Annotated in this window: 64 protein-coding genes and 4 pseudogenes (1 of these 68 running past the window's edge); 53 read left to right on the forward strand and 15 right to left on the reverse strand. The window is 53.4% G+C overall.

Annotated features, from left to right (window positions below; translation table 11 throughout):
- The 4 genes and pseudogenes from pelA to FHS18_RS35420 form a co-directional block, all read left to right on the forward strand.
- Window positions 1-3,084, forward strand: partial view of a pectate lyase gene (gene pelA, locus FHS18_RS18425; RefSeq protein ID WP_183601564.1) — the 3' portion only. Its footprint begins 291 nt before the window's first position; only the last 3,084 of its 3,375 coding nucleotides appear in the window; its start codon lies beyond the left edge, outside the window; it ends in the stop codon at window positions 3,082-3,084.
- Window positions 3,085-3,295: 211 nt separating this feature from the next.
- The gene (locus tag FHS18_RS18430; protein WP_183601565.1) at window positions 3,296-4,498 is read left to right on the forward strand and encodes a DUF5667 domain-containing protein; all 1,203 of its coding nucleotides are present in this window, start codon (window positions 3,296-3,298) and stop codon (window positions 4,496-4,498) included.
- A gap of 437 nt (window positions 4,499-4,935) precedes the next feature.
- A pseudogene (locus FHS18_RS35415) lies at window positions 4,936-5,481 on the forward strand (LamG-like jellyroll fold domain-containing protein); the annotation flags it as partial.
- Window positions 5,482-5,571: 90 nt separating this feature from the next.
- Window positions 5,572-6,741: pseudogene (locus FHS18_RS35420) on the forward strand (right-handed parallel beta-helix repeat-containing protein); the annotation flags it as partial.
- An 89-nt stretch (window positions 6,742-6,830) separates the two neighbouring features.
- On the opposite strand, the gene FHS18_RS18440 reads toward FHS18_RS35420, so the two are convergent.
- Window positions 6,831-8,402 carry a helix-turn-helix domain-containing protein gene (locus tag FHS18_RS18440; RefSeq protein ID WP_183601567.1) on the reverse strand — a complete coding sequence of 524 codons (1,572 nt, stop codon included), beginning with the start codon at window positions 8,400-8,402 and terminating at the stop codon, window positions 6,831-6,833.
- A 326-nt stretch (window positions 8,403-8,728) separates the two neighbouring features.
- On the opposite strand from FHS18_RS18440, the gene FHS18_RS18445 reads away from it, so the two are divergent.
- The 4 genes from FHS18_RS18445 to FHS18_RS18460 all read left to right on the forward strand — a co-directional run bounded on the left by FHS18_RS18445 (window position 8,729) and on the right by FHS18_RS18460 (window position 12,669).
- Complete coding sequence (locus FHS18_RS18445; protein WP_183601568.1) at window positions 8,729-9,187, forward strand: hypothetical protein; 459 nt, start codon at window positions 8,729-8,731, stop codon at window positions 9,185-9,187.
- A 44-nt stretch (window positions 9,188-9,231) separates the two neighbouring features.
- Entirely contained in the window at window positions 9,232-10,518 is a 1,287-nt protein-coding gene (locus tag FHS18_RS18450; protein WP_183601569.1) for a stalk domain-containing protein, read from the forward strand.
- Window positions 10,519-10,615: 97 nt separating this feature from the next.
- Complete coding sequence (locus tag FHS18_RS18455) at window positions 10,616-11,629, forward strand: FecCD family ABC transporter permease (protein WP_183601570.1); 1,014 nt, start codon at window positions 10,616-10,618, stop codon at window positions 11,627-11,629.
- Window positions 11,626-12,669, forward strand: coding sequence for a FecCD family ABC transporter permease (locus tag FHS18_RS18460; protein WP_183601571.1), 1,044 nt, complete (start codon window positions 11,626-11,628; stop codon window positions 12,667-12,669). Before FHS18_RS18455 ends, FHS18_RS18460 begins: the two co-directional genes overlap by 4 nt.
- A 309-nt stretch (window positions 12,670-12,978) precedes the next feature.
- Here the strand turns inward: FHS18_RS18460 and FHS18_RS18465 are convergent, their stop codons facing one another.
- Window positions 12,979-13,302: a hypothetical protein gene (locus tag FHS18_RS18465; RefSeq protein WP_246427749.1), complete on the reverse strand. Its 324-nt coding sequence runs from the start codon at window positions 13,300-13,302 to the stop codon at window positions 12,979-12,981.
- A 220-nt stretch (window positions 13,303-13,522) separates the two neighbouring features.
- Between FHS18_RS18465 and FHS18_RS18470 the strand changes: the two genes are divergently transcribed.
- From FHS18_RS18470 to FHS18_RS18485, 4 genes are all read left to right on the forward strand, one after another.
- Window positions 13,523-15,181: an alkaline phosphatase family protein gene (locus FHS18_RS18470; protein WP_183601572.1), complete on the forward strand. Its 1,659-nt coding sequence runs from the start codon at window positions 13,523-13,525 to the stop codon at window positions 15,179-15,181.
- Window positions 15,182-15,434: 253 nt separating this feature from the next.
- Entirely contained in the window at window positions 15,435-16,574 is a 1,140-nt protein-coding gene (locus FHS18_RS18475; protein ID WP_183601573.1) for a 5-methyltetrahydropteroyltriglutamate--homocysteine S-methyltransferase, read from the forward strand.
- 281 nt (window positions 16,575-16,855) lie between these two features.
- The gene (locus tag FHS18_RS18480) at window positions 16,856-17,491 is read left to right on the forward strand and encodes a glycoside hydrolase family 11 protein (protein ID WP_183601574.1); all 636 of its coding nucleotides are present in this window, start codon (window positions 16,856-16,858) and stop codon (window positions 17,489-17,491) included.
- Window positions 17,492-17,622: 131 nt separating this feature from the next.
- Entirely contained in the window at window positions 17,623-18,492 is an 870-nt protein-coding gene (locus tag FHS18_RS18485) for a formylglycine-generating enzyme family protein (protein WP_183601575.1), read from the forward strand.
- Between the two features lie 61 nt (window positions 18,493-18,553).
- Here the strand turns inward: FHS18_RS18485 and flgB are convergent, their stop codons facing one another.
- Both flgB and FHS18_RS35205 read right to left on the reverse strand, forming a co-directional pair.
- On the reverse strand, window positions 18,554-18,958 hold the full coding sequence (gene flgB / locus FHS18_RS18490; RefSeq protein WP_183601576.1) for a flagellar basal body rod protein FlgB: 405 nt from the start codon (window positions 18,956-18,958) through the stop codon (window positions 18,554-18,556).
- Window positions 18,959-19,048: 90 nt separating this feature from the next.
- Window positions 19,049-19,915, reverse strand: a complete 867-nt coding sequence (locus FHS18_RS35205; protein ID WP_183601577.1) for a helix-turn-helix domain-containing protein — start codon at window positions 19,913-19,915, stop codon at window positions 19,049-19,051.
- A gap of 405 nt (window positions 19,916-20,320) precedes the next feature.
- On the opposite strand from FHS18_RS35205, the gene FHS18_RS18500 reads away from it, so the two are divergent.
- Window positions 20,321-22,576: an ATP-binding cassette domain-containing protein gene (locus tag FHS18_RS18500; protein WP_183601578.1), complete on the forward strand. Its 2,256-nt coding sequence runs from the start codon at window positions 20,321-20,323 to the stop codon at window positions 22,574-22,576.
- Window positions 22,577-22,651: 75 nt separating this feature from the next.
- On the opposite strand, the gene FHS18_RS18505 is transcribed toward FHS18_RS18500, so the two are convergent.
- Window positions 22,652-24,652 carry a methyl-accepting chemotaxis protein gene (locus FHS18_RS18505; protein WP_183601579.1) on the reverse strand — a complete coding sequence of 667 codons (2,001 nt, stop codon included), beginning with the start codon at window positions 24,650-24,652 and terminating at the stop codon, window positions 22,652-22,654.
- Window positions 24,653-24,992: 340 nt separating this feature from the next.
- On the opposite strand from FHS18_RS18505, the gene katG reads away from it, so the two are divergent.
- Window positions 24,993-27,176, forward strand: a complete 2,184-nt coding sequence (gene katG / locus FHS18_RS18510; RefSeq protein ID WP_183601580.1) for a catalase/peroxidase HPI — start codon at window positions 24,993-24,995, stop codon at window positions 27,174-27,176.
- Window positions 27,177-27,265: 89 nt separating this feature from the next.
- On the opposite strand, the gene FHS18_RS18515 is transcribed toward katG, so the two are convergent.
- Window positions 27,266-28,150: a helix-turn-helix transcriptional regulator gene (locus FHS18_RS18515; protein WP_183601581.1), complete on the reverse strand. Its 885-nt coding sequence runs from the start codon at window positions 28,148-28,150 to the stop codon at window positions 27,266-27,268.
- A gap of 190 nt (window positions 28,151-28,340) precedes the next feature.
- Here FHS18_RS18515 and FHS18_RS18520 point away from each other — a divergent pair, with 190 nt between their 5' ends.
- The 11 genes from FHS18_RS18520 (at window position 28,341) to FHS18_RS18570 (ending at window position 46,926) form a co-directional block, all read left to right on the forward strand.
- The gene (locus FHS18_RS18520) at window positions 28,341-29,120 is read left to right on the forward strand and encodes an SDR family NAD(P)-dependent oxidoreductase (RefSeq protein ID WP_183601582.1); all 780 of its coding nucleotides are present in this window, start codon (window positions 28,341-28,343) and stop codon (window positions 29,118-29,120) included.
- 54 nt (window positions 29,121-29,174) lie between these two features.
- Window positions 29,175-30,272, forward strand: a complete 1,098-nt coding sequence (locus tag FHS18_RS18525) for a mandelate racemase/muconate lactonizing enzyme family protein (protein WP_183601583.1) — start codon at window positions 29,175-29,177, stop codon at window positions 30,270-30,272.
- A 3-nt stretch (window positions 30,273-30,275) separates the two neighbouring features.
- Entirely contained in the window at window positions 30,276-32,576 is a 2,301-nt protein-coding gene (locus FHS18_RS18530) for a glycoside hydrolase family 95 protein (protein ID WP_183601584.1), read from the forward strand.
- Between the two features lie 137 nt (window positions 32,577-32,713).
- Complete coding sequence (locus tag FHS18_RS18535; RefSeq protein ID WP_183601585.1) at window positions 32,714-34,999, forward strand: helix-turn-helix domain-containing protein; 2,286 nt, start codon at window positions 32,714-32,716, stop codon at window positions 34,997-34,999.
- 16 nt (window positions 35,000-35,015) lie between these two features.
- Window positions 35,016-36,668 carry an extracellular solute-binding protein gene (locus FHS18_RS18540; RefSeq protein ID WP_183601586.1) on the forward strand — a complete coding sequence of 551 codons (1,653 nt, stop codon included), beginning with the start codon at window positions 35,016-35,018 and terminating at the stop codon, window positions 36,666-36,668.
- A 679-nt stretch (window positions 36,669-37,347) separates the two neighbouring features.
- Window positions 37,348-38,241: an ABC transporter permease gene (locus tag FHS18_RS18545; protein ID WP_343060576.1), complete on the forward strand. Its 894-nt coding sequence runs from the start codon at window positions 37,348-37,350 to the stop codon at window positions 38,239-38,241.
- A 17-nt stretch (window positions 38,242-38,258) separates the two neighbouring features.
- Window positions 38,259-39,155 carry a carbohydrate ABC transporter permease gene (locus tag FHS18_RS18550; protein WP_183601588.1) on the forward strand — a complete coding sequence of 299 codons (897 nt, stop codon included), beginning with the start codon at window positions 38,259-38,261 and terminating at the stop codon, window positions 39,153-39,155.
- Between the two features lie 107 nt (window positions 39,156-39,262).
- Window positions 39,263-40,963, forward strand: a complete 1,701-nt coding sequence (locus tag FHS18_RS18555; protein WP_409348560.1) for an extracellular solute-binding protein — start codon at window positions 39,263-39,265, stop codon at window positions 40,961-40,963.
- A gap of 170 nt (window positions 40,964-41,133) precedes the next feature.
- Window positions 41,134-45,720 carry a X2-like carbohydrate binding domain-containing protein gene (locus FHS18_RS18560; protein WP_183601590.1) on the forward strand — a complete coding sequence of 1,529 codons (4,587 nt, stop codon included), beginning with the start codon at window positions 41,134-41,136 and terminating at the stop codon, window positions 45,718-45,720.
- A 215-nt stretch (window positions 45,721-45,935) separates the two neighbouring features.
- Window positions 45,936-46,142 carry a hypothetical protein gene (locus FHS18_RS18565; protein WP_183601591.1) on the forward strand — a complete coding sequence of 69 codons (207 nt, stop codon included), beginning with the start codon at window positions 45,936-45,938 and terminating at the stop codon, window positions 46,140-46,142.
- A gap of 187 nt (window positions 46,143-46,329) precedes the next feature.
- Entirely contained in the window at window positions 46,330-46,926 is a 597-nt protein-coding gene (locus FHS18_RS18570) for a DUF1349 domain-containing protein (protein WP_183601592.1), read from the forward strand.
- Window positions 46,927-46,975: 49 nt separating this feature from the next.
- Here the strand turns inward: FHS18_RS18570 and desA are convergent, their stop codons facing one another.
- Complete coding sequence (desA, locus tag FHS18_RS18575) at window positions 46,976-47,983, reverse strand: Delta(5) desaturase DesA (RefSeq protein ID WP_183601593.1); 1,008 nt, start codon at window positions 47,981-47,983, stop codon at window positions 46,976-46,978.
- A gap of 281 nt (window positions 47,984-48,264) precedes the next feature.
- Here desA and FHS18_RS18580 point away from each other — a divergent pair, with 281 nt between their 5' ends.
- From FHS18_RS18580 to FHS18_RS35425, 3 genes and pseudogenes are all read left to right on the forward strand, one after another.
- Complete coding sequence (locus FHS18_RS18580; RefSeq protein WP_183601594.1) at window positions 48,265-48,495, forward strand: hypothetical protein; 231 nt, start codon at window positions 48,265-48,267, stop codon at window positions 48,493-48,495.
- Window positions 48,496-48,626: 131 nt separating this feature from the next.
- Complete coding sequence (locus FHS18_RS18585; protein WP_183601595.1) at window positions 48,627-48,992, forward strand: GNAT family N-acetyltransferase; 366 nt, start codon at window positions 48,627-48,629, stop codon at window positions 48,990-48,992.
- A pseudogene (locus FHS18_RS35425) lies at window positions 48,986-49,087 on the forward strand (VOC family protein); the annotation flags it as partial. The gene FHS18_RS18585 and the pseudogene FHS18_RS35425, both read left to right, overlap by 7 nt.
- 119 nt (window positions 49,088-49,206) lie before the next feature.
- Here FHS18_RS35425 and FHS18_RS18590 read toward each other — a convergent pair.
- The gene (locus FHS18_RS18590; protein WP_183601596.1) at window positions 49,207-49,986 is read right to left on the reverse strand and encodes an alpha/beta hydrolase; all 780 of its coding nucleotides are present in this window, start codon (window positions 49,984-49,986) and stop codon (window positions 49,207-49,209) included.
- A gap of 55 nt (window positions 49,987-50,041) precedes the next feature.
- The gene (locus FHS18_RS18595) at window positions 50,042-50,959 is read right to left on the reverse strand and encodes a COX15/CtaA family protein (RefSeq protein ID WP_183601597.1); all 918 of its coding nucleotides are present in this window, start codon (window positions 50,957-50,959) and stop codon (window positions 50,042-50,044) included.
- 157 nt (window positions 50,960-51,116) lie between these two features.
- On the opposite strand from FHS18_RS18595, the gene FHS18_RS18600 reads away from it, so the two are divergent.
- The 14 genes from FHS18_RS18600 to FHS18_RS18665 all read left to right on the forward strand — a co-directional run bounded on the left by FHS18_RS18600 (window position 51,117) and on the right by FHS18_RS18665 (window position 67,145).
- Window positions 51,117-51,734, forward strand: a complete 618-nt coding sequence (locus FHS18_RS18600) for a TetR/AcrR family transcriptional regulator (RefSeq protein WP_183601598.1) — start codon at window positions 51,117-51,119, stop codon at window positions 51,732-51,734.
- A gap of 278 nt (window positions 51,735-52,012) precedes the next feature.
- The gene (locus FHS18_RS18605) at window positions 52,013-53,770 is read left to right on the forward strand and encodes a methyl-accepting chemotaxis protein (protein WP_183601599.1); all 1,758 of its coding nucleotides are present in this window, start codon (window positions 52,013-52,015) and stop codon (window positions 53,768-53,770) included.
- 216 nt (window positions 53,771-53,986) lie between these two features.
- On the forward strand, window positions 53,987-54,595 hold the full coding sequence (locus FHS18_RS18610) for a copper resistance protein CopC (RefSeq protein WP_183601600.1): 609 nt from the start codon (window positions 53,987-53,989) through the stop codon (window positions 54,593-54,595).
- A gap of 107 nt (window positions 54,596-54,702) precedes the next feature.
- Entirely contained in the window at window positions 54,703-55,200 is a 498-nt protein-coding gene (locus FHS18_RS18615; protein WP_183601601.1) for a GNAT family N-acetyltransferase, read from the forward strand.
- Window positions 55,201-55,229: 29 nt separating this feature from the next.
- On the forward strand, window positions 55,230-55,988 hold the full coding sequence (locus FHS18_RS18620) for a cyclase family protein (protein WP_183601602.1): 759 nt from the start codon (window positions 55,230-55,232) through the stop codon (window positions 55,986-55,988).
- Window positions 55,989-56,142: 154 nt separating this feature from the next.
- Window positions 56,143-57,732: a spore germination protein gene (locus FHS18_RS18625; protein WP_183601603.1), complete on the forward strand. Its 1,590-nt coding sequence runs from the start codon at window positions 56,143-56,145 to the stop codon at window positions 57,730-57,732.
- Between the two features lie 26 nt (window positions 57,733-57,758).
- Complete coding sequence (locus FHS18_RS18630; protein ID WP_183601604.1) at window positions 57,759-58,862, forward strand: GerAB/ArcD/ProY family transporter; 1,104 nt, start codon at window positions 57,759-57,761, stop codon at window positions 58,860-58,862.
- On the forward strand, window positions 58,846-60,027 hold the full coding sequence (locus FHS18_RS18635) for a Ger(x)C family spore germination protein (protein WP_183601605.1): 1,182 nt from the start codon (window positions 58,846-58,848) through the stop codon (window positions 60,025-60,027). Before FHS18_RS18630 ends, FHS18_RS18635 begins: the two co-directional genes overlap by 17 nt.
- Window positions 60,027-60,248 carry a hypothetical protein gene (locus FHS18_RS18640; protein ID WP_183601606.1) on the forward strand — a complete coding sequence of 74 codons (222 nt, stop codon included), beginning with the start codon at window positions 60,027-60,029 and terminating at the stop codon, window positions 60,246-60,248. The genes FHS18_RS18635 and FHS18_RS18640 overlap by 1 nt, the downstream gene beginning before the upstream one ends.
- Before the next feature lie 168 nt (window positions 60,249-60,416).
- Window positions 60,417-61,976 (forward strand): response regulator transcription factor, encoded by a 1,560-nt coding sequence (locus FHS18_RS18645; protein WP_183601607.1) that lies wholly within the window; start codon window positions 60,417-60,419, stop codon window positions 61,974-61,976.
- The gene (locus tag FHS18_RS18650) at window positions 61,976-63,751 is read left to right on the forward strand and encodes a sensor histidine kinase (RefSeq protein WP_246427750.1); all 1,776 of its coding nucleotides are present in this window, start codon (window positions 61,976-61,978) and stop codon (window positions 63,749-63,751) included. Before FHS18_RS18645 ends, FHS18_RS18650 begins: the two co-directional genes overlap by 1 nt.
- A 109-nt stretch (window positions 63,752-63,860) precedes the next feature.
- Window positions 63,861-65,282 (forward strand): ABC transporter substrate-binding protein, encoded by a 1,422-nt coding sequence (locus FHS18_RS18655; RefSeq protein WP_343060573.1) that lies wholly within the window; start codon window positions 63,861-63,863, stop codon window positions 65,280-65,282.
- 88 nt (window positions 65,283-65,370) lie between these two features.
- On the forward strand, window positions 65,371-66,318 hold the full coding sequence (locus tag FHS18_RS18660) for a carbohydrate ABC transporter permease (protein WP_183601608.1): 948 nt from the start codon (window positions 65,371-65,373) through the stop codon (window positions 66,316-66,318).
- A complete protein-coding gene (locus FHS18_RS18665) occupies window positions 66,315-67,145 on the forward strand; it encodes a carbohydrate ABC transporter permease (RefSeq protein ID WP_183601609.1) in 831 nt (276 codons plus the stop codon). Before FHS18_RS18660 ends, FHS18_RS18665 begins: the two co-directional genes overlap by 4 nt.
- Window positions 67,146-67,222: 77 nt before the next feature.
- Here the strand turns inward: FHS18_RS18665 and FHS18_RS18670 are convergent, their stop codons facing one another.
- The 3 genes from FHS18_RS18670 to FHS18_RS18680 form a co-directional block, all read right to left on the reverse strand.
- Window positions 67,223-67,354 carry a YjcZ family sporulation protein gene (locus FHS18_RS18670; RefSeq protein WP_183601610.1) on the reverse strand — a complete coding sequence of 44 codons (132 nt, stop codon included), beginning with the start codon at window positions 67,352-67,354 and terminating at the stop codon, window positions 67,223-67,225.
- A gap of 187 nt (window positions 67,355-67,541) precedes the next feature.
- Window positions 67,542-67,757, reverse strand: coding sequence for an alpha/beta-type small acid-soluble spore protein (locus FHS18_RS18675; protein ID WP_183601611.1), 216 nt, complete (start codon window positions 67,755-67,757; stop codon window positions 67,542-67,544).
- Window positions 67,758-67,845: 88 nt separating this feature from the next.
- The gene (locus FHS18_RS18680; RefSeq protein WP_183601612.1) at window positions 67,846-68,877 is read right to left on the reverse strand and encodes a PocR ligand-binding domain-containing protein; all 1,032 of its coding nucleotides are present in this window, start codon (window positions 68,875-68,877) and stop codon (window positions 67,846-67,848) included.
- A gap of 183 nt (window positions 68,878-69,060) precedes the next feature.
- Here FHS18_RS18680 and FHS18_RS18685 point away from each other — a divergent pair, with 183 nt between their 5' ends.
- The 11 genes and pseudogenes from FHS18_RS18685 (at window position 69,061) to FHS18_RS34450 (ending at window position 83,051) form a co-directional block, all read left to right on the forward strand.
- Complete coding sequence (locus tag FHS18_RS18685) at window positions 69,061-70,197, forward strand: glycerol dehydrogenase (protein ID WP_183601613.1); 1,137 nt, start codon at window positions 69,061-69,063, stop codon at window positions 70,195-70,197.
- A complete protein-coding gene (dhaK, locus tag FHS18_RS18690; RefSeq protein WP_183601614.1) occupies window positions 70,197-71,957 on the forward strand; it encodes a dihydroxyacetone kinase subunit DhaK in 1,761 nt (586 codons plus the stop codon). The genes FHS18_RS18685 and dhaK overlap by 1 nt, the downstream gene beginning before the upstream one ends.
- Before the next feature lie 161 nt (window positions 71,958-72,118).
- Complete coding sequence (locus FHS18_RS18695) at window positions 72,119-73,804, forward strand: histidine kinase (RefSeq protein WP_183601615.1); 1,686 nt, start codon at window positions 72,119-72,121, stop codon at window positions 73,802-73,804.
- Window positions 73,805-73,807: 3 nt separating this feature from the next.
- A complete protein-coding gene (locus tag FHS18_RS18700) occupies window positions 73,808-74,587 on the forward strand; it encodes a response regulator transcription factor (protein ID WP_183601616.1) in 780 nt (259 codons plus the stop codon).
- A gap of 96 nt (window positions 74,588-74,683) precedes the next feature.
- On the forward strand, window positions 74,684-76,366 hold the full coding sequence (locus FHS18_RS18705; RefSeq protein WP_183601617.1) for a type 2 periplasmic-binding domain-containing protein: 1,683 nt from the start codon (window positions 74,684-74,686) through the stop codon (window positions 76,364-76,366).
- A gap of 66 nt (window positions 76,367-76,432) precedes the next feature.
- On the forward strand, window positions 76,433-77,329 hold the full coding sequence (locus tag FHS18_RS18710; protein WP_183601618.1) for an ABC transporter permease: 897 nt from the start codon (window positions 76,433-76,435) through the stop codon (window positions 77,327-77,329).
- Window positions 77,330-77,341: 12 nt separating this feature from the next.
- A complete protein-coding gene (locus FHS18_RS18715; RefSeq protein ID WP_183601619.1) occupies window positions 77,342-78,223 on the forward strand; it encodes a carbohydrate ABC transporter permease in 882 nt (293 codons plus the stop codon).
- A gap of 40 nt (window positions 78,224-78,263) precedes the next feature.
- On the forward strand, window positions 78,264-79,946 hold the full coding sequence (locus FHS18_RS18720; RefSeq protein ID WP_183601620.1) for an alpha-L-rhamnosidase-related protein: 1,683 nt from the start codon (window positions 78,264-78,266) through the stop codon (window positions 79,944-79,946).
- Between the two features lie 7 nt (window positions 79,947-79,953).
- On the forward strand, window positions 79,954-81,036 hold the full coding sequence (locus FHS18_RS18725; protein ID WP_183601621.1) for an alpha/beta fold hydrolase: 1,083 nt from the start codon (window positions 79,954-79,956) through the stop codon (window positions 81,034-81,036).
- Window positions 81,037-81,159: 123 nt separating this feature from the next.
- On the forward strand, window positions 81,160-81,753 hold the full coding sequence (locus tag FHS18_RS18730; RefSeq protein WP_183601622.1) for a CBO0543 family protein: 594 nt from the start codon (window positions 81,160-81,162) through the stop codon (window positions 81,751-81,753).
- 779 nt (window positions 81,754-82,532) lie between these two features.
- A pseudogene (locus tag FHS18_RS34450) lies at window positions 82,533-83,051 on the forward strand (transposase).
- Window positions 83,052-83,167: 116 nt separating this feature from the next.
- On the opposite strand, the gene FHS18_RS18740 reads toward FHS18_RS34450, so the two are convergent.
- The 3 genes from FHS18_RS18740 to FHS18_RS18750 form a co-directional block, all read right to left on the reverse strand.
- On the reverse strand, window positions 83,168-87,499 hold the full coding sequence (locus FHS18_RS18740) for a DUF7507 domain-containing protein (protein ID WP_183601623.1): 4,332 nt from the start codon (window positions 87,497-87,499) through the stop codon (window positions 83,168-83,170).
- A 5-nt stretch (window positions 87,500-87,504) separates the two neighbouring features.
- Window positions 87,505-88,875, reverse strand: coding sequence for a DUF11 domain-containing protein (locus tag FHS18_RS18745; RefSeq protein WP_183601624.1), 1,371 nt, complete (start codon window positions 88,873-88,875; stop codon window positions 87,505-87,507).
- 92 nt (window positions 88,876-88,967) lie between these two features.
- Window positions 88,968-89,423, reverse strand: a complete 456-nt coding sequence (locus FHS18_RS18750) for a Ger(x)C family spore germination C-terminal domain-containing protein (RefSeq protein ID WP_183601625.1) — start codon at window positions 89,421-89,423, stop codon at window positions 88,968-88,970.
- Window positions 89,424-89,496 lie beyond the last annotated feature (73 nt).

An 89,496-nucleotide genomic window follows, 5' to 3' on the forward strand; every position in this document is an offset into this window, starting at 1 on the left:
GGCGTCTATACGCTCGAATTCCGTTATGCCCATGGCGGCGCGGATAAACGGCCTGCGCAAATTACCGTCAATGGCGAAGTTGCTCAAGAAGAGCTAGCCTTCGATCCGACCGGGGGCTTCGATAAATGGCTGACGACTTCAGCGCAAGTCACGCTCCGTAAAGGGCAGAACACGGTTCGCGCGACGGCAGTCGGCGTTAGCGGAGGCGGCAATATAGACAGTCTTCGCATACATAACGAGCCGCCGACCGAGGCCGAGCAAGTCGAGCTTGAGGTCGTAAAGCTGTCGGATCTGCTCAGTGATTTGCAGCTGAAACAGCTGCGCCAGTTAGGCCTGATCGTCCATGTCAGTCCGCAGGAAAGCGAGCCGATGACGCGGATCGCCTTCATGTCGTTGATCAACGATACGTTCGGTTTCGTGAAGGAGGAGCGGTTCAAGGGGGTTGGCGCGGAGACCAGCATCGGAGAAGTTTCGCTGCAAGAATGGTACGCTTACGTGCTCGAAGCGGCTGAGCAGGCGGGCTACATCACGGGCATGCCGGACGGGGCGATGGCGCCGGAACAGCTGATTAGCCGGCAAGAAGCCGCCGTAATTCTCGCCAGACTGCTCGAGCTTGCGCCTAATCCTTCTGCGTCCGAAGCTTTCGGGAATCTGCCGGAATGGAGCAAGGGAGCGATTGGCGCGATGGCGGGCAAAGGCTATCTATCCGCCGCTGCCGGCGGCTTCGGCGCGTCCAAGCCGCTTACCTTCGGAGAGGCGAGGGACATTCTGGCGAAAGTCTCCGCCGACTACGACACGGGGGCCGATTTTGTCAGCGTCGTTGCCGCGCAAGCGATCAGCGGTAATCTGCTTGCGGTAACGCTTAACGGCCAGTTGGACGCTTTCGATTACAAGGATCTTGCCATCAGCGTCCCGACCGGGAGCTGGGCATCGTTGACGCCGAACTTCAAGCAGCTGCGCGTCAGCAAGGCCGCCCAAGGCGTGAATCGGTTCGGCCAGACGGTGCTGGTGCTGCAAAGCTTGGATAAGTGGGAGCCCGACGCCTCATTCCAAGTGAAGCAGGCGGAGCAAACGTTCACCGGCGATCTGGAAGCAGCCATCGTTCAAGCCGACAATATGGTGACCTGGCAGATGGACCACGGCGGATTCTCGAAGGCGATCGACTACAGCAAGCCGTGGGACGGCAAGTCGAAGCGCTCGGAGTGGACCAATGCGGACGGCACGGAGCTCGGAATGATCGACAATGATGCGACTGTGAAGGAGCTGCGCTTCCTCGCGGAGGTGTACAAGGCGACCGGGGACGAGACCTACAAGCAAGCGATATTGAAAGGGCTCGACTTCCTGTTCCTGCTGCAGACGGACACCGGCGGCTTCACGCAGGTCTATCCGAAGCGCGGCAATCCCGGCGATCCGGAACAATATTCGAACTACGTCACCTTCAACGATAATGCGATGATTAACGTGCTGGAGCTGATGGACGAAGCGGCGAACCGGAGCTATCCGTTCACGGACGATCTGATCGGCGATGAGCTGGCTTCGAAGCTGAAGCGGTCGATCCAAGCCGGCGTCGATTATATTCTGGATGCGCAGATCAAAGTCGACGGCAAGCTGCTCGCTTGGTGCGCCCAGCACGATCCGGTCACGTTCGAGCCGAAGGGCGCGCGTACTTATGAGCATCCTTCGCTGTCCGGTTCCGAATCGGTCAGCATCGTTCGCTTCCTGATGGGCAGACCCGCTCAGACACCTGCTATCAAGCGAGCGGTTCAAGGGGCGCTGGAATGGTTCGACGACGTGAAGCTGGAGGGAATCCGCTATGTGAGCGGAGATCCGAACGGCGTCTATTTTATCCAGGACCCGAAAGCAACGACTTGGTATCGCTTCTATGAGATCGGGACGAACAAGCCGATCTTCTCCGGCCGCGACGGCGTCATCAAATCGACGATTCAGGAGATCGAGAAGGAACGCAGGGACGGGTATTCGTGGGGCGGAAGTTATGCCAAGCAGCTGTTGGCGACAGCTTCGACTACCGGCTACTTCCCGGGCAAAATCTACGCGGAGGTGGTCGGCGCAAGCTCTAAGGACCGGAACGGCAGAACGCTGCTGCAAGGGCAGCTTACTCAGGTCGCGAGCGTTACGGAACAGCTGGGCCGGATGCAGAATGAGCTGACCGTCGCGGCCGATGGCAGCGGCGAATACAAGACGGTCCAGGCCGCGGTCGATGCAGTGCCTGCAGGCAACCAACGGCCGGTGACGATTAGAGTGAAGAACGGCGTGTATAAGGAAGTCGTCAGAATTCCGGGCGACAAACCGTATATTACGCTCGAAGGCGAAGATAGCGAGAAGACGGTCATTACATTCGACAATTATTCGGGCCGCAGCAACGGCGCCGGCGGAACCTTCGGAACGAGCGGCAGCGCAACGGCATTCATCGCGGCTAGCGATGTGAGCGTCCGCAACATCACATTCGAGAACAGCACGGACGAGAGCCAAGTGACCGAGTCGAATAAACAGGCGGTTGCCATGAACGTCAGCGGGGAGCGCATCTCGTTCTCGAATGTCCGTTTCCTCGGTAATCAAGACACGCTGCTGACGAATGGCGGAACGCAATATTTCGAGCAGTGCTATATCGAAGGCGACGTCGACTTTATTTTCGGCGGATCCCGGGCTGTCTTTAACGAATGCACCATTCATTCCCTCGACCGCGGATCCGCCACGAACAACGGTTATATTACCGCTGCGAGCACAATGATCGACGAGCCGTATGGTTATTTGATCTTGAATAGCAAGCTGACGAGCGATGCGGCGGCAGGCACGGTTCATCTTGGCCGGCCTTGGCATCCGAGCGGCAATCCGAACGCCATCGCGAGCGTCGTCTATATGAACACCGAGATGGGCGCGCATATCAAGACCGAGCCTTGGACCGATATGTCCGGATTCTCTTGGAAGGAAGCCCGTTTCGCGGAATACATGAACACGGGGCCAGGCGCGGCCGTGAACGATTCGCGTCCGCAGCTGAAGGACGAAGAAGCGGCGGAATGGACAATCGAGAACGTGCTGAAGGGATGGAATCCGTCCGCAAGCTAGATGTTATATTTCATTTTTTTGCGCGTTCATCAAACGGCCTTTGGTCCAGCATTATATGGGCTGAAGGCCGTTTTATTTGACCGTAATCGATGACGCCGATCTCATCTTCCACAAGCTGCTATGTCGGACACCCCCCTAAAAATCCGCCCTCCTTACGTATTCTTAATTACTGCTGCAGCAAACACCAACAAGAATAGGATGATGATGGAATATGCGTACAAGGATCGAATTCAAGGGGATTATTACGAAAAGCACGCTGGCCGGCATGATTGCCTTCTCCTGCGGGATTGGCTCGGCATGGGCGGATGAAGCGGATACGCAAGCGGCGAATACGGTAACGGCAACGGCAACGACGACAGCCACAACGGAAGCTGTTCAAGAAGAGCCTTCTCTGCTGCCTGGCGACTTCTTCTATTTCGTCAAATCGATCTATGAAGACATTCAGCTGGCCCTTACTCGCGATGACATGAAAGAAGCGATCCTGCTCGCGCAGTTCGCGCAGGAGCGTCTAGCCGAGTCGGCGGCGCTGCTCGAGCATGGCGAGGACGAGATCGCGGAGAAGACGCTGCAGCGTTCCTTGGATCAGCAGCAGCAAGCGATGGAGGCAGCTGCTTCTGTCGTAGACCCGGCTGACGAGGTTGAGAATGCCGACGCTGAAGCGGCCGAAGGACAGGCTGAAGTTTCTTCTTCGGAAGTACAGACGTCCGCGAACACCGCGGCGAGCACGACTTCCGAGTCTACTCTTACCACTGCAACAACTGAAGCGAGTGTGACCACCGAGGCGAGCGAAACAACCGAAGTGAACGAAACAACCGATATAAGCGAGTCTACAACTTCGGCGGATGCACTAGCAGAAGCGGATGAGGACGTTGATCCCGAACAAGCCGACAAAGTGAAAGTTGCGCTTTCGCATAATATTCTGGCGCTCTCCGCCGCATTGGATAAAGTTGAGAATCCGCAAGCGCAGCGCTCTTTGCTGAAGAATATCACGAAGTCCTTTGCCCGTCTGGAGAAGAAGCTGACCAAACTGAGCGGGAAGGTCACGGAAGACACGACCGTAATTTCCGATACGACGGCAACAGATGTGACCGAGACGCCAGCGACGTCGAACGAAGCAACGGCTACGGAAGTTCAAGCGGCAGCGACAGCCGTAACGACGACTAATCAAACTAGCGTGGAGGGCACCGCAACATCCGTCTCCCAAGAATCGCAAAAGTCCGGCAACAGCAAGGCGAAGGCAGCAGCCAAGGATCGTGAAGACGCCCAAGCGGACAAGCCTAAGACCAAAGGTCAATCCGGGGAAGAACACGGTTCGTCCAACAAACCGGAGAAAGCGCAAGCGCATGCTGCCCAGAAAACGAATGCAGGCAGTAAGTCCGCAGGACAAGACCATAAGAAGGAAGACAAATCGTAATACGACTGATTAATTGAAGACGATGGAAGTCATAGAAAAGGCCTTAGTCCGGATTTTCGGAACTAGGGCCTTTTCTTTGCCCTTCACGCATGAAAAATCCGGTCTTTCCCCGGATTTTTATTAGTTGCGCCGATCGAATCGGACGTTGCTCGCTGGCAGGCAGATCGGGAAGCGATTTCCGTGCGGAAAATTGAACGAATTCGCCCGGGTTCTTTCCTTTCGCCTAAGCTTGGGATTCGTTACCATAGGAATAGAACCGCTACTCTGACGGGCGCTTATGCGGGAGGAAGGAGCTGATGATCAGCCGGTCTTAACCGTCGGTCGTAACTGCCGGGATTGCTAGGAGAAAGGTAAATTCAAAGGAGGCCATGATGATGATGAAAACACGTAACCTGTTCAAGAAGACCGCTTTCAAAACAACGGCGGCCACGCTCTGTATGGTGCTAGCCGTTCCGTTCGTTCTATACGGTACTAGTTCTGCGGAGACGCCTTTTAACGATAATTTCAACGATGGCAACGCTACGGGATGGACAGCGACGACAGGCAGCTGGTCGGTCGTCTCCGATAACGGGAATTATGCGTATGCGCAGACAGGTACTAGCGAAGGACGCACTTCGGCAGGCAACGCTTCTTGGACGGATTACAGCGTCGAAGCGAAGGTCAAAGTGGACGACTGGAACGGAACGAACCGGACGTACGTAGCCGGCCGTTACACGGACGGGAACAACTACTATGCGGCTTCCTTGTATAACAGCAGCGGAGGCAAACTGGAGATTCGCAAGAAGGTGAGCGGCTCCTCGTCCACACTGGCTTCCAAGACATACGCCTTGTCTTCCGGACAATGGTACACGGTCAAATTGGAAATGAACGGATCGACCATCAACATGTACGTTAACGGCGTTCTGGAGCTGACCGCCACCGATAACGCGCTTGCCTCCGGAAGCGTCGGACTTCTTGCCGTTAAGACAAAAGCGAAGTTCGATGACGTGACGGTAACGACCGGCTCGACCACAACCGATCCCGGCACCGATCCGGGCACGGATCCAGGCGATGGAGGAGGAGAAACCCCGCCTACACCGGCTGCGGGCGATCTGTTCGTCTCCCCGACCGGCACAGCGAGCAATACCGGTACGATCGACAGCCCTATGTCCTTGGAAGCTGCGCTTACGCGAATCGCAGCGGGCAAAACGATCTACATGCGCGGCGGAATCTACAGCTACTCGTCCACCGTTACGGTTGAGCGCGGGAATGACGGAACATCCGGCAGCCGGAAGAATATCGTCGCTTACGGCAGCGAGAAGCCGGTGCTCGATTTCTCGGGCCAATCCTTTGGATCGGCGAATCGGGGGTTGCAGCTATTCGGCCACTATTGGACCGTGCAAGGCATCGAAGTGAAAGGAGCTGGCGATAACGGCATCTTCATCGGCGGCAACTACAACATTCTTCGCAATGTGGAAACCCATCATAACCGGGATACGGGCATTCAACTTGGGCGCTATGCGTCAACGGCAGCCAATAGCGAGTGGCCGCAGTATAACCAAGTGATCCATTCGTACTCGCATGACAATTTCGATCCGGACAACGGCGAGGATGCGGACGGATTCGCGGCGAAGCTGACGGTCGGTCCAGGGAACGTGTTCGACGGCTGCATCGCGGCCTATAATGTCGACGATGGTTGGGATCTGTACGCGAAGACGGACACCGGGCCGATCGGAGCGGTGACGATCAAGAACAGCATAGCCCACCATAACGGACAGACATCCGACGGCACTTCGACGACCAACAGCGACGGCAACGGATTCAAGCTGGGCGGCGAGCAGATTCCGGTGAACCATATCGTGACCGGAAGCATTGCCTTCCAGAACAAGAAGCATGGCTTTACGTATAACAGCAACCCGGGATCGATCACGATGACGAATAATACGTCCTGGGACAACGGCCAGAGCAATTTTGCCTTTGATGTCGGGACGCATCTCTTCACGAATAATCTTTCCCTGGACGGCGGTTCGAGCGATAAAACAAGCGGTACGGATGTAAGCGGGTCGAACGTCTGGTGGAAAAATAACGCGAGCGTGAACGCGAATGGGCGATTGGCGAGCGCTGCGGATTTCGTCAGCCTTGCGCCGTCGGTTACGCGGAACGCGGACGGATCGCCGAATCTCGGCAATTTCTTGAAACTGGCCGATAATAGCGATCTGAAGGGAGCCGGAACGCCAAGCGGAACGAATATCGGCGCAAGGTAACGCGATATAGCTCGCAAGTTAAGGAGCGCCTGGAGCGGATGAGTCTAACGCAGACTTCGTCCGAACTAGGCGCTCTTCCCGCGTTCGTCTCATCTACGTTCGAAGTACTTCACCATCATCCGCAACATATGCTCGCGACCGATCGGCCCCCAAGGATCCCATTCCTTGCTGTCCGGTATGAAGACGCGATTCTGCCGGACCGCCTGCAAATTCTGCCAACCCTTCCTTGCCGAGAAAGCGTTAAGTTCGTCCTCTTCGCTCCAGACGACCAGGATATTCTCCGGATCGAGCTCGATGAGCCGATCATAAGCGTCTTCTTGATACATGCCGTGCGCGATCCGTTCATCGGGCTGGAAGCCGAGGCGGCTGTAGAACAGCTCCGTCAGGGTATGATCTTGCGTTCCGTACAGCCGGCAGCGTTGATGGATCAACCGAATGATAACCCATGAGCCCCGCTGCGTCACTCGCTCCAGCTTCCTGCGCGCTTCCTGTTCGAGCTTCGATAGATGGCGGATGATTCGCTCGGCCTCGGCTTCCTTCTTCACCCGTTCCGCGATTCTGCGCAAATATTGCTCCCACGTCGTCGAATGGTCCAGCACGATCGTATTCGGTTCGCTGCTGCAATCGGTGTCAGCATCGCTATGCTGGTATACCGACTTTATGATCATATCCGGGGCGAAAGGGATAACGTCGCTGTACGTAATCGTTCGGTCTGCGTTGAGCGCAGCGGTTCCGGGCAGCCGATCCTCCAAATAAGACGGGAATCCGGTCGCGGTGCGAAAATAGTTCGGATAACTCGGCGCGGCGACAGGGAGAATGCCGAGCGCCAGCAGATGATCCTGCAGCAGGAACGTGCTGATCACGGCGATTTTCTTCTCGCGGCGCTTCGTATAGACCGAAGGAGGGACGCCTTCGACTTTCTTGAAGACGCGGCTGAAGTAGAGCTCGTCCTGATAACCGACGCAGATGGCGATATCCTTCAGCGGCATCCCCTCATGACTCATCAATTCTTTGGCTTTAATCATCCGAATCTGCGTCAAATAACGGATCGGCGTCATCCCGGTTCGTTTCTTGAACGCCCGGCAGAAAGAGCTTGCCGTCATCCCGGCCATCTCCGGCAGTTGATGGATCGCGATCGGTTTGGCATAGTTCTCCTCCAAGTAAGTCAGCATCGCTTGAATAGATGGCATCGCGTTGCGCTGAGCAGTGGTAGAGCGAGAATAGACATCGAGCAGCAGCTCGTGAAAAAGGCTCTGCAGCCGGATGAAGCCAAGCTCGCTGCGGTTTGTCCAGGCCTTCTGCAGATGCTCCAGCAAGGTTGCGGCTGACGCCGATCGTACCGGTGTGGCGATAGCTGCGGAAGCAGAAGGATAAGAAGAATCCGCTTCCGTAGCTTTCAATGGCCGTGAAGCAGTCACGCTGGCAAGCTGAACCGACTGATACTGCAGCAATAACAATTCTAATGGCAATGCGGAGTGATTATGTACGATGAAGGTTGTTCCAGGCTTTAATGCAACGATGGAACCAGCATGTACCGTATAAGAATGCTCGTCGATGAACAGTCTGCCGCTGCCGGTCTTGATATATACGATGGAAGCACGCGCAAGCTCTATTCGCCTAGAGCGAAAGGCGGGTTCATAGTGATGTTCTTTTAAGGTCAACGGGATGTAAGAGATCCAATTATGAGGGGAAGGAGATGAAGGCAAGGCAAGTTCATTCCTTTCGTTAATGTGGAGAACGCAGTCTTGAGAACTATTCTCACTACTTCTATCATACGGTCGGCCGCCTCGGCAGACAACCCATTTTATGTATCTCGCTCCAACTGTGACGATTTTGTCCATATCAATCGGGCAATCCCGTGTATACAAAATGATAGTGTCGGTTTGTACAATGATGATGAAAATCATTCTCAGTCTAGAGCGGAGGTATCGGCATTATCGATTCGGAAAGACGTATTCATGCAGGCCTTAAGCGGGAGCAACGATGGATGCTTCTGCTGCTGGCAAGCTTCACCTTATTCGCGGCGGCCGGCTGCAGCAACGGAGCTGGCAACGGCGATTCCGGCAGCGGCAATTCCGTTTCCGCGAACGTAAGTCAAACTTCGTCCGAAGTACAGCAAGATCCTTGGTCGGGCGTGACGCCTGCGACGATCTCGGATACCAAGAGCGGAATCGAATCGCTGCAATCTGCGGTCAAGGAATTCAAGCAGGCCGTGGAAGCGGAGCAAACGGAAGAGATCAAGAAGCTTGCGGCAGAAATGGCCGGCGTCTGGGTTGCGATGCAAGCAGACGTGAAGTCGGCTAACGGGAGTCTCCACGAGACGATCGACGGCGAACTGCAGCGTTTAATGGCGGAAGTTGCGTCGGACAAGCGCTCGAAGGATGTACTGATCGAGCTGGACTACAGCTTATATCAGCATCTTCGCGACTTGAAGCAACATTTTTGAGCAACACACCAACGTAAACAAATAGGGGATGGGTGGTTTCAAGCATGGTCACGGTACAGAAGCGTTTCGTCAGTTTATTCGTATGTTTTGCATTACTGTTATCCCTAGTGCCGAGCTTCACGGCAACAGCCGCTGCCAAGGCGGTGAACGTCACGGTCGATGGGAAAAAGCTCACTGCTAACGTCAGCCCGCAGACTGTCAACGGCCGGACATTCGTTCCATACAGAGCCATTGCGGAAGCGATCGGCGCTACCGTCAAGTTCGACAGCAAGACGAACCGCGCTACGATTACGAAAGGCAAACAGACGGTCGAGCTCACGGTCGGGAGCAAGACCGCCAAGATTAACGGCAGCTCCGCAAAGCTGGATGCCGCTCCGCTGAATGTGAAGGGCACGCTGTTGGTTCCGCTTCGTTTCGTGGGCGAGTCGCTTGGCGTATGGGTTACGTGGAAAGCCAGCACGTCGACGGCGGCCCTGGAGACGAAGAAAACGATCAAGCATAGCTTGGGCTCGACGACGCTTAACAGCGTGCCTAAGCGGGCTGTAGTTCTGTTCAACGGAGCTGTTGATATCTCCGTCCTGCTCGAAGTGAAACCAGTTGGGGCAGTAGAGTCCTATATCCAGCAGCCTTTCTACGAATATATTCGTCCGAAATTGAAAGGTACGAAGACGCTTGGAGACGAAACGCAGCCGAATCTCGAAGCGATCGCAGCATTGAAGCCGGATGTGATTATCGCGACTAAAGTGCGCCACGAGAAGATCCATGCGCAGCTGAAATCCATTGCCCCGACGATCGTAACCGAAGATCTGTCCGATTGGCAGGACAACCTGCAAATTCAAGCGCAGATTTTCAACAAAGAAGAAATTGCGGCTGAATTCCTTGCCGAATGGAAAGCGAAGGTCGCAGACTTCAAGCGCAAGCTGCCGGCCAAGGACAAAGGCGCGGCGATCTCGATTATCCGGTTCAATCCGGATGGCAGCGCACGTGCGTACAACGCCGGTTTCGCGTATAAAATTTTCAAAGAGCTCGGGTTCTCGACGCCGAAGCAGCAGCTGGCAACCGGCCAGGAATTCATTACGGTCAGCTCGCTGGAACAGGTCAGCCTGCTCGACGGCGATTACATCTTCGACTTCACGACCGATTGGGATGGCGATGGGGCCGTGCTGCAGCATCAGAAGAAATGGACGACTAGCGACCTGTGGAAGAACTTAAATGCGGTGAAGAAAGACAAGTATTACAAGGTCAACTCCGTTACCTGGAACTTGTCCGGCGGAGCAATGGCGGCGGATCTGCTGCTCGACGATCTCTATTTCCACTTCGATTTGGAGTAGTCAGCAGGGCGAAGCATCCCATTATGAGGTTGTCAAAAGAATGAGCGAATCGCTCATTCTTTTGGCGTTCAGGCGAGAATAGGAGAGTCATCCGTATATGATAACGAAGCCTAATCAAGCGATTATACATACAGTCGGGCTTTTGACGGGCATGCTGTTCTGCGCCGGGTGCATGCTAGCCAGCATCCGCTTCGGCTTCCTGACCGTTAGCTGGAACGATGTGTGGGCATCCATCGCCAAGTACGACTCGGCGATCAATGAGCAGATCGTCGTCAGGACGACGCGGCTGCCGCGCGCCTTCATTGCTGCGGCTGTCGGAGCGAGCCTCGCCGTTGCGGGGGCGATCATGCAGGCGGTCACGCGCAATCCGTTGGCCAGCCCAAGCGTTATGGGGATTAACGCCGGTGCAACGCTGGCTGTCGTCTCAGCGATAACGGTTTTCTCGGTCACGCACATGGGCACGATCGTATGGATCGCATTCGGTGGGGCCGCTGTTGCCGCCGCATTCGTATATCTGCTCGGATCTCTCGGACGAGACGGTCTGACGCCGCTCAAAATCATTCTGGCCGGTTCAGCCATGACGGCCTTGTTCGTGTCGTTCACCCAAGGCTTGCTGGTCCGCAACGAGAACGGCCTGCAGGACGTGCTCTTCTGGCTGACCGGCTCGATCGCTGGCAGGGAACAGTCTATGCTGATGGCCGTCATCCCATATATGTCGATTGCCTGGCTAGGCGCGCTCCTCTTATCGAAGCAGCTGAACATATTAGCGATGGGGGAAGAGGCGGCCAAAGGACTCGGGCAGCGGACGACGGCCGTTACGCTGCTGTCCGGCTTTCTGGTCGTCATGCTTGCGGGCGGATCCGTCGCCGTCGCAGGTCCGATCGGATTTATCGGCATCGTCATTCCGCATATCGTTCGAGGAATCACGGGATTGGATTATCGGCTTCTCATTCCTTACAGCGCGCTGCTCGGAGCTATTCTGCTGCTGCTCGCCGACGTTGCAGCCCGTTTCATTATTATGCCGGAAGAGATGCCTGTCGGCATCATGATGGCGGTCATTGGCGCGCCTTTCTTTATCTACATCGCCCGCAAGGAGCTGAGAAGTCTATGAGGCAGGAGCAGCTTCAACGGATGGGGATTCCGGTGACGGTTCCGCGCCATCGTCGAACCCTATGGGCTACCGGTTTCTTCCTGATGCTCTTGATAGCCCTATCTGCAGCCAATCTGCTGTTAGGCGAGCAGCGAATCGCTCCGCTTGCGGTATGGCAAGCACTTATGGGCCAGGGAAACTCGGAGCATGTGCTCATCGTACGAACGTTCCGGGCGCCGAGACTCGTCATCGGCCTTCTCGTGGGCGCATCATTAGCCGTATCCGGCGCCATCTTGCAGAGCGTCATACGCAATCCGCTTGCCGCGCCGGACGTGATTGGCATAACGGGCGGCGCATCGGTCGCAGCCGTAGCCTTTATTACTTTCATTCCAAGCGCGGTCAGTCTGGCGTTCCTGCCGCTTTTCGCCATCTTCGGGGCGTTCGGAGCGGCGCTGCTCATCTATGCGCTCGCATGGAAGAAAGGGGTCCATACGGCAAGGCTCGTTTTGATCGGCATCGGGATCGCTTCGCTCTTATCCGGCGTGACGACCTTTATGCTGGTATTCAGTCCCAGTTATACCGCGGCTTCGTCGTACACTTGGCTGACCGGCAGCATCTACGGCTCGACCTGGCAGCATGTCGGCGTGCTGCTGCCATGGACGGTCGTTATCGCGGCAGGGATCGCGACCATGATGCGGCGGATGAGCGTGCAGCTGTTGGGCGACGAGCTCGCGGCCGGCCTTGGCAGCTCGGTTGAGTGTGACCGGTTCCTGCTGCTCATGTTGAGCGTTGCCTTGGCAGGTTCGGCCGTGGCGATCGGCGGGGTGATCGGCTTCGTCGGCTTCATTGCGCCGCACGCGGCACGCAGACTGGTTGGTCCCGTCGTGAACAGGCTAATTCCGCTCTCCGCGTTGATCGGGGGCTGCATGGTCGCGCTTGCCGACTTGCTCGCCCGCACGCTGTTCATGCCGCTCGATATACCGGTCGGCGTGTTCACATCGGCAATCGGTGCGCCATTCTTTATTTATCTGCTGTACCGCACGAGGAATAACCGGATGTAGCACTTGATCGCGGCTGAGGGAAGCGTCGACTTCCTTCGGCCTTTTTTGTACTTATTCTAATGAAAAAGTTGGCAGATGGACGTGCCGTTCATGCATATAGTTATGGTAAACAGGGATATCAAGGGATTGCTTCCGCCGTTCATGACTATGAATGAAAGGAGGTGATATCATGGGTTACCAAGAGCTTCTCATTCTGTTCCTCAAAGCGTTGGCTGAGTTGATCGCGAAGTAAGTGATAGTCGTGCATATAGATAGAGGGCAGCCGGTGCTACGACCGGCTGCCCTTTGCACGTTGTTAGGTCCAGACGATTATACGTCTTCACCGAACGTATCTTCCGCCGCGTTCCCCGCGTCTTGATCGCCGGGATAGTCGCGGTCCAAGCCCGCATGCAGCGTACGGTTCTCATAATCGAAGCGGTTCGATGCGCGCTGATCTTCGCGCCAAGGCGTGCTTTTGCCCAGCCGAGGGGGGACGATTCGGGAACCGTAAGGTCCTTCGGGGAATTCCTGCGCATTCATGTCGTTGCGCTGAGACTCCACGGAAGCCAGATCGGTATAGTATGGATATCGTTTGGTCTCATCGATGAATTCCTGATCGCCTTTGCCTTCCGGACTGTAATCGTCACGTGACATGGTCATTCCTCCTTCATGTCGCCTTACTGTAATGCCCACGAATTGCGCTTGAGTTATCCATGAGTAGTATGGCTTAATGAGTCCTAGTTATCCTGAAATTGGCGTTGCTTACATCTCCATCAGCCTGTTCGATCATCATGCGGAGAAGGACGGCTTACATATTTTGCGGCCGGCTTCCAAACAATGAAGTGAGAAGATTATCCAACAGGTGGGAGTAGGTATGGAATTCAATCGATTCAGCAAGCGAATCTTGGCAATATCGTTTATCTTGGCCTTGATTACGATGTTCACGATAAGCTGTGCCCAACGCCCGGATCCGAAGGAGACGGATCTGCTTCATATCCAATCAACGGAGGATAAGGCGACCGCACATCGCTCCAAGCCGGTCATCGTATTCTTGGTGGATTCCTTGCTATCCTCCTCGATTGACGAAGGCGTCCGTCAGGGAATGCTGCCGACTTTCCGGCAACTGATTGACCGCGGGCAGTATTATCCCCAATTCGTCAGCTCCTTCCCGACGATGAGCGTCACGATTGACAGCACGCTGTTGACCGGCACGTATCCGGACAAGCATCGGATTCCCGGACTGGTCTGGTATTCGGCAGCCGAGCAGCGCATGATCAATTACGGGAGCGGTTACAAAGATTTGCTCAAGCGAGGGGTCAACCCGTTCCTCGAGCATGCTTTCGTCGAGCTGAACGGCCAACATCTGAACCGGCAAACTCCGACGATCTATGAAGATTTGGCCGAAAAGGGCTTTCAGTCGGGATCGGTCAACGGTCTGGTCTATCGAGGAAATACCGAGCATCAGCTTCATTTTCCGAAATGGCTGGAAGCGCCGACCAAACTGCCGCGATCGTTTGCGGTACAGGCGCCTGATTTATTCACCTTCGGCGCATTCTCTAATCCGCTGGAGGGTTATATCGATCTGAAAGACGATCTCCTGCACCGTATGGGATTGGACAATCAATATGCGGTCGATGTCGCCACATACTTGATACAGCATCGCAAAGTGCCTGATCTGCTCCTCGTCTATCTGCCCGATCTGGATCAGAAGCTGCATCGCCATGGTCCGGCCGCTAAGGAAGGCATGGATGGCTTGCGCGCAGCGGACGAACAATTGCGCTCCATCCTGCAGCAGTACGGATCGATGGACGAAGCGCTTCGGCAGGCGGTCATTATTATAATGGGGGACAGCGGGGTAAGCCAAGTGCTGCCAGGCGGCGAGCAGCCTACGATCAATCTGCCGATGCTGTTCCAGTCTTGGAACGTGAATCGGCCAGGCGATCCCGTTACGCCGGATACCGATCTGGTCATCGCGGCCAATGAAACGATGTCGTATCTCTACGCCGTGAATGACCGGTATGGGCCCGATGATTTTGCCGACATCCTCATGAAGGATGATCGCATCGATTTCATGGCTTGGCAGGAGAACGGCTGGATATACGTACGGAATGCCGGGACGGGTCGAGAGCTTCGTTATCATCCGGGCGGGAAGCTGGTCGATCCGTACGGCCAGGCATGGACGGTGGAAAATGATGAAAGCGTATTGGACTTGGAGCGGGATGAGGCCGGGCTTCGCATAACGTACGGGGATTACCCGGACGGCTTGCAACGGTTGTACGCAGCGCTTCATTCCCATGAAGGCGTAGATATGATCATTACGACGAAACTAGGCTATGAGTTCGCCGATTACAGCTCGACCACGCATGAGGGAGGCGGGGCGCACGGTTCGTTGCACCGCATCGAGTCCTTGATCCCCGTCATCATTGCGGGGACGGACAGCAAGCCTTCAAGCGAACGCATCGTCGATTTCAAGTCGTATTTGCGCCAATTGGTTACAGGGAACGCGCAAGTTGGGCATCCGCCTATCCGCTAACAGTCAGCAGAACCGCGAAGCTCCCGTCGTCAGGCGGGGGCTTTTTCACTACGCATAACGGAACGCTCGATTGCAGCATGCCCGCACGAATAGGCGTCTGATGGTGAATGGAGCAACAACGATCTCGAATCATCATGCTTGCGATATAGTTTCTAATTATAACCAGCTATAACATATTCGCAGCACGCTATAGCTAATCGGTTGTGATATCTTACTTTTATACTCATTTTCACGGCAAAAAGGAGAATAACTTATGTGCACGCATACCGAACTTAAACAACGATCCGTTACTCCGTACCGATACGATATCGTGGGCAGCTTCCTGCGTCCCCAGGCGCTGAAGGACGCACGATTGCAATTTCAGAATGGCCAGATTACGGCCGATCAGCTGACAGCCATAGAAGATGCCGAGATCGTGAAGCTCGTTCAGAAGCAAAAAGAAGTCGGCCTCCAAGCCGTCACCGACGGCGAATTCCGCCGCTCGTGGTGGCATCTGGATTTCTTCTGGGGCTTCGACGGCGTAGATCGGACTATCATCGACCAAGGTTACCAGTTCAACGGCGCCCAATCCAGACCCGAGACAGCCCGTCTGACCGGCAAAATTCGTTTCACGAGCCATCCATTCGTCGCACACTTCGCATTCCTGAACGAAATCGCAGGCGATGACGTTGCCGCCCGCCAATCGATTCCAGCCGCTGCACAGCTGTTGTTCGAACTGGATAGAGCCGAGAACAAGGAATTCACGCAAGCGATTTATCCGGACCGGGCAGAACTTCTGGCCGATATTACAGAAGCCTATAAGGCCGCGATTCTGGCATTCTATGAAGCGGGCTGCCGCAGCCTCCAGATCGACGATTGCACATGGGGCGCGCTTTGCGATGAGCAGTTCATTGCCATCATGGAACAGATCGGCGTGAATGTGGCCGACTACGCCAATGAATTCGCTAAGCTGAACGAGAATATCGTAACGGGACTGCCGGAAGATCTTGTGGTCACGACGCATGTATGCCGCGGCAACTATGTGTCCACGCATGCCGGTGTAGGCGGCGGGTACGAGCCTATCGCGGAGAAGCTGCTCGGCATCGAGAATTATTCCGGCTACTATCTGGAGTTCGATACCGAACGCGCCGGCGATTTCAAGCCGCTTCGTTTTGTGAAAGACGATCAGCAGGTCGTGCTCGGTCTGTTCTCTTCCAAATTCGGCGAACTCGAAAACAAGGAACAGATTCTGAAGCGGATCGAGGAGGCGAAGCAATACGTCGATCTCGACCGGATTTGCTTGAGCCCGCAATGCGGTTTTGCTTCCACGGAAGAGGGCAACCACCTGACCGAAGAGCAGCAATGGCGCAAACTTGCGTTCATTAAAGAAATCGCCGAAGAGATTTGGAAGTAATCTATATTCGTAATCCGGATGAAGGCCTGCGTATATCGCGGGCCTATTTGTTTTGCCATGAAGCTGCGTCGCCTTCCTTACTAAAAATGTTAAAAATCTAGGGATTAATCTTTAATTTCCAAAGTGTGATGTATGCGCTTACCTTCTATAATTTACGTTGTGGGGAGGTGATCAGCAGCCATACAACGAGAATGACACAGCGAAGTTACGTACTGCAAAAAGCAGCATCCGACGACAACATGCAGGCAAGACGTGTCAACCAACCATTGAGGAGGTAAGTTATGTTGAAATTCAAAAAGAAAATGATGGCCGGGCTGCTCGCAGCCACCATGAGTCTGAGCTTGTTCGCAGCATCTGCCAATGCGGCGACGGATTACTGGCAGAATTGGACCGATGGCGGCGGGACCGTCAACGCGGTCAATGGATCCGGCGGCAATTACAGCGTGACCTGGTCGAATACCGGCAACTTCGTCGTCGGCAAAGGCTGGACCACCGGATCGCCGACCCGGGTCGTTAACTATAACGCCGGTGTCTGGTCGCCGAACGGCAATGGTTACCTGACGCTCTACGGGTGGACGAGAAACTCGCTCATCGAATATTACGTGGTAGACAGCTGGGGCACTTACAGACCGACGGGAACGCACAAAGGAACGGTGACCAGCGATGGCGGTACGTATGACATCTATACGACAACGCGCGTTAATGCGCCATCCATTGACGGCACGCAAACTTTCACGCAATACTGGAGCGTAAGGCAGTCGAAGCGAGCGACCGGCAGCAACGTCGCCATCACGTTCAGCAACCACGTGAACGCTTGGAAGAGCAAAGGGATGAACCTGGGCAGCAGCTGGTCTTATCAAGTATTGGCGACAGAAGGTTATCAAAGCAGCGGCAGCTCGAACGTAACGGTGTGGTAACCAGATCAGCTGCATAGAAGCGAAATTCGTTCCAGCATGAATCATACAAAGGCCGGCCGGTCTCATAGCCGCCGGCCTTATCGCATGAATGCCACCAGTCCGAATTCCATCCACTTAAAGGAGATCTCAAGATGAGGGTTCGATACGTTGTTCTTATTGCAGCAAGTCTATTCGTTGTCAGTGGCTGTTCGGTAGACAAAGCCGACAACATACAGCCTCAACCTGCCGTGAATGATGATCAATTTGTACTCGTCCAAGGGGGGACATTCAAGAACACGGCTTCCAGCTACTATGGAGATGCCGTAACGATGCCGGATTTCTATATCGGCAAATATGAAGTCACACAGCAAGAATGGTCTTCGGTAATGGGAAGCAATCCTTCCGAATTCCAAGGCGACAATCTGCCAGTGGACATGGTGAGCTGGTATGACGCCATCGAATATTGCAACGGGCGGAGTATGAAGGAAGGGTTGGACCCTTATTACAACATCGACAAGCAAGCGAAGGATCCTAACAATCACAGCAAGTTCGACGTGATCAAATGGACGGTTTCCATCAATGCGGAGGCTAACGGTTACCGGCTGCCGACGGAGGCCGAGTGGGAATACGCGGCAGGCGGCGGCCAACTGAGCAGCAATTACGCCTATAGCGGCAGCAATCTTGCCGATGAGGTCGCTTGGTATTGGAGGAATGCCGGCGATAAGTATTTGTCCGGCGAATGGAACTGGCCTATTATCGAGAATAACCATAATCAGACCCAGCCCGTCGGCAGCAAGAAGCCTAATGAGTTAGGGCTGTTCGACATGTCAGGCAATGTAAGGGAATGGTGCTGGAATTGGTACAGCGAGACCGAGAACAACAGTACGGGCGGATCCTTGCGCATGCTCAAGGGCGGCGGCTGGATGGGGGACGCCAGCAGTGCGGCGATTGCCTACCGGGGCAAGTTCGAGGCCAGCGGCATCGGCCCTGATCAAGGCTTTCGAATCGTTCGAAGCGAGTAAATAGCCTGGCGTCCATGAGACGCCAGGCTGTGGTTTCGTGTCCTTGCCAGATGATGGACACTTACTTCATATCGGCAAGGAGCTTCTTATATTTGTTATAATGCCCGCTTACTTTATCGATCATAAATTGGTAGGCAAGCTGATTGCTTGCTAAACCTGCCATTTCTGCATCGATATCTACGTTATTCTGATTGTTGTTCATGATGGAATCCGTATCTTCCGTAATCTGATATGGAATGACGCTAGATCTGCTGAGCGGCAAATGGCTCGCATGAGTCCTGGTCAGTTGCAAATTCCCCGTATTCCCGTTACGGATCAGCTTCGCTAATTCCTCTTCGAATTCGACTTTCTTCGCTTTATAGCCGGGTGTATCGGCATTGGCAATGTTAGCCGTTATCATCTGATGCTTAACCTCAAGGATATTCAATAAAGATTCGTTACGTATCGAGTTTCGACTCACGAACATATGCCAGCACCTCCAGTCCATCTCTTACGGATGCGAAGGTACGAGGGTTTCATTTTTCATATGGTTAATGCAGATGCGAGGAAGTTAAGTTCAAGCCCATATATCCTGTGGTTTCACGCCAAGCACAGTGGCCAGCAATTCTGCTGTTAACCGCTGGGGTTTAAGGATTTTGCCGTTACGCAGCTTCGAGATAGTCTGAACCGATATTCCGGTCGACTCGGACAGTTCTTGAGCTGAAATTTTGCGCCGCGCCATCATAATTTGCAGTTTCACGGCAGGGTCGTCCTGCTTGGACCTCAGATCCGTCACGATGAAAGCATATTGCTTTAAGGAATTGTCGAAGTTGTAGAACGGTGCAAAGGTCAAACTGACTTCCAGATCGAGTTTGTTGCCGATCCACTTGGTGCGGAGGTTTAGTTTCTCTGCTTGACGGCTGAGTACGGCGCGACGAAGCGCTTCCCGGATGCGCGCCTGCTCATCTTCATGGATAATGGACATGATCGAGCTTGCGATCAGACTCGTGTCGTCGTCGAAGAGGGAGTGGGGATATTTCTTGTCGAATCGTTCGAACACATGGTTCGAATCTACGATACCGGAGATAAGTATGGTCTGGTTACGCATCTGTTCCTCGATCCACAGCTCAGCGCTCGCATCGTTGGCCGTGAAGATCCAGGCGGGTTCGGAGTCGGAGTCGCTCTTTTTGCACGAGATTTTGACGTTCAATCGCTGGTTCTGCTTCGTTCGCAAGGTGTATAGGGTCTTCACTTCCGGCAGCGAGGAATCCTTCCACTCATAGAGAATCATGTTGGGATTCAATCTGGATAGTTCACCTTCGGTATAGCCGGCAAGCTGAACAAACGCTTCATTAGACCGATCGAAATACAGGCCTTTATAATTGCGTTTGAGAATCGCCATCGGTACATTGATTTCTTTGAAAATCGCCTCAAATACAGGCACTTCCTTCACCTCATCCTATCCGCCCGAAAAAGGGTATCTGTTTACATTGACTTCACCCATTTTCGCATCTTCATCTCCGATTGTATAGCATAACAATTTCCAGTAAAATACCCCTAAATTTATACATATCAAGTATTAACAAGGGAAATCCGCGCTGTGATAAATGGGGCAATTTTGTGTCGGAAGCAAATAGTAAGGAAAAGACTAGGGGTATAATAACCTAAAAGGAGTCGCATCGTAGACGGACCAGATTCGCGAGGCTAGCCGGCCGCAGAATTGCAGCCGGTTTAAATCCGTGCGCAACAATTGGCCGGCGGTACTTCAAGCTGCATGACCATTCATGCCCGAAGAATGGTACAATGTGGGATGGACAATGAAATTTACGCAATCGGAAGGATGTTAAGCATGAGCGAATCGAATCAAGCGTATATCGTCATCTCTGGTGCGAGGGAAAATAATCTGAAGAACGTGTCCTTGCGAATCCCGAAGCGGAAGATTACCATCTTCACCGGGGTATCCGGGTCCGGCAAGTCTTCGATCGTCTTCGATACGATCGCCGCTGAATCCACGCGATTGCTGAACGAGAACTTCAGCATGTTCGTACGTACTTTCCTGCCTAAATATCCGCAGCCGGATACGGACGCGATCGAGAACCTAAGTATGGCCGTGATTGTCGACCAGAAACGGCTCGGCGGCGGCTCCCATTCCACGATGGGGACGATAACCGATATATCGCCTATACTGCGGTTGCTATTCTCGCGGGCTGGCCAGCCTTATGTCGGTCCCGTCAATCTGTTCTCGTTCAATGATCCGCAAGGCATGTGTCCCGAATGCAACGGACTCGGCCGCCGGCTTGGCGTCGACATGGGCAAGGCGATCGACATGTCCAAGTCGTTGAATGAAGGTGCGATCATGCTGCCGGATTATGGAGTGGGCAGCTGGGAATTTAACATGATTGTCCAGCTGGGCATCTTCGATCTCGACAAGAAGCTAAGCGATTATTCGGTAGATGAATTAGATCAGCTGCTCTACGCCAAGGCGAGAAAAGTCAAAGTGGACTTCGCCGGCAAAGATATGAATATGACGGTCGAAGGCGTCATCGAGAAATTCACCAATAAATACATTAAACAGGATGTGAAGGCAAAGTCCGAACGGACGCAGCGGACGGTTGCGCCTTTCATCTCCGAAGGTCCGTGCTCCAGCTGCCACGGCGCAAGACTTAGCCAGGCTGCGCTAAGCTGCAAAATCAATGGCCTGAACATTGCGCAGCTGTCAGCCATGGAAGTCGGTCAGCTGATCCGCGCCGTTCGGGAGATTGACGATCCCGTCGCCGCGCCGATCGTTAAGTCCCTGTCGGAACGTCTGCAGCATCTGGTGGATATTGGACTTGAATACTTGACGCTTGACCGCGAGACCGACACCTTATCGGGCGGCGAGTCGCAGCGCGTTAAGATGGTGAAGCATCTGAGCGGCAGTCTGGTGGATGTCACTTACATCTTTGATGAGCCGAGCGTCGGCCTGCATCCGCGCGATGTGCACAGGCTCAATGAATTGCTTCAGAAGTTGCGTGACAAAGGCAACACCGTCATAGTCGTCGAGCATGATCCGGATGTAATCAAGGTGGCGGACCATATCGTGGACGTCGGGCCTCATGCAGGGAACCGCGGCGGTAACATCGTATACGAAGGAAGCTTCCAAGGTCTGCTCGAATCAGGAACGCTGACGGGCAACCACATGAGCCGGCCGCTCCAATTGAAAGAGGCGTGCAGGACGTCTTCCAGCAAACTGTCCATTCAGCATGCACAGCTACACAACCTGCAAAATGTAAGCGTAGATATTCCTACTGGCGTGCTGACCGTCGTTACGGGTGTCGCAGGCTCAGGCAAGAGCACGCTTATTAATGATATTTTCCTTAGCCAGCATTCTGATGCGATCGTCATCGACCAGTCTGCGGTAGGCGTATCTACCCGTTCGAATCCTGCTACATACACCGGCATTATGGACGATGTGCGCAAGGCGTTCGCTTCCGCGAATAAAGTGAATCAAAGCTTGTTCAGCTTCAACTCTAAAGGCGCTTGCGAGAACTGCCAAGGGCAAGGGGTCGTATACACGGACATCGCATTCCTCGATACCGTGAAATTGCCGTGCGAAGTTTGCGGGGGCAGACGGTTCAAGGAAGAGGTTCTAGCCTATCGGTTCAACGGCAAGTCCATTGCAGACGTACTGGAGATGACGGTGGAGCAGGCTCTGGCGTTCTTCGAGCTCAAAGAGGTTGTGCGCAAGCTCCAGGCGATGAGTGATGTAGGGCTGAGCTATATCACGCTCGGACAGCCGCTTAGCACCCTCTCGGGCGGCGAATGCCAACGAATCAAACTGGCAAGCGAGCTGCATAAGAAGGGCAGCATCTATGTGATGGACGAGCCGACGACAGGCTTGCATATGTCGGATATCGGCCATCTGCTGGAGATTATGAACCGTCTCGTGGATGCCGGTAACACGGTCATCGTCATCGAACATAACCTCGAAGTGATCAGCCAGGCCGACTGGATCATCGATATGGGGCCGGACGGCGGCAGCAAGGGCGGACAAGTCGTATTCGAAGGCACGCCCGCGCAGATCGTCAACGTGGAACATTCCATAACCGGACAATACTTACGTTAATTATGTTCCTTCCTCCCCGATCCGATGCGCCATTCATGACAAAAAGGCCGGCATGCGCCGGCCTTCGTTCCGCTCTTAAATCTTGAATTTACTGACTGCGGCAAGCAACTGCGCCGCAGTTTCTTCCGTCTTCAGCATCAGTTCGGCAAGCTGCTCGGACTGAATCCGCATGTCGGATGTTTTCTCGGCAATGTTTTGCGTGCCTGAAGCATTCTCATTATTGGAGATCGTTACTTCTTCAATGGATTGCGCGACATTCTGAATGGATGCGAGCAGTTCTTCCGCCGTTGCGCTGAAGTCGGTTACAAGGGATTGAACCGATCCGGCATCCGCGTAATATTGTTCGCCATTGGCCACCATCGCGTTATAGTCGCGAATGACCGTTCCGTCAATGAAGGCCAGCGCTTTCTCTGAACTCTTGGTCAGCGCTTGGACGGAATTCATAACGACGCTGGCGACGGTTTGAATTTCGTTAGCGGTTTTGGCCGAATTTTCCGCGAGCTTGCGGATTTCGCCCGCAACAACGGCAAATCCTTTGCCGGCTTCGCCCGCGCGCGCCGCCTCAATCGCGGCATTCAGCGCGAGCAGATTCGTTTGGCCCGTAATCTGCAGGATGGAGTCCGTCAGCACATGGATTTGTTCGACCGCCTTGGCTTGTTCCATGGCTGATCTTGATTCGCCTTCGATCGCGCCGCGGATTTCCTGAGCCGAATCGCGCGAGGCAACGGCGGAATCTTTCAAATGCTGGGCGCGTACGGCAATCTCATCCGCCATAGCAGAACCGTCTTGTGCCTTGACGGCGATGGACGTTACCGCGTTCTTAATCTCCGAAGACGTAGCATTCATATCATGCGCCATTGCAGCCGTCTGCTGCATGCCGGCTGACATTTGCTCCGTGGTGGCAGACACGTCCTCGACTTGAGCAGCCAATGTGCTCATGCTCACTGAGGATTGACCGATGTTGGTTTTGACGTTCTTCGTCTCGCCTGCGACTTGACCGAGAATCAATCGAATGGAGGCGGACATTTTCTCGACAGATTGGGCTAGATGCCCGATCTCATCGGTTCGCTTGAGCAGCTTGGTTGGCAGCACATGCGTGAAGTCTGCCTCGGCCATGACGTTCATGAATTCCGACAGCCGTTTGATTGGAACCGAAATGAGTCCTGCGGTGAACACGGCAATCAGAGCGACGAGCAGAACGGTCACTATAATCAAGATTGCTATTCGGTTCAAACTAGCGGATAGCTCGCCGAATACTTCGTCCTCAGGTACGGTTACCATGACCTTCCAGCCCGAGATGCTGACCGTTGCGAAGGCTGCTATTTTCACGACCCCATCATCATTCGTATAGGATTCGACCCCCGAATCTTGCGAGAAGGCGGAATCGTAAGCTGCGATAGCGGATGGGCTGTCGAGCGCTTCCTGATACGTTCTATTCACCTTTTCCGGATCCGGATGGTGCATAAAGACGCCTTTACTCGATAACAAATTCCCATAACCCGTTTCGCCTACTTTAATCTTCTCGAAGTTGCTTTTCAACGATTCAGCGGACACGACGTCGATGACGATGCCTTGAAATTGATTCTGATCATCGAAGTAAGGTACGGCGATCGTAACCCCGAGCTGTTCGATACTGCGGATCATCAGAAGGTCGCTGACCGTCGGTTTTTTGGTTTCTTTGGCTATTTTGAAGTATTCGCGGTCCGACACATCGGTAACCGTGCCGTCTTCAGCCGGAATCTTGCCTTCCGCATCGGCCACGATGGTCATGACGACTTCCGGATCGGTCTTGACGATCGGCTGAACGGCCGTGTTTTTGCCAATGGCGTCGAGACCGCTGAACTTAGGAGTGTCTTCGAGCACTTTTTGAATAGCGGCTACTTTCGTATTCAGCCACCGGTCGGCTTCCTCTGCATTCTTCTTCGCAATGCTGATCTCCTCGTCATTGATGTTCGTGGTCACATGGCTCTTGAATTGCTGCATCTGGATGACTGCAAGCGATACAAGGGGGACCAAGGTAAGTACCAGGATCATCATCGTTAATCGGAAGCGTAAGCTTCTGAGATTACCTATCAAACATTATCACTCCTATTAAATGTGATTTCACGCATCTAATAGGTTATCGACATTTTTCGTCGACATTCTGTAGATTTTCATCTAGCCAATTTTTGAGAATAAGAGGACGTTGAGTGCTGTAGCAACTCACTGTGAAGCGCGGAAATAATCATATATACCGGTCGATCAAGCATAAAGTAGAATAGAGTTGGACGACGTATCGATGGTTGCGGATGAGCCGAAACAATGTGTGAACAATTGTTAACAAAATAATGGGTTGATTTCCGCAGCGAAAAGCTATATAAATAGATTATAGTAATTCTAATTAACAAGTTATTATAATTCTAATCTGGGGGTACACATGGACACGACAGCTAATGGAAACGCAGGGAAATGCCCATTCTTACACGGGAGCGCTACGAATCACAATCCTAGTGCGACATCGAATAAACATTGGTGGCCGAATCAGCTGAACTTGAACATTCTTCATCAGCATGACCGCAAATCGAATCCGCTCGGCGAAGAGTTCAATTATGCCGAAGAATTCAAGAAGCTGGATTACGATGCCCTTAAGCAAGATCTTCACGCCCTGATGACGGACAGCCAAGATTGGTGGCCGGCTGACTACGGACATTACGGTCCGTTCTTCATCCGTATGGCTTGGCACTCCGCCGGTACATACCGTACAGGCGACGGCCGGGGGGGAGCGAATACGGGCACGCAGCGTTTTGCGCCGCTGAACAGCTGGCCGGACAACGTCAACCTCGATAAGGCGCGTCGTTTGCTGTGGCCGATTAAGCAAAAGTACGGCAACAAAATTTCTTGGGCTGACTTGTTCATCCTGACAGGCAATGTCGCGATTGAATCGATGGGCGGCAAGACATTCGGGTTCGGCGGCGGACGCGCAGACGTCTGGCATCCGGAAGAAGACATCTACTGGGGTTCCGAGAAGGAATGGCTCGGGGATAATCGCTATTCGGGCGATCGCGATCTGGAGAATCCGCTGGCAGCTGTGCAGATGGGTCTGATCTACGTCAACCCGGAAGGTCCGAACGGTAATCCGGATCCAGTTGCAAGCGCTCGCGACATTCGCGAAACGTTCAAACGGATGGGAATGAACGACGAAGAAACCGTCGCTCTCGTAGCGGGCGGACATACATTCGGCAAGGCGCACGGCGCAGGAGATGCAGCGCAAGTCGGACCGGATCCGGAAGCGGCTCCGATCGAAGCACAGGGCTTGGGCTGGGTAAGCACGCACGGGTCGGGCAAAGGACGCGACGCGATCGGTAGCGGCGTGGAAGGCGCTTGGACGGCTAATCCGACACAATGGGACAATGGATTCTTCGAGCAATTGTTCGGCTATGAATGGGAACTGACGAAGAGCCCGGCAGGCGCTCATATCTGGCATGCCGTGAACCAGGCTGAAGAGCATAAGGCACCAGATGCGGAGGATGCATCCGTTCGCGTAGCGACAATGATGACCACTGCGGACATGGCATTGCGCGTCGATCCTGCATACGAGAAAATCTCTCGCCGTTATTATGAGAATCCGGAGGAATTCGCGGATGCATTCGCTCGCGCATGGTTCAAGCTGACGCATCGTGACATGGGACCTATCACGAGATACATTGGTCCGGAAGTTCCGGCTGAAGAGCTGATCTGGCAAGATCCGATCCCTGCCGGCGTGAACGAGTTAACAGACGCAGACGTAGAAGAGTTGAAGTCGCAGATTCTGAACTCCGGTCTTAAGCCGAGCGAGCTGATCACGACCGCTTGGGCATCGGCCAGCACGTTCCGCGGCTCCGATATGCGCGGCGGCGCGAATGGCGCCCGTATCCGTCTTGCTCCGCAAAAGGATTGGGAAGTCAACCAGCCGGCTCAATTGACGAAGGTGCTGACGATTCTGGAAGGCATTCAAGAAGATTTCGGCAAACAAGTTAGCCTGGCTGACCTGATCGTACTCGGCGGAAGTGCCGCAGTAGAACAAGCTGCACGCGCTGCAGGCCTCGAGGTAACCGTTCCGTTCGCGGCCGGTCGCGGCGATGCAACGCAAGAACAGACGGACCTCGAAAGCTTCGCGGTACTGGAGCCGATCTCTGACGGTTTCCGCAACTACCAGAAGAAACAATACAGCGTAAGCCCGGCAGAGCTATTGGTCGACAAGGCTCAACTGCTGAACCTGACGGCACCGGAAATGACCGTTCTTCTCGGCGGCTTGCGTGTATTGGGTACGAACTACGGCGGCACGAAACACGGCGTATTCACCGATCGCGAAGGCGTGCTCACGAACGACTTCTTCGTTAACCTGCTCGACATGGGCGTGGAATGGAAGCCGGTTGGCGGAGACGTATTCGAAGGTCGTAACCGTACAACAGGCCAAGTCCTGCGCACAGCGACGACATTTGACCTTGTCTTCGGTTCGAACTCTGTTCTCCGCGCAATCGCCGAGGTGTATGCACAGGACGATCACAAAGAGAAGTTCGTACGCGACTTTGTTGCTGCATGGGTGAAAGTGATGAATGCGGATCGTTTTGACCTGAAATAAAGGTAAGTCGACATATTGAAGGGGCTGTCCCACATGTCATCCAAGAGATGGCAATGGGACGGCCTCTTTTTTATTCTTAAACATATTGTCTATCTTTGAATCATGCTCCCATCCTGCTTCATCTGCGGATGCAACCGGAACTGTTTCGGACTTACGCCATAATACGCCGTAAAGTGTCGGGTGAACGGATGGATGGACGGATAGCCCAGCCGCTCGGCGATGGCGGTAATGCTTAGGTCGCTTTCTTGAATCAGGTTCGCCGCACGGCGCATCCACAGCCGGTGCTGGTAAGCCTTCGGCGTCATGCCGGTCTCGCGGAGGAACAGCTCATGGAAGTAGGTTCGCTTCAATCCGCATTTGCCCCACCAATGCTCTAGCGGTTCGCGTTGCTCGGGATGCTGCTCCAACTGCTCGAGAAGACGTACGATCCGATAATCGCGAGGGGTGCGGGTATGGACAGCGTTATACCAACTCAGCATCCAGGCATACATCAAGGCATTGACCATCTCCTGACGATAGTCCCGCATTTCGTTGTTTTGTTTGACCATATGAAGGAAGGCATCGTAGAGGTGCGGATGCTGCTGCAGCGAGAAGACCCCTGGCAAGCTGTCGAGCTCCGAACAAGGCAACGCGAGCGACAGCTCCGGAAGTCGAAACGGCTGCGGGGCATAGATGAACGTGCGATGGCGCGAGACAGGCGTTCCCGTATCCCACATATCGCAGTACAGGTTATGCGAGGACAGCGGATGCGCGGGCGAAATGTGAAAAGCGTGGGGCTGCCCCGGCCGAAGAAAGATGAGCGTGCGCCGCTCGATCGGAAAGCGCTGCCCGTCGATCTCCATCTCCCCGGGTCCGTCGGTAAAAAGATGAAACGCATAGACGCTGCAGACGCGCAGATGTTCATTGGAGCTGCCGTCATAGAGATAAGGCATCGTATCGCCGACATATGGCGACAGTTCGGCTATGGTTTTCAAGCGGGGATCGCCTCCAATTCGGGGAATGGATTCTATATGACATTACCGGATGAATCGTCAAATTTATGGATGCGCTAACAAATACGAATCATTAGGAACATGATACGATAGGTGCAACCGAATGAAAAGAAAGGAATTGGCAAGAACGTCAGACGAATAGGAATCACGCGCAGGGAGAGGGGGGAAACCCTTGCAATTCAAGGATCAAGTCGTCATCGTGACCGGCGGTGGTTCCGGGATCGGCGAAGTTGCCGCGTATCGTTTTGCAACGGAAGGAGCCTATATCGTCATCGCGGATCGGGATGAAGCGGGAGGCAATCGAGTCGCGGAGCGGATGAATGAACAATTCGATGACTCGGACTTGCCCGTTCGCGCCATCGCTGTGCGCACGGATGTGGCAAGCGAGACGGACGTGAAGAGCATGCTGGGACGCACGATCGCAACGTTCGGCAGGCTGGACGTGCTGCTCAACAATGCGGCGATCATTCATCCCGGATCCATTGAGCAGATCGAAGCAATGGACTTTCAACGGCTGTTGGATGTGAATCTGAAAGGCGTCTTCCTCACCATCAAGCATGCTATCCCTTATCTGAGGCGGACGCAAGGGTCGATCGTCAACGTGGCGTCGCTCGGCGGGCTTACCGGACAAGCGAACAATCCGATTTATACCGCATCCAAAGGCGCGGTCATCGCGATGTCCAAGTCGCTCGCGCTCGACTTCGCCCAAGACGGCGTACGCATTAATTGCGTCTGCCCAGCAGGCGTTCGTACCCCGCTATTAGAGGCTTGGACGGAGCAACAACCAGATCCTGGACGAACCCGGCAGCTGCTGGGCGAGATGCATCCGCTCGGCCGGCTCGCCGAACCGGAGGAGGTGGCCGACGCCGTGCTTTATTTGGCGAGCCGCCGAGCTTCCTTCATAACGGGAGTCGCGCTGCCCATCGAAGGCGGCGCTTCGTTAGGTTATTGAATTCGGGACTGGCCATGTCCCGTTACGATTACGCGCGAGAGGAGCTTGAAGGAAATGATCATTACCAAAGTCGAAACATTCGTCCTGCACGTGCCGATCACGCCTCCCATTACGGATGCGATCAACGCCGCTTCCCACTGGGGCTTGTCCGGCGTCAACATACATACCGACGAAGGCATTGTCGGCTGCGGATATACGGGGACTTGCGCGCACGGCGACGACATGATCGTCGACACGATCGAGCGATACTATGCACCGGAGCTGATTGGCAAGGATCCGTTCATGGTCAAGGAGCTGTGGGATTCGCTCCGATATGGCAAGATGCATTGGATCGGCAGGGCCGGTATCACCCATATGGCGCTTGCCGCCGTAGATATTGCGCTCTGGGATATTATGGCAAAAGCGGCGAACAGGCCGCTATGGCAGTATCTAGGCGGACATAAGAGCAAGGGCATCAAGGCTTATAACACGAATGGCGGCTGGCTGAATTGGTCGACCGACCGGCTGCTGAAGGATGTCACCGAGATTGTGGAGCAAGGCTTCACGGGCGTGAAGATCAAAGTCGGCAAACCCGACCCGCATGAAGATTATGAACGGGTGAAAGCGGTGCGCCAAGCGATCGGCGACCAGACGCTGTTCATGATCGACGTCAACCAGCAATGGAACGTCAACACGGCGATGACATGGGGCAAACGGCTGGAGGAATTTAATCTGTTCTGGCTCGAGGAGCCGCTCAATCCCGACGATATCATGGGGCACAAGAAGCTGGCCGATGCCTTGAACGTCCCGATCGCGATCGGCGAGCATGTCTATACGAAACATGCGTTCCGGGACTATATTCACGCCGGAGCGATCGAATATTGCCAAGTCGACGTAACCCGCGTAGCGGGAATTACGGAATGGCTTCAAGTTGCGGGGTTAGCCGCCGCTTACGATATCCCGCTCTGCCCGCATGTCGGGGAGATGGGGCAGATTCATCAGCATTTGGTCGCGTCTACGCCTGGCGCGTTCATGCTCGAATACATCCCTTGGATTCGCCATATTTTCGAAGAACCGGCGACCGTCAAGGACGGGTTCTACGTGCTGCCTGAGCGGCCGGGCGCGTCGACGGACATCATTCCACACTACTTTAACGAATATCGGGTGAGATAAACGATGAGATTATGGTACGACACGCAAGCAGATCATTGGAAGCAAGGGCTGCCTCTCGGCAATGGCAGGTTAGGCACCGTCGTCTATGGCGGAATCGCTCGTGAAACCTGGAGTTTATCCGAAATTACGTATTGGTCCGGCAAGGAGGAACGTACGCCTGCGGATTCGAAAGGGAAGGAAGATTTATCCGCGATGAGAGAGCTGTTCTTCGCCGGCAAATACGCGGAAGGCGAGGCGATCGCAAGCCGGGTTCTGCAAGCGGATAAGCAGAATTTCGGCACGAACATATCGTTGTGCGACGTGCAACTTTCATTGGACGGAGAAGGAGAGAGCTTCGAGCGCGAGCTGAATCTCGATGAATCGGTCTATCGCGCAACGAGCATGGAAGGGAAAGCGGTTAACCGCGAGGTCTTCGCTTCACATGCCGATAACGTCATCGCTGCTCGTCTGTGGAACGATGAACCGGGCGGCACTTCGTTCACGCTCCGGCTGGAAGGACGGACGACACGCTTCGCCGTTGAAACGAATGGCGCAGGAAGACTCGTATTCACCGGTCAAGCCGTCGAGACGATGCACAGCAACGGCGAATGCGGCGTCATGTGCCGCGGCGCGATTCAAGTCGTGACGAGCAACGGGACGGTCAGCACAGAAGGCGATACGATTCGGGTCACGGGCGCCGATGAAGCATGGATCTACTGCGCGGCGGCTACGGATTACCGGGCGGCGGACGATTCGTGGCAGAATGAGGCATTGCTTACGATCGGGCAAGCCGCGGACAAAGGTTATGAGCGTCTTCGCGCCAACCATATGGAGGATTATCGTTCGCTATATACCAGAGTCGAAGCGGATTTCGGCGGCTCCAATGCGGACTCGCTTCCGCTCGACGAACGGATCCGGCAGCTTGCCGCAGACGGGGACGATCCGCAACTGTTCGCGCTATTCTTCCAATACGGGCGGTATCTGATGATTGCCGGCTCACGTTCGGATTCGCCGCTTCCGCTCCATCTGCAAGGAATATGGAACGACGGGGAAGCGAACCGGATGGCATGGAGCTGCGATTATCATCTCGACGTGAATACGGAGATGAATTATTATCCCGCGGAAGCGGCAAACCTGGCGGAATGCCATAAGCCGCTCTTGAGGTACATTCAACATTTGGCTCAGGCGGGAGAAGCAACGGCTTCGGACTTCTATGGGTGCGAAGGGTGGACGGCTCACGTGTTCTCGAACGCCTGGGGATTCTCCGCGCCGGGATGGTATTTCTCTTGGGGATTGAACGTGACGGGTGGTCTGTGGATCGCAAGCCAGTTGCGCGATCATTATGAATTCGGACTGGATGATGAATTCCTGCGCGGGCAGGCTTATCCGGTGTTGAAAGAAGCGGCGAGGTTCTTCCTCGATTATATGGTCATCCATCCGGAAAAGGGCTGGCTCGTGACCGGTCCATCGAACTCGCCGGAGAACAGCTTCCACGTGCAGGGCAATCGCGATGCCAGCCATGCGTTATCCATGGGTCCGACGATGGATCAGTCGCTCATTCGCGCGCTGTTTACGTTCTTGCTGGAAGTCAGCGAACGTGTAGGCGAAGAGCAAGAGTTCCGGGAGAAACTGTCTGCCGCGATCGCGCTGCTGCCGCCGCTGCAGATCGGTCTTAACGGTCAACTGCAGGAGTGGCTGGAGGATTATGAGGAAGCGCAGCCGGACCATCGGCATATCTCGCACCTATATGGCCTGTATCCCGGCAATGAGATATCTCCGAACCGCACGCCAGCACTTAGTCAGGCTTCCCGCGTAACGCTGCAGGCGCGCAAACGGGAAGACGGCTTCGAAGACGTCGAATTCACGCTCGCCCAATTCGCGGCCAGCTATGCGAGACTGCATGACGGGGAATCCGCATACGAACATTTGTCATACCTAATCGGCGAACTATGCTTCGATAATCTGCTCACCTATTCGAAGGCAGGCATTGCGGGCGCCGAGACGAATATCTTCGTTGCGGACGGCAATTTCGGCGGAACTTCCGCGATCGCGGAGATGCTGTTGCAAAGCCATGCAGGCGAGATTCATCTGCTCCCGGCGCTGCCAAGCAAGTGGGCCAGCGGCAGCGTAAAAGGACTTCGGGCAAGAGGAAATGCGGAGGTCGATATCGTCTGGCGGGATGGCGAGCTGGTCGATGCCGTAGTCAAGGCATACTCAAGTGTGGACACCCAGCTTCGTTACGGAGACCGCGTCATCCCGATCTCGCTCACACCAGGCGGTTCCTATAGCTGGAAGGCAAGCGCGACGGTGCAGGAAGGACGATAAGATTCGTGCAGGCAACTACAGGTCAACTGTAGTTGTCTTTTCCGTTTTACCGGGCGGCGGGTGATGAATATTCCGATTGCGCAAGGCTTTACTGGCAATATATAGTAAGCTTGAGAGAGGAATGAGGGGGAGTGCCAGTGGCGAAGGATTCCACAATTTTTCGCGGATTCTTGATCTCGTATATCGTGATTCTGATCATCCCGAGCATAGCCGGGTATATGTCTTACCGGACATCGATCTCGGTAACGCAGTCCATCTCCATCGAGAACAGCGTCACGCAGCTGCAGAAGAGCCAGCAGATGCTCGAGCGGCGGATGGCCGAGGTAGAAGGCTTCACTAGACAGCTCGCGCTCAATCAGGATCTCTATGTGCTTATGAACGAGAAGAAGCCGGCCAGCAACGAGAATGTGTACGGCATCTGGAAAATCATGAAGGAAGTCATGGTGTTCGGCCAGACGAACGATTTTCTCAAAAATTACTACATCTATCTGCATAACTATAATGTCGTCCTGACGCCTGGCTCCGCCTACTTTAGGCCCGAGCATTACTACGAGAACGCGCATTACCGCGATATGTCGCTTCAAGACTGGCAGACGAACATTCTCGGCCGCACGCATAGCCGCGAGATGATGCCGCTTACCCCGTTTATTACGAACGGAGGGGAAACATCCGTCATTTCGTATTTGCAATCGCTTCCATTAGACAGCTTCGGGGACGAAGCGCCTGCGACCGTCGTGATCCTCATCGATCAGAAAACCGTGGCAAGCCTGTTGACCGGCGTACGGGAGCGTTACGGCGGATGGACCTATGTGAGCGATTCGGAAGGGCATGCCATCAGCACGCAAGGCATCGAACCGGCGGCCATTGACGCGATGAACAGCGATGCCGGATTCGACGAAGGCAAGCAAAGCCAATTCTTCGGCGACGATCTGGTCATTACGATCCGTTCGGACTCGAACGGTTGGGTATATCGCGCCGGCATTCCCCGCGATGTGCTCATGAAGAACGCGAACGTCATCAAGTCGATCACATGGACGGTGACCGGCGCCGCCCTCGTCATCGGGCTTGGCATCGGTTGGGTGCTATCCCGCCGCAACAGCGCGCCGATTCACCGGCTGCTGGGCATGATGCGGGAGCAGTTCGGCAAGGAAGCGCCAGCCGGGACGAACGCATACGATTTTCTGCAAGGGAATATATCCAGCATGATCACGAACAGCAGATGGCTCGAGACGGAGCTTGAACGTCAGCTGCCTTTGATCCGCGACGCTTTCTTGAAACGTCTGCTTGCCGGAGAGTTCCAGTCGCGGGAGGAGATCCATGCGGCGGCCGAGCAGGCGGACCTTGACGATACTCCTACTTGCGGCTATGTCGGCATTCTTCGGATTCATGGCTACGCCGGCATGGAATCGGTTGAAGTGCTCCATGAGCTGAATACGGCCAGGCTGCTGCTGAAACAAAACTTGCGAGAGTTACTGCCGCATATTCTGTTGACGGATCTTAGCTCTGATCGGGTCGTCGCCATCGTGACGATCGAGGATGAGGCGAGCGGCAAGGCAGGCTTGGCGCAAATGATGGAGCCCTTCGTCGCTTCCATGTTCGGCGAATACAAAATTTCGATTGACGGCGCGTTCGGTTCATTCTTCACTTCGGAGATGGAAGTAAGCCGTTCGTATGAGCAAGCGAAGGAGACAATGTCCCACGCGGAGTATTGGCAGCGCAAAGGATTCTTCTGGCATGACGATATCCGTCAGGAAAGCGCTACGTATTATTATCCGCTGGAGATGGAACTTCGTCTGATCAGCACGATACGCGCCGGGGAAGCGGAAGAAGCGAAGCGGATTATGCGATCGGTCATTCAACAGAATACCGAGCAGCGCGAATTGTCGCCGGAGATGGCCGGCCAATTGATCGTGGAAGTGAAGGGAACGCTGCTTAAGCTGCTCGATCAGAAGACGATTATGGAATCGCCGCATTTTGAAGCCGTCAAGGAACGGATTCTGGCCGTTGCGCTGCATGACTCCATTCCGGGCATGGAAGCCGAGCTGCTCGACATTAGCGAGACACTGTGCGGCATGATAGTGAGCAAGAAGCAGGATCTTCACAGCCAGACGGTCGAGCAGATCAAGCAATACATTGCCGCCCATTATTCCGATGCGGAGTTAACGCTCTATCGGATTGCCGAGCAGGTGGAACGGCCGGAGAAATATATTTCGACGTTGTTCAAAGACGTCACGGGGACGAATCTATCCGACCATCTGGAGAATGTGCGCATGGATCAGGCTGCGGAATTGTTGAAACGTTCTTCGGTGACGGTCGATGAGATTGCCGCAAGCGTCGGATATAACAGCTCCCATTCCTTCCGGCGCGCATTCAAGCGAGTGACCGGCGTATCGCCGAGCGTATATCGGCAATCCTTCCAGTAGACATCGGAGGTGGACCATGAACCGGAATTGGATGACGTGCGCTGCCTTGCTCGTCGTCGTCGCTGTACTGCTCAATAGTTGCGCGGAATCGCCGGCGAACTCACCGGAGCAAGGAACACTCTCAGAGGCCCCGGTGCCCATTCATGTATTCGCGCTGCAGGATGCGAGGCAGAACTTGGAGACGAGCTCGTTCACGCTCGATCTGGAGCAGAAGTATAACGTGAAATTCCAGTGGGAGACATATCCGTACGAAGGGGCCAAAGAGAAGCGTCAAATTTCGATCGCAAGCGGGAATTATCCGGACACGTACATGTTGACGGCATACATCGATCAATTCTCCAAGTCCGACGTGATGCGATATGGGAAGCAGGGGATATTCCTGCCGCTTAATGAGTTGATTGACGACTATGCGCCTCACATTAAAGCGGCATTCGAACAGAATGAGACGTTGCGCGCGCTAAATACCGCTCCTGACGGCCGGATCTATGGGCTGGTCAGTTATAGCGATTGCTTCCACTGTTCTTATCCGAACAAAATGTGGCTGAATACCGACTGGTTAGCGAAGCTCGGGCTTGAGATGCCGACAACGACGGAAGCGTTCAAACAAGTACTCAAAGCTTTCAAGACGCAGGATCCGAACGGGAACGGCCTGCGAGACGAAATTCCGCTCAGCGGATCGACCGAGGATTTCGGGGTACGCATCATGCCGTTCCTGATGAATGGCTTCATCTATGATGACGACCGTAATTATATGCGATTGTCTGGCGGGAAAGTCGAATCTGTGGCGACCACGCAGCAATGGCGCGAAGGGTTGGCGTATATCCGCTCGCTGTATGAAGAAGGGCTCATCGATCCCGGTGCCTTCACCCAGAGTGCCGATGCGTTCCGTCGTCTCGGCGATAACAGCGGGGATGAAATCCTCGGGGCCGGAGCAGCCATGCATCCGGACATCTTCGTCTCCGGCGACAATGGAAGCGGGCGATCCCGCCATTACAACACGGTGCCGCCTCTGACCGGACCCTATGCGAGTTACGCGGTGCACAATGAGGGAGGCATCGTCCCCGGCGCCAAATTCGTCATTACGAATAAAGCGTCGAGGGAAGCGCAGATTGCCCTGATCCGGATGGTCGATTACACCTACACGACGGAGGGGCAGATTCACGCGGAGTCTGGGACCGAAGGTATCGGCTGGCGCAAACCGGAGCCGGGCGAGCGTGCGCTGGGTGAAGGAACCGCGCCTCAGGTCGCGTTCCTCTCGCCAGAAGCTGGCGAAGCGCCGAACAACACGGGTTGGATCGGAACGGGACACTTCTATATGCCGCGCTCGTATCGGGAAAGCTGGGTGCAGGGCGATGATATTTATGCCCCGAATGGCTACGAGCGACGGCTTCAGGAAGCAACCCGGCTATATGCCGGACATGAGCCGAAGGAGATTTTCCCGTATTGGATGATCTGGGTTGATGAACAAGCTTCGCCAGAAGCAAGCGTCCTCGCGACGAATCTGAAGAGCTACATCGACCAGAGCGCGCTGCAGTTCATCACGGGCCAGCGCAGTCTAGACACGGGTTGGGAACGGTATGTGGAAGAGCTCGAGCAGATGGGATTGTCCAAGTATGTCGGGATTATGCAAAAAGGATACGATGCGTATATGGAACAGCAGGGGAAGTAGGGGGTGCGAGTACACAGGTGTAAGCGTTCGGGATTAGCGAGTGTTACAGGTAGCGGAATAGGTACTTCTTTACTTGGATGAAGTACGACGTACGCTGAGAAGAACACAACAAAAATGATTGTAAGCTTGCAAAGTCGAGATACTCGACGGCGCAAGCTTTTTTACTTTGTAGTGAAGTTAGCGTGTCCACAAAGTGGACGTCAAGCGAGAGTCAGCACGCAATGCGCATCAAGCGCATAACGCCCAGGTCACCTCCCAAGGCATCAACGCCGCGAACGAAGCTCGGCCAAGAGCTTTGTACCTTCGAGCGGAAGAGGTACACTTCCGCTCCGCAGGGTACAAAAGCGGTCCACCGCCGAAAGGACAGATCGAAGACGGCCGCGTAACAACTTCGCCTATTCTGGGTGTCCAGAGGGCCGGGGCCCTTGGAATCCCCTGGCGAGGGGACTTAGGGGTGGTAAATAGCGAGGGGGAAGGGGGAGGGGAATCCTCATATGTACGCCCATATCCCGAAGTGTACCTACCCGAGCAGCGCCGATTACCGCTAATATCGTGGTGTGGAAGCGTTATCATGCAAGGTTGCGAACGTACTTTGGGAGGGATTGCTCTGAATGCAGAAATCGTAGCGGAGAAACCGGTACAGGGGACTCGGCCGTCGCGCCGCCGTTCCGGTACAGCCATCCGCAGCTTCAAAAAACATTGGCAGCTCTATTTGCTCGTCTTGCCGCCAGTCTTGTTCTTCCTCATCTTCAAATACTACCCGATGCTCAATGCCGTCCTTGCCTTCAAAGACTACAACGTCATCAAAGGCATATGGGGAAGCCCTTGGGTAGGGATGAGGAACTTCCGGCTCTTCTTCGAGAACCCGATCTTCTGGGATCTGATCAAGAACACGATCTTCTTAAGCGGCTACCTGCTGCTGGCGGGATTCCCGATCCCGCTCTTGCTTGCGCTCATGCTCAATGAAGTGCGCAGCGGCAAGTTCAAGCGACTCGTGCAGATGGTTACCTTCGCGCCGTATTTTATCTCCACGGTCGTCATGGTCTCCATGATTATGCTTTTCCTGGCGCCGAGATTGGGATTCGTGAACGTGCTCTTGAATAACATGGGTCTCGATTCGATCAACTTCCTTGGCGAGCCAGGCATGTTCCGATCCATCTATGTCTGGTCGGATATTTGGCAGACGGCCGGATACACCGCGGTCATCTACCTCGCCGCGCTATCGGGGATTGATCCGACGCTCTATGAGGCGGCGAAGGTGGATGGGGCATCGCGTGCCCAGAAAATTTTCCACGTCGATCTGCCGGGCATCCTGCCTACGATCGTCATCGTCCTCATTCTGAACGTTGGCAACGTGATGGCGATCGGCTTCGAGAAGGTGTATCTGCTGCAGAACCCGCTGAACCTTGTCAATTCGGAGATTATCTCCACCTACGTCTACAGCATCGGACTGTTGAACGCCAATTACAGCTTCGCGACGGCGGTGGGCTTGTTCAATTCGGTCATTAACTTGATCCTGCTCGTGCTGGTGAACAGTCTCGCCAAGCGATTTTCCAACAATAGTCTGTGGTAGAAGGAGCGTAAGTGCCCATGGCAACGATGAAAAGAACGATCAGGGAGTCCTCGGGCGACCGGCTCTTCATGATCGTCGTGTATACGATATTGACGCTTGTGCTGATCGCGGTGATCTATCCGCTGATCTACATCGTGAGCAGCTCGATCAGCTCGCCGCAGGCCGTCACTTCGGGGAAAGTGTGGCTGTGGCCGGTCGATATCTCGTTCCAAGGTTTCAAGACGCTGCTGGCCACTCCTCAGATTATTACCGGCTACGGCAACTCGCTGTTCTATACAGCGGTCGGGACGTTCATCAGCGTCGCGTTGACGGTCATGATCGCGTATCCGCTCTCGCGCAAAACGTTCTTCGGACGCAATGCGCTCATGATGCTCATCACCTTCACGATGATTTTCAGCGGCGGCCTCATTCCGACCTATATGGTCGTCAAAGAGCTGCATATGATCGACACGCGCTGGGCGCTGCTTATCCCGAACGCCATCTGGGTATGGCAGGTCATCATCGCCCGCTCGTTCTTCCTCTCTTCGATTCCGGAGGAGCTGATCGAAGCGAGCGAGATGGACGGCTGCAGCGATCTTCGCTTCATCTGGAGCGTCGTCCTTCCGTTATCGAAGCCGATCCTGGCCGTACTCGTGCTGATGTATGCCGTAGGCCAGTGGAATGCGTATTTCGACGCGCTCATCTATCTGAAATCAGCCGACCTGTTCCCGCTGCAGCTTGTCCTGCGCAGTATCATCATCCAGAACAACAGCTCGGGATTGATGGACGCGATGAAGATGGTCGAGCGCCAACAGCTTGCGGAGCTGCTCAAGTACGCCTTGATCGTCGTCGCCACGCTGCCGGTGCTTATCATTTATCCGTTCGTGCAGCGGTATTTCGTCCAAGGGATGCTCGTCGGTTCGGTGAAAGGCTGATCCGGTTACTGTCACTGCTTGAAAGGGGAGATGGCTATTTAGATGGGGGTCAGATCGGCGAGATGAATCAACCTGCAGACAAATTTAGCGAAGAGGGAGCGATTCACGTGAACAAAAGATTAGGCAGCGTATTAGCCATGATCGTCGCAGCGGGGCTGCTGTTGTCCGCTTGTTCGGGCAACAACGGAGGAAACAACGGGACGAACAACGCACCAACCAATAACGGCGCACAGACAGAAGGGACCACCACGGAAGGCCAGACGTCGGAAGGCAGCAGCGAGCCGGTGCCGGTCAAGGTTTTCTCGATCCAGGAGACGAACATCGATCTGCCGACGAACAAATTCACGGCCTTCATCGAAGAGAAATTCAATCTGAAGATCGATTGGGAGCTCAACCCATCGGACGGCGCCAAAGAGAAACGCCAAATCTCGCTCGCCAGCGGCGACTATCCGGACGCCTATATTCTGCCGCAATATATCGATCAGTTCTCGCAGGCGGATGTGCTCAAATACGGCAAGCAAGGCGTTCTGGTTCCGCTTAATGACCTGATCGATCAATACGCGCCGAATATCAAAGCGGCCATGGAAGCCCATCCGGACCTCAAAGCCTACAGCACCGCGCCGGACGGCAACATCTACGGCCTCATCGCTTACACGCAATGTTTCCACTGCTCGTATCCGAACAAGATGTGGCTGAACACCAAGTGGCTCGACAAACTCGGCCTCGAAATGCCGAAGACGACCGACGATTTCAAAAAAGTGCTCCAAGCGTTCAAAACGCAAGATCCGAACGGCAACGGCAAGGCGGACGAAGTACCGCTCTCCGGTTCGATCGAAGACTTCGGCGTTCGCGTCATTCCGTTCCTGATGAACGGCTTCGTGTACGACGACGACCGGAACTATCTGAACCTGACGAACGGCAAGGTAGAATCCGCCGCGATCAAGCCAGAGTGGAAGGAAGGCCTTGCTTATGTCAAATCGCTCTATGACGAGAAACTGATCGATCCTGGCGCGTTCACGCAGAATGCGGAAGCGTTCAAAAAAATCGGCGAGAACGGCGACGCGCAGATTCTCGGCGCAGGAGCGGGCATGCACCCAGCCATCTTCGTCAATATCGACAAAGGCAACAAGTACTCGGCGGATTACAATCCGGTACCGCCGTTGACTGGCCCTCACGGTCAATTCGCCACGCATGACGGCGGCGGCGTCATTCCTGGCGCGAAATTCGTCATTACGAACAAAGCCAGCAAGGAAGCGCAGATCGCGCTCATCAAGATGGCTGATTATATGTTCACGCCGGAAGGGCAGACCAATGGCGCTTCAGGGCTCGAAGGCATCGATTGGGAGAAACCGGGTCCGGACGACAAGGCGCTCGGCGAGAACGTAGAAGCGAAGTTCAAGCCGATTCCTGCCGTCGAAGGCGAAGCGCCGCGCAACGCAGGCTGGAGCGGCGTAGCCCACTTCTATATGCCGAAAGAATACCGCGACAGCTACGTGCAAGCGACGGACATCTATGATCCGTCCGGTTACGAGCGGCGCCTATACAACGCAACGCTGCTGTACGAAGGCAAAGAACCGCAAGAGCTGTTCCCGCTCTGGTCGATCTGGCTCGATCCGACCGAGACGGATGAAGCAAGCATGCTACAGACCAATATCAAGAACTATATTGAGCAGAATGCGCTGCAGTTCGTCACCGGCAACAAAGATCTGAACAAAGACTGGGACAGCTACGTGCAAGGCTTGCAAGATCTGAAGTTGGACCGTTACCTCGAAATTTTGCAAAAAGCGTACGATTCGTCGAGCAAATAATGCATAGCGGTTCCTGAAACACCGCTATACGGCTGATCGGCATGTAGACCCGACTCAGCGTTTGCTCGCATCAGCTTCAAGGGTGGCTGAACATCCATTTCAGCCGCCTTAGTCGCTGAGTTCGCATCCGATTGTTGAAAGCGTTGTTACTATTCGACAAGGAGAGGTGTATGGTGAACCAAGCGATTAGAAAATCATGGATGGCGCTGCTAATGGCAGCCATCGTCATCGGACAATTCGGCTTCGTACCGAAGCAGCAGGTTGCCGAGGCGGCCGATAACGGTTTGGCACAGAAACCTTATATGGGCTGGAGCACGTTCAGCTTACAGGTATACGACGGTCCGTCCGGCTGGACGTCAGCGGCGAAGATCAAGGAGCAATCCGATGCGATGCATGAGAAGCTGCAGGCGCACGGCTACGAATATATCAACATCGATGCGGGCTGGAATGGCAGCATGGACGAATACGGACGTCCGATCCCGAGCACGACGTTATACCCGAACGGTTTCCAGGAAGTGATCGATTACGTCCACAATAACGGCCAGAAGATCGGTATCTACATGATCCCGGGCTTGTCGCCGCAAGCTTATGAAGCGGACTTGCCGATCTACAACGCGCCAGGGTGCAGCATGAAAGATATCGCCGCTCAACCGCTCCGTTACGGTGACTATTGGAACATCGGCTACAAGATCGATTTTCAATCGGAAAGCTCGCGGGATTGCGCGCAAGCTTATATCGATTCCTTGGCAGAGATGATCGCGTCGTGGGGAATCGACTTTCTGAAATACGACAGCGTAACGCCGGGCTCGGGACACAACAATACGTCGATCGATGCGCGCGACGACGTCGCCGCATGGTCGAAGGCTTTGGCGAAACAGGATCATAAGATCTGGTTCGAGCTCTCCTGGGCGCTCGATCACAATTACATCGATTTCTGGAAGGAACACGCCAACGGCTGGCGGGTGAATTGGGACGTTGAATCGTATGATCCGAAAGTCGGCATGACGCAATGGGCGAACATTGCCCGATTGTTCCCGGATGCCGCGCTCTGGTGGCGGGATGCCGGACCGGGCGGATGGAACGACTTCGACTCGCTCAATATCGGCAACGGCATGATGAACGGACTGACGAAGGATGAGCGGCAGACCGCGATGACGCTATGGGCCATGTCATCGGCGCAGCTGTATACGGGCGACGATCTGACGAAGCTGGACGATTACGGCTTGTCGCTGTTGACCAATGACGAGGTTATCGCCGTCAATCAGGCGGGGCGTCCGGCGCATCCGGTATCGATGGAGACGAATCAGCAGGTATGGTATGCCAACAATGGCGATGGCACGTACACGGTTGCCTTGTTCAATCTGGGCACGAAGAGCACGAACGTCACCGTCAATTGGAGCGATATCGGATTGAGCGGCGAAGCGGCCGTCCGGGATCTGTGGAGCCATAAGAATCTCGGTTCGTTCAAGACGGGCTACACCGCCGAGCAACTTGAGCCGCATGCATCCCGCCTGTTCAAGGTGACGGCGAAGAACGGTACGTCCAGCGTGAACGACGACGATACCGGGATGAGATACACCGGCGACTGGGTCCGTAATGGCGGACACGAGCAGACGGCAGGATCGCAGGAATTGGAACTGACGATCAAGGATTCGAGCACGCAAGAGGCTGTGAACTCGATTGCAGTGGAAGAAGCTTCTCAACCATTCATAATCGAGCCCGCCGAATCTGATTCTACGGAAGCGGTCGATGCGAACGCGAACGCAACTGATACTGATACGGAAACGTCGGATACGTCGGAAGCGTCGGAAGCGTCGGCAACAGTAGAAACCGCGCTCATTAACGACGATAATGCTGCCATCGTCTATACCGGAAATTGGGGGCATAGCACGAATCGCAGCTTCGGCGACTATCAGCAGGACGTTCATTACACGCAGACCGAAGGAGATGACTTCAGCTATACGTTCACGGGCACCGGTATCGAAATTATGACCGAGAAGGACGCTTCGCAGGGCAGCATGGAGATCTACCTGGACGGCCAACTACAGGAGACAGTGGACACTTCGAGTACGGGCGAGAGGCTCGTGCAGCAGACGGTCTTCAGCCGACAAGATCTGAATGACGGCGAGCACACGATCAAGGCGGTCAAAAAATCAAATAACGGCGATGACTACATGCTGCTCGATGCGCTCAGAGTGACGACCGGCCCTACTGAGCAAAGCAGCGCGATCGCACCGCAAACCGCCAATTTCGATCTGAAAACGTCGGCTCAAGCCGATGTACACACTGTTCTCACCCTGAATGGGAATACGTTGACCGGTATTGCCAACAAGGGAGCAGGATTGACCGAAGGGGTCGACTACTCGGTCCAAGATGATGTCGTTGCGATCAGCAAAGCTTATTTGGCAGCGCAGCCGTTAGGCACGATGACGCTAACGTTCACCTTCAGCGCAGGCGAAGCGCAGACGCTTAAGGTCACGATCATCAATTCAACATCCAACGGCAGCCGATACATGAACATCAACAACGACGATCCGGCGATTCTGTACAACGGCTCTTGGTCGCGGAACTCGGGCAGAGGGATCGGCGACTACAAGGACGACGTACAATTCACCGAGAAGAACGGCGATTGGTTCCAATATGCGTTCCAGGGAACCGGCATCAAACTGATTACCGAGATGGATGAATCGCAAGGCGAGATGGATATTTACATCGACGGCGAGTTCAAGGGTACGGTCGACACTCATCATGACGGGCGGCTCACGCTGCAAACCGTCTACGAGATTTCAGGCTTAACGAACAGTCAGCACACGATCAAGGCGGTGAAAAAATCTGGCACGTTCATGCTGCTCGACATGCTTCAGGTGCAGATTCCATCGTTGATTGATCCGGCCACGGCGGAATTTGACAAGAATCCGTCCGCGCAGTCCGATCTGAACGTGACCTTGCTCGGCGATGCCGGGAATTTCAGCGGCATAACGAATGGTACGAGCACGCTTGTCCTAGGAACCGATTACACGGCGTCCGGCGGGACTGTCACGATCAGCAAGTCGTATCTGGCTTCCTTGTCGAACGGCGAAGCGAAGCTGACGTTCCATTTTGAAGGGGATCATGGGGAAGATGTCCATGCTACGGGGACGAACGGCGACTATTTCACATACACGTTCAAAGGTACCGGGGCTGCGCTCTATATGCCGACCGGTCCGCAGCAAGGCGAAGTGGAAGTTTATGTGGACGGCGAATTGAAGCAGACGATCCATACTTCTGCGGAAGTGCGCACCGTTCAACAGCGGTTGTTCGAGATCAGCGGGCTGAGCGACAAATTCCACACGATCAAGGCGGTGAAAAAATCCGGCGCGCTCATGCTCGTCGATCAGATCGTCTATGAAGTCGGATCAGCATCCGTCGTCAATCCGTCGCCTGGGTCGCCATCGACTTCGATACCGCCAAGCAGCGGCAGCGGCGAAGCAATCTATGGCACTGTTGGCGGAGCGGGATCAGCCAATAACTCCGATGCGCTCCAACTGCCGATTACCCGCACGACTCAAGCGGACGGGTCGAAGAAAGATACCGTTACGCTGACCAAGGAATTAACCGTCAATGCGATACAGAAGCTGACGGCGGCTGGGCTTGCCGAAGTCGTGATTTCGATCCCGGACGGGAAGAAGGAAGTTGCGGAGACGAAAGTTACGCTGGCGAAGGAAGCGGTTCAGACGATCACGCAAGCGAAGCTGGATCTTCGAATCGATACGGTGAATGCGTCGGTATTGATCCCGAATGAATCCTTATCGGGCGTACAAGAGGATGTCACGTTCACTTTTACGCCGGTTCGAGACGCGGGGAAGCAGGATCAGTTGGCTAGCCGTTCCAACGCGGCAAGCATCGTCATCGCGGCAGCTGACGGGCAAGAAGTAACGCTCATCGGCCAGCCGATTGCCATCGAGACGAACTTGCAACACCGCGAAGTCAGCGTAATACTCCCGCTGGATCCGGCGGCGCTCGAATACGATAAGCTTGGCGTCTATATCGAGCACAGCGACGGCACGACGGCATTCGTGCAAGGCACGATCGTGGAATGGCAAGGCGGCAAGGGGCTGCAAGTTAACGTAGACCATTTCAGCACGTTCGCTGCTATTGGGTTCGACGCAGCACAGGCAATTCGTCACGCCGCTTATATGAAAGGTGTTGCCGGTGATCTATTCAAGCCGGAACAAACGCTGACACGCGCCGAGATGGCGACGATTCTGTCGCGCGTTGCTGACGCTAAGGCCGCCGTCGCGAATCGAACGTACAGCGACGTGGCGGACAGCCATTGGGCTGCCGAGGCAATCGCAGCCGTTACTGGGCAAGGGCTGATGCAAGGTTTCGCGGATGGAACATTCCGCCCGAGCGCACCGATCAGCCGCGCCGAGATGGCTGCTGTTGCAGCGAAGCTCCTTACGGGCGAGCAGAAGGAAGGAGCCGGATTCTCGGATATTCAAGGCAGCTGGGCTGAACAAGCGATCTTGTCGGTTCAAGGCGCAGGCGTCATCCAAGGCTATGCGGACGGTACGTTCCGGCCGCAGCAGCTGTTAACGCGGGCGGAAGCTGTCGTAATCATCAATCGGGCATTGGGCAGAGGTCCGCTGTCCGGAGTGGTGGAGCAGATCTGGGCAGATGTACCAACTACGCACTGGGCATTCGCGGACATTGCCGAAGCCTCCTTGGATCATCAATCCACGGTAGGCGAGCAGGGCGGAGAGACCATCGTTCGTTAGTTTTTCGTTCATCCTTTCATGGGCCCTTACCGAGTATTGTCTCGGGAGGGCTCTTTTTCCTAACAGAGTAAATCCGGAAGTATTCACTGTATGATTTAACCATCGCTGCTGGACAATAACGGGTATAGAATTCAAGGAGGTCCCTTCGCTATGGCCGATGCCCTAAAACAACCCGGCTACCGATATCACGAGCCGCGAAGAAGCTAATATAACAGGTGCAAGATTCGGCGAACGAGGTGCAGCATAATGTGGAACAGATTGTCGGATTCGTGGCGAAGATGGGGGAAGGATCCAAACGTATCGATTCGGCTGTCGCGAAAAGCCAAGCGCAGATTGCGAATGCGTTGACCGAATTCCAGACAATCGAAGACGCCGTGCGGAATTTGCACGAGAGAGCGACTACGTTTGCTTCTATTTTGTAAGCACAGAATACTCGACAAGTAGCGAATCTGCTTCTCCATACGTGGGACATTGACCCTAACACAACAGTGGTAGGGTTTTTAAGTTATCTATCTTTGTTAAGGCAAACTTGGATTTTAGTAGATTCGTCAACTATACTAGAGAACATAGGCTATACTTCCAAAAAATACCTTGCGAGGAGAGGATGAAATGATCGACAACTTATTGGCCGGCGAGGAAAGAGCAAAGTTTCAATGGATAAATGAGCCTGAATTCTGGCAGGTTACCGAAGACGGAGGAGTAGTCATTGAAGCGCCGCCATCGGCAGACTTCTTCCAAGATCCAGCAGGCAAGCATATTGCGAACTCCGCCCCGTTTTTTTATTTTCAGGCTGACCATTCGTTCGAGCTGACCACGCGTCTGCACGTTGATATGCAGCATATTTACGATTCAGGCTGTCTGATGCTGATGTCGGATGAGCTGAATTGGGCGAAGCTGTGCTTTGAATTCAACGGAAAGCATCCTACGATCGTGTCCGTTGTGACGAGAGACGGTTCCTCGGACGATTGCAATTCGGAGCGCGTTACGTGTGAACGTCCATACCTTCGGATAACAAAAGCGGGCAAACTGATTACGTTCGCGTATTCAGAGGATGCGGTAGAGTGGAAGCTAATCCGGTACTTCGGAATGAACTTCCCGACGCCGCTAATGGCTGGCGTCGTTGCTCAATCGCCGAAGGGGACAGGGACTCGCGTTCAATTCGATTACTTGCAAGTCGCAACCCCTGACGCCGAGGAGCGGTTCTGAGCTGCAAGCAAAATAAAAGGCTGATGAGCGCTCATCAGCCTTTTATTTATTATGCAGTTGCTTTTTTATTTTTCAGATAACGGTAGCCGACGAATCGCTTGGCCTTATCATCCCACAGCCGGTATTGAAGCGACTTCAAGCTTAAACGAATGCCGATGGCCGGTACGGCTTTCAGTAACTCGTTGCTCTCATGGAGCTTCTGCAAGGAGTAATTGGTCGCTTGCGGCACCAAATGGTGAATATGGTGGAAGCCGATATTACCCGTCATCCACTGCAGAATCCGCGGCAGCTTATAATAGGAGCTCCCTTCCACTGCAGCCTTGACGTATTCCCATTCTTGGGCCCATTCGAAGTAGGTGTCCTCGAATTGATGCTGAACATAGAAAAGCCAAATCCCGGCCATGCCGGACAAGTATAGAATCGGCCCGTAAACGAGCAGGACTTCCTTCCAACCGAGCGTCAAACAAAGGACAGCCATCAGGAGCACGATTGCCACATTGGTCAAATACGTGTTGAAGCGCTCCTTGCGCTTGGCGTTCTTCCGGTTCATCCTGTAAGCGACCAAGAAAATATAGATCGGGCCCAGACCGAACATGACAAGGGGGTTGCGGTACAAGCGATAACCCAGTCGTCCCCATCGCGAAAGCGCAGCGTATTCGTCTGTCGTCAGGGTCCAGATATCACCCGTACCTCTGCGGGACAAATTCCCGCTCGTAGCATGATGAATAGCATGCTCATTCTTCCATTGCTCATAAGGGAAGAAGGTGAGAATCCCTGTTATCGTCCCGATGATTGCGTTGACCTTCTTACTGGAGAAGTACGATAGATGGCAGCAATCATGGAAAATAATGAAAATCCGGATCAAAAAACCGGCAGCCGGAATCGCGAGCGCAAGCGTGAGCCATACCGAGATCGTCAGACTGTGATAAGCCAAATACCACAGCGCGATAAATGGCACGATACTGTTGATCATCTGCCACACGCTTTTCCTCCAGTCGGATTTTCCGTGAGCAGCCAAGTCCATCTTCAAGCGATTAAGGTTTTCAAGTGATTTCATTCATTTCCCCTTTTCTCAGCACCTACCAAACTCAGGACATTAAGGTCAAAGAGAAAGCGGGTCTGCCGCGTGATCTCGACGATCCAGATTCATAAGTGGGAGATGACGTGTATACTGCTGTGTGTATCTTACCACGCTTTCCATTGTCGAACCAGAATGGTCTCATCATAGATAGCCATATTCCAATAAAAAAGGGAGAAAAGACACCAAATTGTCGAACAGTTACGATCTGGAAATGTTATTCCAGTCCGGAACATACAATTCCCTAGGAGATGATGCGGATGCGAACCAGATCGAAAAGGGATATTATAGCGCTTTTCTTAGCAATCCTAGCCGTTCATATGTATATAATCGGTTTGACGACGGGCTTCATTAATCTATTCGTTATTTCGGCCATTGATTCAATCACGGCATTTATTCTCGGTATTGTGACGAAGAGCAATTACGGTCACGGTGGAGCCGTTATCGGAATATTGATTTTCCTGACTTCCCTGTTCTCCTTACTGACCTGAGACGAACTACGAGTTGCGCCTATCTGTATCGCAGAAGATGATTCCCTGAGCAACAGGGGTCATCTTTTTTATTGCCCAAGAAGGCCTGTGATATAACGCTCAATAGCATATTTGTGGGAGATGGTTCACACATGTCAGAGCAACGCGTATACATCCGGTTTCCGGAAGAGTCGGATGCTTCAGAATTGGCAGCCATGTACGAGCGTAACAGGGCGCTCTTCGAGCAATTCTCGCCAAGCAATCCGGAGGACTATTATACCGAGGAGCACCAGCTCCAATCAATTAGGAAGAGCAAGGCCGACATGGCGGAAGACCGGAGATATAGTTTCGTCGTCTGCCACCGTGAGGATGACCGGATAATTGGCAGTATCGGTTTGTCCTTTGTTGTTAGGGGAGCGCTGCAGAGCTGCATGATCGGCTACAATCTGGACCAAGCCTATAACGGCAAGGGCTATATAACAGATGCGGTGTCAGGAGGAACGCCTATGAAGGCATGACAGAAGAGACCTTCGGTAACGGAAGGAAGGCACTACAGTTCGGAACTCAAAAAATCAATCTGCACGAAACTGGAAACGAATTCGAACCTCGGTCTATATTCGGGACCCGGATAACAATCTCATCGAACGGTCGCAGTATCAACGGTAGACTGTTCGTTCCTATAACAAGATAAGCCAGCAAGGCGGGAATGCCTTGCTGGCTTGTCAATTATATTTATGGAATCAGCTTGGCAACCCAATCTTCAATAGCTGCTGCCGTCGTTTCGGTCTGTTCTTGCTCGGACACCGTCGGCTCCTGGTCGCCTTTTTGCATGCCATACGATCCGAACTGGCCGTGATTTCCTCCGTCGATCTGCACGTAGACGGTATCCTCAGGCAAATTCGTCTTCGAACTCTCCCAAGCTTCCGTGTTAAGAACCGCATCGTTGGTTCCCGTAATCTGCAGGGCGGAGAGATCCGTATCTCGGATTGCTCCACCATCATCCGCATAGGATGCCAGGAAGAATACGCCTTGAATCTGATCCGTATGCGCAGCGGCATATCTGGCCGCGAAGACGCCGCCTAGCGAATGTCCGCCAATGACGAATGACTCATCGGAATGGTCAGATATGAACGAACCCGCCTTATTCTGGCCGAACATCGCCAGATTGAGCGGCATATCCGCGACAAATACCCGATGTCCCGCTTCGGCAAGTTCACGCGCTAACGGCGAATAGCTCTCCGGTTCAACCAATCCGCCTGGATAAAAGATGATATTAGGCTGTTTGATCTTCTGGCCGTCTGCCGGTTCGAATTGGTAGCCATCCGTAATGTTCGTTACTTTCACCTGGCCGTCAGTCTGGAAGGCAGCTTCAGCCGTTGCAGAAGGCTGGTAAGTAATCGAATTCAGATAGACAAACCCCGCAATGACGATAATAAGGACAATTGCGCCTCCCCAAAGTAGAACCTTCTTCCATCTGCTTTTACGTGTTGGACGATTGGCATCAGCGTGCATAATTATCCGCTCCTTTATTCTTGATGTAATGCTCGCGCGTGGATGTCGAAGTTCCCTAAGCGGCCGCTGGCTTGCTTAACCGCCATACCAGATAGCTCATATAAGATAGGACTCCGAACAGGATGGCAATGCTGGTTACGTGAGCCAATACGACGAACATATACACTTCCGGACGTCCCATGGTTACCATTAAGCTTGCGCCAGATAGGACTTGGAACAGGATAAGCGTAATCGATAAATATCCAAGAATGCGGAATTCACGAATATGTCCATAGTAGCGGAACAGATAGTAGCAGAGGACGGCAATGAGCACAACGAGCAAGTAACCCGCTAACCGGTGGAAAAAGGCAATGCCGACGCTGCCCGTCAATTCCGGTACGATCTCGCCGTTGCAAAGCGGGAATCCGGCGCATGCGCCCGCAGAATCCGTATGGCTGACGAACGCTCCGGTATAGACGACGATATACGAATAGATGGCCGTCGCCCAGACGAGGATACGGAACCCTTTACGAATGCGCGGCATGTGCTGATAGGCCGCTAGACCTCCTAAACGCTCTTCTTGCCTTGCCCCAAGACTTGTCATTAATGAGCTGGCAAGCGAGATAAAGGCAAAGCCCAAATGCAAGGCCATAATCGGCGGCGATTGGGTGAAGACGACAGCCAGCGCTCCCATGGCGCCTTGAATGGTGACGAAAATGACCGTTAAGACGGAAAATAAAACCAAATCCTTACGTTTGGTCTTGTACACGAGAAAGAGGACCAGCGTAAGGACGGCCAATATGCCGGCTGTCGAGCTGACAAGGCGGTGCGTGTACTCAATCACGGAAGCAAGCGTATGCGCAGGGACGAATTTACCATGGCATAACGGCCACTCACTCCCGCAGCCCAAGCCCGATTCGGTCCGGGTTACGACTCCTCCTCCGAATGTGGCAAGAAACATAAACAGCGTTGTCAAGTAGCTTAGTTTTTTCATTCCTTACGTTCCTTTCAGTTGGCAATCTTCGGCATTGAACGATGGGCGACGAGATGTTAAGCTTAAGCTTCACTAAATTATATTTACCGGTCAGTATAATTACAAGTCGGTTTTGATCCTAAAACGGCTTTGTCATAAAATGTTCATGGAGGTTATTATGGACAACAATACGAGCAGAATACGAGGCAGACCCAAACACGATACTTCGCGGGAACCGGTGCAGGATGTACTCCTCCGGACGGCTGCGAGGCTCTTTATGGAGAAAGGCTATGAACAGGTGTCTCTGGACCACATTGCCAGAGCTTGCAATGTTTCGAAACCCTCGATCTATTATCATTTTGCCAATAAGCCTGAGCTGTTCAAAGCCTCGGTTATCGCTTTGCTGAACATGGTCAATACGAAGACCGCCCATCTGCTGGATGAAGCGGGAGATCTGGAGAGCGGGCTGCTGAACGTAGCGGAGACAAGGCTTGCGAATCCGCATCCGGAATTCGAGATGATTATGAAGGAGGCGGCGAACTATCTAAGCCCGGATCAGCTGGAGTTGATCAGAGCCGCAGAGCAGCAAATCTATCATCTATTGGCCAGCCGCTTCAAACTTGCAATGGAGCAGGGGGAATTCCGAACCAACGATCCCATGCTGCTGGCACAGACCTTCTCTACTATGCTGCTGCTGGGCAATCGTCATGATACGAGGCAGCAATTCGCCTCGCCTTCTGATTTAGGCAAGCAAATCGTCGATTTGTTCTTGCATGGAGCAAGCTTCGCCAATTAATTCCGCATGCCATATGTTACGATTTCTTCCCAACCTAATGCGAGTGATGGAGCAGATTTGCCTGAACGAGGGCAGCTGCTCCTTTTTGGGTTGGAGTTGCATGATTGCCGGCGATTATATCGGTGTTGGAATCAAGAATAGGTGACTTTCACTAATAAATAAAAAGAAATAGTCCGATAGTCTAAGTATTAGAAGGAAAAACGTCGTTGTGTGTCGAAAAATAACCGAAATATGTCAAATAACAATTGTGCTTTTCACTTGGGGAGGATTTTAGACACATGATTGCTTGGTTTCGCACGCGGCTGATCGCCCGCATCCTGATTGTCTTGACGACAGTCGTTCTGCTGATCATCGCTGGTAACAGCGTGATTCAGCTGTTGAACACCAAATCTGCTGTACAGGAAGCCATTAGCAATTACAACATGGACATTGCCGAGAATTACGTTACGCAGATCGACGTGAACCAGTATGCGGAGTTCGTGAAAGATCCGCAGGAGAACGAGCTTTATTGGGAGCTTCGAGATCAGCTCGATCGTTTTCGTCTGTCGATCGGCGCTTTTTATGTCTATTTTGTCCAAATCCAAATCGACCAGCCGCCGCTGCTCTTGATCGACGGCCGACCGAAAGGGGATCCGCTTGCCTCTCCGTTGAATGAGGAGACCGATATGCCGCAAGAGGCAGTCGATCTTGTGTTAAGCGGCGACCGCGCCAGCTCCGATCTGATCGAGAATCCGGAGTACGGCGATTATATCTCCGCTTTCGTCCCGGTCAAGGATGCTGCCGGGAACGTCATCGGCGCCATGGGGATCGATACCGATGCAAGCGTATTCAGCAACCTGACCGAAGAGGTCATTCGCAAGAGCCTCCCGCTCTATGCGATCGTGCTCGTGTTCGCGCTTGCCGCACTAGCTCTTATTCTATGGTTCGTCTCGCGCGCCCTTCGTCCATTGCAGACCATTACCGGGAGCGCCAACCTGATGGCAGGCGGTGAGCTTGCCGCTGCGCATACCTTGCTCGTACAGCAGCCGGTGAAATCCAAGGATGAGATCGGTACGGCTTATGCGGCCATGATGCAAATGTCCATGCATTTGAACGACCGCGTAAGGGGAATCGTGCAGCGGGTCAGCGTCACTTCGGATACGCTGGTCGCTTCGTCGACGGAATTCCAGGACCACGCCAGCGAAATGCTGAAGATGAGCGAGACGGTCAGCCGGTCGATTAAACACATCTACGATGGCGCATATGCGCAGACGCAGAGCGCGCAGGACAATGCGATGGCGATGGAGGAGATGGCTCAGGGCATCATTCGGATCTCGGTCTCCTCGTCAGCGGTTTCCGAAGCTGCGATTCAAGCGCTGGCCAAAGCGGAAAGCGGCAAATCCGCCATTCATCATATGAACGAACAAATGAGGGGGATTTCGGAGTCGGCCGGCCATACGCTGACCATGGCGCATCAGCTTAAGGGCTACACGGGGCAGATCGAGGGCGCGCTGAGTTCCATTCGCGATTTTGCCGATCAGACGAAGCTGCTTGCCTTGAATGCATCCATAGAGGCGGCCCGAGCAGGAGAACACGGACGAGGGTTTACGATCGTTGCGACAGAAGTCCGAAAGTTAGCGGAAGGTTCGGCTTCCTCGGTCGAACAGATTACAGCGCTGCTCGTCCATGTTGCGCGGGAATCCGCGCGCATCAGCGATCAGATGGACGCAGCGGCTCGCGAAATCCGCGAAGGCACGCAATTGTCCGATGAGGCGGAGAGCGCATTCACGCAGGCGGTCACTTCGTTCCGGCTCGTGACCGATCAGATTATGGAAGTGTCGGCAACGGTAGAAGAGCTGACTGCAGGTTCCGAAGAGGTTGCCGCGACCGTGAGCAGTATGGCCGGCATTGCCAGCGAAGTGTCCGGGCAAACCCAGAGCATTCAGGAGCTGACCTCCATCCAGCTACAGAAGATGAAGCAAATCCAGGAAGGCTCCGAAGCGCTGAGCGACCGGACAGCCGAGATGCGGGAAGCGCTCCAGCAGGTGAAGGTCTAAGCGTAGGCTTGGAACTTCCCGGTTGAAAGATAAGGCAGAAGAAAAGGCAGGTTTGCTCGCGCTGAGCAGACCTGTTTTTTTGCCTGATTATTAATTAAATATTAGATTGATTCTGGGGCGATCAATAATATTTATATAGCTCCATCGAGTCATCCCATGTCGGGAACGCACATGCTATAGTTGTTCAAATCACCTGCAAAGGGGCTAGAATGGGTAGTGAAGAAATCTTATCTTTCGGTTTGGCTATTGGTCATTTTCTTGCTTGTATGGCCTCAATCCGTCTCCGCGCATACCGGGCTTAAGAGCTCTTCGCCCGCGAAGGATGAGACGATCACATCCGAACTTAAGGAGATCGAACTCAACTTCAACACCGTCATTGAGCCGATGACCGTGTTGACAGTAACGGATGCGCAAGGCGCTGAGATCCCTGTTAAGGTAGAGGCGGGGGATAACAGCATTAGAGGCGCATTTTCCGCCTCGTTAGCCAACGGTGCCTATAAAGTAGAGTGGCGCATCATTGGTGAAGACGGGCATAACATAACCGGCGAATTTGCGTTTGACGTAGCAAAACCGGAAACGCAGGAAAGTCCGGCGGTTACGAATACGAGTCCTGACGAATCTGTTGACTCCGGCGAGACAACAAGCGATTCCGCGGAAACGCCTGCTGATGATGGCAGCGTTGAAGCCACTAGTGATTCGTTGACTGAGTTTAATCAAGCTGCGCAATCCGGAACAAGTCAGACCAATACGATTGTCATTACCATTGCCGGCCTTTTGCTACTGGCGATTCTAATATTTGCCGTATTCAAGATCGTTAAGAAATAGAAATGAAAGTGATTTAGACGTGGGCCATGTGATCGTAGAATCTCATGGCTTTTTCTTATATACTTTTACTGGTATTGAAGTAGTTACGGAATGGGGATCTAGACAAAATGATTGTGTTGCGTAATGTTCAAGCTATGGATTTGAATCAGTTGCTAATCATTGAGAATGAAGGTTTCTCGCAAGAAGAAGCTGCCACGAAAGAAGCATTCGTGGAGAGAACGAGGTTGATCGCGGATACGTTTATCGTGGCCGAGAAGGACGGCGAAATTCTAGGTTACATGAATGGCCCAATCATTGCCGAGCCTTATATTACGGATGATCTGTTTAAGGAGATCCGAGAGAATCCGAGACGTGGAGGCTATCAGAGCGTATTGGGGCTAGCGGTATCCAGCAAGGCCCGTGGACAAGGTATTGCCAAGCTATTGATGGACAGAATGGAAGAGCTTGTCGTCGAGAATGAACGAGAAGGAATAACGCTAACGTGTAAAGAAGAATTAATTCCGTTCTATGAAAAATTCGGATTCGTTAACCATGGCTTGTCGGCATCCCAACATGGCGGAGTAAGCTGGTACAATTTGCTTAAGACAAGGGAAACGATGAACTGAAAAACACTAGATTGCAGGGGGAATGAATAATGAAATTGATCGATCTCAGCGTGCCGATCAGCCCGAGTATCCGAGAACCGCTGCCGGCCAAAATCGAATATGCCAGCCATGAGGATGGGGCCAATCAGGCTGCCGCTATTCTCGGCTTGAACAATAGCGACTTCCCGGAGAGCAAAGCTTGGGCGACGGAGACGGTTACGCTCAATACGCATGCAGGCACGCATATCGATGCGCCTTGGCATTATTGGCCCACCTCGGAAGGCAAACCCTCCAGGACGATTGACGAGTTGCCGCTCGAATGGTTCTTTTCCGATGGGGTTGTACTTGATTTCAGTTCGAAGCCGCCTGGTTACGAAATAACGACCGATGATCTGATCGCCGAGTTGGACCGGATCGGCTATACGCTGAAGCCGCTGGACATCGTCCTCATCCGCAGCGATGCGGACAAACGGCTCTATCACGAGCATTATGCTTACTTGCACGCCGGCGTTTCCGCCGATGCGACGGTGTGGCTGCTGGATCAGGGCATCAAGGTAGTCGGAACAGACGGATGGGGCTGGGATATCCCGCTTAATCTACAAGCAGAGTCATTCAAGAAAGAACCGCGCGAAGGCGTATTGTGGGCAGCCCATTATGTCGGAAAAGACCGGGAATACTGCCAGATCGAGAAACTGGCTAATCTGGATCGGATTCCGACGCCGTTCGGCTTCAAGGTCAGCTGCTTCCCCGTCAAGGTAGAGAAGGCAAGCGCCGGCTGGGCGCGGCCGGTCGCGATTGTAGAGGACTAATAATTTCATAAGCAGAGACTGATCCAGGAGCCGTCTTTTTCGATAAGAGAAAGACGGCTTTTCCTATACACGCGAATGGCGAGGAACAGTGAATATTATGAGGTAAAATGCTCATCCTATGGAAAAAAGCGGTCAAAGGGATGAACGTTGCGCTATGACCATTCGCAGAACAAGCCGATACTTCGACCGCCATGTTAAGCAGCAGAGGCCGTCTCATCACAAGCAAGATGAACAATCCCGCGCTGAAATTCCGCATGATACCGAGTTAACAGATCGTCTCGATGAAAATGTCGGTACGATCGGCAACATATACAGCAGCTGTTCGGACGTGATCTACCGCCATTTCGTCATTGCCGGCTCCATACGGGCCGTCATGATCTATATCGAAGGCATTACGGATACGAATGGGATCGAGCAATTCGTAATCGCGCCTTTGCTCAAGGCAGAACAATCAGAAGACTTTCGTCCGGATCAGCTGCTCCAACAGACTTTATCCGTCGCCGAAGGGAAAGCGGTAAGCCGGTTCTCGCAATGCATCGACTATTTATCGAGAGGCTACGCGATTCTGTTGCTGGAGCATGAAGCATCCGGTCTTGCGCTTGGCATGGCCAAATGGGAAAAACGGGCGCTGGAGGAGCCGGCCGCGGAGGTCGGGATACGAGGTCCCCGAGAAGGCTTCACCGAGACGCTGCGCGTCAACACCTCCATGCTCCGGCGGATTATTAAGAGCCCGCGATTGAAACTAGAAACGTTGCAACTTGGCGAATATACGCAGACGAGCATTGTGCTTGCCTATATCGAGGGAATTGCTGAAGCCTCTCTTGTGGAAGAGGTGCGAAGCAGGCTCTGCCGCATTGAGATCGACGGTATCCTCGAGAGCGGTTATATCGAGGAGCTGATCGAGGATTCGCCGTATTCCCCTTTCCCGCAGCTGCTCAACACGGAACGACCGGACGTTACGTCGGCATGCTTGCTAGAAGGGCGGGTCGCTATACTTGTCGAAGGCACGCCGTTCGTGCTCGTCGCCCCCGTTACCATGTTCACGATGCTGCAGGCTGCCGAAGATTATTATCAGCGCTTCTGGATCAGTACGATCACCAGATGGCTCCGGTATTTCTTCAGTATTGCATCGCTCACGTTACCGGCGGTATATGTAGCCGTTCTAACCTTTCACCAAGAGATGATACCGGGTTCACTGCTGATCAGTATGGCGGCCTCCCGTGAGGCTGTGCCATTCCCGGCCTTTATCGAGGCGCTCATGATGGAGGTTTCATTCGAAGCGCTGCGCGAAGCAGGTGTCCGGCTGCCGAAGCAGGTCGGCGCAGCGATCAGCATCGTCGGAGCGCTGGTTATCGGACAAGCCGCTGTGCAGGCAGGCTTGGTCTCGGCACCCATGGTCATAGTCGTAGCTATTACGGGCATCTCATCGTTCATGATCCCGCGGTATTTTGCCGGTACAGCCTTACGCATGCTCCGCTTCCCGTTAATTATACTAGCGAGCACCTTAGGCCTGTTGGGGCTTATACTTGGCATTATCGCGATCGTGGTGCATATGTGCACCCTTCGTTCCTTTGGCGTTCCGTATCTGTCCTCCAGCTCGACACCGATATGGAGCGAGTTCAAAGACACGATATTCCGTGCACCTTGGTGGATGATGGATACCCGGCCGAGTTTAACAGGAACGACCAATTACACAAGGCAGTCTCCTAACCAGCGGCCAGAGCAGGATCGGGGCGAGCAATAAATTTAGATGTAGAAAGAGGTGACCGCATGCAGGAGAAGGGTCAAATATCAGCTCTGCAGATGGGCATTATGATGTTTCCTTTTATGCTGGCCATCAACTTTTTGGTCTATCCGACCATTGCAGCCCAATATGCCGGCAACGATTTTTGGCTTGTCGGCTTCTTTCACTTCCTGTTCGGCAGCGTCATTATCTACATTCTGACGAAGCTGCATAAGTTGTACCCTCACCAGACGTTATCCGAATATAGCGAGAAGATCATCGGTAAATTTCCGGCTAAGCTGCTCATGTTCCTCTATCTGTTCTACTTCCTGCATTCGCTAGGTGCGTCCATTCGGCAATACGCAGAATTCGTAACCGGTACGTTTTTGTTCCGCACGCCAATATTGCTCATTCTAATCTCGATCGTGCTGCTCGCGGCGATTACCGTACGGTGCGGAGTGGAGGTCATTGCCAGAAGCGCAACCATTCTTGTCCCTCTCTTCGTTATTCCGCTCACGATGCTCATTCTGTTGTTGCCTGATCTTCATATCAAGCATGTGATGCCGATTTTAAGCCATGGGATCATACCTGTCGTCAAGGCGACGCAATGGTGGATCGGTAATTTCATTGTAATCGCCTATCTACTGCCGTACTTGTCCAATCCCGAAAGCGGTCGCAAAGCGAGTATGTTTACCCTTACGGCGGTTGTGGTCACAGGCACGTATATCAATCTCTTATGTCTCATGCTGCTTGGACCGGATACGTCTGTCAAAATCTATCCCGTTCACGTGCTCTTCCGCTATGTTTCGTTCGCTAATTTCTTCGAGAACATGGAGGCGCTGCTGTTAGTCATGTGGGTGGTGGGATGCTTCATCCGGGTTGCGGTTTTCTATTACGTCGCTTCCGTTTCATTGGCGCAGTGGCTCAATCTTGAGAATTACCGCAGCTTCGTTTTCCCGCTGGGATTACTGATCGTCGTGTTTAGCTTGTGGGATTTTCCCGATGTTTCGGCCATGGGGGTCTTTTTTCGAACGGCGTATCCTTTCGAGCAGCTGTTGACCGGGTTGGTTATTCCGCTCTTCCTTCTCCTCATTGCTCTTCTTCGCAGAAAGAAGCCGGAGCAGGTGAGCGTCAATGAGACGAATCATTAAGCTCTTGCCGTTACTGTGGCTGCTAGCCTCTTCAGTCCTGCTAACGAGCTGCTGGGACAGAACTGAGCTAAACGATCTCGCGCTCATAACGATGCTGGCGATCGACCGGACCGAAGAGGGAGGCATTCGAACCAGCGCCCAGATCATCATTCCGCAGAATCAAAGATCCGGTGCAGAAGGAGGAGGCGGCGAGGGTAAGAAGACGATTATGCGGTCAGAGCAGGGTATGAACATCTCGGATGCACTTTCCCGTCTCCAGCGGAAGGTGCCCCGCAAGCTGTTCTGGGGCCAATGCAAAGTCTTCCTAATCGGTGAGGATTTGGCCAAAACGGGGTTAAAGGAGCACTTCGATTTTCTCGTCCGTCATCCTCAGCCCAGAGAAAGGGCGTACATATTCATCAGCAAAGGACCTGCATCCGATGCGTTGGAACTCATTCCGCCAATCGAGCGCAACTCCTCGGAAGCGCTCCGAGAGTTGGCCCAGCTTCAGATCAGCCTTGGCGTTACGCTGGAGGAAACCAGCATCATGCTGAAGCGTGATTCGGACGCATTCGCCTTGCCTTATGTTACGATTCTGAAGCCGTCTAAATCCGAGGATCCTCTGAAGACGATTCCTTATATTAAAGGCACTGCCATGTTCAAGAATGGACGAATGATCGGCGCTTTGTCCGAGAAAGAAACGCAAGGCGTCATGTGGGTATTGAATGAAATCGAAGACTACACGGTGACCTTTAATCCGGAGGGCAAGGGGGCAGTTTCACTGAAACCTGTAAAGGCGGACGTTAAGCTAAAACCTTTAATTAAAGGGGATAAATGGTCCTTAACCGTGTCGATCCGCGCTGAAGGCGATATTGAAGAGAATAACACGCAGCTGGATCCGGTGGACCCGAAAATCCAAATCGTACTTGAGCAAGCATTCAAGGATTCGGTTCGTAAGCGGATTGAACAGTGCATTAATCAACAGCAGCATAGATGGAATGCCGATATTTTCGATTTTGCCGGCGTATTTCATCGTAAGTATCCCAAACAGTGGGAGAAGCATAAAGGTGACTGGGACAGTCTATTCCCGAAGATTGCGGTTTCCGTTCAGGTCGAAGCCCACATCTTGCGTCCCGGTCTTGTCAATGTACCTGGCGGTATGCCACAGGAAGAGGTGATTCACTGATGCGAGTCGCACTATGTACCTGCATCACGATTGCGGTCATTCTCATTCTCGCCTTCGAATGGCGGAAGCTGAAGGATAAGCCTAGGAGAGAAAAAGCGGCATTGTTCGCCGTGCTCCTTCTGGTGTGGGCTTTGTCCATGCTGGATCTGCCTGCAACGCCTGGCCCCGTCACTTTATTAGAGATGATCTTCAAACCGTTCGAGGGACTAATTAAACCCTAGAATCATGATATTAAGCCGATGATCTGAATTTCAGACCACGGCTTTTTGATTTTTTTCGATAAGTCATCCGTGCTGCCCGGACATAAATTCAGCTCATCCCCATTGAAGAAGGGCTTCCTGAATATGGATCGAATATACAAAGGAAAATGCGCCGCTAGGGGGATGAGTATGAAAGTGCTGCTAGTTGATGACGAAGCCCGCCACTTGAGGGGGATGACAGGTATGATGAGAGCCATCCGTCCTGACTACGAGGTGTTCGTATCGAAGAACGGCATGGATGCGCTGGAGCTTGTACGATCGGAGCGTCCGGAAATTGTCATTACGGATATACGGATGCCGATGATGGACGGGCTGACATTCATGGCCAAGCTCTCCGAATTGAAGCTGCGGCCCAAAGTGATCTTCCTGACGGCCTATAATCTGTTCGAATACGCACAATCAGCGCTTCGCAACGGCGCTTTCGATTATTTGCTGAAACCCGTAGATCTGGATGCGGTGGATGAAGTATTGAAGCGGATCGAAGAACAGCTTGATAACGAATCCGCGCAAAGGAACGGAACGAAAGATAGTACCGCCTTGCTGCACTTGCTTCGGGGGCAGCATTCGTATCGGCCGGAGCAAATTCGCGATCTGCCTGTCTTCATGTATGAGCCGGGAGTTGTGATGAAGTCACATGTCGAGGACTTGACGGGCGGCCTGCAGCCGACGAAACCCGAAGAGCTCTGCCGTGACCTGGAATCGGTCTTCTCCGGGATCGGGGAAGCGCATGTTTACCTTGAAACCGGCGATCAAGAGAAGGAAGTCAAGCTCGTGACGGTTCTATGCGCGAAAGCGGCCGATGTCGATCGCGCGGCTGTAAGAGTTCGGCTCACGGAATTAGCGAATCGTCCAGCATACAGGGGAATGAAGCTCGTCCATGGGATCGGCACGCTTAGCAGCAGCCTTCTTGCCGAAGGCCGAAATTCCTATCGGACGGCGAACCTTGCGATTCTTAACACGTTCTACGATAAGTGGAACGGGATTATTTTCGCGGACGAGCGAGTGGAGTCCACAGCAGATACGACTGAGTTTGATGTAACGGCCTTATTCGAAGCGGCTCGAGACTACCAGGCGGAGCGCGGTCTGACGCTGATCCGGCAATGGTTCGATCGGCTATCGGGCGAGGGGTGGACGGATCCGATCATGATCAAAGAACAGGCTTCGCTCCTGATGATGAAGCTGAAGAGCCGCAGTTATGCATTCGTCAAAAAAGAGACTGCGGAGCGAATGTCGGAGGCGGCCGCCAGCGACATCCCGAACAGCGATTCCTATTTCGCCGTGCTTGCGTTGGTCGAGGCACGATATCTGGAACTGGCTCAGTCACTTCAGCAAATGAAGCGGGGCAGAGGCGAATACGTTGCCGAATCCTGCGTTCAGCTCATCCGTGAACGCTTCATGGAGGACTTGATGCTGGAGAACATCGCCGAGCAGTTCTACTTCAATCCGTCCTATTTCAGTTCGATGTTCAAGAACCATACCGGGATGACGTTCTCGGAGTTCCTGACCGACACGCGGATCAAGCACGCGAAAGAACTGCTGGCCGATGCCGAAAACGCGCTCAAGATTTATGATGTCGCGGAGCGGTGCGGCTATCGCGATACCAAATATTTCTCTCGGGTGTTCAAGAGCCACGTAGGCGTATCTCCCGAAGCCTACAGGGGCGGCATGCTTGGAAGCGGGCGAACCTGATGCTGCGTACCCGTTTGCTAATCAGCTACTTGCTGCTAATTCTGCTTCCGTTGCTTGTGCTCGGCACCTTATTCTATCGGTTGAGTCTTGGGATCGTCACGGATCAGGCGCAAGATAATTTTTATCAAATCGTACGGAAGAACAACGAGATTATGGACGTCAAGTTGAGACAAATCGATGGAATCAGCTCGACGTTGTTCACGGATAAAGAGCTGTTCCGTATATTCAATGAGTTGAATCCCGCCCGGAGCGAACAGCTTCTGGAAGCCGACCGCAGAATCAACGCGATTCTGGCGCAACGTTTCGCGCAGACCGAGGATTTATTCGCTTACCAAATCTGGACGTCGTATTTTAAGTTCGGCCCGCAAAATATGCCGCAAGGCGACCTGACGGAGAGTCACATCTACAAGGAGGCGAAGTTAGCCGGAGGACGGCTCGTCTGGAATCCGACGTACGATTTCGCCGAGATGTTCAACCAACCTTGGCTAAGCGAAGCGGTCGATTACGATTATCGCTATTTGTTCACGGCTACCAGGCTGCTGAACTTCTCCTATCTGGATAACAGCACGATGGCCAATCTGGATGCGGACGTCGAAAGGCCGGTGCTGGCCATCAGCATGAAAGCCGATCTGTTTCAACATCTGTTCGAAGATAGTATCCCCGCCGAATCGAATTACTTTGTCGTGAGCTCCAATGGCTCCGTGGTGGCTCATTCCGATCAAAGCCTAATCACGGAGAAGATTCGCGACCAGTGGGTCTATGATTTGTTGGAGAAGGGAAGCGGTACGCAACGGCTGAAGCTCGACGGCAAAAACATGCTCGTCGTGTTCGACAGGTCGGATGTCACCGGGTGGCTGTCCGTCGTCGTGATCCCCGAACGCGTGCTCGTCGAGAAGATGGTTCCGGTTATCCTCACCTCCACGATTACGATTGCCGCCTTTCTTGCGCTTGCGGCCGTAGCGCTCGGCTACTTCATCTTCAGCCGAATGACGGGGCCGATCAAGCATTTGATGGTTGCGATGCGCTTCGTCGGCGAAGGTGACTTTCACGCCAAGGTGGAAGCCAAGTCGAACGATGAGATCGGGATTCTCATCCATAAGTTCAATACGATGAATGACCGAATCCGCGTGCTGGTCAACGAGAACTACGAAATCAAGCTGAGGGAGCAGCAAGCCGAGATCCAGGCGTTGAACTTCCAAATGAACCCGCATTTCTTATATAACACGCTGAACGTGATGAACTGGGTAGCGCTCGAGAATGGCCAACGCGAGTTAAGCAAAATGCTCCTCTGTCTGTCGAATATGCTCCACTATACGACACGCAAGGACTGGGACGCCGTCCACTTAAGCGAAGAGATTAACTGGATGAGCAATTATTTCTACTTGATGGCGATCCGTTTCGAAGATAAATTCACCGTTCATTATGACATTGAACCCGCGTTGTACGGTTATACGGTTCCAAGGCTGCTGTTCCAGCCTTTCGTGGAGAATGCCATTATTCACGGCTTCGAACCAATGGAAAGCGGCGGCCTCATAACGATTACCGGCAAGTCGGAAGGGAATGCCCGGGTCTTCACGATAACGGACAATGGCTGCGGGATCGCAGAAGAGACGATTACCCGAATCATGCACGGCGAGACGCCGAGCGTCGGCATTGCCAATACGATCGCGCGCATCCGTCATCGTTACGGAGATAACAGCGAAGTGCGCATTCGCTCTTCGACTGACGGAGGGACGAGCATAAGTATCCGCTTGCCGTTCGATACCCAAGATTAGTCCACCAAATCTAATAAAACTGAGTTTTGTAATCGCTTTATATTTGTTATATTGGTCCCATCATAGACTGCAGCTATGAAACAAAGGGCAAGCGAAAGGGGAACGACACGTGAATCGTTCATGGAAGAGACTGACATCACTTTCCATTGGTCTTCTTGTACTTACATCCGGCCTATCCGCATGTTCGACGGATAACACCAATTCATCCTCAACCGGTAACGCTGCAGAAGCGGGTAATGTGACGGGTGAGTCTAGCTCGAAGGAGCCCATCACGCTGCGATTGACGAACTGGGGCAGTCCCAAAGAAATCGAAACGTATCAGAAAGCCATCGACCGCTTCGAAGAAACCCATCCCGGCGTTACGGTCAAATATGAATCCATTCCGACGGATTACGATACGAAGCTGACGACCATGGTAGCCGGTAACCAAGAACCGGACGTCGCGATGCTGGAATCCGCTACGATCGCCTTTCCGCTTGCCGAACAGGGAAAGCTCGTCAATTTGCAAACGATGCTCGATGAGGACAGTTCGTTCCATGCCGATCAACTGCTGCCGAACACGTCTTATTTTACCGAGCCGGGCAATATCATCGGTCTTGCCTCCAACATCGAGACTTTCTCCCTCTACTATAATGTCGATATGTTCAAGGAGCTCGGCATCGAGCCGCCGCCGGCCAAAGCGGAGGAGGCCTGGACATGGGATGAATTCGTGGAGACGGCGAAGAAACTGACGATCGACCAATCCGGCAAGAATGCCACCGAACCCGGCTTCGATCCGAGCAAAATCCGGCAGTTCGGCGTAAGCGGAGCCAACGGCTGGTGGGGATCCTGGTCCAACTTCATCTACAGCAACGGCGGCGATTTCGTCTCGGCAGACGGCAAGACGTTCAGCCTGAATCAGCCGGAAGCTGTCGAGGCGCTCCAAAAGGTCGCCGACCTGATCAATGTGCACCATGTGGCACCGTCTCCGGTCCAATCCAAGAACGTACCAGGCACGAACGTGGCGCTTCAGACGCGCAAGGTCGCGATGGTCATCGACGGGCAATGGGCGAACTTCGACTTGAGCAGCACCGACGTGAACTATGACGTCGCCCCGCTTCCGATCTTGAAGGATCCGGTTACGACCGTCGTGAACGGGATGTTTTCCATCTTCAAATCGACGAAGCATCCGCAAGAGTCATGGGAGCTTGTGAAGGCGTTGCTGGATCCGGAAGGTACGCTCGAGCTTCACCACAAAGGACTGTGGATGCCCGCGCTGAAGAACTGGTATGAAGATGAGGCGCTCATCGCCAAATGGACCGCCGATTCCAAAGGACGCCGGTCCGGCTATAGGGATGCCGTCATTAATATGGCGCTGAATCACGGTCATCAGACTCCGACGGGGTACGTGAAGAATTTCAACAAGATTATGGATATCGTGAATCCCGCATTGGATAAAGTATGGCTCGGCCAGCAGTCGGCTGAAGAAGCGATGAACGGCATTGCGGCCAAAGCGCAAGCTCAGGTTCAAGGCCGGCGAGACATTCAATAATCGGGCTGCGCCAGATTACGCCTGTTCGGAAGCGGGCGGCGCTCGCGGCCCGTTACTTCCGTCCGGCTGATCAGAAAGGGAGGGCTTCATGGCGGCAAATCTCAAGACGGTTCACCACGTTCCCCTACGTAGGGGCTTACGGTCTAAGGAACGCAAGGCACTGCTGTATGGACTATTGTTTACGCTTCCGGCGACGCTTGGTTTTCTCCTGTTCACGGCCGGTCCAATGCTGGCCAGCTTGTACTACAGCTTAACGGATTACAACGTATTCCAGTCCACGACTCATTTTATCGGGTTCGATCATTATGCCAAGTTGCTGTCGGGTCAAGATGAGCTATTCAACAAATCATTAGGCGTCACGTTCTACTTTGTCATCCTTAAGGTCCCCGTCACCATCGTGGTGTCCTTTGCCATAGCGCTATTATTAAATCAGAATATTAAGGGGCGCGCGTTGTTTCGTACGATCGTTTATTTGCCGAGCATCGTCCCGGCCGTGGCTACGTCCATCATCTGGATGTGGCTGCTGAATCCGGATCTCGGGTTGGTCAATACGATTCTGCAATGGCTGCATCTGCCGACAAGCTCATGGTTATTCGCAGAGCAATCGGTCATTCCTTCGATCGTGCTGACCACGATGTGGGGGATCGGCGGTACCGTCGTCATCTTCTTGGCAGGTCTAAGCGGCATTCCGCAGCAGTATTACGAGGCTATAGAAGTCGATGGCGGGGGCAGCTGGCATAAGCTGCTTCATATTACGCTGCCTATGGTAAGCCCGACCTTGTTCTTCAATACCGTCATGACAATTATTGGGGCATTCCAAGTGTTCAATGAGGCCTATATCCTTACGCAAGGCGGGCCGAACAATGCGAGCCTCTTCTATATCTTCTATCTGTGGCGCACGGCGTTCCGCGATACCGAGATGGGGTATGCTTCGGCGCTGGCGTGGATTCTATTCGTCATCATCCTGCTCTTCACCATGCTCGTATTCCGAACGGCCAAATCGTGGGTTTACTATGAAGGGGAGGGCCGTTCATGAGAATATCCACCGTTAAGCGAACCGTCGTATACGTTCTGCTTACGATCATGTCCGTGTTATTCCTCCTTCCCCTCGTATGGATGGTCCGCAGCTCGCTGATGAGTCTGTCGCAGATTTTCGTTATGCCGCCCGTATGGATCCCTGATCCGTTCAAGTGGGGGAATTTCAAGGAAGCACTTACGGTACTTCCGTTCAATACCTTCTTCATGAACACGATCATCATCGTTGTGCTCGTCCTGATCGGAACCGTCCTCAGCAGCACCATTGCCGCTTTTGGATTCTCTCGCATTCAATGGCGGGGGCGCAATGCGGTATTCGGAATTCTGCTCACCGCGATGATGCTGCCCGGTGCCGTGACCTTGATCCCGACATTCCTAGGGTGGAAATCGCTAGGATTCTACGACACCTTTGTACCTCTAATCGTACCGGCCTTTTTCGGCGGAGGCATATTCAACGTCTTCTTGCTGCGCCAGTTCTATATGACGATCCCCCGTGACCTCGATGAGGCTGCATTAGTCGACGGCGCCGGCTATTTGAGAATCTATTATCATGTCGTTCTGCCGCTCAGCCGATCGGCAATCATTGTCATCTCCTTATTCACCTTCTTAGGCGCGTGGAATGACTTCTTCGGACCGCTCATCTATCTGAAATCGACCGAAAAATTCACGCTCGCGCTCGGCCTGCAAATGTTCCAAGGAACATATACGTCCCAATGGGATCTGCTGATGGCTGCGTCGGCGGCCGTGGTGCTCCCTTGCGTGTTCGTATTCCTGATCGGTCAGAAATACTTCCTTGAAGGCATATCGCTGACCGGATTGAAGGGCTAAATAATGAGCACAAACGCAAGCACAGCCAAAAGACCCCCTTGAGGCAAGGGAGTCTTTTGAATCGGCGTTACTCTATTTTAGCAAAACCAAGAACGGGTAACGATAACCAGCAGGATGAAAAGAACGAGGACCAAAGCGGCGCCGCCGCCGTATCCGTAACCGCCGATACCTTTGCCACAGCCATCATAACCGCCTACATATCCACTCATTTGAGTTCCTCCCTCATTCTTAGGATAGTCTTAATATATGATGCAGGCATTTTACGGGTATGGACAGATGCACGAGGACGAATGCCTGTTTTCTACATGCATCGCGTTTACAAAAATGAGCGCCCCTTATTAAGGAGCGCTCATTGGGCTTGCTATCGTAAAGGGTACCAATCGGGTACGCTTCGTCCTAGAAACGGCCAGCCAGTTGCTGTTCAGCAATCTGGACCAGCTTGCGCGTAATGTAACCGCCGAGGGATCCGGCATCGCGCGTCGCCATATTGCCATAGTAGCCATCTGCAGGAATTTGAATACCAAGCTCACGTGCAACTTCGTACTTCATTTGGTCCAATGCTGCGGTCGCTTGCGGCACTACGAGGCTGTTGCTGCTTCTGTTGTTAGCCATTCTATCCAACTCCTTATGTGAGATTAATGGTAATATGCCAACCTTATCGCGTTCATATACCGCGCATTATTCATGTAGATTTTTCCAGTTAGTCCTTATAATATCTCCGATAGACGGCAGGGGTTGTCCCTTCGTATTTTTTGAACGTCTTGATGAAGTAGCCGGGCTCGTTAAATCCGAGTTCGGTGCTGATCTCCGATACCGGAATCTGGGTCTCTTCGAGCAGCTGCTTGGCCCATTTGATCTTCAATCGGGCGATATAATTCGAGAAGTTCTCGCCTGTTTCCTTAGCGAACAATTTGCTGAAATAACTTGGGCTGATATGGCAAAGATCGGCCAATGTCTGGAGCGATATCGCCTCGTTCTTATGCGTGAAGATATAGTCGAAGGCGGGTTTCAGCACCGGATTCCTGCAGGACACTTCCTCTTCTCGCGTCGCGTTCACATAAGCATGAGCCAAGACATTGCTCATTTCTTTCTTCAAATTCTCGATATTCTTCAACGAATAGCCTGGAACGATATCGGATAATCTCGGAACGTCGTGCGCGGCTGAAGCCTTATCGAACATCTCGACGACCAGGTTCTTGTTCATGGCTTCCTCGACGATGTAATTGCATAGCAGCGACAGCATATTGGAGACGGTCTGAATTTCTTTTAACGTCATCGTCGGCAAGTCGGCGTAATGGTCCTTCAGTTCTTCCCATTTGGCGCTGTACAGTTTTTGATTCTTCGACGAAAGAATCTGTTCCAGCTCGGAGGCGCTAGCCGGATCGGACAGGCGTACTTGCCCGGCCATGACGGCACCGATATATTTGTCGTCGATGATAATAGGAACGGCAATGTCCACAATATTATAGTGACAAAGGTAGATATATGGCGCATTGGAGCGTGCCGCTTCCAGACCGCCGCGCGAATCGCATTTTTGACAGAACGGCAGCAACTCGCTGTCTTGACGCACCTTGTGGCAGAAGGACTGGCAGCCGCTGTGGCTGGTTACGGGGATTCCTTTGTAATCGACGGTGAGGATGGCGAGTTTGGTGGCTGCGGCAAGCGAATCCTGGAGCTTCTCCCACTTCTCCATATCGAATACTTTATGAATGCTGAAATGTTCACGTATCATATATGTTCATTCCTTCAAGAATAATTCAATCTATGAGTGCAAAATAGTACGATTGGCAGCATACTGTGCAAAAAAGTATGATTCTAAATTATAATATATTGCTCGATTCCTCCGATGTAAAGCTTTGCTTGTTGGGCTATAGTAAGGGGGACTATAAAATCACCCTTAATGGAGGCTTCAATTATGAGAAAAGCATTTATCAGCCCCAGTAAATATGTGCAAGGCGAGAACGAATTGTTGAATCTAGGCTATTTCGTACGAACGTTCGGAACTTCGGCGCTCTTGATCGCGCATCGCGATGACGTAGCCCGGGTAAAGGATATGCTCGACGCAACTTCCGAAACATTCGGCATTACGCTAGTTGAAAGCGATTTTAAGGGCGAGTGTTCGAGACAGGAAGTCGCTAGATTGCAAAGTATCGCAAGCGAGAACAACTGCGATTGCATCATCGGCCTAGGCGGCGGCAAAGCGATCGATGCGGCCAAGTGCGTCGCGCAAGGCGAAGCGCTAATTATCTGCCCGACCATTGCCGCTACGGATGCCCCGACAAGCCATTCGGCCGTGCTCTACACGCCTGAAGGCGCATTCGATGACTACGCTTATTTCAAGCAAAGTCCTAGCGTCGTGCTCGTGGATACGACCGTAATTGCCAAAGCTCCTGCGCGCTTCCTTGTCGCGGGGATGGGGGATGCGTTATCCACGTATTTCGAGGCTCGCGCGACTGCTCGTTCGTTCTCCAAAGTCAATGCGGGATTGCCAAGCGGAGTAAGAGAAGGCAAGTGCCCGCCGGCAGTAGGAACGAATGCAGCTATGGCGCTCGCTACGCTGTGCTATGAAACTTTGCTTAAAGAGGGCGCAAAGGCGAAGGCCGCTTGCGAGGAAAACCAGGTTACCCAAGCGCTGGAAAACATCGTGGAAACGAACATTCTCTTATCGGGCCTTGGCTTCGAGAGCGGAGGCTTGGCGGCTGCGCATGCGATCCATGACGGACTTACGATCCTCGAAGGAACGCACCATTATTACCACGGGGAAAAGGTTGCGTTCGGCACGATCGCGCAGCTGGTGCTGGAGAATGCGCCAACGGAAGAACTGAATCAAGTGCTCGACTTCTGTCTATCCGTCGGACTGCCTGTCTGCTTGTCGGATATCGGCGTCGATCAGATCAGCGCGGAAGAGTTGAGGGAAGTCGCCGTTAAAGCGTGTATCCCGGAAGAATCCATCCACGCCATGCCTTTCCCGATTACGGTCGATCAGGTGGCCGCGGCGATCGCGACCGCCGACCGCATCGGCAGAGATTATAAAGCGGGGGCGAAATCGTAATGAAGAAGCTCATCAACCGTCCGGAAAGCCTAGTGATGGAGATGTGCAGCGGCATCGCGCTCGCGCATCCTGAACTGGAGTTTCTGCCGAAGTATAAAGTGATCAAGAGGAAACAGCTAAATCCGGAGAAAGTTACGCTGATCAGCGGCGGCGGAAGCGGGCATGAGCCCGCTCACGCCGGCTTCGTCGGCAAAGGAATGCTGGATGCGGCCGTGTGCGGCGACGTATTCGCGTCTCCGTCCCAGATTCAAGTGTACCAGGCGATCCGCGAGACGACAGGAAGCAAGGGCGCGCTGCTCATCATTAAAAATTACAGCGGGGACATCATGAATTTCCGGAACGCCGCTCATCTGGCTTCGGAAGACGGACTGCTGATCGACTATGTGAAGGTAGACGACGACATCGCGGTCGAAGATAGCTTATACACAGTCGGACGTCGCGGCGTAGCGGGCACCGTACTCGTGCACAAAATCGCGGGAGCGGCAGCGGAAGAAGGGCGCAGTCTCGCCGAGGTCAAGGCAGCGGCGGAGAAAGCCGCGGCGAATGTACGCAGCATCGGGGTCGCCTTGACATCCTGTACGGTTCCGGCGAAAGGCACGCCGACATTCGAACTCGGCGAAGACGAGATCGAGTACGGCGTCGGCATTCACGGTGAACCCGGCATCCGGCGCGAGAAAATGACGGATGCGAACACGCTCGCCGCCAGAATGGTGAACGACCTTCTACGCGATTTGAAGCTTAGCGAGACGAACCCGGGCGAGATCGCGTTATTGATCAACGGTTTCGGCGGAACGCCGTTACAAGAATTGTATCTCTTCCACCATGCGGCGGCACGGGAACTGGCTGCGAGAAACATCAAGGTAAACCGCGTGTTCGTCGGGAATTACATGACCAGCATCGATATGGCAGGCCTCTCCATATCGATGATGAAGCTGGACGATGAACTGCGCACGCTGCTCTCCCGCGAGAGCGACACGCCGGCGTTCAAGGTGTCCGGTCCTGCTGACCATGTTCCTTTCCAGGACCTCCCAAGCGCGGGAAGCGAGGAACAGCACGTAACGTTCGAGGTCGAGACGGACCGTTCCCATGCCGTGATTCAAGGGAACAAGTTTACGCTGCAGAACATGGTTTACGTGATCGACAAAATGGGCGAGATCATCATCCGTAACGAAGTACCGTTCTGCGAATTGGATGCCCATGCGGGAGACGGCGACTTCGGCATGAGCGTCGCCAAAGGATTCCGCCAGCTGAAGAGAGAGTGGAGAGAGCTATCGACGCAGCACACTTCTTCGATCGGCGAGTTCCTGCGTGCCTGCTCCCTCATCATTATGGAGCATTGCGGCGGCGCATCGGGTCCGATCTGGGGCTCGGCATTCCGTGCGGCTGGGCGTGCCGCAGGAGATCGTACCGAGTTAACGGTAGCCGAATTCGCGGAGATGATGCAGGCTGCCGTTCAAGGCATTCAAGCGACCGGCGAGCGTTCGTTCGGCAGAGGAGCCGTCGTCGGCGACAAGACGCTTATCGATGCCTTGGTTCCATGCGCGGATCGTTGGTCTGCGTGCGCGGAGGAGAATGCCGACATGAAGACGGCTTTCCGCATGGGAGCGCAAGCCGCCGTTGACGGGGCAAAATCGACGGAGCAGATCGTTGCGCGGATGGGGCGCGCCGGCACAGTAGGCGAGCGGAGCCTGGGCTACCCGGATGCCGGCGCTTATGCGCTCGGCGTCATCTTCACCGAGCTAGCTGAAAGTCTGCAATAAGAATAGCGTTGGAATAGGTCAACCGGAGCAATCTGGTTGGCCTATTTGTGATGGAAAAATCAATATTATCCTATCGTAAAGCACGATATTGTGATTGTCTTCCAGCAGAGGTGAATATACGATCTAGCTATGCGCTGACTGAGGGAACGGGAGGTCCGGATATGCTTAAATTGATTAGGCACCGCGTCTTTGTCAAATTGCTAGCCGGTTTTTTGATCATTGGGATTCCTGTTGAGACGATCGGACTTGCGGTTACCTGGTACGGAGCCAAGATCGTGCTAGAGAAAACAAACCAGTCGATGGAGGAGAAGATGTTCTTTTTCGCTAGCTTTCTGGAAGAGGAGCTATCGAATGTCAATCAGATGATGGTCTCGCTTAGCATGGATACCGATCTAGCCGAATACGCGTTGCAACGCAACAGCGAATTCTCCTATCCGAACGTAATCACCTTCGATTTACTGATGAGCAAGTTGAAAATTCTCCAGTTCTCAAGCGATTATATTACCGATGTCTTCATGATCCTTCCCGAACCAGGGGAAGTGGCGAGCGTCATTGATGGCTTTAATCACATACAGGAGAAGGAGCGCGCATACCTCGGAGAATTGCAAAAAAGCACGACGAATCGTTTTTTGTACGGAGACAAGCTGGTCTATTTCAGCGCGGGCCATGATTTTGTTCTTGGCGTCGAAATATCCCAGTCCCAAATCGTCGAATCGCTTAGAATCCATCAAGGAAATCCCGAATATCACGTCTACGTCAAGGACAGGCTGCAGAATACGCTGTTATCCCCCCAAAGTTTGTCGGTAGAAGAGAAAGGGACGGTTGCGCGAATCGAAAGCGGCGCCGATCATGCAAGTGATCTGGTCGTGCAAGAGACCCAATCCAAGGATCAACTGTTCACGATCGGATTCTACGCTTCCAAAGCGCAGGTGTTAGGCGCCTTCTACTCCCTTCAACAATGGTTCTGGGCGCTAAGCTGCTTGATCGTTGTCATCATTATCGCATTCTCCTTGTTCATCAACCACCAGATCCAGACGCCGCTCGCGCTTCTTGTCCGCTCCATGAAGGAGGTTGAACGAGGCAACTATGGCGGAAGATTGGCGCTTCGGAAGAACGATGAATTCGGCTACGTGTACAAACAGTTCAACCGCATGTCAGACCAGCTGCAGAACCTTATCCAAGAGGTACTCGAGAAAAAAATCCAATATCAGCGCGCGCAGCTCCGAAACTTGCAGTCGCAGATCAATCCGCATTTCCTATACAACTGTTTCTATAACGGATATCGAATGGCGAAATCCGGCCAGGTCGAGAACGTGGCCAAACTCTTCAAGTTTCTGGGGGATTATTTCCGTTTTGTCACGTATTCGAGCGACAAGGACGTTACGCTGGCGGAGGAAGTCAAATACACCTTGAACTATCTGGAAATTCAGAAGATTCGGTATCCGAGCCGGCTCAGCTTCAGCATCGACTGTCCTATGGATGTAAGCGACTATCAAGTCCCTGGGCTTATCTTACAACCGCTGGTCGAGAATGCGCTCATTCATGGGCTCGAGCAGCAAGAAGGGCAGACGCACATTCATATTCGAATGATGGACGATGATGATCAGCTGCGCGTCGAGGTCTCGGACAACGGACCCGGTATCAAGGAAGGGGACCTGGATCATATCCGCAAGCTGTTAGAAGAAACGGAGAACGAGACGGAGCACTTCGGGCTATGGAATATTAAGTGGCGTCTTCAATACCGATTCGGGGAGGAAGCCAGCCTATCGATCGGTCCGCGTCTGGATGGGACGGGGACGCTGGTATCGTTCCGGTTCCCCAAGTCTTTAAGCAAGAGAGGAGAATAACGAATGTACCATCTACTGATCGTTGACGACGAAGAAAATATTGCAGACGGCCTAGCCGACTTGTTCCGCGACAGTCAACTCCCGCTTGTCAGCGTCAACACGGCATACTCGGCCAGCCAGGCACTGGAGCGATGCCGAACAGAGCCCGTGGACATCGTCCTTTCCGATATCCGGATGCCCGGAATGAGCGGATTGGACTTGCAAGATCGCATTCGAGAGCATTGGCAGCACGTCATCTTCATTTTTCTGACCGGATATGCCGATTTCGAATACGCCAAGCGTGCACTGCTAGGGCGAGCGTTCGATTACTTGCTTAAGCCGGCAGAGGACGAGGAACTGATCGAGGCCGTGAAGCGTTCCATCGAGATTCACGAGGCGGAGATGAATCCGGATCGAATCGCCGGGAATAGAAGTTCAGTCCCTGCGGAGGAGGCACTGCCGAAGCGTGTGACCGATGAAGGCTTCCTGCGCAACGTCCAGACGTTCATCGCGAATAATTTGAACAAGGATCTCTCCTTGGAAGCACTGGCCGGGAAGTTCTACGTTAATCCATCGTACTTATCCCGTATCTTCCATCAGCAGTCGGGGGAACAGCTGAGCCATTATATCGAGCGGACGAAGATGGCCGCGGCCAAGAACATGCTCGAAGATCACATGCTCAAAGTGTATGAAGTCGCGGAGCTTGCCGGTTATCGCAATCCCAACTATTTTGCCAAAGTATTCCGCAAGACGTATGGCATGTCACCGCATGAATATCGGATCCAAATCGGCTTGGAACAATGACGTAAATATATTTCCACAAAGTAAAGAGTTTTTTCTACTCGCGTATGCAAGCGCTTTCTATAATGAAGAAGTAACAGAGACGAAGGAGGGGTAACATTGAAAAAGTGGCTTGCAATGGCAATGAGCGTCAACCTTCTCGCGGTGGTGATCTCGGGATGTTCTGACCCCACTGCTACGCCTAGCGAGGATAACGAGAAGCAGGAGCAAGCGGCAACAACGGCGCCGGCGCCTGAGACTTCGGAAGAAGCAAATCCATTCAAGAAGTTCAATCCTCCCATCGAGATGTCGACGCTGTACGCCATCGATGAGGCGAATACGTTCCCGGCTGGCGATAATGCGGAGAACAATCCGATGCATCAATTGTTCCTGGACGAAATGGGCATCGACGTCAAGGCAAAAATCGTCACGACGCCGAGCTCGAAGGAAGATAAACTTCAGCTTGCCATCACGAGCCATGACATCCCTGATTTCGCGATCGTGAATCAATCGAAGCTGAATCAGCTGATTCGCGGCGATATGGTAGAGGATTTGACGGAGGTATACGAGAAGTACGCTTCCGACAATTTGAGAGAAGTGCTCGAACAGAATGATAAGAAGCTGTTCGCACCGGCGATGCGCGATGGCAAAATCTATGCGTTACCTGCTCCTACAACGATTTATGACTATATGCCGGTTCTCTATATTCGCAAAGACTGGCGGGAGAAGCTGGGCCTGCCCGAACCGACGACGATGGATCAAGTGCTGGACATGGCGGAGAAATTCACGACCGGCGATCCGGACGGCAACGGCGCGCAAGATACGCTCGGCCTGTACATGAATAAAGATCTGAATAGCTTGAACTACATTTTCAATGCCTACGGCGTATATCCCGATACCTCCATCAGCCTGTCCAACATGTGGCTCAAGGATCAGGACGGCAATTATTACAACGGTTCGACGGATCCGAAGGCCAAGCCGATCCTGGAACGGTTGAACCGACTATATGATATGGGCGCGATCGATAAAGAGTTCGCGATTAAGGATGCGGGCAAAGCGAATGAATTCATCGCTTCGAATAAAATCGGCATCTACTTCGGGCTCTTCTTCTCTCCGCTCTCTCCGCTCGTCGATTCGGTCAAGAACAATCCGAACGCCGAATGGGAAGCGCTCTCCGTTCCCGCGGCTGAAGGTCAAGGCTCCTTTATCCCAGGCGCGCCTTATAACGCATACGGCTGGGTTTACGTGAAAAAAGGATTCGAGCATCCTGAAGCGTTGGTGACCATGATGAACTACATCTCCGACGGTTACGGCGCGCCATGGCTCGTAAAGGATGGTCCGACCTCTTTCCAGCAGGGATATGAAAAGGTTGCCAGCGACCCGAAATACGCGAACAAAGGATTAAATAACTGGATGCCGCTGCAGATCGCCGGCAATATCAACTGGGGACCTATATTTAAGGAAGCCTACGAGAAAGGGGACAAGGAAGGGCCAGCGGCCAAACGGGCGGACTACAAACGGATGTTCCAGGAAGGCATTGACGGCTGGGGTTGGAAGAAAACCTATCTGGAAGCGTATCTGAAGACGGAGTATGAGAGCGTGCGTTATCCGGATTATAGCGGGCCGCCGACGGAAACATTGTCGAAGACGGAATCCATTCTTAACAAGGAGAAGACAGAAGCCTATATCGCATTCATCATGGGCGCGCGTCCATTAGAGGAATTCGGCGATTTTGTCGAGACGTTCAACAAACTCGGCGGAAGTAAGATCGCAAGCGAAATGATAGCATTCGAGCAAGAGTAACCTCTACCAGGGGGCAAACGGCATCGTATGCCCCTTTTTCTTTCTTATGAAAGCAGGTGAGCGGGAATGAGAGGCGCAAAGTTAGGGCGATCGTGGCAATTGCATGTCATGATGATGCCCGGTATCTTGCTGGTCCTCGTGTTCATGTACGGGCCCATGCCGGGTATCGTATTGGCATTCAAGGATTTCATACCGACCAAGGGAATCTTCGGATCGGATTGGGTCGGTTTAGAGACATTTGCGTACATGATGGACCTGCCGGATTCGATGCAGGTGTTCTGGAATACGCTGAAGATTGCTTTTCTCAAAATCGTATTCAACTTCCCGATTCCGATCATCGTCGCCATCTTGATCAACGAGGTTCGTAAGGCGGTCTTCAAACGAACCGTGCAGACGATGATCTACTTGCCGCACTTTCTGTCTTGGGTTATCCTATCCGGCATATTCATCGATCTGTTCTCGCAGACAGGCATCGTCAACAAGGCCTTAGGTCTATTCGGCATTTCCCCAATCTTCTTCATGGGTGAGCCGGGGCATTTCATTAAATTGCTGATCGCGACCGACGTTTGGAAGAACTTCGGTTACTCGACGATCATCTATTTGGCCGCCATTACGGGGATCGACGATTCCTTGTACGAATCGGCGAGAATCGATGGGGCTAATCGCTTCAAGCAGATTTGGCATATTACGCTTCCAGGTCTCAGTCCGATCATCTTGCTCGTACTTACGCTCAGCCTGGGCGGTATCTTGGATGCCGGATTCGATCAGGTGTTCAATATGTATAATCCGCTCGTGTGGTCCAGCTCCGACATTATCGATACTTACGTCTACAGACTGGCGATCGTAGAAGCCAACTATAGCTTGGGCACGGCAATCGGTTTGTTAAAGTCAGTCGTTGGGTTTGTCTTAATCGTGACCAGCTATCTGATCGCCAAAAAATATTCCGACTACACGATCTTCTAGGAGGTGACGCGAATGCCAACGTCAACGCGCTCCGCGGGCACCTTGATCTTCACGGTTGCCAATTATTGTTTTCTCGGGATCGCCGCAGCGTTATGCTTGTTTCCTGTCCTGCATATCGTCGCCGTTTCGCTCAGCAGCGCAGGACCAGCCGCCGCTAACGAAGTCGTGCTATGGCCGATCGAATTTACGATGTCTTCCTATTCCGTGCTCGTCTCCAAAGCTTCGTTCCTGACTTCATTCGGCATATCCGTCGAAAGAACGGTGCTGGGCGTTGCCCTAAACACGACGTTGACGCTCCTGATGGGGTATCCGCTCTCTAAGACTTCCAAAGAACTGCCCGGGCGCAACGTCTATATGTGGATGCTTGTATTCGTCATGTTGTTCAATGCCGGCTTAGTGCCGAATTACTTGCTGATCAAAACGCTGGGACTGATCGATTCGATCTGGGCTTTGGTGCTGCCTTCCGCCGTACCGATCTTCAATATCATCCTCGTCATGAACTTCATGAAGATGCTGCCTCGGGAAATCGAAGAAGCCGCCTACGTCGACGGGGCATCGTATTGGGTGAGCTGGTGGAAGCTGATCCTGCCATTATCTAAGCCCGTCATCGCGACGATCGTGCTGTTCAGCTTCGTCATGCACTGGAATTCGTGGTATGACGGCTTGATCTATATGAACGACAACAAGAATTATCCCTTGCAGACCTTCCTGTATACCGTCATTCAAGAGCAAGACATCACATCCATAGAGCAAGCCAATGAGGCAACATCCGTTAACGGCGTAACGTTGAAAGCAGCGCAAATCTTCATTGCGATGGTTCCGATCCTCTTCCTGTACCCGTTCCTGCAAAAGTACTTCACGAAGGGGATCGTCATCGGGGCAGTCAAAGGATAATGATACGACGAAGCGAAAAAACGAGGGAAGAAGGGATTACGTGAAGAGTCCATTGGATACGATTCGAGGGGAGCAGGATCCAAGAACGAGGCGCTATGTCGACCCGGTGCGAATTGTCTGGCAATCGGAAGAAGCGGGCGCGATCGAGAACGAACAAGTGCTGCTTACGGGATTGGATGGTCAATCTTCGCTGTCGGCAGTCAACCCTTTCGTGATGCGCAATCAAGGTTCGCCGGCGGGGATCTTGCTGGATTTTGGCATCGAGCTACATGGCGGCGTGCAAATTAGCGTATGGCAAGGCAACCATCCGGAGCGGGTCGCCAAACTCCGGGTTCGGTTCGGCGAGTCGGTCATGGAAGCGATGAGCGATATTGGTGGAGATCGCAACGCAACGAATGCGCACGCCATGCGGGACCAGATCATCGAGGTCAGTTATTTGGGGGCGACCGAGATCGGGAATAGCGGCTTCCGTTTCGTTCGAATCGATCTCATGGACCAACAACGGTACTTGGAGCTTCGCAGCGTCCGGGCCGTCTTTCTCTACCGGGATATCGAATATCAAGGAAGCTTTCATTGCGACGACCAACTATTGAACGATATTTGGCTGACCGGCGCGTACACGGTTCATCTGAATATGCAGGATTACCTATGGGATGGAATCAAGCGGGATCGGCTAGTCTGGACGGGAGACATGCATCCGGAGACATCGGTTATTCAGACCGTATTCGGCAATCATGACATCGTTCCGAGGAGTCTGGATTTCAAGCGTGACCGCTATCCACTGCCGCAATGGATGACCATGCCGACCTACTCGATCTGGTGGATCATCATCCATCATGACTGGTATATGCAAAACGGCGACTTGGCTTACCTGGAGGAGCAGCGCGGCTATCTGACCGCATTGCTGCGACAACTGACGCAAGTGATCCAAGAAGACGATACAATCGACATTCCCTTCCCATTCCTCGATTGGCCGTCCTCTTCGAACCCCGAAGGGGTGAAAGCGGGCGTACATGCGTTGTTTATTTGGGCATTCCGTATCGGCGGCAAGCTCTGCCGCTGGCTGAATGAAGAAGATGCGGCACAGCTGTGCGATGAATATGAAGCCAGACTCAGTGCCGTCGTTCCTTCGCATAACGGCAGTAAGCAAGCCGCTTCGTTACTTGCCCTGACGGGACTCGTTGATCCTGCCGAAACGAACGCCTCGGTCATCGCGCCGAACTCCCCCAAAGGTTATTCGACCTTCTATGGCTACTATATTCTGAAGGCGAGGGGGGCCGCCGGCGATGTTGCCGGGGCGATTCAGAGCATAAGGGAGTATTGGGGCGGCATGCTGTCCCTCGGAGCCACGACGTTCTGGGAGGATTTCGATATCGATTGGCTCGAGAATGCCGGCCGTATCGACGAAATCACGCCCGATGGGAAAATCGATGTTCACGGCACATACGGAGGGTACTGCTACGAAGGCTACCGGCACAGCTTTTGCCATGGATGGGCTTCCGGTCCAACGGCTTGGCTGACCGAGTATGTGCTCGGCGTGCGCGTGGAGGAGCCGGGGTGCAAAGTTCTTCGTATCGAGCCGAATCTTGGCGATCTTAGCTGGGCTGAGGGAACCTATCCAACGCCACATGGCCTTGTGGAGATCAGGCACGAAAAGCGGCGCGACGGCTCGGTCCATACCGTCATCAAAGCCCCTGAAGGCGTTCAAATTAGGAGAGGATGAGGCGCAAATGGCGATCGCATATCCGATTAAGACCTATTATACGGTTACGGACAGGATGTCCGACTTGTTCCGCAAGGAGGGGAGGCAGCTCGCTTGGAAAGGCGGAACGTCGAACGAGTTCACGCACTGGCGTACCGACGTTCGCAGCCGTCTGCGCGAGCTGCTCGCTCTCGATCGAATGGAGAGTTGTCCCTTAGAACCGCAACGGCTGGAACGGGATCAAATGGAGGGGTATAGACGAGAAAAGTGGCTGATTCAGACCGAGCCGGGCGTCTATATGCCATTCTATATCCTCATACCGGATGGCATTGCGGACGGGGAGAGAAGGCCTGCTTTTGTAAATCCTCACGGTCACTTGGCAGGCAAATATTACACGGCCGGTGTCAGCGAGATTCCCGTCATAAAGGAATGGCTGGAGAAAGCCAAAGGAGAGCCGCTTGCGATTGAGCTCGTTAGAGCCGGGTATATCGTCTTCTGCCCCGATGCCCGGGGAGCCGGTGAGCGTCGGGAATGGATGAAGCAGTCCGATCAGATGGAGGACTTCCTCGGCAATACGTGTACGCCTATCAACCACATGGCGTTCAGCATGGGCTATACGCTGGCTGGGATGATGACTTGGGATCTGCGGCGCTTGCTCGATTATATCGCAACGCGAGACGACTGCGATCCTGCTCGCATCGGCTGCGGCGGTATGTCCGGCGGAGGGATGCAGACCTTATGGCTCGCGGCATTGGATGATCGAGTGAGTTGCGCGATTATTAGCGGGTATTTCTATGGCTTTCATGATTCCCACCTCATGATGCCTCACAATTGCGGTTGTAATTTCGTGCCGAATCTGTGGAAGTATGTCGATATGGGAGACATCGGCGCCCTGATTGCACCACGGCCGCTGCTAATCGAAACCGGATGCCGCGATCATTTGAACGGACGGAGAGGAATGGCCAACGTCTTACCGCAAGTCGAACTTGTAAGGGACGTCTATAAGATCTACAACGCTGAGGAACAGCTGGAACACGATGTATTTGACGGCGAGCATGAATGGAACGGGAGGATGGCACAACCTTTTTTGAACCGTTGGTTGCCGATATAGCTGCCAGCTCGAAGTGAATCCCATTGGTGCGATGGATGAAGCAAATGGATATTCGACTTTGAATAAAATGGGTTTATGAGCACATGCTACCTGTAATGCATACACAAGGGTGGCTGCCTTTCTATGAAATATCCGATCTATGAATATATCATAATGGCTGTACCGATCTTGCTCGGAATCATCGGCGGCTATTTCGTCTGCCGGCACGATTGGAAAAGATACGGGAGCGTCTATCTTATCAGCGGGGTCATCGGGAATGCCTTGTGCTGGGCCTTTGCGTATATGAAATTATATGCGTTCCCCGACAGGCCGTTTCATGGACAGGTTATTATTCCGCTGATGGTCATGTTTACATGGGTGCCATACACGGTCGTGGCAGGGATCCGGTATAGTCCGGTCAAATGGGGCTGGAAAATCCCTTTTTACTGGGCGATGGTGCATATTGCCGTCGTTTCGGAAATCGCATTGCTGGAGAACACCCGGATTTTCCGTTTGACGTTCGGCTGGGACTTATGGGATTCGTATACGTGGTGGTGGCTGTTTTACGTTTTCTTCGAATGGATTGGGGGCAGGATCGTTCGCTCCTCCGATCGTAAGCCTATCCGGGGCATTCAGTTTCGGTATGGAAGATGGGGCTGGCTTGTTTTTCATTTTATCGTGATATCCACGGTCTTCGTGTATGGGATGTATGTGGGGAAGACGGTGTGGGGAAAATGAGCAGCTTCATAAAAGACGAGGCTGTCCCATAAGTCATCAAAGATGACGGTTGGGACGGCCCGGTTCTTTTTAAATCAGGATAGGTTACCAAATTCACTTTGCAGTCAAATGTTCTTCCGCTCGCTGTTGTTCGGGGATTCTTTGAATGAATAGGCTAAAGTGGGAATCCCCTCACAAAGGCGACCGCTAGCGCTTCTCCAGAATCATTTGACCTGCTCCGTTTTGGGTTAACCTTCAAATTTTAAAAGCAAAAGAATATACCATAGACCAGCAGTCCTTCCAATGGACCTACAGGAAGATATTCCACGAGACCATCTTGTTTGCGTTATCAACGATGCTATAAATCGTTTAAGCATGAATCTTTTCACTAAGGCCCTCCCAAGTGGCGGCCAGGACAGCTAATATCCCAAAATGGTGATGAAAGTCATCATCTACGCCCTTGATGACGCGCCTTCAAAAATACGAAGAACAGCAGCAAATTCTCGGAACACGATAACAGTTACTGCAAGACGGATCACGACGCGACTTTCATGCGCATGAAAGAAGACCACATGTGAAATGGCCAGCTGAAGCCGGGATATAACGTGCAGATCGGAACGGAAAATCAAACACATCATCGGATAAAGTCTTCATCAACGTCCAACAGACAGGCGTTGCTTGAAACCGCATTTGGAAAAGTGGATGCTGCACTTGGTCAATTTCCAGGAACCATCATCGCCGATACGGAGTATGGCAGGGAAAAAAACTACGCTTATCTGAATGAAGAAGCATGTAACGCGGTGGTTAAATACAGCACTTATCACAAAGAGAACAGCAAATCCTGGCAAACAGATATCAGCAAATTAGACAATTGGACATACGATGAAAAAAACGATGCCTGGATCTGTGTAGAAGGCCAAAAACTTACCTTTCGTTATGAAAGAAAAACGATGACAGAAAGCGGTTTCGAGATCCAAACTCGTCATTATCGGAGCTCAACATGCGACAGCTGTCCACTGAAGCCAAAATGTACAAAGGCAAAGGGAGATCGTGAAATACAAGTCAGCATGAACTACATAGGTATGAAACGGCAAGCCCGAGAACAACTAAAAAGCGAAGATGGTTATGCCCTATAGGTTCGGCGCATGCATGAACCTGAGAGTGTATTTGGGAAAATCAAAAACAACCGAGGATTTCGAAGATTCCTGCTTGGGGGCTTGCCAGAAGTGTGCCTTGAGGTCGGGTGGCTTTCGGTTGCCCACAATCTGCTGAAGAAAGCAGCAACAGATAAAATAGCAAAAGTGACCGTGCAGGTTTAGGACCCGCTTGGTCACTTTTTTGTTCAAATCGAGCTATTTAAGGGTTCACAAGTGTGAAATTGAACTTATGGGACAGCCTCGTTTAGTATGTCTACTAATAATGAATCATGGCCTGATTAGATCGTGACAACTTGCACCTGGAAAGTAATGACTGAAGAGGCTCCGGCCGCAATCGTGCCTATTGGGATACCGCTGGCTGGTTGAATCGTCAGATAAGCCAATCCATCAATCGTTACGCTGCCCTCCACAAACGTGCCGCCAGGCGGATCGGGATCGACGAGAACGACGTGGTCGACCGGGCTGATTCCGTTATTGGTAACGACGATAGTATAGGTGAGGATATCCCCGACCACCGCGTCAATCGCCGTCGTGCTCTTCACGGCCGATACATCCGGCGAGGAGACCGGAATAATGAGCGTATTCGACTGCGCGGAACCGCCCAGCTCTCGCCCGTCCGGCGACGTGAAGAGGAAGCTGGCCAATGCTTGATTGGCAAGCTGTTGCGATGCCGGCAGCGTATCGATCCTAACTTCCAGCGTAACCGTTACGCTGACCGTATCGCCGGGGGCAATCGTGCCGAGCGGGATGCCCTCGGATGGATTGGCGCCTGGCTGCGGCACTCCGTTAATGATGACGCTGTTCGGTACAAAGACAGCGCCCGGCGGGATCGCGTCCGTCAAGGACACGGCAGCAGGCCAGTTGCCGTCGTTGGTCACATAGATCGAATAGGTGATCGTATCGCCCACCGTAGCTTGGGATAAGTTCGCTTCTTTCGCAAGGGCAATGATCGGCTGATAGACGGGTACCGTGACGACGTTGGACAGTGCCGTGCCTGAGAAGGTGCCCGAGGTGAAACTGGCCGCGGCACGGTTACTCAACTGCGCGGACGCCGGCAGACTAACGACCGTCAATTGAAATTGAACGGTGACCAAGTTACCCGGATCAATCGTACCGAGCGCGATGCCGTTAGCCGGCACTGCGTTAAGGCGAGGTACGCCGTCAACCGTGACGCTTCCGCTCACGAAGGCGGCGCCGGCCGGCACCAGATCGGTCACAACGAGGTTGGTAATGTTGGCGACGCCGGTATTGGTCACCGTCACGGTGTACGGGACGATATCTCCGACAACGGCATTGCTCCGAGGCGTTGATTTCACGACGGAGACGTTGGGCGCGGACACGGGGATGGTCAAGATGTTCGATTCGACCGTTCCACTAAGCGTCCGATTGCCGGGCAGCGTAAAAGCAAAGCTGGAAGAGGCTTGGTTCGACAGTTGCTGGGATGCAGGCAACGACTGAACGGTGACGGTGAAGCTAATGCTAGCTGTCGCGATTACGATGCCCAGCGGTACGCCAATCGATGGATCGGCGCCCGGCACGGGCTGACCGTTGACGATGACGCTGTTCGGCACCAAAGAAGTTCCTTCCGGAATCGGATCGGTGAGCGATACGGCCGCTCCGAAGTTGCCTGCATTGGTTAGCGTTATCGTATAGGTGAGATTGCTGCCCACGGAAGCGTTCGACGTGCTGCCGGTCTTGACTGCGGACAGAATCGGCTGATAAACCCGCGTAATGACCGTATTCGAGAACGCAGTTCCCGAGAACGACCCTGACGTAAAGGTAACGGAGGACTGATTGCTTATTTCGGCCGGATTCGGAAGCGCCGTGATCTGAACTTGGAAAGTAACTGAAACCGCGGAACCTGGCGCGATCGATCCAAGCGGAATGCCCATCGCCGGATTGTCGGCTGGACGCGAGATGCCATCAATAGTGACCGTTCCCGTACCGAATGACGTCCCGGTCGGAATCAGGTCCAATAGAAGAACATTGCTGACGGCGGCGATGCCGTTGTTGGTCACGACGGTTGTATAGGTAATCGTCTCTCCAATTGCTGCCGCGCTTAATGAAGCGCTCTTGACAGCCGATACGTTCGGAGCCGACACCGGGAAACTGACGATATTGGAAGCCTCCGATTGCGTGAAAGTACGTCCGTCCGGCAGCGTATAGGAATAGCTAGCAACCGCTTGGTTGCTAAGCTGCTGCGGATTGGGAAGCGAATCGATGATAACGGAGAACTGAATCGTCGTTGTCACGCCCGGCTCAAGCAGACCGGCATTGATGCTGCTGAGCGGGTCGGTTCCGGCACTGGGGCTGCCGTTCACGAGGACGCTATTGGGAACGAAAGACACGCCGGCGGGGAATGAATCCGTGACCGTGAGTAAAGAGGCGTAATTGCCGCTGTTCGTTACAGTGACGGTATACGTGACCGTATCGCCGACCGTAGCATTGTTCTCACTCGCGCTTTTGACAGCAGTCAGAACCGGCTGAAATACGGGCGTTGAGACTTGATTCGATAATGCCGTGCCCGAGAAAGCGCCTGACGTAAAAGTTACCGACGCGATAATGCCGAGCGTAGCGGTTGGCGTCACGGCAACAACCCGATTGCTGAACGAAACCGTTGCCGAGGCGCCTGGCGGAATGGAACCGATCGCGATTCCCGTAGCCGGATCCTCGCCGACTGCAGCTATTCCATTAATCGTTACCGTACCGCCGATGAAGACGGAGCCGTTCGGCGCGGCAGACGTAAAGACGACATCGTTTACCGTCTCGATGCCGTTATTGGTAATGACGGAAGAATACGTAACGGTATCTCCGATCGTAAGCGCTGTCGATGCGGTGCTTAAGGTGACGCCGACATCCGGTGCCGAGACCGGAATGCTTACCGTGTTGGATAAGGCCGTCCCGTCCAAGCTTCGTCCGTCCGGCAGCGAATACGCAAACGCGGCTGTTGCTGTATTGACCAACAATTGCGGGACTGGCAGCGACGTTACGACTACGGAAAAATTTACGGTTGCCGTTGCCCCAGGGTTCAGACTTCCGATGGCGATCCCCGTGATAGGGGACGCACTCGGTACAGGGAAGCCGTTCACGATCACGCTGTTGGCCATGAAATCAGCGCCAGAAGGTAGCGGATCGGTCAGCGTTACATCGGCAGCGACATTCCCGCTATTCGAGATGACGAGCGTATACGCGACCGTATTGCCTACGCTCGTATGGCTCGTCGAGGCGCTTTTGAGAAGGGAGATTTGAGGCTGTGTGACTGGCGTGACCGTCGTATTGGAAGCGGTCGTCGCGGAGAAGCTGCCCGACGTAAAACTTACCGTCGATTGGTTCGTAATGCTATCAGGTACTGCCATCGTAACGATCACCTCGAATGATACGGACACCGTGACGCCTGCGGCGACGGTTCCGAGCGTTATTCCGGTAGCGGGAGATGCGGTAGGACGGTCAAGGCCGTCGATCATGACGCTGCCGGGCATGAAAGCAAGGTTGGAAGATAGCGGATCATAGAGCATGACATTGTAGATGCTGGAAATCCCGTTATTGGTTATCTGAGATGTGAACACGAGGACATCGCCGGCTACGGCCAACGATTGGCTGACTGATTTGCGCAAGGCGACATCAGGCAAGGTAACAACTATGGTCTCGGTGTTGGACACAGCCGTTCCGCTTACGCTTGCTCCGTCCGGCATGTTATAGACGTAGGCGATATCGGCTTGATTGACGAGCGTGCGTGTGTCAGGAACCGATACTACGTCCACCATAAAGCTGACCAAGGTGCTTCCGCCGGCCGGAATCGTCACTGGAATACCCGAGATGGGGTCGATTCCGGGAACCGGCTCATTATTAATGAGCACGCTGTTCGCAACGAAGACAATCCCTTCCGAGAGCTGGTCGGTGAGCGTGGCAGTGGCCGGCGTATTGCCGGAATTGCCGATAAGAAAAGAGTAGGGGAACATATCGCCTACCGTTGCTTGCGATACACTGGCTTGATTCGAAATCCGGATGTCCGCGGCGATGAGCGGCGTGACGACCGTGTTGGAATAGCTTGTCCCGGCATTGGTTCCATTGTTGAACGTAAAGCTTGCAGTATTGACGAGGGAACCGACGGGCGGCAGAGATACGATTCGCGCTTGATACGTAACGGTGACGGACGTATTCCGGATTAACGTTGGTATCGTGATGCCCATTACGGGATTCGCGCTCAGGTTCGATGTGCCACTGACGGTGACGGTGCCGCCCACGAATTCAGTCCCGGGCGACATCAAGTCAAACAGCAGGCCATTCGTTACAGCGGGATTGCCGTTATTGGTCACGTGCACCGTATAAGTCAACACATCGCCGATGGTGACGAAAGCATCGCTTGCCGATTTCAAGAGCGCAACGTGGGATGGCGCAACCGCGGTCGTGACCGAATTGGAATTTCCCGTTCCGCTTAGCGTGCGCCCGCTCGGCAGCGTATAGGAGCAGCTGAAAGCAGCCTGACTGATCAAGGTGCCGGAAGTTGGGAAACTTTGCACCCGGACCTGGTACGTTATGACGAGGCTCCCGCCTTGAACTAAGGCGCCTGCAGCGATGCCTGTCACCGGATTGACGCCAGGCTTCGTCACGCCGTTCACGGTGAGGAATTGGCAACAGGCGCCGCGCCTTGTGGTATATTGTCCGTCAGCGTTACCGTTGCGGGAAGGTTGCCGGAATTGCTTACCAGCAGCGTGTACAGCAAGGTATCGCCTAAGACAACGCTTTTGCTGCCGGCCGATTTGATAACCGATATGACAGGCTGATAGACCGGCGTGACGACCGAGTTCGAAGATAGTGCCCCCTTGGAAGACCCAACCGTATAAGCGATCGAAGCCTGGTTGACAAGCGAGCCCGATATCGGGACGTTCATGACCTTGGCTTGCAGCGTAACCGTCGCTATAGCGCCGCTATTGAGCGTGCCAACAGGTATGCCGGATTCCGGATTAGCAGATGCGAGCGCCGCCCCGTTGACCGCTGCGCTTCCAGGTAAGAATTGAGTGCCCGCCGGCAGAATATCGGTCAGCATAATGTCCGTCAGCGGCTCGGCTCGACTGTTCGTAATGACCGTGGTATACGTCATCGTCTCGCTTACGGCAACATCGGCGACGCTCGCGCTTGCGACCGCGGATACGCTCAGCAGAGACACGGGCAGCGTCAGTACATTCGAAGTCACCGTCCCGGAGATCGTCCTGTCCCCGGATACCGAGAACGTATAGTCAGCGACGACTTGATTGACGAGTTGCGGAGGCGAAGGAAGCGAATTCACAAGCACGCTGAATGTCGCCGTTGCCGTCGTATTCGGAGCGACGGTACCGAGCGGCACGCCAGCCTCGGGATTGGCATCCGGAATAACGACATCATTGACCCGGAACGAACCTGCCACGTAAGAACCGCCATCCGGAATGGCGTCGAGCAGCACGACGTCAGCGGCGACGTTGCCCGAATTGGCGATGAGCGCGCTATAGGTAAGCGTGCTGCCCATAACAGCCGTCGAGCGATCTGCTCGGTACGAAAGGGATAGAATTGGCGCATATACCGTCGTCGTTACGGTATTGGACGGAACGACGGCTGCAATCGGATTGCCGTTGCCCGGGCTAAGGTACGTAAATGCGGCGTGTGCTATATTGGACAGCATGTAATTCGCGGGTATGGATGTAACGACGGCCTGAAATGTAACAATAACCGTGCTGTTCGCGTTCACGGAGCCAAGCGGCACGCCCCACGTAATATCGCCGGAAGGCCTTGATAGACCGTTAATCGTTACGCTGTCGTCAACATAGGCAAGTCCCTCCGGGAGGGAATCGGTTAGCACGACATTACCCGCATTATTCATGCCGGTGTTGTTGGCGACGGACACCGTATAGGTGATCGAGTCGCCAAGAACCGCAATGGCCTTATTCGAGTTCTTGGTTACGATAATGGCTGGATCATCCTGACTAGTAATCGATATACGCAGCACCTCCATTTAGGCAGGAAGAACCCTTTGTTGATACTAGATTACTATGATCCGTTAGCGAGATTTAGAATCTGCTTGGAAGACTCCGACAATTCATCGTCTTACTCAATAGCCCCGATATCCGCAAGCGTAGCTTTTACGTTGATATGGATGTCCGCCTGGCTGAACGACTGGCCCCATTGATCTTGTACTTTCAGGAATGCCGCATATTGATGCGCACGTGCGTAATCGCCGAAACCGACGGGATCCAATTGGTTTTTCTGAAATTTGGCAACCAGCGCAGTCAGCTGCCGCCTGATTTCATTGCTGCAGGCGGTCTCCAATTCTTCCTTCGCCGCAACGACATCGAGCGGGAATAAAATTTCGGTCAGGTTAAGGCCCATCCGGACGGAGATGTCAAATCGGAAATGCTGATCGGCGCGTGACACATCGATCTTGGTTTTGACTTTCTCGGCGCTGAAACTGATCGTGTTCGAAGCGCCGGCTCCTTCAAGAACGTCCTTCGGCATCGGGATCGTGAAGTTGGTTTTGATGGTTTTTTTTCTACGACTGACCAATTAGCTAACAAGGTTTTCCAGCAGTCTCTGTCGAAGTTATCACTAAGAACTTTGACGGAGGTTGTTTTCTTCA

Origin of the sequence: Paenibacillus phyllosphaerae (assembly GCF_014192105.1) — a bacterium.
GTDB lineage: Bacteria > Bacillota > Bacilli > Paenibacillales > Paenibacillaceae > Paenibacillus_Z > Paenibacillus_Z phyllosphaerae.

Bases quoted from the DNA above. Each gene is read 5' to 3' on its own strand.
- FHS18_RS18430 (WP_183601565.1), top strand. From the start codon at position 3,296: ATGCGTACAAGGATCGAATTCAAGGGGATTATTACGAAAAGCACGCTG.
- FHS18_RS18445 (WP_183601568.1), top strand. From the start codon at position 8,729: ATGCTTCTGCTGCTGGCAAGCTTCACCTTATTCGCGGCGGCCGGCTGC.
- FHS18_RS18450 (WP_183601569.1), top strand. From the start codon at position 9,232: ATGGTCACGGTACAGAAGCGTTTCGTCAGTTTATTCGTATGTTTTGCA.
- FHS18_RS18455 (WP_183601570.1), top strand. From the start codon at position 10,616: ATGATAACGAAGCCTAATCAAGCGATTATACATACAGTCGGGCTTTTG.
- FHS18_RS18460 (WP_183601571.1), top strand. From the start codon at position 11,626: ATGAGGCAGGAGCAGCTTCAACGGATGGGGATTCCGGTGACGGTTCCG.
- FHS18_RS18465 (WP_246427749.1), bottom strand. From the start codon at position 13,302: ATGTCACGTGACGATTACAGTCCGGAAGGCAAAGGCGATCAGGAATTC.
- FHS18_RS18470 (WP_183601572.1), top strand. From the start codon at position 13,523: ATGGAATTCAATCGATTCAGCAAGCGAATCTTGGCAATATCGTTTATC.
- FHS18_RS18475 (WP_183601573.1), top strand. From the start codon at position 15,435: ATGTGCACGCATACCGAACTTAAACAACGATCCGTTACTCCGTACCGA.
- FHS18_RS18480 (WP_183601574.1), top strand. From the start codon at position 16,856: ATGTTGAAATTCAAAAAGAAAATGATGGCCGGGCTGCTCGCAGCCACC.
- FHS18_RS18485 (WP_183601575.1), top strand. From the start codon at position 17,623: ATGAGGGTTCGATACGTTGTTCTTATTGCAGCAAGTCTATTCGTTGTC.
- flgB (WP_183601576.1), bottom strand. From the start codon at position 18,958: ATGTTCGTGAGTCGAAACTCGATACGTAACGAATCTTTATTGAATATC.
- FHS18_RS18500 (WP_183601578.1), top strand. From the start codon at position 20,321: ATGAGCGAATCGAATCAAGCGTATATCGTCATCTCTGGTGCGAGGGAA.
- katG (WP_183601580.1), top strand. From the start codon at position 24,993: ATGGACACGACAGCTAATGGAAACGCAGGGAAATGCCCATTCTTACAC.
- FHS18_RS18525 (WP_183601583.1), top strand. From the start codon at position 29,175: ATGATCATTACCAAAGTCGAAACATTCGTCCTGCACGTGCCGATCACG.
- FHS18_RS18530 (WP_183601584.1), top strand. From the start codon at position 30,276: ATGAGATTATGGTACGACACGCAAGCAGATCATTGGAAGCAAGGGCTG.
- FHS18_RS18540 (WP_183601586.1), top strand. From the start codon at position 35,016: ATGAACCGGAATTGGATGACGTGCGCTGCCTTGCTCGTCGTCGTCGCT.
- FHS18_RS18550 (WP_183601588.1), top strand. From the start codon at position 38,259: ATGGCAACGATGAAAAGAACGATCAGGGAGTCCTCGGGCGACCGGCTC.
- FHS18_RS18560 (WP_183601590.1), top strand. From the start codon at position 41,134: ATGGTGAACCAAGCGATTAGAAAATCATGGATGGCGCTGCTAATGGCA.
- FHS18_RS18570 (WP_183601592.1), top strand. From the start codon at position 46,330: ATGATCGACAACTTATTGGCCGGCGAGGAAAGAGCAAAGTTTCAATGG.
- desA (WP_183601593.1), bottom strand. From the start codon at position 47,983: ATGAAATCACTTGAAAACCTTAATCGCTTGAAGATGGACTTGGCTGCT.
- FHS18_RS18580 (WP_183601594.1), top strand. From the start codon at position 48,265: ATGCGAACCAGATCGAAAAGGGATATTATAGCGCTTTTCTTAGCAATC.
- FHS18_RS18585 (WP_183601595.1), top strand. From the start codon at position 48,627: ATGTCAGAGCAACGCGTATACATCCGGTTTCCGGAAGAGTCGGATGCT.
- FHS18_RS18590 (WP_183601596.1), bottom strand. From the start codon at position 49,986: ATGCACGCTGATGCCAATCGTCCAACACGTAAAAGCAGATGGAAGAAG.
- FHS18_RS18595 (WP_183601597.1), bottom strand. From the start codon at position 50,959: ATGAAAAAACTAAGCTACTTGACAACGCTGTTTATGTTTCTTGCCACA.
- FHS18_RS18600 (WP_183601598.1), top strand. From the start codon at position 51,117: ATGGACAACAATACGAGCAGAATACGAGGCAGACCCAAACACGATACT.
- FHS18_RS18605 (WP_183601599.1), top strand. From the start codon at position 52,013: ATGATTGCTTGGTTTCGCACGCGGCTGATCGCCCGCATCCTGATTGTC.
- FHS18_RS18615 (WP_183601601.1), top strand. From the start codon at position 54,703: ATGATTGTGTTGCGTAATGTTCAAGCTATGGATTTGAATCAGTTGCTA.
- FHS18_RS18620 (WP_183601602.1), top strand. From the start codon at position 55,230: ATGAAATTGATCGATCTCAGCGTGCCGATCAGCCCGAGTATCCGAGAA.
- FHS18_RS18625 (WP_183601603.1), top strand. From the start codon at position 56,143: ATGACCATTCGCAGAACAAGCCGATACTTCGACCGCCATGTTAAGCAG.
- FHS18_RS18630 (WP_183601604.1), top strand. From the start codon at position 57,759: ATGCAGGAGAAGGGTCAAATATCAGCTCTGCAGATGGGCATTATGATG.
- FHS18_RS18635 (WP_183601605.1), top strand. From the start codon at position 58,846: ATGAGACGAATCATTAAGCTCTTGCCGTTACTGTGGCTGCTAGCCTCT.
- FHS18_RS18640 (WP_183601606.1), top strand. From the start codon at position 60,027: ATGCGAGTCGCACTATGTACCTGCATCACGATTGCGGTCATTCTCATT.
- FHS18_RS18645 (WP_183601607.1), top strand. From the start codon at position 60,417: ATGAAAGTGCTGCTAGTTGATGACGAAGCCCGCCACTTGAGGGGGATG.
- FHS18_RS18650 (WP_246427750.1), top strand. From the start codon at position 61,976: ATGCTGCGTACCCGTTTGCTAATCAGCTACTTGCTGCTAATTCTGCTT.
- FHS18_RS18660 (WP_183601608.1), top strand. From the start codon at position 65,371: ATGGCGGCAAATCTCAAGACGGTTCACCACGTTCCCCTACGTAGGGGC.
- FHS18_RS18665 (WP_183601609.1), top strand. From the start codon at position 66,315: ATGAGAATATCCACCGTTAAGCGAACCGTCGTATACGTTCTGCTTACG.
- FHS18_RS18670 (WP_183601610.1), bottom strand. From the start codon at position 67,354: ATGAGTGGATATGTAGGCGGTTATGATGGCTGTGGCAAAGGTATCGGC.
- FHS18_RS18675 (WP_183601611.1), bottom strand. From the start codon at position 67,757: ATGGCTAACAACAGAAGCAGCAACAGCCTCGTAGTGCCGCAAGCGACC.
- FHS18_RS18680 (WP_183601612.1), bottom strand. From the start codon at position 68,877: ATGATACGTGAACATTTCAGCATTCATAAAGTATTCGATATGGAGAAG.
- FHS18_RS18685 (WP_183601613.1), top strand. From the start codon at position 69,061: ATGAGAAAAGCATTTATCAGCCCCAGTAAATATGTGCAAGGCGAGAAC.
- dhaK (WP_183601614.1), top strand. From the start codon at position 70,197: ATGAAGAAGCTCATCAACCGTCCGGAAAGCCTAGTGATGGAGATGTGC.
- FHS18_RS18695 (WP_183601615.1), top strand. From the start codon at position 72,119: ATGCTTAAATTGATTAGGCACCGCGTCTTTGTCAAATTGCTAGCCGGT.
- FHS18_RS18700 (WP_183601616.1), top strand. From the start codon at position 73,808: ATGTACCATCTACTGATCGTTGACGACGAAGAAAATATTGCAGACGGC.
- FHS18_RS18710 (WP_183601618.1), top strand. From the start codon at position 76,433: ATGAGAGGCGCAAAGTTAGGGCGATCGTGGCAATTGCATGTCATGATG.
- FHS18_RS18715 (WP_183601619.1), top strand. From the start codon at position 77,342: ATGCCAACGTCAACGCGCTCCGCGGGCACCTTGATCTTCACGGTTGCC.
- FHS18_RS18725 (WP_183601621.1), top strand. From the start codon at position 79,954: ATGGCGATCGCATATCCGATTAAGACCTATTATACGGTTACGGACAGG.
- FHS18_RS18730 (WP_183601622.1), top strand. From the start codon at position 81,160: ATGAAATATCCGATCTATGAATATATCATAATGGCTGTACCGATCTTG.
- FHS18_RS18745 (WP_183601624.1), bottom strand. From the start codon at position 88,875: ATGGAGGTGCTGCGTATATCGATTACTAGTCAGGATGATCCAGCCATT.